This is a genomic window from Streptomyces sp. PA03-6a (genome assembly GCF_033792765.1).
GTDB lineage: Bacteria > Actinomycetota > Actinomycetes > Streptomycetales > Streptomycetaceae > Actinacidiphila.
In genome coordinates this window covers 1-82,038 of sequence record NZ_JARAVK010000010.1, presented here as the reverse complement: position 1 = coordinate 82,038, position 82,038 = coordinate 1, and the positions used below count along the sequence as shown (strand labels likewise).

The following is an 82,038-nucleotide window of genomic DNA, read 5'->3' as shown; positions in this document are numbered from 1 at the left end:
GTGGGGGAGAACTTGATCTGGGCGGTGGGGCGGGTGCGGTCGGTGATGCGGTCGATGAGGAGTTGGGCGGCGTTGGTGCCGATGTGTCGTCCGGCTTGATCGACGCTGGTCAGTGAGATGGGGCCGAGGGCGGCGAAGGTGGTGTTGTCGTAGCCGGCGATGGAGATGTCGTCGGGGACTTTGAGTCCGGCTTCGGAGACGGCTTGGAGGACGCCCATGGCAACGATGTCCGCGTCGGCGAAGATTGCGGTGGGCCGTGGGGTGCGGGCGAGCAGTTGCTGGGCGCCGAGGTAGCCGCCCTGCTGGGTGTAGGTGGTGGAGACGATGTCGATCTCGTTCTCGAGGCCGCGGGCCCGCATGGCACGCCGGTAGCCGTCGGCGCGGATGGCGTTGGGCATCTCCGCGATGCGGCGGGGGTCGGTTTCGTCGTGCTCGATGTGCGCGATGCGTCGGTGCCCGAGGCCGGCGAGGTGGTCGACGACGAGAGCGGCTCCGGCCAGGTCGTCGTCGGAGACGGTGTCGTAGGCGGCGGACTGCCCGTGCCGGCCGACGACCACGGTCGGCACCATGCCGGCGACACGCTCGAGGTGGGGACGCGATGAGACGGGTGCGACGAGGATCATGCCGTCCATACCGCGGTCGATCATGGCCTCGGTGACTTTGGCTTCCGCCTCTTCTCCGTTGCGTCCGGGGGCCATGAGGACCTGGTAGTCGGTGTCCCACAGGGCGTCGGTGATCCCGTCGAGGATCTCGGGGAAGAAGGGGTTGCGGATGTCGGGCAGCATCACGCCGACCGTGTACGTCTGGCCGCGCATGCCCCGGGCCGCGGCGTAGGGGCGGTATCCGAGGTCGTCGATCGCCTGACGGACCCTCGCACGCATCTGGGGACTGGTCCCGTAGGCGTTGCGCAGCACCTTGGACACCGCGGTCGTGGACACCTGGGCATGCCGCGCGACGTCGACGATCGTGACGCGCTTGGGCTGCGCGGGCGGTTCCATCTGACTCCCTCCAGGACACATGTGGGAAACGTTACCCGGCGCATTGGACCGCGCTCCCGGGCGTTCCCATCGCCGAACCGTACCGCTCAGCAGCACCTTTCCGCAGCTCATAGCAGAAGAGAGCTTGCCTGGGCTTCGGTAACTGCGGTGCATCGTGTCCGACATCTTGACGTTACGTCGCCTCCCTCCCTAGGGTCTGTCGCACGTTTTGGGAAACGTTACCCATCGGATTGAAACGTTTAAGAAAGGGGGCGTCGCCAGTGCCTGCTACCTCGCGCGATCCGCTGTCGCCACCGGCCGCTGTCGTCCCCAGACGCCCCGGGCGCCTGCCCGGCCGGCGCCGCGCCACCTCTCCCTGGTGGTTCGCCGTCCCGGCGATGTTGCTGTTCGCGTTCGTCGTCCTGGTGCCCAGCGCCCGGGGTGTGTACTACGCGTTCACCGACTGGGACGGCCTCGACCCGAACTTCTCCTTCGTCGGCCTCGACAACTTCACCGGTCTGCCGGACGACCCGGACGCGGTGCAGGCGATCTGGCACACCCTGCTGATCGCGGTGTCGATCACCGTCATCCAGAACGCGTTCGGGCTCCTGCTGGCACTCGGGGTCAACAGCCTCATCAAGACCCGCAACGTGCTTCGGGTCCTGCTCTTCGCGCCCGCCGTGATCACCCCGATCGTGACCGCCTACCTGTGGCGCAACCTGCTCGGCCCCAGCGGCGCCGTCAACAGCCTGCTAGGCGCGGTCGGCCTGGACTCCCTCAGACAGGACTGGCTCGGTGACCCGCAACTGGCCCTGTGGTCGATCGTGGGGGTCATCGTGTGGCAGTTCGGCGGCTATTCGATGGTCATCTTCCTGGCCGGGCTGCAATCGGTTCCGAAGGAGATCCACGAGGCCGCCGACATCGACGGCGCCGGACCGATCCGCCGATTCTGGTCGATCACCCGCCCGCTACTGGCCCCGGCCTTCACCATCAATCTCATGCTGTCGATCATCGGCGGAATCAAGCTCTTCGACCAGGTCTACGCCCTGACCGGCGGAGGCCCAGGCCACGCCACCGACACGCTGTCCACCCTGATCTACAAAGACGCCTTCACCCTCGGCGAGTTCGGATACAGCATCGCTCTCGCGGTCGTCCTCACGATCATCGTGGCGGTTGCGTCGACCGGGCAGTACCTCGTGCTGGCCCGTGGAGAGAGGGCCGCCTCGTGAACCGCTACCGCAAGCGCACCTTCGCGCTCGAGCTGGCCATGATCACCGTCGCCCTGGTGGTCGCCTTCCCGGTCTACGTCCTGGTCAACCTGGCCGTGCGGCCGACATCGGACACCGCCTCGCCGATCCGCCCGACGACCTCGCCCACCTTCGACAACTTCACCCAGGCCTGGCAGCAAGGCGGACTGGGCGGCGCGCTGTTCAACAGCGTGCTGGTCACCGCCGGCAGCGTGGTCATCATCCTGGCCGTGTCCTCGTTCGCCGCATATCCGCTGGCCCGGTCGACCGCACGCTGGTCACGCGGACTGTTCCTGCTGGTCATGCTCGGACTGATCCTGCCCTTCCAGCTCGCCGCGCTGCCGCTCTACCAGACGATGCGGGACCTGCACCTGCTGGGCACCCCCTGGGCACTGATCCTGTTCTACTCCGGCCTGCAGGTCCCCTTCACCACCTTCCTCTACACCGGATTCCTGCGCGCCCTGCCCCGCGACTTCGAGGACGCCGCGCTCATCGACGGCTGCACACCGACACAGAGCTTCCGCCACGTGGTGCTGCCCATGCTCAAGCCGATCACCGTGACGGCGCTCGTCCTCAACGCCGTCGCAGTGTGGAACGACTTCTTCACCCCGCTGCTGTACCTCAGCGGCAGTACCCAGCAGACCATGCCCGTGGCGATCGCTGGCTTCGTCGGCCAGTACGTCACCGACTGGAACCTCGTCTTCGCCGCCCTGGCGATCAGCATCGTGCCCATCCTGGCCGTCTACTTCGCGCTGCAACGCAGCATCATCAGCGGCTTCGCCGGAGGGCTGAAGGGATGACCGACGCAGTGAACCCGCCGCTCCTCACCCCCTACGCACTGCAGACAGAGCAGCGCACCGAACCCCTCGGGCTAGGGGAGCGGCACCCGAGACTGTCCTGGAAACTCCACAGCCGCCGCCGCGCGGCAGGCCAGAGTGCCTACCGCATCACCGTCGCGACGCGCCCCGCGGACCTGAACACCTCGAGCCGTCTGCTGTGGGACAGCGGCCGCTGCGCCTCGTCGGACACCTTGCTCATAGGCTGGGACGGACCCGCCCTGACCTCCGCCACGCGCTACCACTGGCGCGTCGAGGTCTGGGACGAGACCGGCGCCCGCGGGGGGAGCGCACAGTCCTGGTTCGAGACCGGCCTGCTGCACCAGGACGACTGGACTGCCCAATGGGTGGGCCGGGACCTGGTCAATCTTCCCCACTTCGACCCGCCCGAGGACGACGACCCCGAGGACTCGGCACTGCTGTCACCGCCCCTGCAACTGCGCCGAACCTTCCAGGCACCCAACCGGCCCGTGCGGGCCCGCCTGTACGCAACCGCGCGCGGCGTGTACGAGCCGCGCCTGAACGGCTCCCGCGTCGGCGACGCGGAACTGTCACCGGGCTGGACCGAGTACCACCGGCGGCTGCAGTACCAGACCTACGACGTCACCGACTTGGTCACCGAGGGCGCCAACGTCCTGGCCGCCGTCGTCGCCGACGGCTGGTGGAGCGGGTACGTCGGCTTCGACCCGCGCCGTGCCGCACAGCACTACGGCGACCGTCCCGCCTTCCTGGCCCAGTTGGTCCTGGACTTCGCCGATGGCTCCCGCCAGGTGGTCGCCACCGGCCCGGACTGGTCGGAAGGGCCTGGCGCGATCCGCTCCGCAGACCTGCTCATGGGCCAGAGCGTCGACGCCCGCCGCCACACATCCGGCTGGGACGCACCCGGACCGGACCCTGCGGGCTTCCGCCCGGCCGCCGTCCTCGACACCGACCCCGAGCCACTGGTCGCCGAGCCCGACCAGCCCATTCGCGTCACCCGGCATCTGCCGGCAGTCGCCGTCCACCACCGCGGCCCCGGCCGGTGCATCGTGGACTTCGGGCAGAACCTGGTCGGCCGCGTCCAGCTGACCATCCGCAACGCCGAGCGAGGGCAGCGGATCGTCCTGCGCCACGCCGAAGTCCTCGACGACGGCGAGCTGTACCTGGACAACCTCCGCCGCGCCCAGGCCACCGACATCTACACCACCGGCGGCACCGGCACCGAGATCTTCGAGCCGCAGTTCACCTTCCACGGCTTCCGGTACGCAGAGATCGACCACTACCCCGGCGAGCTGGCCGCCGACGACGTGAGCGCCCGCGTCCTGCACAACGACACACCCTGGACCGGCACCTTCGAGTGCTCCGACCCCACGGTCAACCAGCTGCAGTCCAACATCGCCTGGGGACAGCGTGGCAACTTCCTCGCCGTCCCCACCGACTGCCCGCAACGCGACGAACGCCTCGGCTGGCTCGCCGACGCCCAGATCTTCGCGCCGACCGCGAGCCGTAACGCCGACGTAGCCGCCTTCTTCGCCCGCTGGATGCGCGACGTGTTCGACGGACAGGACGACGATGGCGCCTTCCGGGATGTCGCCCCTGTCATGACGCTCGACCGGGAGGCGGCACCGGCATGGGGCGACGCCGGCGTGATCATCCCCTGGCACCTGTGGCGCACCTACGGCGACCTGCGCGTCCTGGAAGGCTCCTTCGACGCGATGGCCGCCTGGGTGGAACACATCCGGCGCCACAACCCCGATCTCCGGTGGCGGCACCGGACCGGGAACTCGTACGGCGACTGGCTGCAGGTCGGCGTCACCACCCCACGCGACGTGCTGTCGACCGCGTACTTCGCCCACAGCACCCGGATCGTCGCCGACGCCGCCGAAGTCCTGGGCCGCGCGCCGGAAGCAGCGCACTACCGAAAGCTCCACGCCGACATCCGCACGGCCTTCATCGACTCCTACGTCCACGCCGACGGCAGCATCGAAGGAGGCACCCAGACCGGATACCTGCTGGCCCTGGCCTTCGATCTCCTGCCCGAACCCCTCGTCGAAGCCGCCGTCGGCCACCTGGCCGCCGACATCGAAAAGCGGAACACCACCCTGACCACCGGCTTCGTCGGCACCGCCCTGCTCTGCCCGGTCCTGGCCGACCACGGCCGGGCGGACCTCGCCTACGCCCTGCTGCACCAGGACGAATACCCTTCCTGGGGACACTCGATCCGCCACGGCGCCACCACCGTCTGGGAACGCTGGGACGGGTGGACCGACCACGGCGGCTTCCAGTCCGCCGCGATGAACTCCTTCAACCACTACAGCCTGGGCAGCGTCGGCGACTGGCTCTTCGGCGGCGTCGCCGGCATCGACCAGGCACCCTCCTCGGTCGCCTACAGCGAACTGCTCCTGCGCCCGCAGCCCGGAGGCCGTCTCACCTGGGCCCGCGCCGAACAGGACACCGTACGCGGACAGGTCACCTGCGGATGGGGTCTGGCCGACGGTCTGCTCACGGTGACCTGCACCGTGCCTCCCGGCGCCATCGCCACGCTGCACATGCCCACGTCCGACCCCGGCAGCGTCCGGGAAGGCGGAGCGCCCGCGGCCGGCCGGCCCGGCGTACTCGCCGTCGAACCCCACTCGGCCGGAGCCGCCGTGCGGCTGGCATCCGGCCACTACGTCATCAGCGCCATTGCCCCGGAGCTGACTTCGCCGTTCCCCTCGTGATCGCCGCCCCTTCCCCGCGGGAGACACCATGATCAGAACCAGACTGTCCGCCCTGATAGCGGCAGCGACGGCTGCAGGCCTGCTGGCAGCCTGCAGCGGCGGCACCAACGCAGCCGGCGGGAACTCCTCCACTACCTTGACCCTCGCCTCGGTCGACCAGGGATCCATCGAAGACGTCGTCAAGGCCTTCGAGAAGGCCAACCCCGGCGTGGACGTGCGCTTCACCACCAGCGGCGCCGACCAGTACCAGCAGCAGATCCGCACCAAGCTCGCCTCCGGCACCGCACCTGACGTGATGTCGGTCTGGCCGGGCAACGGCAACCCCGCGGCCACCTACGTCCTGGCCAAGCCCGGATACCTCCTCGACCTGTCGGGCCGCCCCTGGGCCTCCAAGCTGCCCGACGCGGTCAAGACCGTCTCCCAGTACGAGGGCAAGACGTACAACGGGGTCTTCGGCCTCAATGGCATCGGAGCCGTCTACAACCAGGACGCTCTGGACAAGGCCGGCCTCACCCCGCCCGGCACCTGGACCGAACTCCTGGACTTCTGCAAGGACGCCACCGCCAAGGGAACCCCCGCCTTCGCCCTGGGCATCCAGGACAACTGGGTCACCCAGCTCGTCCTCTACGCCTTGGTCGCCACCACCGTCTACGGCCCCGACCCGGACTTCGACAAGAAGATGCAGGCGGGCCAGGCCACCTTCGCGGACTCGCCGTGGACGACCGCCATGGCCAAGTACCAGCAGATGGACAAGGCCGGCTGCTTCCAGAAGAACCCGCTGGGCACCAGCTACGAGGCCAGCCAGGAACTCGCCGCCACCGGCAAGACCCTCGGCATCGTCCAGGGCAACTGGGTCATCGCCCTGCTCAAGGGCAAGAACCCCAGCGGGAAGTTCACCCTCAAGGCGCTGCCGGCCACTGATACCCCCTCGGAGTTCCTCATGCCCGCCGCGGCGGGCGCCGGCTACGCAGTCAACGCCAAGGCCAAGAACAAGGACCTCGCGCTGAAGTTCGTCGACTTCGTCATGTCACCCGAGGGCATGAACCTCTTCGTCAAGAAGCAAGGCGGCCTTCCGGCGCTTTCCGACACCGGCTTCACCGCCGACGCGTCGCTGACCGAGCTCTCCACCTTCCTCAGCGACGACCGGACCGTGCCCTTCATGGACCAGCTCTGGCCCAACCCCAAGGTGCAGCAGACCATGCTCAGCGGCCTGCAGGAGATCTTCAGCGCCCAGTCCACACCGGACAAGGTTCTCCAGGCCATGGACGCCGACTACAAGTCCGGCTCCTAACACAGACCCCGGCCGGGGCGACGGCTCCGCCCCGGCCGTTCGGGCGCTCATTTTGCACACCTCTTCCAAGGGAGATCACACCCTCATGTTGAAACGATTCAGTTCCCCGCGTGCAGACTCCTCCCGCGGCCTCGGGCGCTCTCGCCTCGTCGTCGCCGTGGCAGTGCTCGCGACTGTGGGCTCAGTGGGAGTGCAGGCGGAGGCCTCGACGCCGAAGCACCCCGACTGGCAGTCCTACGTCCTGGCCCCGTCGACCCCACAGGTGAAGCCGGTCGCCGTGGAAACCCGGGGCGACGTCACCCACGCCAACTCCCTGGTGAACGGCAAGGACAAGGACAAGGACAAGGGCAAGCCGAAGGCGACGACCCTGACGACGGTCGCCGGCGGCGCGCCCGCATCGGTCCTCCTGGACTTCGGCAAGGACATCGCAGGAACGCCCTACTTCGACGTCACCGCCCTCGAAGGCAATCCGACCCTGTCGCTGGCCACCGCTGAGGCCCGTCGCTACATCCGCACGGCCGCGTCGACCACCGTGTCCGCCGCCGCGACGTCGGGCGCCACGCAGGTGACCGTCGCCTCGACGGCGAACCTCGAGGCCGGCAACACGATCACCTTCGGCACCGGCACGACCGCCCAGACCCGCACGATCACCGCCTTCGACACCACCGCCAGGACCATATCCTTCACGCCCGCCCTGACCGGCGACGTCCCGGCCCAGACCACGACGGCGTCCGCACCGGGCGCGCCCAGTTCGGACGAGTCCCGCGGCCTGGCGGGTGTCGGCGGCATCGACACCCTGCAGCCCACCGCCACGGGCCGGATCTCCGCCGGCTACCACCCCGGCTTCCGTTTCGCGCTGCTCACACTGACCTCACCCGGCAGCATCTCCCTCTCCGCCGCCGGCGTGGACTTCCAGGGCGTCCGGGCCACCCCCGCCGACTACAAGGGCTGGTTCCTCTCGGACGACGACCAGCTCAACAAGATGTGGTACTCCGGTGCCTACACGCTGCAGCTCAACCTGAAGCCCGCCGGGCTCAACAACCTGGCGGACAAGCGGATCTACGACGGCGCCAAGCGCGACCGCAGCATCTGGACCGGCGACCTCCTGGTCCAGGGACCGACCGCCATCTCCACTCTCGGCGACGAGGGCGCCGACTACGTCAGGGCCTCGATCGACGTACTGCTCGCCACCCAGCGCGCCGACGGGGCCATCCCCGGCTCGCCCGACTTCCGCAAGGGCAGCAACCCCGCCGGCTCTCCGCTGTTCTACTCCAACAACTACTCCGGCTACGGTGCACGCGCCGCCATCGACTACTACCGGTACACCGGCGACAAGGACTACATCACCAAGATCCTGCCCGCGCTGCGTGCCGAACTCGCCTACAACGACAAGTCCCTGACCGCCAACCACCTCGTGGCGTCCAACGACCGCGACTACTGGCAGGCCAGCCAGACCGGCGAGGTCACCAAGTACAGCATCGACTACTACATCCTGCTCAAGGAGATGGCCTGGCTCGAGCGGCAGGTCGGCTCCGCCACCATTGCCGACGAGCACGACGCCAAGGCCGACCAGATCAAGGAAGCCGTCAACGCCAAGCTGTGGAACCCGCAGCTGGGCGCCTACGGCCAGAGCATCGACCACCCCGACGTGCTCGTCGAGGACGCCAACGCCCTCGCCCTGCAGTACGGCTTCGTCCCCGCCGACCGGCGCGACAGCGTCCTGAAGGCCCTCAAGACGCTGTGGACCCCGCACGGCGCGATCATGGGCCCGGGCCTGGTCGACCCGACCGGCCACACCATCGAGCCCTTCGGCAACGGCATGGAAACCGCCGGACGCTTCACCGTCGGTGACGCCACCGGCGCCTTCGACCTGATGCGCCGCACCTGGGGCCAGATGGTCGACAAGAACGACCCGCTCTACACCGGCGCGTTCTGGGAGTTCAAGAACAGCAACGGTGGCGTCAACCGTGCCACCGCCAGCCTCGCCCACGGCTGGGCAGCCTCCCCGACCGTCCAGCTCACCGAGCAGGTCCTCGGCGTCACCCCGGTCAACGCCGGCTACGCCACCTGGAGCATCAAGCCCCACACCGGCAATCTGAAGTGGGCCCAGGGCTCCGTCCCGACCCAGTACGGGGACATCGCGGTGAACTGGCAGTCGAAGGCCAACGCCTCGAAGTTCACCCTCCACGCCAGCACGCCGCGCAACACCACCGGCACGATCGCCGTGCCGGTCACCGGCAAGTCCACCGTCGAGATCAACGGCCGCACCGTGTACACCCGCGGCGGCTGCACCGCCTACAAGGGCACCGTTACCGACGGCTACGCCCGGTTCACCGTTCCCGGCGGTTCGTACGACATCACCGTCAGCCGCGGCTGACACCCCACAGCCTGGTCTCCGCGTGCTCCGGCCCGTGCGCGGAGACCAGGCTCCGCCGGCACCACTGGATCCGTGCTGACAGTCCCCGCGTTCCCCGAACGCCTCTCGAGGGAGATCACACGTGCTGAACCGTTTCCAGCGCAGACACGGGAGCTCCTCCCGCAGCTTCAGACGCTCTCGCGTGATCGTTGCCTTAACGCTGCTCGCCACGATGGGCTCGGCCCTTGTGCAGGCCGAGGCCGCGTCCCCGCAGAACCCGAACTGGCAGTCCTACGTCCTGGGCCCGGCCACCGCGCAGGTCCCCCCGGTCAGTGTGGAAACCCGGGGCAGCGTGACCAACCCGAACACCCTGGTGACGGGTCAGGGGAGCGCGACAACCCTCACGACGGTCGCCGGCGGCGCGCCCGCGTCGGTCCTCCTCGACTTCGGCAAGGACATCGCCGGCGCCCCCTACATCGACGTCACCGCCCGCACGGGAAACCCCACGCTGTCGCTGGCCACCTCGGAGGCGCGCCGCTACATCCGCACGCCTGCTTCGACTACCGTCTCGGCCGCCGCGGCCTCGGGCGCCACGCAGGTGACCGTCGCGTCGACGGCGAACCTCGAGGTCGGCAACACGGTCACCTTCGGCACCGGCACGACCGCGCAGACCCGCACGATCACCGCGTTCGACACCTCCTCCAGGCGGGTCACGATCACCCCCGCCCTGACCCGGAGCCTTGGGACGCAGACCGCGGCGGTCAGCGCCCCGGGCGCGCCCAGCTCGGACGAGTCCCGCGGCCTGGCGGGCGTCGGCGGCATCGACACCCTGCGGCCCACCGGAACGGGCCGGGTCTCCGGCTCCTACCACGGAGGGTTCCGCTTCGTCCTGCTCACCCTGACCTCGCCGGGCAGCATCTCCCTCTCCGCTGCCGGCGTCACCTTTCAGGGCGTCCGGGCCACCGCCGCGGACTACAAGGGCTGGTTCATCTCCAGCGATGACCAGCTCAACAAGATGTGGTACTCCGGCGCGTACACGCTGCAGCTGAACCTGAAGCCCGCCGGGCTGAACGGTCTGGCGGACAAGCGGATCTACGACGGCGCCAAGCGCGACCGCAGCATCTGGACCGGCGACTTGCTGGTCCAGGGACCTACCGCCGTCTCCACCCTCGGTGACGAGGGCGCCGGCTACGTGAAGTCGTCCCTGAACGTGCCGCTTGCCGCCCAGCGGTCCGACGGAGCCATCCCCGGCTCGCCGGACTTCAGCAAGGGGAGCAACCCGGCAGGGTCGCCGCTGTTCTACTCCAACAACTACTCCGGGTACGGCGCACGCGCCGCGATCGACTACTACCGGTACACCGGAGACCAGGCCTACATTACGAGCATCCTGCCCGACCTGCGCGCGGAACTCGCCTACAACGACCGGTTCCTGACCGCCAACCGTCTGGTCGCGTCGAACGACCGCGACTACTGGCAGGCGAGCCAGAGCGGCGAGGTCACCAAGTACAGCATCGACTACTACATCCTGCTCAAGGAGATGGCCTGGCTGGAGCGGCAGGTCGGCTCCGCGAGCAACGCCAGTGCCGATGACGCCAAGGCGGAGTCGATCAAGCAGGCCGTCAACGCCAGGCTCTGGAGCACGCAGCTGGGCGCCTACGGCCAGGGCAGCGCCAAGCCCAATGTGCTGGTCGAGGACGCCAACGCCCTCGCTCTGCAGTACGGCATCGTCCCGGCTGAACGGCGTACCAGTGTGCTCAACGCGCTGAAGACGTTGTGGACCCCGTACGGCGCGATCATGGGCCCGGGCCTGGTCGACCCGACCGGCCACACCATCGAGCCCTTCGGCAACGGCATGGAGACCGCGGGCCGCTTCACCATCGGTGACGCCACCGGGGCCTTCGACCTGATGCGCCGCACCTGGGGCCAGATGGTCGACAAGAACGACCCGCTCTACACCGGCGCGTTCTGGGAGTTCAAGAACAGCAACGGTGGCGTCAACCGTGCCACCGCCAGCCTCGCCCACGGCTGGGCAGCCTCCCCGACCGTCCAGCTCACCGAGCAGGTCCTCGGCGTGACCCCCGTGAACCCCGGCTACGCCACCTGGAGCGTCAAGCCCCACACCGGCAACCTCGAGTGGGCCCAGGGTTCCGTCCCGACCGGCTTCGGCAAGATCGGCGTGCAGTGGCAGTCCGACGCCTCGGTGTTCACCCTGCACGCCCAGACCCCGACCAGCACCAGCGGCACGATCGCGGTGCCGGTCACCGCCCAGGCCACCGTCACCGTCAACGGCCGCACCGTGTGCACGGCGGGAAGCTGCAACGCCTACCAGGGCACCGTCGCCGACGGCTACGCCCAGCTCACCGTTCCCGGCGGCTCGTACGACATCACCGTCAGCCGCGGCTGACCATGATCGGCCTGGTCTTCGCGCCTCCCCGCGGGCGGGGACCAGGCCCCCTGCCGGCTCCGCCTCAAGCCGGCAGCACCACGGCGCGGTTGATGGAGGCGGCTCCTCACCGAGCAGCGCCGACCGCCGCACACCACCTGTGACATACCTTGATCGACAGGAGTTTTTCGATGTCCGAAGCACCACGTGGTCTGAGCCGCCGGCACGTCGTAGGGATCATGGTGGCCGGGGCGGGAGGACTGGCACTGCCGATCGGGGTCACCAGCCCCGCGGCCGCCACCACCTCCCACCCGCACGGCGGCAAGGTGACCGTCGGACACCTCAGCATCGACGGCCGCACCGACGAGCCCCTGGGCGTCGACGATCCCTCTCCCCGTCTGGGCTGGCAGGTCACCAGCACCCCGGTGAACTGGGCCCAGCAGGCCTACCAGGTACGCGCGGCAGCCACCGCCACGGACCTGGCCCGCGGGCGCTACCTGTGGGACTCCGGCAAGGTCCACTCCGACGCCCAGACCGACATTCCCTGGCGCGGGAAGGCCCTCCGGTCCCGCCAGAGCGTCGTCTGGCAGGTGCGCCTGTGGGACTCCCGAGGCGACGTGATGCCGTGGAGCACCCCCGCGACCTGGGAGATGGGGCTGCTCAAGCGCACCGACTGGGACCCGGCCCAGTGGATCGAGTGCGCCGGCCGGCAGGTCGGCGATCCGCTGCCGATCTTCGCCCGTGCATTCGACGTGGACAACCGGCATGGCAAGGTCGTCGAGGCGCGGCTGTACATCGCCGGAGTCGGTCTCCACGAGGCCAGCCTCAACGGACAGGCCGTCACCGACGAGGTCCTCGCGCCGGGGAGCTCCAACTACCAGCTGTCCGTCGAGTACCGCGCGTACGACGTCACCCGCCTCATCCGCCCCGGAGCCAACACCCTCGGCGTCGAAGTGGGCCACGGCCAGGCCCTGGTCACCCGCTCCGTCACCAACCCGGCCACCGGCCGCACCGCGCCCTACGACTGGTGGCAGAGCCAGTTCAAGGGCAGCGGCACCCTGGCCGCCCCGGCCGCACCGGGGGACACCGTGGTCAAGCTGAGCGGCGTGAGCGGCTACCACGTGGGCGGCACGATCAACATCGACACCGGCGACGGCGGCGACCGCCTGGAGCCGCGCACGATCACCGCCATCGGCACGGCCGGCGCGGACGGGACCGGCATCACCTTCACCCCCGCCCTGACCAAGCAGCATGCGGCCGCCGCGGCCGTCACCGGCTCGGGGAACCCCCTGGCCGGCACCGACCCCAGCGCCGGGGCCGCCGTCTCCCCCCGGCTGATCGCCCGTCTGGAGCTGACCAAGGCCGACGGTTCGGTCCAGACGATCGTCACCGACCACTCCTGGAAGACCTCACTCGGCCCGACGACCACCGACAACTGGTACTCCGGGTCCGACTACGACGCCCGCCGCGAGCAGCCCGGGTGGAACGCCCCTGGCGCCGACCTGTCGCCCACGGCCAAGCGCCGCGACGGCAGCGCCGCCGGATGGGTACCCGCCGGCATCGCGCCGCCCCCGAACCTGACGACCGAGCTCGTGTGGCGCGTCGGCGAGCCGGTGAAGGTCGCCGACCGGATCCACCCCGTCAGCGTCACCCAGCCGGTACCCGGCGTGTGGGTCTTCGACCTCGGGCAGAACATCGCCGGCTGGCCGGAGCTCGCCGTGGACGGAACAGTCCCGGCAGGCACGACCATCACCATGAAGCCGGCCGAGTCGCTGGCCGCGGACGGCACCGTCAACCAGGCCTCCATCATGGGCGGCGGCAGCAGCCGCGGCACCAACGTGTTCGCCACCTACACCACGCGCGGCAACCGGCACGGCGAAACCTGGCACCCCCGCTTCAACTACTTCGGCATGCAGTGGGTACAGGTGACCGGCCTGCCCGAGGGCTATGTCCCGACCGCCGGGACGATCACCGGCCTGCAGCTCCACGCGGTCACCCCCACCGCGGGCACCGTCACGACCTCCAACGACCGCATCAACCGGATCCACCGCATGTCGCGGTACTCGATCATGAGCAACATGATGTCCACCTTCACCGACTGCCCCGGTCGGGAGAAGCTGGCCTACCCCGCGGACTACCTCCAGCCCTTCGGCTCCCTGCACCGCAACTTCGGCTACAACGCGTACCTGCGCACCATGGAGCGCCACCTGGCCGAGGGCCAGTCCAAGGCGGGCGACAACATCGGCAACGTCGCCCTCAAGGCACCCGTGTACGACTGGGGCTACACCGGCCGGTTCGGCGACGAGATCAACTGGGGCAACGGGATCGTCCTGGTGCCGTGGTTCCTCTACGAGGTCTACGGCGACACCCAGACGATGGCGCGGTACTACCCGCAGATGCAGGCGTTCATGAACTACATCAGGACGCAGAAGGCGGGAACGGGCGCCGACGCCTACATCGTGGACGCCGCCCTGGCGGACTGGATCGCCGCCGAGAACACCTCGGGCCGCATCACCGGAACGTGGGGCTACCACCAGATCGCCGACCGCATGGCGAAGATGGCCGACCTCCTCGGCCGCCACGCCGACGCCCTCGAATACCGCAGCCTCGCCTCCAACATCAAGACCGCCTTCAACGACGCCTTCTACAACACGACCCTCGGCCGCTACACCGCCCAGGGCAACGCGGGCACCACCGGTGCCACCCAGGCCGCCCAGGCCCTCGCCCTCGACGAAGGCCTGGTCCCCGAGGGCGAACGCCAGAGGGTGCTGGACGCGCTGGTCGAACTGGTCCACGCCTTCCGGCCGTTCGGCGGCGGACCGCACTTCAGCGGAGGCACGATCGGCCTCGCCCCGATCGTCCGGGCCCTGATGGACGGGGGACGCGACGACGTCCTGTGGGACGCGCTGCAGGAAGACACCCGCCCGAGCTACGGCTTCTTCATGGCCCCGACCACCGCGAACCCGCAAGGGCTCACCACCCATCCCGAGCAGTGGGACATGGGCAACTCCAAGAACCACATGATCCTCCTGCAGATAGAGGAGTGGTTCCACAGCGGCCTGGCCGGCATCCGCCAGGCCCGCGGCACCGCCGGATACCGGTACCTGGTCATCGACCCCCGCATCGTCGGAGACCTCACCCACGTCGAAGGCAGCTACCAGACCCCCCAAGGCCAGGTCGCCTCCGAATGGACCCTGAAGAGGGGCACCTTCCGGCTGAAGGTCGACGTGCCACCGAACACCACCGCCGAAGTCCGGGTTCCCAAGGGCGGCCGCACCCCGCACGACGTCCCGAAGGGCGCAACCTTCCGGCGCATCGAGGGCGACCGGGCGGTCTACCACGTGCCCTCGGGAACCTACGTCTTCGTCGCCCGGGGCGTATCCGCGGGGCAGTAGTTCCCCGGCACCCCGACGAAGCGCGACCACCGCCATCGCACAAGGCTCGCCGCCCGTGACCGGGCGGCGGGCCTCACGCAATCCCACGCACGCTTGCACAAGAACAGATGCGCACCGGTCCGGTCGCCACGGACCCGTGCGCCTCACCCCCCCCCGCGGCCGGACGCCGCCTCGAGTCCCGGGAGAATCGGCTGAACCAGACGACCATCCGTGATGTGGCCGCTGCAGCCGGCGTGTCCGCCTCCACGGTCTCGAACTACTTCCACTATCCCCACAAGCTCACCAGCGCCACCCAAGATCGTGTTCGGCAGGCGGTGGAAGCCCTCGGCTTCGTCCCCAACGACGCAGCACGCAAGCTTCGCACGGGCACGAACCCCGTGATCGGATGCATCGCAGCCGTACCCGTCCGCGCGTTGGCATCCGAGGCTACCCACGCCATTGAGCAGCGGATCGCGAAGGAGAACATGCACCTCCTCATGGCCAACGTGAGCTCCGAGGAGCGCGAACGGTCCTATCTCCGTCTGTTCGAACAGCAACGAGTGGCCGGCATCATCATTGCGCCCGTCGGAGACGTCGAATCCGAACTCGCCAGGATCCGCAGCCGCGGCATTCCGAGTGTGGTCATCACACGGCAGCCGACATCGACCTCCCAGGCGTCCGTCTCGACGGATCATGCCCTCGGAGGCCGCATGGGTGTCCAGCACCTCATCGGCCAGGGCCGAAGACGACTTGGCTTCCTCTCGGATGATCTCGACGACTGGCAGGTTCAAGACCAACTCCGCGGAGCCGTAGCGGCTCTCAGCTCCGCACCCGGCGTCGCCCTGGAGGTGATGCGCACAGCCAACGGATCCCTGAACGCGGGAGCCGCCTGCGCCGAGGCCATTGCCCAACGGGCACAGGAAGAACGGCCGGACGGCCTCTTCTGCACCAACGGCATGCTGGCGATCCGCGCGAGCCACGTCTTTGCTGCCGGGAACAGCAGGCGAGAGCCCATGGATGTGGCCATCGTCGGCTACGACGCGACCGCATTGGCGCCCCTGGCTGCGACACCTGTCACGGCCGTCCGGGTTCCTTACCGGGAGATGGGCGGAGCGGCAGTGGACCTGCTCTTCGAGCAGATCTCGCAGACCCACCAGGAGGGAAGCGCGTCAGGCGCTCTCACCTCCCCTCACATACAGCTCAACCCGGAGATCATGTCGCTGGTATCCACTGCGTAGCCATACCGCGCCTGCGGGGCTTGGCGGTGTCGCCGTACCTCTGGTGATGGCGTCGCAGGAGACCCGGGGCAGCCGTCAGGCCCGAGGGCGCGGTCATAGGCGGGGGATCCCGACGCGCTGCAACCACGCTTCGATGTCGGAATCGGCCCGTTCGACTTGTTCGCCGCGGACTGCGAGACCTTCTGCGATGGTGGCACCGGGGCAGGAGGCGGTGTAGTCGCGTGCGGTCGTTCCCAGGCCGCTCATGGCGTAGGTGGTGACCGGATGGACGCTTTTCCCGCGCCAATCGAGGGATTCGGTGAACGTCGTCATGATCATCGGCGCCCTGACGTTCCAGATGGGACTGCCCAGCAGGATCGTGTCGTAGCCATCGAGAGCAGGCAGGCGGCCGGTGATGCCCGGCCGGGCGTCGGTGTCCTGCTCGTGGACGTTGCGCCGGACGGTCACGTCGTAGTCGTGCGGGTAGGGGTCGGCGGCCGGGATGCGGTAGGTGTCGCAGGTGATGCGGCTGCGGATCTTCCTCGCCAGGACCTCGGTGTTGCCCACCGTCAAGTCGGTGCGGCGGCCGTAGTAGTAGTTCTCGCCCGGCCGGGAGAAGTAGACCAGCAGGACTCGCCTTCGGTTGCTTCCGGTCGTAGCAGCCGACTGGGAGGGTGCGCTGGTTTCTGGTGGGGGCGAGGACGGCGAGCACCCCGTCAGGTGGCTTCCTGCCAGAGCGGCGGCTCCTGTCAGCAGTGCCCGGCGCGGGACGGTGCGCCGGCTGGGCACGGCGGTGCTGTGCTGTGACGTGATCACGAAATACGCCTCCGAGTGACTGACGGGCAGGGCGGTGCCAGGGGATGCCCCGAGCCCTGCGGGTCAGCTGTCCAGGCGGCGCTTGCTGAGCCAGGCGACCATCTCGGGGTCGTGGTGGTCGAAGAACAGCGTCGTGCCGGTGTCGAGGCCGGCGATCGCGGCCATCTGCCCGTCGGTGAGCGCGAAATCGAAGACATCGATGTTCTGTGCCATCCGGTCGGGGTTCACCGACTTCGGGATGGTGACGATGCCGCGCTGGATCAGCCAGCGCAGCACGACCTGCGCCACGGACTTGCCGTGCGCCGCGCCGATCTCGCCGAGGAGGGGGTGCGTGAACAGGTCGTTCCGGCCCTCGGCGAATCCGCCCCAGGACTGGTGCCGGACGCCGTGCTCGCGCATGAGGTCGTGGTCGGCGGAGCGCTGGAAGAACGGGTGCGTCTCGATCTGGTTGACCGCGGGCGGAATCTCATTGTTGAAGATGAGGTCAAGGAGCCGGTCGGGGTAGAAGTTGGCCACGCCGATCGCCCTGGCCAGGCCTTCCCGGGTGGCGGCCTCCATCGCACGCCACTGGCCGTAGACATCGCCGTAGGGCTGGTGCATCAGGTACAGGTCGAGGTGGTCCAGACCCAGCTTCTTCAAAGACGTCTCCGTGGCGCGCCGGGTGTTGTCGTGGGCGGGGGCGTCCTGCACCCAGAGCTTGGTGGTGACGAACAGCTCCTCGCGCGGGATGCCGCTGGCCTTGATGGCGCGGCCGACGGCCTCCTCGTTGCCGTAGGCGGCCGCGGTGTCGAGGAGCCGGTAACCGGCGGCGAGGGCGTCGGAGACGGCCTGCTCGGTCCGCTCCGGCGGGATCTGGTAGACGCCGAAGCCGAGGATCGGCATCTGCACGCCGTTGTTCAGGGTGACGGTCTGCACGGGATCTTCCTTGTCGCTCGGATGTCACAGTGGGCTCATGGACTGAAGGGGACCGGAGCCACAGGCACCGGCACCGGTCAGAGGGTGATGAGGGCCTTCAGGACGCGGCGGTCAGCCATCGCCCGGTAGGCCTGCGGGACCTGGTCCAGGGAGAAGCCTTGGTCGAAGACGCGGCCGGGGCTGATGGTGCCGTCCAGGACGTCGGGCAGGAGCTGCTCGATGTAGGCACGGGCATGGCTGGCGCCGCCGGTGAGGGTGATGTTCCGCATGATCATCGACGGGCCGACCGGCCCGTCCTCGTACTGCGGGACGCCCAGGCGGCTGATGGTGCCGCCGTCGTCGACGGCCGCAAGGGCGGTTTCCAGGGTCTGGCGGGTGCCGACCGCTTCGATGACCCTGCGGACTCCGTCGCCGCCGGTCAGGTCCCGTACCCGGGAGAGGCCTTCCTCGCCGCGTTCGACGACGACGTCGGTGGCCCCGAACTCGCGCCCGAGGTCGGTGCGGGCGGTGTGCCGGCCCATGAGGATGATCTGCTCGGCGCCGAGGCGCTTGGCGGCGATCACCGCACAGAGCCCGACCGCGCCGTCGCCGATGACCAGCACCGAGTCGCCGCGGCGCACACCGGCGGTGACGGCGCCGTGGTGACCGGTGCCCATCACGTCGGAGAGCGTCAGCAGCGAGGGCAGCAGAGCGGAGCCGGCGTCGACGGGCAGTCTGACCAGGGTGCCGGCGGCCTGCGGGACGCGCACCGCCTCGCCCTGGCCGCCGTCCACGCCGTTGAACCCGTACCTGCCGCCGTTGCGGCACGACATGTGCAGGCCCCGGGCGCAGTAGTCGCACGTGTTGTCGCAGTACGTGAACGGTGCCACGACCAGGTCGCCCGTCTTGAGCCCCGACACATCGGCCCCGGTCTCCTCGACGATGCCGAGGAACTCGTGCCCCATAGGCCGGCCGGTCCCGGCGGCAGGCATCGACGCGTAGGGCCACAGGTCGCTGCCGCACACGCAGGACAGCACGACGCGGACGACGGCGTCGGTGGGCTGGTGGATCTTCGGGTCGGGACGATTCTCGATCCGTACGTCGCCGGCTCCGTACATCACTGCTGCGCGCATGAAAGCTGCTCCTGCCTGGAAAAGTGTCGTGCGGTGGGAGATCCCGGCCGGTCGCTGCCGGCTGGGCACGGTGGTGGCCGGCTCAGCGTTCGAGCATCTGCGCCTGGGCCGCGGTGTGGGTGTCGCCGGCGGCGGCCGGCAGGCTGCTGAGTTTGTCGATCTGCCCGGCGGTCAGGGTGATGCCGTCGGCGGCGGTGTTCTCCTCGGCCCGGGCCACGCGCTTGGTGCCGGGGATGGGCGCGATGTCCTCGCCCTGCGCGAGCAGCCAGGCCAGCGCGACCTGGGCGGGTGTGGCGCCCGCTTCCGCGGCGACGGCTTGGACCTCGTCGGCGATCGCCAGGTTGCGCTGGAAGTTCTCGCCGCTGAAGCGCGGGTTGCCGTGCCGGAAGTCGTCCTCGTCGAACTGGTCGGTGGAGCGGATCGTGCCGGTGAGGAAGCCGCGCCCGAGCGGCGAGAACGGCACCAGGCCGATGTTCAGCTCGCGCAGCACCGGCAGTACCCGCTCCTCCACGCCCCGCGTCCACAGGGAGTACTCAGACTGCACCGCGGTGACGGGATGGACGGCATGGGCGCGGCGGATGGTGTCCGGGCCGGCCTCGGACAGGCCGAAGAAGCGGACCTTGCCCTCCGCGACCAGTTCGCCGACCGCGCCGGCCGTCTCCTCGATCGGGACGTTCGGGTCGACCCGGTGCTGGTAGTACAGGTCGATGTGGTCGGTGCCCAGCCGCTTCAGCGATCCTTCGACGGCGGCGCGTACGTTGGCCGGGCTGCTGTCCGGATTCCACGCCCCCTCGCCCGCGTGCGACACGAGGCCGAACTTCGTCGCCAGCACCACCTGCTCACGGCGACCCTTCAGCGCCCGCCCGAGGAGATCCTCGTTGGTGTAGGGGCCGTAGATCTCTGCGGTGTCGATCAGCGTCACGCCCAGCTCCAGCGCCCGGTGCAGGGTCCGTACGGACTCCGCCTCATCGATACCGGAACCCGTGTAGCCGTGCGACATACCCATAGCACCCAGACCGATCCGGGATACTTCCAGGTCACGCAGCTTGATGTACCGCATCCGCTCTCTCCGCTCCGTCGTCTCGCGCGCTGTGTCCCTCTCGGCTGCCGACCGTCCCGTGATCGCTCAACCTGGCGTCGTGAGGGTTGTGGCCGCAGCTCGTCGTCTCTTCACCCTCGTGCTTTCCGGCGCCCGCAGGCAGGCCGAGCCGTTCGGGGGTAATGACAGGGCCCCTCACTCGGCCGTCACCATGGGTGACACTGGTCTCATGGCATCGGAGCACTCCACTGGCGGTAGCGAAGGCGCGGAGCTGGGACGATTCCTGCGCGCCCGCCGCACCCAGACCAGCCCGCAGCACGCCGGTCTCACCGTCGGCCCGGGGCTGCGCCGCACACCGGGGCTGCGCCGCGAAGAGCTGGCCACCCTTGCCGGGATCAGCATCGACTACTACGTGCGCCTCGAACGCGGCAAGGAGACCCGCCCCAGCCCTTCCGTCCTCGACGCGCTCGCCCGCGCACTGCACCTGGACGGCCAGGAACACCAGCATCTGCGGGATCTGGCCGCCCGGGCCGCCCGCTACGCGCCCGAGACGCCGCCCGCACCGAGCCGCACCGTTCGCCCGCATCTGAAGCTGCTGCTGGAATCGCTACGGCCGAACCCGGCCTACGTCATCAGCCGCAGCATGGACCTGCTGGCGTGGAACCCCGGCGGCCTCGCTCTGTACGCAGGCTTGGAGGACTGGCCGGCCAAGCACCGCAACCTCGCCCGCTACCTCTTCCTCCACCCGGCCGCCCGCGACCTGTTCCCCGACTGGGACCGTCAGATCACCGCCTGCGTCGCCCGGCTGCGCGCCGTCGCAGGCACCGCTCCCGACGCCCCCGACCTGACCAACCTGGTCGGCGAACTCCTCCTCAAAAGCCCCGACTTCGCCCGGCTGTGGGAACGCTACGAGGTCACCGGCCGCAAGCCCGCACAGAAGACCTTCCACCACCCCCGCGTCGGAACCGTCACGCTCACCTCCCAGTCCATGCAGCTGGAAGGCACTCCCGGCCAGCGCATCGGCGTCTACACCGCCGAACCCGGCACCCCCGACCACGACGCCCTGCTCCTGCTCGACATGACCGCACCCCAGCCGACGCAACGCCCGGCGAAGGCGGACGCGGAACAGCATCGCCGGCAGCCATGAAGGGGTGGAGGAATCCACAGTCGCGAAGCAAGCACAGTTGGCGGCCGGATGGCTGGCGGCCTCAGTTGGTGGGGTGCCGCGATGCCGGGTGGGTGTCCTCGGTGGCGGCGAGGGAGGCGAGCAGACGTAGTCCTTCTTCGCTGGGGGAGCCTGGTTCGGCGGTGTAGATGGTCATGGTGAAGCCGGGTTCGGCTGCGAGATCCAGGGCCTCGTAGGCGAGGGTGAGGTCGCCGACCGCGGGGTGGTGGAACCTCTTGGTGCCGGTCCCGTGGCGGCGGACGTTGTGGGCGCCCCAGCGGGTGCGGAAGGCTTCGCTGCGCGTGGACAGCTCCCCGACGAGGTCGTGCAGGTCCTTGTCGTGGGGGTCGCGGCCGGCCTCGCGACGCAAGATGGCCACCGCCATGTCCCCGAAGAGCTCCCAGTCGGGGTAGAACCGGTGGGAGGCTGGGTCGAGGAAGTTGAAGCGAGCCAGGTTCTGCTGGTTGTCCGCGTTGCCGAACAGGTCGCTGTAGAAGGCGCGGGCGAGTGGGTTGGCGGCCAGGACGTCCATCCGGCCGTTGCACACGACCGCGGGCCCCGCCGTGATCGCGTCGAGGGTCCATTGCAGGCTGAGGTGCGGGCTCCACTGCCGGGTGGCGCGGCGTCGGGGGCGGGTGAGGGCGTCGGAGCCGTCGGCAGCCTGGGCCAGGTGCAGCAGGTGGGCGCGTTCGGCGTCGTCCAGTCGGAGCGCGCGGGCGACGGCCTCGAGGACGGCGGGGGAGACGCCCGCGAGGCTGCCGCGCTCCAGCTTCGCGTAGTACTCGACGCTCATGTCGGCCAGCGCGGCGACCTCGCTCCTGCGCAGTCCCGGCACACGCCGCCGGGAACCGGCGGGCAGGCCGGCCCGCTCCGGGGTGATCTTCGCTCGCCGCGAGGTCAGGAACTCGCGGACCTCCTCACGGTTGTCCATGTCTCCGACCGTATGGCTCGCACCTTGCGGGAGCGATGTACCAGCAGTACACCCCTCAGCGGTGACTCCCTCGCCGTCGGCATCGGCGGTTACCTGGAGGGGCACTCCCCGAGCGGCGCAGCCGCACCGCGGGGTGCCCTGCCGGCCGGTGCGCAAGGGACGACGGTGCGCCCATGCGCACCCCCGGTCCGGCTACGGCCATGGCGGCCCGCACGCCGCCCGAGGCCCCACCCCTTCAACACGTGAGGACTTTCCTGATGCGCGGAGCAGTGATCCACGCCCCCGGCGATGTGCGCCTCGAGACCCTGGACGACCCGAAGATCCTCAAGCCGACGGATGCGGTCATCCGCACGGCCGTCACCTGTGTGTGCGGTTCGGACCTGTGGCCTTGGCGCGGCCTGGACGCCACGGACGAGGCGCACCCGATGGGGCACGAGTACGTCGGCTTCGTCGAGGAGGTCGGAGCCGAGGTCACCGCGGTAAAGCCGGGCCAGTTTGTCGTGGGATCGTTCGCCACCTCGGACAACACCTGTGCCAACTGCCGGAACGGCTTCCAGTCCAGCTGCCTGAGCCGCCAGTTCATGAGTACCTGCCAGGCCGAGTACGTGCGCATCCCGAACGCCCAGGGCACCCTGGTCGCCACCGGCGAGGTGCCGGGCGAGGAGTTCTGGCCCGGCCTGCTGGCCGTCTCCGACGTGATGGGCACCGGCTGGTTCGCCGCCGACGCCGCCCAGGTCAAGCCCGGCTCCACCGCCGTAGTGGTCGGTGACGGCGCGGTCGGACTGTGCGCGGTGATCGCGGCGAAGGAGATGGGCGCGGAGCGGATCATCGTGATGAGCCGCCACGAGACACGCCAGAAGCTCGCCCTGGAGTTCGGCGCCACCGACATCGTCACCCAGCGCGGGGACGAGGGCGTCGCCGGGATCAAGGACCTCACCAGTGGCGTCGGCGCGGACTCCGTCCTTGAATGCGTCGGCACCGCCCAGTCCATGCGGCAGGCCCTGCACTCGGCCCGGCCCGGCGGCAACGTCGGCTTCGTCGGCGTCCCCCACGACGTCGCCATCGACGGGGAAGAACTGTTCTACTCCCACGTCGGCCTGCGCGGCGGCCCCGCCCCCGTGCGCCGCTACCTGCCCGACCTGATCGACCGCGTCCTGTCGGGGCAGATCAACCCGGGCAAGGTCTTCGACCTCACCCTGCCCCTTGAACACGTCGCGGAGGGCTACAAGGCCATGGACGAACGCCGCGCCATCAAGACGCTCCTCAAGCCCTGACCAGTCACCCGCACAACGTTCGCCCTCCTCCTGTCACTCCTATGCGGACCTGGCCGGACGACAGCCCACCGCTCGTGCTTGTCCAGGAGGGCGGCGGGTTCGCCATGCCGGCTCACCTGCCGCCCGCACAGAATCGGAACGACCTTGAAGATCACCCGAAGCTCCGTCAACACCGTCAAGGGTCCGGCCGACTGGTTCACCGGCGACGTCTACATCGACGCCGTTGCCGCAGCTCCCGCCCCGTCCCGGGTCAGTGCCAACCTCGTGCACTTCATGCCAAGCGCGCGCACCCACTGGCACCGCCACCCGCTGAGCCAAACCGTCTTCGTCACCGAAGGTGTCGGCTTGTGCCAGCGCCGCGGCGGGCCCGTCGAGGTCATCCGTCCCGGCGACCGCGTCCTGTTCGAGGCCGACGAGGAACACTGGCACGGCGCGGCGCCGAACCGGCTGATGGTCCACCTGGCCGTCAACGAGAGCGACGCCGACCACGACGTCGTGCACTGGCTGACTCCGGTCACCGATCAGGAATACGCCGCCGCGCCCGCCACCGACTGACGCCGGTCCTGAACCGACCCTCCACACGGTCTGAAGAATCGAACAATTCCTGACTTCAGGCAGCACGGGCCCCTGCCGAGAGTTCGGCAGGGGCCACGCTGTGGAGGACTGCGGAGGGCCGGGACCTGTCCTCCATGAGCGGCATGCCGGCCGGCATCGGCTACCGTCTGCTGCCGGTCCGACGGCTCGGCCTCACTTCAGATGCCGGGTGAAGAACTGGGCCGCGGCGTCTCCCGCGAACTGCGGGACGCCGGTGTGCCCGCCCATGTTGGCCTGCAGGGACTTCTCCTTGGAACTGAAGGCGTCGAACAGGTCCAGGGCCGCCTGCCGGTCGTTCCCCTCGTCGTCCCACTGCAGTAGGACGTGCAGCGGGATGGTGACCTGGCGGGCCTCCTCGAACATGGCGCGGGGCACGAAACTCCCGGCGAAGAGACCGGCGGCCACGATGCGCGGCTCGACCACCGCCAGCCGGATGCCGATGGAGATCACTCCCCCCGAGTACCCGACCGGACCGCCGATCTCGGGCAGCGACAGGAGGGCGTCCACGGCGGCCTGCCATTCCGGGACCGCCTTGTCGACCAGCGGGAGGATGAGGGCGTCGACGATCTCGTCCCTGACCCGCTCGCCGGCCTCCATCGTCCGGCGCAGGTCGGCGCGGGCCTGCTCGGCGGCGGGCCAACGGGGCCGGTCACCGCTCCCGGGGAGCTCGATGGTGGCCGTCGCGAAGCCCTCCGCCGCGGAGTGCCGGGCCCGGTCCACCAGTCGGGGGTACATCTTGCGCAGCCCAAGGGGAGGGTGGCCGAGCAGGATCAGCGGCACCGGTGCGGATGCGGATGCGGGTGTCCACAGGATGCCGGGGATCTCCCCGAGGGTGAATTCGCGTTCGAGGACGCCGTCGTCGAGGCGCTGCTCGGAAGTGAAATGCATGGTCGTGCCTTTCGGGAGTGCGCTGGAACGGCGCTCCCGGACGACCTGCCTACCGCCCGACCGTGACCCCGGAGGGGAGCACCCATGTCGATACTGCGTTCACGGGTACCACCTCCTCGATCTCTCGCACGGCCTCCGGCAATGTAGCAGTGGGCGCCTCGTCCGCCTACGGGTTTTTGCGGAGTCTCCGTGGCCGGACGCCGCGGGGGCACCGCGCAGCGCTTCGGGTGTCGTCGCGACTTCCCGAGTGGCGGCTCTGCGACGGCGGGGATGCATTGACGCTGTCGTCTCTCAGGTTCTGGCTCAACTTCTCTGGCGGTGACGCTGGGTGCCGTCGAAACCCTGCTTCAGAAGTCTTGCCTGTGATCACTCTTCCGGGGACGGGAGGTTGGCGGCCGTGTACTCCGCCGCGATGACGAAGGTGCTGGCGCAACGAGGGCACTCGGCTCGCCCGAAGAGGTAGGTGAGTCCTTTGGCGAGCCAGTCCTGGCCGTCACGGACGGCCGTGTCGTACATCCAGTGTCCGGTGCCGCCGAGGTCTTCGGGCGAAGCGGGTTTCAGTTCGCGCTTCTCTGTATCTCCGGCATGCCAGTCCCGGATGGCCGAGTACCGACCGTAGTCGCCGATGGCGACGGTCACCTGCACGTCGCAGCATGGGCAGTGCAGGTGGTAGAAGTCGTCCGCGAAGTTGCCCAGTACGGCACTCCAGTGGTACTGGCCATCGGCTGCCAGCAGGTCGCGAAAGACATGGAGGTAGCCGGTCGGCCGCGACTTCAGTCGTTGGTCCAGTAGCTTCCGTAGTTGGGCCACCACGTCGATGCATTTCAGCAGCAGGTCGTCAGCGCCGTGATCCTGGAGGGCTCCGCGCATGATCGCCCCGGCCAGGCTCAGCGCTTCAGGACTTCTCCGACCGAGCGCCACGAGCCGCGGAAGTGCGGCGAAGCTCGCCGGAACCACGGTCTCACCTTCGAGGCACAGCGCGTCCCAAAGGTGATCCCATGCCTCGGCACCTTCATCATGTTCCACTTGGTCCAGAAGGGCGGGCACTCGGCCGGCAGTCCCGAGGGGGTCGAGCACCTACGTCCAGTCGATCACTTGGGCATTCAATCGTCCTGGAGCAGGTCGTGGTCAAGCGTGGCTCGGATCGGGAGTTCAGACGCTCGTCTGCTTTGGCACACGGTCCAGTCCCTCACAGACGAGGCCGTGGGCCGCGCCCCGACAGGCGGCCTCGCCGAGGCCGGTCAGGCGCTACGGCAGCCCTGAGGCGGTCAGGGGGAAGGGAAGTTGCCGCCGTCGCCCACGTCGATGTGAGCAGCCCCGCGTTCAGGCGCAGAGGGAGATCGTATACATCGCAGTTGCCCACGACCGGGGCGGACCGGCCCGGGAAGGCCTGCGTGGGGGAGCGGCAACCAGGTCACGCGTCCGGTGCGTTCGGCCGGTCCGGCCCGCAGGGCGAGCGGTCCGGGAGGTGCCGTGGTGGCGACCGAGCCACGGGCGCCGGTGATCCACGATCCGGTCGGCATGAGCGCTCCTGTCAGGGATGACGATGGTGCCTGGAACCGCTGACTGGGTGGCGAAGCGTCACGAGCGTGCGGCAGAGCGTCACCCCTGTCAAGGTGCTATCCAACATTTGGGCGGATTCAATTCGCGTATGACGGCGATCTTTTGACGGTTCGCCCAAAAGATTTTGATGACTCCGTCCAAAGCTCTGGACACCACTGGGGACCCCGATTAGCGTTCCAGCCGATCGACGCGATGTTGCGTCGACGTAACGCCAGTGCGGCCTTGCAACCCACCCCGCGTGTCGGGGCCGTATGTGACGCGTCCTCACCGCCGACGAGAAGCCGAGCTCCCGCCCGCCGCACGTAGCGGGTTTCCGTCGTAACAGTTGTCCCGCACTCCGCAGCACCCCGCCGTGGCGGGGGTTCCCGGCCGCGGCATGTCGCCGTGGCCGTAACCGCAGCAGAAGGGAAGCTCCATGAAGATCCGTTACTACCTTGTTGCAGCTTCGTTGGTGGCCTCGGGAGGGCTGGTCACGATTGCGGCGCCCGCGCAGGCGGCGCTGACGACCACCTGTGTGGGAGAAGGCGGAGCCGTCACCGTGAGCGGCGCCCTCGTGGTGCCGGCCGGTGCGTCGTGCACGCTGACCGGTACGAAGGTCAAGGGCACGGTGACGATCGAAGCCGGCGCCGACCTCGTGGCGAAGGGCGTCACCTTCAGCAGCACCGTCGCCGTCGGGGACAACGCCTACCTGGACATCACCGACAGCAGCGTCAAGGGCGCGGTGACCGAGCAGGGGGCCTTCGGCGTACATGTGCAGAACACCACGGCCAGTGGCGGCATCTCGGCCGTCGAAGGCTTCCTGTACAGCGTCGACGCCACGGTCAAGGGAGACATAAGAGCCTCCTCAGGCGAGCTGTACATCTCCGGCACCACCGTCTCCGGCGCCGTCTCCGGCGACGCGAACCTCTACACCGACGTGTACGACAGCACGGTCGCCAAGACGCTGACCGTGAGCGCCAACACGCTCGGCGGTGTCCTGTGCGCCAGCGAAGTCCAGGGCGACACGGCCTACCAGAACAACTCCGACACCCTCCAGCTCGGCGGCGACGGCCCGCTCAGTTCCTGCGCGCAGGCCACCTACCTCGGCGGCGACCTCGCGGTCACCGGCAACAACGCGAACGTGGTCCTGGACAACACCATCGTCCGCGGCAAGCTCACCGCCACGGACAACAGCCCCGCCCTCCAGGTGGGCGAACTGGCCCGCGTGCGCGGCGGCATCGCCGCGACCACCACCGCCCCCTCGGCGTCGCTCGCCCGGGCCGCCAAGGCGGCCCCGCAGGATCGCGGTGCCGACCTCGCCGCGAAGGTGGCGGCGCGTACCGCGCAGGCGGAGGCCGAAGCGGCTGCCGAGGGCACCGGTCTGTGATCGCAGCCCGTCCACGGGCGAAGAGCGCTTCGCGCCGTCAGCACCACACACCTCACACCCCACTCTTCTTTGCCCCACCCATCAAGGAGTGACCGTGGGCCACCTGGACAAGTCCTTCGACCGCAGAGAATTCCTGCGGGCGACCGCCGCCAGCACCGTGGCGGTCGCCGCCGCCTCGATCGTCGGCGCCGCGACGGCGCCGTCCGCCTCCGCCGCGACCAGCATCCTGTCCATCCCGAAGGACCGCATCTCCCTGCAGCTCTACAGCGTCCGCGACAAGGTGAGCTCGCTCGGCTTCCGGGTCGTCCTGGAGGAGATGGCACGCATCGGGTACAAGGAGGTCGAGTTCGCGGGCTACACGCAGAACACCTCGATCCTCGGCCGGCAGATCACGCTCCAGGAGATCCGGCAACTGCTGGACGACAACGGCCTGAAGGCGATCGGCAGCCACGTCGGCATCGGGGACTTCCGCAACAACCTCCAGGCCCAGCTCGACGCGGCGCAGATCCTGGGCATGCCGCACGTCGGCACCGCCAACGCACCGTCGAACTCCAACACGGTCGCCGGCTACCTCGCCGCCGCGGACGAGTTCAACGCCTGGGGGCAGGCCGCGGCCGCCCGCGGTCTGAAGCTGTACCAGCACAACCACGCCGGAGAGTTCGCCTTCGCCTCCGACCAGCCGTCGGTCCGGCTGTACGACGTCTTCCTGCGCAACACCGACCCGCGCTACGTCTACCTGGAACTGGACGTGTACTGGGCGTACGTGGGCCAGCACCGCTGGCCGGGCTTCGACCCCGCGGCCTACGTGCGCAACCAGCCCTACCGGTACCCGCTGTTCCACATGAAGGACGGCGCCGCCAGCTCGGGTGCGGACGGCTACTCCATCGTCGAGTTCGGCGCCGGCGTCCTGCCGTACCAGCAGTTCATCCGGGACATCGGGGCCCGCGGCAGCCACGTCGGCATCTGGGAGCAGGACACCGCGCCCAACACCCAGCCCAACCCCCCGGGTTCGTTCGGCGCCGCGCAGCGCAGCTTCACGGCCCTGAAGGGGCTGCTGGCCTGATCGCAGGCACCCCACCGGGCACAGCCCGCCGGTTGCGTACCGCTGCCACGGCGCAACCGGCGGGCCGGCCCGGCTGCGCACCTCCTGACCGGCACAGACCAAGGAGACGCATCACTGTGTACCGTACCCTGAGAGGCCTCATGGCCGGGGTGCTCCTGGCGTCGCTGCCCATACTGGGCGGCCTCGCCTTGGCACCGGCTGCGCAGGCGCACCCGGACGACGCACTTGCGGCGCAGGCGAGCGCCGACCCCGCCGTGGACTGGTCGAACTACGAGAAGGCCACGCTCAGCAAGGACACCGGCGAGCCGATCGACCTCGCCGTGCTGCCCGATCTGCGCGTCCTGCACACCGCCCGCAACGGCGATCTGCGGATGACCGACCCCGGCACCGGAATCACCAAGGTCGTGAACCACCTCGACGTCTACCAGAACTCAGAGATGGGTCTGCAGACCGTCACCCTCGACCCGGACTTCGCCAGCAACCACTGGGTCTACCTCTACTACTCGCCGCCGCTGAGCACTCCCGCCGGTGCGGCCCCCGAGCGGCTGCCGGCCGGGCAGACCGACGCGTACTGGAAGCAGTGGGAGGGCTACGACACCCTCACCCGCTTCAAGTGGACGGGGGACAAGCTCGACCTGTCCACCGCCCAGGAGATCATCCGCGTCACCACCAACCGCGGTCAGTGCTGCCACGTCGCCGGCGACGTCGACTTCGACGCGCAGGGCAACCTCTACCTGTCCACCGGCGGCAACACTCCCGCGTCCGGCCCCAACGTCAACGGTTACACCCCGATCAACGACGCGGCCACCTACAACCCCGGCCTCGACGAGCGCCGCGGCTCCGGGAACACCAACGACCTGCGCGGCAAGATCCTGCGCATCCACGTCCAGGACGACGGGACGTACACCATCCCGCCGGGCAACCTGTTCCCCGTCGGCACGGACAAGACCCGTCCCGAGATCTTCGTGATGGGCCTGCGCAACCCCTACCGGATGACGGTGGACAAGGCCACGGGCGCGGTGATGTGGGGCGACTACGGCCCCGACGCCGGGAACGCCGACCCCAACCGCGGACCGATGGGCTACGTCGAGTGGGACACCACCACCACCGCCATGAACAGCGGCTGGCCGTTCTGCACCGGTGACAACACCCGTCCGTACCGGGACTTCGACTTCGCCACCCTCACCCCCGGCCCCGCCTTCGACTGCGCGGCGCCGGTCAACGACTCCCGCTGGAACACCGGCCTCACCGAGCTGCCCCCGTCGAGGGCGGCCACCTTGTGGTAGGGCGACCGCGACACCGACCAGCCCTGGCCGGAACTGACCGCCTTCCGCGGCCCTGGCGGCCCCGGCGGCCAGGCCCCGATGGGCGGCCCGGTCTACCACTACGACGCGTCCAACCCCGCCCCGGGCAAGTTCCCCGCCTACTGGGACGGCAAGGCCTTCTTCGGGGAGTTCTCCCAGGACTACGTCGCCGCCCTGACCCTGGCCGGCCCGGACGGCCCGGTCACCAAGCTGGAGAACGTACTCCCCAACAGCCAGCGTTCCGAGAACGGCATCCCGCCGTGGGACAACCCGATGGACCTGGAGTTCGGCCCCGACGGCGCGCTCTACGTCCTCGACTACGGCGACGGCTTCTTCCGGCAGAACCCCGACGCGGGCCTCTACCGGATCGACTACGCCGAAGGCAACAAGGCCCCCACCGCGGTGATCAGTGCCAGCCCCTCCTCGGGCCAGGCGCCGCTCACCGTCTCCTTCAGCGCCACCGGCTCCAGCGACCCGGAAGGCTCCGCCCTCACCTACCAGTGGGACCTCGACGGCAACGGCACTTTCGAGACCACCGGCCCCACGGCCACCCGCACCTATCCCGACAACGGCCAGCTCCAGGCTCGTCTCAAGGTCACCGACCCCGAGAGCAAGACCGGCCTGACCAGCAAGCAGATCACCGTGGGCAACACCGCTCCGACGGTGGCGTTCACCTCCCCGCCCAACGGTGGCTTCTTCACCTGGGGCGACGTGGTGCCGTACGCCACCCGGATCGACGATCCGGAGGACGGCACCAACGTCGACTGCACCAAGGCCGCCTGGACCCTCGGCCTCGGCCACAACCAGCACGGCCACCCGGTGAGCAGCGGGACCGGCTGCTCGGGGGCGATCACCACCCCGGCCGACGCGGGCCACGGTGACACGGAGAACGTCTTCGGCGTCCTCGGTCTCACCTACACCGACCGCGGCGCCGGCTCCGTGCCGCCCGCCACCAGCGACGCCCAGGTCGTCCTCAACCCCGCTGTCAAGCAGGGCGAACACTACGACTCGTCCCAGGGCGTCGTGATCACCGATGACGCCACCGCGTCCGGACAGCGCAAGCTGACCGCCTTCGACAACGGCGACTGGATCGGCTACGACCCGGTGTCCTTCGCCGGCATCACCGGGGTGCAGACCCGTGCCACCGGCGCCGGAACCCTGTCGCTGCACTGGGGCACACCCAGGTCCGACCCGTTCGCCACGATCACGGTCCCGGCGGGTGACGGCTGGCAGACGATCAACACGGCGCTGAGCGCGGCTCCCTCCGGCAGCGGGCAGCTCTACGTCACGTCCTCCGGCGGCGTCGATGTGGACTCCTTCACCTTCCAGGGGTCCGGCATCGCCGACAGGACCCCGCCGACGGCGACGGCGGCCCTCAACCCGGCGCAGCCCACCGGCAGCAACGGCTGGTACACGGGCAATGTGTCGCTGACCGTCACCGCCACCGACAACGGCGCCGTCAGGAGCCGGGAGTACTCGCTCAACGGCGGCACGACCTGGTTGAGCGCGAACAGCGCGGTCACCCTCTCCACGGAGGGGATGAGTTCCATCCGGTACCGGGCGACGGACACGGCCAACAACATCTCCGCGGTCGGCACCATCGCCGTCCGGATCGACCGGACCGGACCCACGGTGACGGTCACGGGCGTGACGGCCGACACCGCCTACGGGGACTCCCAGCGCCCGACGCCGGTGGTCTCGGCCACGGACGCCGTCTCCGGAGGGCCGACCGCGACCGCGACGCTGGACGGTACTCCCGTCACCCCGGGGCAGCCACTGCTGCTGTGGCGGTTGCCGCTGGGCGACCACGACTTGGTGGTCACAGGTCGTGACGCGGCGGGCAACACCACCACTCGCACCGTGCACTTCACCACCCGCACATCCTTCGACGAGATGGACACCCTGATCACCCAGCTGCGTGCGGAGAACCGGCTGACCGAGCAGGGCCGGCAGCGGCTGACGGTCCGGCTCGACCAGGCCCGGGCGCACGCCGACGCAGGGCGCACCAACCAGGCGGCCGCGGTCCTGGACCAGGTCGCGCAACTGGCCAAGGACACCGCACTGGTGACCGACGCGACCGCGCGCACCGCTCTTGCCCGCGATGCCCTCGCCGTGAAGGGAGGCTTGGCCGGGTGAAGCCAAGGGTGCTGCCCGCCCGTCACGGCGGGCAGCACCCTGCCGGCGACTCCAGGGCCCACCCGCGGCCGTCGACGGACGTCGGCCGCCGGGCCCTCGTGTGTGTCCACATGCCGGCAGTCACGGACGGGGATTCGGGTCGGGTAACTTCTCGGCACACCGATGCTTTCTTTGTTTCTGATTTAACTTTCGGAGATCCGCGCGAAAGCCATTGACGCTTATGACGTAACCCCCCTAACGTTTTGTCACACATGCGGCTGATACCCGGGAAGTGAGCCTGTGACCATCCAGTACCGCGCGCTGAGCCTGTTGCGCGACCTCGGGCCGCTGTCGCGCGCACAGCTGTCCGACCAGCTGGAAGTGGCGAGGCCGAGGCTGCTGGCTGAACTCGACCGCTTGATCGCTGCCGGGAAGGTGCTCGAGGCGGGGCCGGCCACCTCGCGAGGCGGCCGTCCCTCCACCCTCGTCCAACTCGATCCCGAAATCCGGTTCGCGGCGGTGGACCTCGGGGCCAGCTCGATCGACATCGAGATCACCGACGGAGGGCTGGAACCGATCGCCTCCTATGCCGAACCGGCCGATATCCGCAAAGGTCCGCGCGCGGTCCTGGACAGGGTCAACGAACTCCTGAACAAAATGGCGGACCAGGCCGGGTGCGCGCGGTTCAACTCCATCGGCATCGGCCTGCCGGGGCCGGTCAGCTTCAAGGAGGGCATCTCGGTCTCCCCGCCGATCATGCCGGGGTGGGACCGCTTCCCCGTCCGGGACACCCTCACCCGCGCGCACGGCTGCCCGGTCGTGGTGGACAACGACGTGAACGTGATGGCCCTCGGCGAGCGGTACGCGGGGGTGGCCAAGACCGTCGACAACCTGCTGTTCGTCAAGATCGGCAGCGGAATAGGCTGCGGTGTGCAGGTCAACGGCCAGATCTACCGCGGGTCGGAGGGATCCGCAGGCGACATCGGCCACATTCAGGTCGAGGCTGAGGGACCGGCCTGCTCGTGCGGCAGGACCGGCTGCCTGGAGGCCCTCTTCGGCGGTGTGGCCCTGGCCCGGGACGCCACCGAGGCCGCCCGTTCGGGGCAGTCGCCGGCGCTGGCCGAACGCCTCGCCGCGGAGGGCCTCCTCACCGCCGTGGACGTGGCGGAGTGCGCGGCCGGCGGGGACGTCACGTGCGTCAACCTGATCCGTGACGGCGGCCACCGGGTGGGGCAAGTCCTCGCCACGCTGGTCAGCTTCATCAACCCGTCGATGATCGTGATCGGCGGCGGCGTCTCCGGCCTCGGCCATCTCCTGCTCGCCGAGATCCGCAGCGTCGTGTACAAGGGCTCGCTGCCGCTCGCCACGGGGAACCTGCAGATCGTGCTGTCAGAACTCGGCCCGCGCGCCGGAGTTGCCGGCGCGGCACTGCTGGCCAGCGAACTCGACTTCCAGCGGCACCTCTGACGGACAGGCCGGATCCGCCGGCCGCCCCGGCCCCGGTACGCAGCCCCAGCGGCGTGGCCAGAGCCTGCATCGGCGTGCGTCCCCGGTCCTCGCCCGATCGGGCCGACCCAGGAGCACGCCACCGTGCCGCGCAGGCTTCCTGCCCGCCCAGGCGAGCGGTCGCCCCCCGAGATTCCGGCCGTGCTGCCCGGATCCGTCAGGGGTCTGCTGCCAGGTGCGGGTCGCCGAGGTACGGGATCCGGCCCGGAGTGTTCGTATTGACCGCCGGCTGGGGAGCCGTCGCCTGCTCCATCGCTGGTGGTGCAATCGGCAACGCGTTGTCGTACCGCTGCTCCACGCCCCGATGGAAGCGGCACTGGGGCGGCTTCTGCGCCACCGCATGGCGGGGTGCGGTCTGGGGAGGACTCGGTCACGGAGCCGGCCGGTACGGCCACTACTTCGGTCGTCCTGCTTCGCGGTGGCGCCGGTACGGTTGCAGCACGGTCCGACGCGCATACCGGAACGGATTCAGAAGCGGCTGGCACCGCTACAGCAGATGGAACCGGTGGTGACCATGGGTGTTTCCCCACGTCGTGACGCTGCGAACCGTTGGGCCGCACGCCACCCCATCCTCGTGGGACTGGTGGCGGGAACACTGGTGACACTGGCGTTCCTAGTACCACAGGGTGGCCTCACTGCCAGTGAGATGCTGATCGCGTTCATGCCCTTCTCAGTCCTCGCCACGCTCACTGCCCTCAGTGAGCGACACCGCCGAAAGAAGCACCACCTGCCGCTCTGACGAATACCGGCACGGTGCGGGGGCCGACCTCGGCCCCCGCACCGTGTTTGTGCGGCACGTCACCGGTGATTTCAGTGAGTGAAATCGAGGCCCGGCCATGGCGTCCCGCCTGCCCTGCAGAGGAGCGCGCTGGCTCGGTTCTCCTCACCTGTGTCCCAGCCGCAGTCACCGGCTCTGGAGAACGCCAACACTTGCAGTTTGATCTCCGCGACCGCACGGAGATTCCCGCTCAACATGGTCTGCACAACACCCGGCAGGCTGGCAAAGGCGTCCAGCGCCGCCGCAGCAACCCGTCATGACACCGTCGTCAGCCGCTGGCCATGGACCACCCCGCGGACAGCGCGCTTCTTCCACCCGTGCCTCCCGGATTCCGCCAGCGCTGACGCGCCGGGCCCAACCCCGCACCACCCAAGGACTTACCGGGCTGCCACAAGCCGCAACACCTGGTCACCAGGTCTCTCAAACCGAACCGCACCCAATTGACATGCGCTCGCCGCTCTGAGCGCCGCCGTGGTCACCCGTGGTGCGTGGTACTTCGGTACCGGCGGCGCTCCAGCCGGCCGCTGCGAGGGACCCGGCCGGCACGATGCCCTCGCGCGTTGCGGGAGGCATCGGTGGAAGCTGCTGGGCTCTCCTCGGGTAAGTAGTATGACGGGCCCGTCAGGACATGCTTCGTTGATCGAACCATGTCAGAAAATGAAGGACGGGTTGCGTGTCAGGGCCGTCATTGGAGGGGCGGTTAACCGGATGCCGAGGATGTGAACAGTGCGGCTGAACCGCAACGGCTGGTCAGGGGCTGAGTTCCAGCTTCGGTGCCCGCGATAGCCGTACAAAAGCCCACCAACTCGCGGTTTGGTCATGTCACTTGACCGTCCTCATCGCAGGGCGGGAAGTTCACCTGCGCCCGCGAGCATCTGCGGCCATGAGCAACCTCAGTCGCCGCATCTTCATCCTAGGCGGGCTCACCACCGCGAGCGTCGCAGCGCTCCAGCTCGGGGCGGTGGCTCAGCCAGCCGCCGCCTCCACTCCCTTCCCCTTCACGCTCGGGGTCGCCTCCGGCGAACCGGACGACAACAGCGTGGTTCTCTGGACGCGTCTGGCTCCCACACCGACCAACGCGGACGGTCAGGGCGGCATGCCCAACGCCGACGTCGCCGTCGACTGGCAGGTGTCGACCAACCAGAACTTCACCGCCCTCGTCAGCTCCGGCACGTTCACCGCGCGCTACGCACAGGCCCACGCGGTGCACGTGCTGGCCGGGGGACTCGCCCCCGACTCTGAGTACTACTACCGGTTCCGGGCCCAGGGATTCACCTCCCCGGTGGGCCGGACCCGCACCGCGCCGGCTCCGAACACGGTCGGGCGGGACTTCACGATGGCCTTCGCCTCGTGCGCCCACTACGAGCAGGGCTACTACACCGCCTACCGACGCATGGCCGACGACCGCCCCGACCTGATCCTGCACCTGGGCGACTACATCTACGAGAGTGGCGCCACCGCCGGCGCCGTGCGTCAGCACCTCGGCAGCGAGATCGTGTCGCTGGCCGACTACCGCCGCCGCTACGCGCTCTACCGCAGCGACCCCGACCTGCAGGCCGCGCACGCGATCGCGCCGTGGCTGGTCGTGCCGGACGACCACGAGGTGGAGAACAACTACGCCAACATGGTCCGCGCCGACAGCAGCCCGGTGCTGACGGCGGCCCAGTGGACCGCGCGTCGCACCGCCGCGTACCAGGCCTACTTCGAGAACATGCCGCTGCGGGCCGCCGCGACCCCCTCCGGCAACAGCATCCCGCTCTACCGCCGGGTCCGCTGGGGCACCCTCGCCACGTTCCACATGCTCGACACCCGCCAGTTCCGCGACGACCAGGCCTGCGGCGACGGGATGAAGGTCTGCGCCGACGCCGATCTGCCGGCCCGTTCGATCACCGGCGCGAACCAGGAGGCGTGGTTGCTCGACGGACTCGGCCAACACCTGAGCACCTGGGACCTCATAGGCCAGCAGGTCTTCTTCGCCCGCAACGTCAACTCGGCGGGTGCTATGAACATGGATGCCTGGGACGGGTACCGGGCCAGCCGGGCGCGGATACAGCAGGGCATCATCGACCGCGGCGTACGCAACCCGGTCGTCCTCACCGGTGACGTGCACACGGCATGGGCCAACGACCTCAAGGCCGACTACGCCAATCCGTCGTCGGCGACGATCGGCTCCGAGCTCGTCTGCACCTCCATCACCAGCACCGGCAACGGAAGCGCCACCACGACGATCCCCAACGGATCGCTCAACCCGCATCTGCGCTTCTACTCCGAACGGCGCGGCTACGTCCGCACGCACATCACGCCGTCGCAGCTCACAGCCGACTTCCGGTCGGTGGCGACGGTGACCGAACACGGCGCGCCGGCGACCACCGCCCGGACCTTTGTCATCCACGAGGGAAGGCCGGGGTTGGCCGATGCGTAAGCTCTCCGTACTCGGCGCGGCCGTCGCCGGCCTGGTCGCCGTCCTCGCCGCGGTCGCCCCGGCCTCGGCGGCGGGTCCCTCGTCCTGGGTGACCGCGAACAGTGACTCCGCGGGTGACCAGGACACCGCCTCGATCGCGGCCAACCGCCTCGGCGACGTCGCGGTGGTGTGGGAGGACGACCGCGACTCGACCAACCCGGGGGACAACGCGCACAGCGACGTGTGGGTGCGGATGTACCGCAACGGCGTCTCGGCCTACGAGAAGAAGCTCTCGGCCGGCGGGACCGCGGGCGTGGCCTGGCGGCATCTCCAGCCCGACGTGGGACTCGACGACCGGGGCAACGCCGTCGTCGTGTGGGCGGAGGACCCGGACGGCAACGGGTTCTACAACGTCACCTACCGTGTGCTCTCGCCGGCCGGCGCGCTCCTCGGCTCCGGCCAGGCCAACGCGAGCGCCGACGGCCAGCAGATCCATCCGCGTGTCGCGGTCGATCCGGACGGCGCGCCCAACAGCACCACGGCGGTCGCGTTCTCCGTGGTGTGGGAGGACGTCCAGGGCACGGCGGCGGCGACGGTGAAGGCAGCCGGGTTCACCGGGACCACCGCCAAGGCCTACGAGGTGACGGTCAACGCGGCCGGCGGCGCGCACCACAACCCCGACGTCGCGACCTCCGCCTCGGGCGACGCCGTCGTCGTCTGGGACGAGGACACCGACAACAACGGCGTCTACCAGATCGGTCTGGTGAAGCTGGCCAAGGCGAACGGGGCGGTCACGCTCAGCCGCCGCAGTGCCAACAGCCTCGGCGACGGGCAGCAGCAGCAGCGCCCGGCCGTGGCCGCCGACTTCAACGGCGACTTCGCCGTGGTGTGGGAGTCCGATCACACCGGGACCCGTGGCGTCTGGGCGCGATCGTTCTCCGCGACCGGCACCGCCGGCTCTTCCGAGGTCGAGGTCTCCAGCGGAGCCGGAGCGGGCAATCCCACCGTCGGCATCGACGACCAGCGCGACGCCGTGGTCGGCTGGAGCGTCACCGGCACCGATCCGGCGGTCTGGGCCCGGGGCCTCAACCCCGACGGCACCTTCACCGGCCGGTTGCCGGCCCAGCCCGTCAGCCAGGTCACGACCGGTCGGCAGGAGCAGCTCTCGCTGGCTTCCTCCCCGTTCGGCACACTCTCCATGTCGTACACCGATGACAACGACGGCAACACCTTCGACCAGGTCCTGCTGAGTCTGGGGGCGACCAACTCGGACTGGTGACGTCCTCTCGATCCGCGGACGTCCACCGGGCCTCCCCGGGCGGGGATCCGGCAGCCGGTTCCGGAACCGCGCAAGAACGCGGTCCTCCGGCACCGCTGTCGGATCACCTCGGCGGCCCGGAATCGGCCGTGCCCGTCGCGGCCTTCAGGAGTCAGCCGAGGCCCACATCGCCAAGCGCTCGGTTCCAGGCCTGCGTGAACGCGCAGTAGACGGTGTGAAATCCGGGCTCCATCGAGGCGTAGCCCGAGGTTTCGAGCCATTGCCGCGAGACGCCCGCGATCCGCAAGTGCATTTGCGTCCAGATGTGGACGCGGTCACCGACGGCTTCCGCAGTACCGTCTCTGCCCGGCCCGCCCGGCTGCGGGACCGGATCAGCGGGGCACGTTCAAGTGCCCCCCACGGGCATGGAACGCCTTCGGCCCCCGCAGGTTGGCCGCCCAGTTGTCGTTCTGCGCGCGCTTCACCGGCCGCTCCTCCTCGGCGGCAGGGGCCAGGGAGAACGGGGTGCAGCCGGACGGGGGACGCAGCTGCCACGGGACGGGGGCGTGCGGGAGGTGGCCAATCATCGGCCCGGCCGTCGGGATGTGCCCGTCAGGCCTTTGACCGGGTGCCGCTTCGACGGAGGATGGGGGAAGAGAGCAGGCCCGCGTGGTGAAGTGTGGGCCTCTGATGCCTCCGACAGCAGGGAGCGTTCCTTCCGATGGCCACACTGCCCGCACGTCCTGAGCGCAGCGGTCTCGAGACCGTTTCGGTGATGGATGTCTCGCCGTTCAAGCCTTCTCTCGTCAAAGCGGTGTTCAGGGACGTGACCCCGATGCACGTGTCTCGGTCGGCCGCGTGGGCCGCCGCGTCGGTGACGCGGATAGTGCTGACGGCGATCATCGACGGCGCGTGGAGAGCAGCGGCGGCGGAGGCCCGCAAGAAGCTGCTTCCCGAGGACCTTCTCTCGGCGATCGACCGGAACGTCGAGCTCGAGGTGGGGACCAAGTGGTACGACCACAGCCCGACGTTTCGAGGCCTGACCGGTGTCCTGTACGACGCCGAGGGCGTCATCGTGCCTTCTCGTAAGCGCAGCAGGTCGCGCAAACCAAGTGCTGCGGTCGGCTCCCACAGGTTCGAAGCCGGGGTGAAGAAGCTGCTGCGGAGCCGGAGAGTGACGGCTGTCCCAGCGATGGTCCGTGACCTGGACGGTATCGCGAGCGTGTTCCTGACGGACCTCGCCCGAGACGCGGCCATGGTCGTCCGCGAGGGCGGGGTCAAACGTTTCGGTACGGTCACCCTGGTGATGTCGGGCGAACCGGCCCCACCCCCGTTCCCCAAGGATTCCCACCGGGCCCTGTCAACCCGCAGGGGGGACGGGCGGACGATCTGCAGGGATGACATCCTGGCCGCCGCCACCATTCAGTTGTTCGGCGGCAACCTCAGGCAGCGAGCCCTCACCGAAGCACACAAGGCGACACAGAACGCATCGGTCGGCTGAAGGCGGTGCCGTGGATGTCAGTGATCCCTTGGAGACTGTCGTCCATGATCCATGCGCCTCGCGGGCACCGTAGGCGCTCAGGTCGACGTGGAGGTTTCCGGGGAAGCCCAGCATCCGGCTCAGCCGCAGGCGCATGCGGCGGGCTGTGGTTCTGGTGCTCGGCCGGGTCCCAGGGCAGCGCCAGGATGGCCAGATCCGCGATGGTAACGCCGCCTCGAGGACGTACTGCGGCCCTTGTTGGTGGCAGCCCGCGTCGGGTGCCTTGGGCGTTACGCGACGTCACGTGCGGGAACGATGCTCATGCGGTTGCCCTGCCAGACGGTTGTGGATCGTGGCACGACAGGCGCCGGTCGGCACCGAAGGCCTGGTGCCTGCTCACGTCGGTGACCGTATCGGGCGACTCCGGCAAAGGTGTCTTGTTGACTTCTTGTACCAACGAGCTCCGTTGCGTTACGCCGGGCACACCTTCACTGTCTTGCGTGACCTGCGGAAACGTTAACTACCCGGCTTTGGGGAAACTTCACGTGGGTCATCCACCGCGAAGGCAGTCTCTTCGGTGAAGCGGGCCACGGTGACCACCGGATACTCGTTGATGGCGTCGCTCCAGGCGTTGAGAATCCAGGGCAATCCCCCGTCCTTCGACCTCAGCACCACCTCGTTGCTGCCGTTGCTGACATCGTTGGCGTCCTGAAGGAACCATCGCTGGCCGGCCGCATCGTCGTCCGGGTTGTGGGCGAAGAGCGCGCCGTTCTTGTTGTCGTCCGTAGGTTCTGGCCGGTCTGGAAGTACCGTCCCACTGTCCACGGGCCGCCTGGACTCACATGTGTCGCGTCACGTTGCGTGCGTGGTGGCTGCGTCCAGGGCCTGCCGGCGATTGTCGTATCCGCGGATGTCGTAGATGAGGCCGTTGCGGACCCGGAAGACGTGGAAGAGCTCGGCGGGTCGCTCTTCGTCCGGGTCGTCTTCATCGGGCCAGTCGACGCGGGTCGCCAGCGTGATGGCCTGGTGGGCGGAGACTTCACCGACGTGGGTGCGGACTCCCGCGGCGTGCAGTCCCTCGTACCACCGCAGGACGTCTTCACGGTTGCGGCAGGTGGTTTCGGTGTCCTCCTCACCGCCCCAGCGCACCGCGGGGTCCAGCAGGGCAGCCAGTCGCGGCAGGTCGTGGGCCGCCAGGGCCTCGCGCAGGGACTCGGCCACTTCAACGAGGGCATCGTGTTCGGACATGGGTGGCCTTTCGCGGGTGGCCTGTGGGATGACGGCTGGCAACTGCCGTTGGAGGTGGCCTTGAACATACCGCCGCCGACCGTCAGCGACGCCTCCCCGGGAGGGCCACCGGGTTTGCGGCGGGCGCGGATGGCGTGGCCCGGCCGGGCGTCTGGTCCTTCCTGGCCATGGTCGTGGAGGCGTCGGCACCCCACCCTGGTGAGCGAAGGCGGTGCCAGCCAGAGCCCCGGGAGGCGGCAGTGGCCAAGAACTGTTCCGGCAAGTCCGCCCGCTGTTCGTCCTGCCTGGGCTGTGGACGTCGGCCCTGTACTTCCTGGCAAGGCTCACGGAGCATCGCTCTGCGGCGGACGACGCTCCCGGGATTCATACGGGGCCCTAACGTCGTCTTGATTTCGATTCCCGTCGCCGGCCGTCGAACGGTGTTACAGTTCGAATCCGTTGAAGGAAAGCGCCTGGAAATGGGGTACGTGTGGCAGAGGTTGTCTCAGCCCGCCGTACTGCGTGCATCCACTCCATTGCGTGCGCCCCGAAACGTGCTTACGACCCACGCTGAGCTGGAGAGTTGCAGTGGTGCTGCGCTGCGGCATGCTCCGTGCGCACGGTGAACAGTGAGCTCGATGAGAACTGATCTTCATGTGAATGCGTCATGTGTGCACGAGGCGTTCGAGCGGCAAGCGCGAACAACTCCTGACCGCACCGCGGTGGTGGTCGGTGATACCAGATTCGGCTACGCGGAAATCGATCGCCTGGCGAATGGAATTGCCAGGCGGTTGCACGCCTCGGGGGTGCGCGACGGTGATTGTGTCGGTCTGTGCGTCGAGCGGGACAAGTGGTTGATCCCGGCGATCCTCGGGGTGATGAAGGCCGGCGCCGCCTACGTACCCCTGGATCCGGCCTATCCCGAGGAGCGCATCCGGTTCATCGCCGAGGACGCCTCGCTCTCGGCGGTCCTCACCTCGGCGGGCACGGAGCACGTCGTGCCGGCCACCGCCACGTCCGTGCCCGTCGAGGACGTACAACCCGCCGACAGCCTCGGTCTGGAGACCGATGCGCGCAGCCCCGCGTATGTCATGTACACCTCGGGCTCCACCGGCACGCCCAAGGGCGTGGTCGTGGAGCACCGCAATCTCCACACCCTGATCCGCTGGTACGCGGACTACCTCTCCACGGACGAACTGCGGGGCATGCTGGCGGCGACGTCGGTGTGCTTCGACCCGTCGACCGTCGAGATCTTCGCCCCGCTGGTGGCCGGGGGCACCGTCATCCTGGCGGAGAACCTGTTCGCCGTGTCCGCGCTCCCGGCGCGCTCCGAGGTCACCGTGCTCATCGCCGCGGCGTCCGCCCTGTCGGCGCTGATGCGCGACACCCTGCCGGCGAACGTGCGAACCGTCATCACGGGCGGTGAGTTGGTCACCCGTGCCCTGTGCGACCGGGTCTACGCCCACCCTCAGGTCCGGCGTGTGCTCAACGGCTACGGCCCCACCGAGTGCACCGTGGCCTGCACCATGGAGGAGGTGGACCGGCACGGCACCGGCAACCCCTCGATCGGGCAGCCGATCGCCGGAGCGGAACTCTCCGTCCGGGGACCGGACGGCGCGACCCTCCCCGAAGGGGAGACCGGCGAGTTGTGGGTCGCCGGGCCGTGTGTGTCCCGTGGATACCTCAACCGTCCCGAACTGACCGCCGAGCGGTTCGGCTCCTTCGGGTACCGCACGGGCGACCTGGTGCGACGCCTGGGGGACACCTACCACTTCGTCGGACGCGCCGACGAACAGGTGAAGGTCGGCGGTGTCCGCCTGGAACCGGGCGAGGTCGAGGCGGTGCTCGCCGACCACCCTGGTGTCCGGCACGCCGTCGTCCTGGCCACCGGGGACCGGATCGTCGGATACGCCGAGTCGGACTCGGCAACGGAGGGGGAGTTGCGCGCCTGGCTGACCGCCCGGCTGCCGTCGCACGCCGTCCCCTGGCGGATCGCCGTGCTGCCCCGCATCCCCGTCCATCCCACGGGCAAGGTCGACCGCGGGGCACTGCCCGTCATCACGGCCGGACGCCGGCCGGACGCCCCGTACACGGCCCCACGCGACGACACCGAGCAGCTCATCGCGGACGTCATCGCCGAGGTCCTGGGCATCGACCTGGTCGGAGTCGACGATCGCTTCGCCGACCTCGGCGGACACTCGCTGGCCGCCGCCCGAGTCGTCAGCGAGCTCGGACGACGCCGGAGGACGCCGGTGCCGCTCGCGGCCTTCCTGGACCACCCCACCGCGGCCCTGCTCGCACGCGCCATGGACAAGATCGCCCCCGAGCCGCCCCTGCGTCGCACGCCGGGCCTGTCCCGCCACCCGCTCACCGCCATGCAACGGGAGTTCTGGCTGCTGCGCCAGCTCGCCCCGGACACCCCCGTCACCACCCTGACGATGCGCATCGGCGTGGGGGGCCCGGTGAGCGGACCGGCCGTACGCGAGGCGCTGGACGCCATCGTGCGACGCCATGAGGTGCTGCGCAGCACCGTCCGGTTCGACACCGAGCCGTACATGGTGCCAGGTCCGCCGGTGCCCGTCCCGGTCACCGAGGCCGACCTGCGCGCACTGCCCGCCGACGAGCAGCAGCGGCGTCTCGACGCGCTGCACCGGGACACGGCGGGACACACCTTCCACCTCGGAACCGAAACGCCGCTGCTGCGCGCCTCGTTCGCCCGGACCGCCGATAATGCGGGCGAACTGTCCGTGGCCGTGGACCACGTGGCCTTCGACGGCGCCTCCGTTCCCGTCTTCCTGCGCGAACTCGCCGCAGAGCTCGCCGGAGACCCGGTGGACGACCTTCCCCTCCAGATGGGCGACATCGCCCTTCATGAGCAGGAACTCGACGCCGATCGTCCCCGCCACGAGCGGCTGGACGCGTACTGGCGGACCGCCCTGGAAGGGGCCGTCATACCCGACGACCTGCCCGGGAGCGACGAGGCACCGGGGTGGGCCACCGAGCGCGTGACCGTCCCCCTGGAGCAGCCACTGCTGGCCCGCCTGGGCCGCTTCGCGGCCGAGACCGGGACGACCCCGTTCGCCGGCTACCTGGCCGCCCTGGGACTCGTGACCGGCGGCCTCAGCGGACACGACGACGTCGTGATCGGCGCGGCCGCCGCCCGCCGTCACCGGACCGGAACCGAGCGCCTGCTGGGCCCGCTGGTGGACACGCTGCCGCTGAGGCTGCGCCTCGACGGCGAGCTGACCTTCCGGGACCTGGTCGGGCATTGCGCCACGACCACCGTCGCCGCCCTCGCCCACCAGGAACTCCCCGCGCGCGAGCTGATCGACCACCTGCCCGTCCACCGGGCGAACGGTGCGTCGCGCACTCCGGTCGTCATCACCATGCTGCCGCTCGACGAACCCGCGACTCTGTCCAGCGGGCCCATCCGCCTCGAGCTCCGCTCGGACCGGGGGAGCGGCGCCGCGGCCAACGAACTCTCGGTCTTCGTCTCGCGGACGGCCACCCGAGCCGAGCTCCAGATCGAGTACGCCACCAGGCGATTCACGCGGACGGATGCGGAGGCCTTCGCCGAGCGCATGCTCCGGACCCTGCGGACCGGACTGGCCCAGCCCGATCTGCCGCTCGCCGGAATCGAACTGGTCAGCCCGCGGGAACGTGACGCCTTGCTGGCTCTGGCCGCGGGAACCGCGCTGCCGGAGCCGATGCCGGCGACCGTGGTGGACGCCGTGCTCGACGCGGCCGCCACCCGGCCGGACTCGGTCGCGGTGACCGGGCCCGAGGGCTCCCTCACCTACGCCGAACTCGCCGCCTGGTCCGACCGGGTGGCCGCGGGGCTGCTCGACGCCGGGATCGGCCCTGGTGACGTCGTGGGAGTGAGCGTGCCCCGGGACCACTTGCTCCCCGCGGCCCTGCTGGCCGTGTGGCGGGCCGGGGCGGCCTATCTGCCGCTGGACGCCGACTACCCCGCAGAAAGGCTGGCCCAGCTCGCCGCCGACGGCGGCGCACGGGCGGTACTGGCGCGCGGACCGGTTCCGCCCACACTGCCCACCCCGCTGGACGCCGACGAGTTGGCCGCGCAAGCCGTCCCGCGCGCCCTGCCCGGGGCACGCCCCGAGGGCCTGGCCTACGTCCTGCACACCTCGGGGTCGAGCGGCTGGCCGAAGGGCGTCGAGGTGACACACGCCAACCTGGCCGCCTTCGTCGAGGGATTCCGTGTCACGCCCGGCATCGGTCCGGCCGACTCGATGGCCGCGGTGGCTCCCCTCTCCTTCGACGTCTCGGTCGAGGAGATCTGGGCCCCGCTGGCGGCCGGGGGCCGCTGTGTCATCGTCGAACGGTCCTGCGCGACCGACGGGTACGCCCTGGCCGAGCGGATCACCGGCAGCGGCGTCACCGTGCTGCACCTGACGCCCACGTCGATGCGCATGCTGCTCGCCGCGGACTGGCCGGGCCACCCGGAGATGCGCGTCCTCACCGGCGGCGAGATGCTGGACCCGCAGCTCGCGCGTGACCTGCTGAGCAGGGTCGGTCACGTGTGGAACTCCTACGGGCCGACCGAGACGACCGTCACGGCCACCGTGCACCCGGTGACCGTGACGGACGACCCGATCCCGATCGGGCGTCCGGTGGCGGGCGCGCGCTGCTACGTGGTGGACCCGCTCGGCCGACTGGTACCGCCGGGAGTGGTCGGCGAGTTGTGGGTGGCCGGCAGCGGCGTGGCACGCGGATACCGGAATCTGGCCTCGGCGGCATTCACGGCCGACCCCTTCGCGCCCGGCGAGCGGTGTTACCGCACAGGTGACAGGGCCCGCCGTCGGAGTGACGGGGCGCTGGAGTTCCACGGCCGACGCGACGATCAGGTGAAGGTGCGCGGATACCGCATCGAGCCGGGCGAGATCGAGGCCGCGCTACGAGCCGACGCGCAGGTGGCCGACGCAGCGGTGGCGGTGTCAGGCTCGGGCGGCGACACCCACCTGGTCGGCTATCTGGTGCCCGACGGCATCGACGCCACGGCCGTCCAGGCACGGCTGCGTCTGAGACTGCCCGAGCACATGGTCCCCAGCCGGTGGGTGAGAATGCCGGCACTGCCCACCCTGACCAGTGGCAAGGTCGACCGTGCGGCACTCCCGCAACCGACCGATGATTCAGGGCGCTCGCAGGTGCCGCCCAGCGGAGAGGCCGAACAACTCGTCGCCGACGTGTGGGCCGCGGTGCTGGGCGTTTCCTCCGTCCGGCAGGGCGACAACTTCTTCGCCCTGGGTGGTCACTCCCTCGCCGCCACCCGTGTCGCCGGACGGCTGCGGGAAGCCCTGGAGCTCCCGGTGGCGGTGCAGTTGCTGTTCGACCACCCCGTCCTCGCCGACTTCGCGGCCGCCCTTGAGGGGCTGCTGCTCGACGACGTGAGCGGCGCAGCACAGGACACCGGCGCCTGACCAGGCTGTTCGGTGCGATCCGGCGACGGGATCTCACCGCTGTTCACGTGTGCAGGTCCGCCATTCCCTGGCGGTCAGGAGCGCTTCGACCGCGGCCGGCGGCCCCCCTGCCGTGCGGACCTGCACACTCCGCTGCCCGGCGCCGCGTCCCACCGGAACATCGGACCGCCGCACTGCGGTGAAATGCCCTGATGGGGCGCTTGCATCCCGTCGATGGAGATCGTTTCCTCGCCCCCAGGTCACGCAGTGTGAGCATGGGGAGCACCGAGCGCCATGGTCGCCGAGGTGCACACCCACGGACGTTCACGGGATGGTTCGCCCAGGTCACGAGTGGTTGGGGCCGTCGTCTCGAACGTGCGCCCCCGTGATCGAACCGCAGTGCCACTCGTGGGCAGGCTGTCAGGAGGCAAGGATGCCGATGCCGTCACCGAGCAGTTTCAGCCCGAGAACGAAGAACAGGATCGCCATCACGGCAACATTGTGCTGAGCTGCCCAGTCCTTCCAGCCACCGAGTGTGGTCTTCGCTCGCTCTCCTCCGAACAGGAAGACTCCCAGTGGGACCAGCAGGCCGAGGGTGGCGATCAGGACGAAGATCGCCAGCGATGCGATCTGCTGCCCGACCGGTAGCCCGGCTGAGCCGATGGTGGCGCTCGCGGCGATGGTCAGCGGGGCGTTCTTGGCGTTGAGCGCTGCCAAGGCCAGTCCGAGTCCCAGGACCTTGACCGGCGTAAGGCGGTCTATCGCGCCCATCCATTTCGGCAACTGTGCTTGTGAGGGATCCCTCGGGCGCCGGTGCCACAACCGGGCACCGAAGAGGACGAGGAACGCGCCCAGGGCGAGTTTGAGAACTGCCACCCAGGTGGCAGGGTGACCGTGGGCCGAGGCACTTGCGGGGGAAGCGATCACGAGCATCACCGCGCCCAGTACCGCGAGCCCCAGGATCCAGCCGACGGTGAAGAGGACCCCGTTGAGACGTCCCCGGGGTGTGGCGAGGATGAGGATGACCGCGATGATCGGGAGCGGGCTGATCGCGACGGCGGCCGCGAAACCCAGTACGTCACCGAGGACTGCGCCCATGGTTGCCTCCGTGCGCGATCCAGTGGAACAGAGCTTGGCGGAAGCGGGCACCCCGACCGCCTGGGCGGCGCAACGGGTCGTTCTGCGATCGACTGCGCCGCAGGTCTCCTCTTCTCGGCCGTGCGGAAGTGGCTGCCCGAGAATGGCGACGGCGACGCACTCGGCACGTCCCGGTTCCATCTTCCCGCGCCTGGCCGGATCTGTCCTCGGGATGTTCCGGCCACGAGGACTCCGGCGCCGTCCTGCCGCCCCCGCGCTCTTGCCTTCCCGGAACCGGAGGGCAAACCGGCGCGCCCGAGGCCGTCCGATCTGCGAGCGGTCACGCGCGGGAGGGCGCCCGACGACCGAGAAGATCAGCGACAAGACCGGGAGTATGGTCCTTGAGGTAGAAGTGGCCGCCGTCGAAGGACCGCATGGCGAAGGTGGAGCTCGTCGCCTCGGCCCAGGCGGCAACGGAGGCCGCATCCACATCCGCGTCCGCGCGGCCGTAGTAGGCGACCATCGGAACGTCGAGCGGGGCCCTCGCGGAGAACGCCGCCCGATAGCGTCCGATCAGTCGGTAGTCCGCGCGGATCGACGGGATCAGCAGTTCCCAGAGCTCCTGGTCCGCGAGGGCGTTCGCGTCCGCACCCCCGAGTTCTGCCACGTCTTCACGGATCTCCGCGTCCGTCATGGTGAGCGGGTCCCGCGAACGCGAACTCCGACCGGGTGCTGCTGAGCCGGAGACGAACAGATCCGTCACCTGACTGCTGCCGGAGGACCGCATCCGAAGCGCCACCTCGTACGCGACGGACGCTCCCATGCTGTGACCGAAGAGCGCCAGAGGAACGTCGCCCGACGCCAGGCACGCACGCGCCACCGGGTCGGCCAGATCCGCCATGGACGTGGGCGGGGGATCCAGGAACCGGTCTTCACGACCGGGATATCGGACGGCGGCAAGGTCCATGTCGTCGGGGAGCAGGTCCGCCCAGTCCCGGAAGAAGCTCGCGGCACCACCGGCATGGGGAAAGCAGATCAGCCGGGCACGGGGCTTCGCTGAGCGCTTGATCACCCGGAACCAGCCTCCGGCGAATGCTTCGCTGTCTGTATGTCTGGTCATCTCGACGAGGTACCGCTTCTACTCTTCCCCTTGAACCGGCACTGAGCCCTCCTCCATGGCCGCGACCAGACTCCTGGGGCGCATGTCGGCCCAGGAGCGTTCGACATGGTCGAGGCAATCCTGACGCGGTGCCTCTCCGAAGGTGATCTCCCACCCCTCCGGGACGCCTGCGCGCACGGGCCAGAGGGAGTGCTGGCCCTCCTCATTGGAGAGAACGAAGTAGTGTGCGGTCGGGTCTTCGAAGGGATTCGTCACGGCTGGTCCAGTGCTGTCGTCGGTTGGTCATGGGCTGCAAGCGCCGACCGAGGGTGGTCGGGTCAGCGGAGCTCGCTGAAGATCTCGTGCAGCAGGCGGCGTTCGTACGTCTCCTCGTGGTCCACCCCGCCCAGCATGTAACCGCCGAACTTGACGTTAGCGCCGGCGTTGTCCAGGGCGATGACCCCCCGCCCGAGATCGGCCAGTGCCGCTTCGACGTCCGCCAGCTCCACTTCGGTGTTCTCCCGGATGTAGAGCTCGGAGAGCTTCCTGATGGGCAGCAGCTCGCCATGCCATTCCCTGACGGTCGCGTGCTGGTTGAAGGCGTCACGGTACATACGGGATCCGGGGATGATCGCCGGCGCGGCGACGGATATCGTCGTGATGGATCCCGCGTAGGCCTCCGCTATGGAGAGCCAGTTGTCCACTTCCTCCTTGAGCTGCCGCAAAGTGGTGCCCGGGAGACCGAGGATCCCCGAGAGGTACATCTTGTAGTCGAGGCTCTGCGCCAGCTCCAAGGCCTCGATCACCCGGTCGGGTCCCTTGTTGATGCCCTTCGAGTTGCCCTTCAGCAGCTTGGGGTCGAAGGCCTCGATACCGACGTTCCAGGTCTGCACGAACCCCTTGCAGAGCTCCGCCGCCTGCAGGAACTCGTAGACCAGGCCGTAGGCGAGCATGAACCGCTGCCCACGGAGGATCTCCGACCCGGCGCAGGCCTCGGCCAGCTCGTCGAGGAACGAGGAACTCCCGCCCCACTGGGCCTTCGACATCCCCAAAGTGGAGTCGCCCGCAGCGTAGACGTTCGACTTCAGCTGGCCGACCAGTACTTCCAGCGTGGAAACGGCCGCGCCGACGTCCGTCGTCTTCGGCGTCAGCCCCTGGATGGAGCAGTGCAGGCACCGGCGTGTGGGGCGCCGTCCCCAGTTGCAGCCGCCGTCCAGCGGCAGGGTGACCATGCGTTGCAATTCGTAGTGCGACGCGTACCAGACTTTGAACGCGTCGTCGTAGTGGGCCTTCAGCTGGTCCTCGATGAGGCGGTAGTCGGGAAGCATCCGTCCCGACAGGGGATACGTGGGCGCCGGCTGGTTGTGGATCTCCCCGGCGCCGCCCCGGTACGCCAGCGACGGGATCCGCGAGAGGTCGATCCTCCCCTCGAGCCACGACAGCAGTCCCATCATGGTGAACGGGCCGTTGTTCCCCGTGCAGACGAAGTCCACGATCTTCGAACCGTACGTGCCCGAGAGGACCTCGCGATGCAGGATCCCGGGGTGGTCGTTGCCGAAGACGATCACGGCGTCGGGGTTCACCCGCTTGATCTCGGCGGCGACGATGTACGCCCACATCGCGGTCGAGGAGTAGACGGTGAACGCCGCCATGTCGGGCGGATCCGCCTGGATCCTCGCACGCACGACGTCCCAGTCGAGATGGCTCATGTCCAGGTACTGCCAGTCCAGATGGGGGAAGCACGCGTTCTGGTAGGTGATCATCTCGACCAGCGCGGAGTGCGGGTAGACCGTGCCCTCGTTCGCGTAGCGGGACTGGTCCCCCGCCTCGTCGATGAGGGCTCCTCCGCCGGAGTGGCTGCCACGATGGGCGGAGGTGAGGGGAAGCCCCACGTACCAGATCGTCCGGATCCTCTTCGCCTGCGGCTCCGAAGCCGGCTGGTCGACCGGATAGGACCAGACGTATCGGGAATCAGTGGCGGAGACCTGCTCCTCCACCGGCTCAAGGCTCATCATGACGTTCCCTCACTTTCCTGGAACACGAAACCGGAGCGCTCGGACGCGCCGCGGCGCTGCGCCGGTGTCCGCAGCCGCAGCGCCAGAGCGGCGACGGTCGGCGCTTCGAAGAGATCGCGGACACCGAGATCCGCGTCCAGCTGTGCGCGGATCGCGGCGACCAGCCTCGCGGCGAGCAGCGAGTGGCCGCCGAGGTCGAAGAAGCCGTCGTCGATCCCGATCCGGTCGATTCCGAGGGCCTCCGCGAACAGCTCGCACAGCGCCTTCTCGTCGCGGGACCGCGGGGTGCGGAGGGCGCCGTCCCCTCCGGCCTCCGGCGCGGGCAGCGCCGCGCGGTCCAGCTTGCCGTTGACCGTCAGGGGCAGCCGCTCCAGGTAGACCACGGCCGCGGGCACCATGTAGTCGGGCAGCCGCTCGCGCAGGTGGGCCCGGAGGAGGGGGGTCTCCTGCGCGCCGTGGCGTGCCGCCAGGGGGCTGTTGGTGTAGACCGCAGGTTCCGCGACGGGGACGGTCGGCTCGTACGCCTCCAGGATCCCGTCCACGCGGGAGAAGAGGATGTCCATCGTGTCGGCGGACGTCGCCGACGGCGCGACCGCCACCCGGTAGCCCTGTTCAGCGCCGAGGGCGTACACCGTCTCCGGATCGACCCCGTGCGGTGGTCCCGCCAGCAGGTCGCGGACCTCGGCGACGTCCGCTCCGTGGTCGAAGGCCCGGACGGCCGCGGCTTCCTGGGCTGTCCGCCGGTTCGGCACGCCGGTCACCCTCAGCCACTCGGGGCGCTGCTCGCGCAGCAGGGAGACGAGGCCGACGGCGGACGCGACGTCCTCGGGCCAGCGCAGCCGGACGGGGTCCGGCGCGGTACGAGTGACCGGTGTGCCCGCCTTGTGCAGCACGGCGTCGTACCGGTAGCGGGTCATCTCGTTGTGGTGGCGGCCGCGGCGCACCTGGACGTCCACCGCACCCACCGTCGGCTCCCGCCGGGCGAAGGCGTGGAAGTAGTCCGGAGCGACGAGGAGTTCGGCCTCCAGGGTCAGGGCGCGTTCGACGGCCTGCCGCAGCACGGCCCGGTCGTCCCGCGTGGACGCGCGACGCAGGACCACGGCGCTGGAGAAGCAGCGCAGGGACCTGGCGTCGCGGACGTCGCCGGCGAAGAGGGCTCCCCCCGGACGGAGCAGGCTCCAGGCCTTGCTCAGCACGTCGAGCAGGTAGTCGCCGTCGGGGAAGTACTGCAGGACGGAGTTGAGCACCACCACGTCGAAGTGCCCGGCAGGCAGGTTGCCGATGTCGTGGGCCGCCCGGTGGCTGAGCTGGACCCGCCCGTCCAGCTGGGGCCGCTCGGCCGTCTCGCGGCGCAGGGTGTCGACCGCCTGCAGGGAGATGTCGGTTCCCCAGTACTCCTCGCATCCCGGAGCCAGCTGCGACAGCAGCAGACCGGTACCCACGCCGATCTCCAGGACGCGACGGGGGCGAAATTCCCGGATGCGCCCCACCGTTGCGTCGCGCCATTCCCGCATGTGGGGGAGGGGCAGGGGAGCGCCGTCGGCATAGGTGTCGTGCCAGCCGGTGAAGTCCTCGCCGAAGGCGACGCCACCCGTCGCCCCGGCGCCCGCGTACTGGGAGTCGAAGACCTTCGCCCAGTCCTCGACGTGCGCCGTGGTGTCGGCGGGTGCCCGCACCCGGCGGCGGGGGACGACGTAGGCGACCAGGCGCCGATCGCCGGGGGTGTCCTCGCGGACGACGACCGCTGCCTGGTGCACGACCGGGTGGGCCTCCAGCGCCGCCGCGATCTCACCGGGTTCGACGCGGAAACCGCGGATCTTCACCTGTTCGTCCGCGCGACCGAGGAACTCCAGGCCGCCCTGGCGGGTACGCCGGACCACGTCGCCGCTGCGGTACATGCGGCTGCCGGGCGGTCCGAAGGGATCGGCGACGAAGCGTGCAGCGGTCAGCGGCGGTTGGCCCAGGTAGCCACGCACCACCCCCGGCCCGGCGACGTAGAGCTCTCCGGCCGCGCCGTCGGGTACCGGGCGCAGTGCCTCGTCCAGGACGTAGGTGGAAAGGTCGGCGATGCCGGTGCCGATCCGGCTCGGGGCGCCGGCCACGGCGTCGTCGCGGGTGAGTGCCGTGATGGTGGCGTGGACGGTGGTCTCGGTGATCCCGTACATGTTGACCAGGGCAGGGGCGTCGTCGCCGTGCCGTTCGTACCAGGGCGCCAGTCTGGCGAAGTCGAGTGCCTCCCCGGCGAACACCACGGTGCGCAGGGCGAGCGGGTTCCCCGTCGTGGGACGGTCCTGGTCGGCGTGCATCAGCGGGTAGAAGGCGGACGGCGTCTGGCTCAGGACCGTGACCTGCTCGTCGGCCAGCAGTGCGAGGAAGCGCTCGGGCGAGCGGCTGACGTCGTAGGGGACCACGACCAGGCGTCCGCCGTGCAGCAGCGCACCCCACATCTCCCAGACCGAGACGTCGAACGCGTAGGAGTGGAAGAGCGTCCACACGTCGTGCTCGGAGAAGCGGAAGAAGGCGGAGGTGCTGGTGAACAGGCGGACGACGTTGTGGTGGGACGCGACCACGCCCTTGGGCCGGCCCGTGGAGCCGGAGGTGTAGATGACGTACGCGGCCGCGTACGGAGTGAGCGGGCCGTGGCGGTCCGCCGCGGTGGGCGCGGTCACCGGACTGTGCGCCAGGTCCGCCGCGGTCCGCGGGTCGCGGAGGACCATGGGCGGGACGTCGGTGCGCAGTGCGATCGCGTCGAGGCTGAGCAGCAGCACCGGGCGCGCGTCCCGGAGGGTGCGCTCCAGACGTTCCCGAGGGTGGTCCAGGTCCAACGGCAGGTAGGCCGCGCCCGACTTGAGGACCGCGAGGACGGCCACCACGAGGTCGATCGAGCGCGGAAGTGCCAGGGCGACGACCTGCTCGGGACCGGCGCCGTGCTGGAGGAGGGCGTGGGCCAGGCGATTGGCGCGCTCGTCGAGGGTGACGTAGTCGAGGTGCTCGGTGCCACAGGTGACGGCTGTCCGGCCGGGGTGCAGCAGTACCTGTGCCTCGAACAGCTCCGTCAAGGTGGCGTCGGCCTCCGCGAGCGCGGGGTCCGTTCCCTGCCGGTGGCGCACCGACGTGCGGTCCGACCCGGTCTTCGCCATCGCGCGTCCCCTTCCTCGTCGTTCATCCAGTGGACTGCGGTTCCGGGCCGCTGCGGTCCGGTGGAGTCGCCCCGCCGTACGTGGGGCGGGGCCGTTGACTTCGGTGTCGGTCCGGGACGCCGGCAGTGGCCCGTCGGTGAGAACCGCCGGCCCGTTCAGTGCCTCGTCGGTGAGGCGCCCCGGTCCGCCTGATATGCGGTCCGGCGGCCAGGCCATAAAACAGGATGACCGGCCGCGTGGGTTTCGTGGTTTTCGTAGTCGCCGGAAAAATACGCGGCAGCCAATTTTCGCGGATTTCCCCGGCGGGTGTCCGTCGCGCGGCATCTTCGGTGTCCGGCGCTGCGGCCAGGCCGAACTGTAGCACCCTGGAAAGGGTGAAATGCAGCGCCGGTAAGGCCGGATGGTCTCTCACTTTTCCGAGGGCCTGACGTCGGCCTCACCTCGGTCCTGACCATCGTGACACCCTGCGGCGGACGCGCGTGAAATTCACGTCAAGGGCAGCCTGGATACCGTCATGGACGCGTTAAGGATCGATTTGACGGATCCTCAGGGGACTTAGGCTGCCGTCGCCGCTGGTCGTTTGCCAAGTGGATGAAATCTGACCGCGTCGTGCGCGTGAGGGGAATGCGTCCCGTTCTCGACGAGCAGGCCGAACGACCTCAAGGAACGGAAACGATGAACACCACAGGCGACGGGCCGCACGCACTGCTGAAGGCGCGTTTCGCGGCCGCTCGGGAGGCCTTGACGCTGGAAGCCGTCCGGCCCGCGGACACCGGTCGGCAAGGCCCTGTCCCGCTGTCGGCCGTGCAGCGCAGGCTGTGGTTCCTCGCGCAACTGGAACCGGACAGTCCGGCATACAACGTGCCCCTGGTACTGCGCCTCACCGGGCGGTTGGACGAGGACGCTCTGCTCGGTGCCCTCCGCGACCTGGCGGAGCGGCACCGGGTGCTGCGCGGCGTCATCGACCCGGACGGAGCCCAGCCGCTCGTACGCACCTGCCCGGCTGACGAGGTGCCGGTGTCCGTCCGGGACGTGGACGAGGAGGACCTGGACGCGGCGCTGGCCGAGGAGACCGGTCGCCCGTTCCGCCTCACCGCAGAACCGCCGATGCGGGCGGTGGTGTTCCGGTTGCCCGGCTACTGGATGCTCTCGGTGACGCTGCATCACATCGCCACCGACGGATGGTCACAGCGGCTGCTCCTCGCGGACCTGGGCTCCCTCTACGCCGCCCGGCGCGGAGACGGCGAGCCACCGGCACCGGCACCGCAGTACGCGGACGTGGCCCCCGAGGAGGCCGAGGATCCGGGCGGCATCGACTGGTGGGCCGGATACCTCGCCGGCCTGCCGCCCGTACTGAACGTGCCCACCGACCGGCCGCGGACCTCGGAGTCGGCCTGGCCGGGCGGGGCGACGCCGGTGGCGGTGCCGCCTGCGACGGCCGCCGGGCTGCGTGCCCTCGCCGCGGAGACCGGCGCCTCCCCGTTCATGGTGGTCATGGCCGCCTGGCAGGCCCTACTCGGACGGCTCGCGGACACCGACGACGTCGCGGTGGGTGTTCCGCACGCGGGGCGGTACTCCGAGGCGAGCGAGGCAGTCGTCGGCTGCTTCCTCGACACGATCGTGGTGCGCACCGACCTCACAGGAGATCCGACCGGACGTGATCTGATCGCCCGGGTGCGGGCCGGCGCACTGGACGCGTTCGGTCACTCCCGCACTCCGTTCGAGCGCGTCGTGGAACGGATCCGGCCGCAGCGGACCCTGTCGGCGACGCCGGTGTTCCAGGTGCTGCTCAACCTGTACGACGAGGTGGCGCCGCCCGCCCTGCCGGGAGTTCGGGCCGAGTGGCGGCTGGTGCAGCCGGCCACGGCCAAGTTCGACCTGAGCATGGAACTGGCCGACGGCGGGCCGGGCTCCGGGCTGAGCGGCCGGCTCGAATACCGCCGCGACCTGTTCGACCCGCGCACCGCGGAGAACCTGGTGCGGTGGTTCCTCGCCCTGCTGGAAGGGATGGTCGGCGATCCGGGACGTCCGGTCGCCGCGATACCCCTGGATCCGGCGGCTGGTCCCGCGCTCGCGGGCCCGGCCGCGGAACCGTCGGCGGTGCCGGTGCACGCGCGGTTCGAACGGTGGGCGGACGAGCGCCCCGACGCGATCGCCGCGACCGGTCCCGACGGCACCCTCACCTACGGCGAGCTGGACGCGCGCGCCAACCGGCTGGCGCACCGGCTGATCGCCCTGGGCGTGGGCCCGGACCGGCCGGTCGGCATCCTGCTCGACCCCGGATGCGACTTCGCCACGGCCGTGCTCGGCATCCTCAAAGCGGGTGGCGCGTACCTGCCGATGGACACGGCTTATCCTGCCGCGCGCATCGGCGGCATGCTGCGCACCTCCGGTGCCCGGCTGGTGGTGACGGCGGGCGAACCCGCCGACCGTGTCCGTGGCATCGCCGACGTCGTCGAACCGGGCTCCGCCCATGACGTCTGGCCCGACGCACGGCCTGCCGTGGAGATCGGCCCGGACCACCTGGCCCACGTCGTCTTCACCTCCGGATCGACCGGGGCACCCAAGGGCGTCGCCGTGAGCCACGGCAACCTGGCCCACTGCGTCACCGGTCTGACCGCCCGTATGCCCCACGTGGCGGGCGGATCCTTCGCGATCGTGTCCACGGTCGCCGCCGACCTCGGCCTCGCCTGCCTCTACGGGGCCTGGCTCACCGGCGGCACCCTCCACCTGCCGGACCGGGAGACGGCCACCGACCCGCGGGCCTTCGCCGCCTACCTCACGCGGCACCGGGTGGACGTGGTCAAGCTCGTACCGAGCCACCTCGCCATGCTCGCCCGCCACGGAGACCTCGCCGACGTCCTGCCCGCCAAGCTGCTGATCCTCGGCGGGGAGGGCTGTCCGTGGTCCCTGGTGGAGGACGTCCGCCGGCTGCGGCCGGACCTCGCCGTCCACACCCACTACGGGCCCACCGAGGCGACCATGATGTCGCTGGTGTGCGACGTGGACGAGGTCCCCGAGGAGGCGCGCACCGGACTGGTGCCGCTGGGCCGCCCGCTGCCCCATGTGACCGGCCTGGTCGTGGACCGTTCCGGCCGGCCCCGGCCGGCGGGTGTCCCCGGTGAACTGCTGCTCGGCGGGCCCGGCGTGTCCCGCGGCTACGTGGGGCGGCCGGACCTGACCGCCGAACGGTTCGTGGACGGCCCGGACGGCGGGCGCCTGTACCGCACCGGCGACCTCGTCCGGCTCCGCGACGGCGGTGTGGTGGAGTTCCTCGGCCGCACCGACGACCAGGTCAAGGTCCGCGGCCACCGGGTCGAACCCGGCGAGGTGACCGCCGCGCTGCGGGCGCTCCCCGAGGTGGCCGACGCCGTCGTGCTGCCCGAAGGGGAAGGGGACCAGCGGCGGCTGGCCTGCTGGGTCGTGCCCGCCCCCGGCCACACGCCCGGGGCGGACGCGATCCGCTCCCGGCTGCGCGAGTCGCTGCCCGACCACATGGTGCCGGACGCGATCGTCGTGGTGACCCGCATCCCGCTCACCCCCAACGGGAAGCCCGACCGGGCGGCCCTGCGGGAGGTGCCGAGGTACGCCGAACCCGAGGCGACCCCGAAGGCGCCGGGCACCCCCGCCGAGCAGACGGTGGCCGAGGTGTGGCAGGTGCTTCTCGGCCTGCCCCGGGTCGGCGCGACGGACGACTTCTTCGCGCTCGGCGGTCACTCCTTCGCGGCCACCCGGATGGTGGGCATGCTGGCCGAGTCCACCGGCTGCAGGCTGCCGGTGCGCGTCGTCTTCGAGCGCCCGGTGCTGCGCGACCTGGCCGCCGAGCTGGAACGCCGCACGGCGGGGGCGGCGGTGTCCGGGCCCGTGCCGAGGCGCCCGGATCCCGCCGCGGCGGTACGGCTGTCGCCCGCGCAGGAACGACTGTGGTTCCTGTGGCGCCTGCGTCCCGACAGCGACGCCTACAACACCAGCGTGGCGCTGCGGTTGAACGGCCCGCTCGACGTGGCGGCCCTGTGTGACTCGGTGCGTGACCTCGGCGGCCGCCACGAGGGGCTGCGCATGGTCGTGACCGAGGGTGAGGCAGGGCTGATGGCCGTACCGGTCGACCCCGACGCCATCGCGGTGTCCGTGGCGGAGACCGGGGAGGACGGCGTCGGCGCCGCGGTGCGGGCCGAGGTTTCGCGGCCGTTCGCCCTGGACCGCGAACCGCCCTTCCGGGCTCTGGTGTTGCGGACCTCGGAGGCAGAACACGTCCTCGTGCTGACGGTGCACCACATAGCCGTCGACGCCTGGTCCTGGACGGCGATCCTGGACGATCTCTCGGCGCTGTACCAGGCGCGGCGCGGCAACGGCCCGGCTCCGGAGCCGCTCGGCGCCCAGTACACCGATGTGGCCGAATGGCTCCGCGCCCGGCGCGACGGCGGAGCCGCCAACGAGCATCTGGACTGGTGGGCGACTCAACTGGACGGCCTGTCCCCGCTCGCCCTCCCGATGGACCGGCCGCGCGGACCGCAGGCCGGCTGGGCGGGCGCCGTCGAACCGCTCACGCTCCCCGCGGGTCTGGCCGCCCGGCTCCGGGCCGTCGCGGCAGAGTTGGACTGCACCCCGTTCATGGTGCTGCTCACGGCCTGGCAGGCGCTGCTGGCCCGGCTGGCCGGGACCGAGGACGTACCCGTCGGCGTGCCGGTGTCCGGGCGCACGCACCCGGGCACCGAACACATGGTGGGCTGCTTCGCCAACACGCTGGTGCTGCGCGGTGACCTGTCCGGCGACCCCACGGTCAGGGAGGCACTGCTGCGGACCCGGGCCCGGGTGCTGGCCGCCCTCGACCACGCCGAAACGCCGTTCGAGGAGGTCGTGCGACGACTGCATCCGGAGCGCGACCCGGACTCCACCCCGCTGTTCCAGGCCATGCTCAACGTCATCGACCTGCCGTCCCCGACGAACAGGTTCGCCGACGTGGCCGCGACGCGGATCGACACACCGCGGACGGCGGCGCAGGCCGACCTGGCGCTCGCCCTGGTCGACGACGGCACCGGGTTCGCGGGCACGCTGACCTACCGGACCGGTCTGTTCGACCAGGCCACCGTGCGGCGCTGGGCTCGCTGGTTCGTCGCCCTGCTCGACGCGGTGCTCGGCGCGACGGACCGGCCGATCCTCGGGCTCGACCCGCTGTCCGCCGGGGAACGCGCCGAACTGCGCTCGGCGGCTACCGGCCCGTCCCTGCCGCAGGAGCGGCCGGCCACGGTCGTCGCCGCCGTTCTCGAACAGGCGCGCCGCAGGCCGGGCGCGGTCGCGGTGCTCGCCGCCGACGGTGCGGTGAGCTACGCCGAACTGGCCCAGTGGTCCGGCCGGTTGGCGGCCGCCCTGGCGGCGCGTGGCGTCCGGCCGGGTGAACCGGTCGGGGTCTGCCTTCCACGGGGCCGGCTGCTGCCCGGAGCGCTGCTCGCCGTGCTGCGGGCAGGGGCGGCGTACCTGCCGCTGGACCCCGAGCACCCGTCCGCCCGGCTGACCCAGCTGACCGCGGACGCGGGGGTGCGCGTGGTCGTCGCCGGCGGCACGGCCCTCGCCGCGGCCCGTGCCGTGCCGGGGGTCACCGTGATCGACGTGGACGAGGCCGCGAAGGTGGCGGCCCCTCCCGACGAGCTGCCGGAACCGGATGCGCAGCAGACGGCGTACGTCCTGTTCACCTCCGGCTCGACCGGTCGGCCCAAGGGCGTTCAGGTGACCCATGCGAACCTGGCCGCCTTCGTCGCCGCCCTGTCGGCGCGTCCCGGGATGGCGGAGGACGACGTCACCCTCGGCGTGGTGCCGTTCACCTTCGACGTCTTCGGCTACGAACTGTGGGTGACACTCGCCTCGGGCGCCCGGCTGGCGCTCGCGGACCGGGACACCGCGGCGGACGGCCACGCGCTGGCCGCGTGGATGGAGCAGACCGGCGTGACCGTCGCGACGGCGACGCCGACCGCGATGCGCATCCTGATGGCGGCCGACTGGCCCCGCCGGCCCGCGCTCCGTGTGATCAGCATCGGCGAAGTGCTCGACCCGGCGCTGGCCCGGGGACTCGCCGGGCGCGTCGGCGAGTTGTGGAACGCCTACGGCCCCACCGAGACCACGATCTACTCGACCATCGCCCGGGTCGACCAGCCGGTCGGAGACGATCCGGTGCCGGTCGGCGGTCCGATCGCCGGCACCCAGGTGCACGTCGTGGACGGGCGGGGGCGGCTCGCGCTCCCCGGCGTCACCGGCGAACTGTGGATCGCCGGCGCGGGCGTGGCCCGCGGCTACCTCGGCGGGTCCGGGCTCACCGAGGAACGGTTCGTCAACGGGCCGGACGGCGAGCGGTGCTACCGGACAGGTGACCTCGGCAGGTGGCACGGCCGCACACTGGAGTACCTGGGCCGAACGGACAACCAGGTCAAGGTGGGCGGACACCGCATCGAGCCGGGTGAGATCGAGGCCGTGCTGCGCCGCCACCCGGAGGTCGCCGACGCCGTCGTCACGGTGGCGGGCCCGGTCGGCGAGCGGCAGCTGGCCGGCTACGTCGTCACCCGGCACGGTGGCCGCCAAACCGCGCCTCTCGAAGCCCATCTTCGGGCGACGCTGCCCGAGTACCTGGTCCCGCGCCGGTGGATCGTCCTCGACGCGTTCCCCACCACGGCGAACGGGAAGGTGGACCGCGCGGCGCTGCCCGCGCCCGGCGTGGCAGGGCCGACGGCCGTGGCCCCCATGTCGGCGATGCAACAGCTCGTGGCGCGGATCTGGGCCGAAGTGCTGCACGTGGACGAGATCGGACCGGAGGGCGAGTTCTTCGCGCTGGGCGGCACGTCGCTGTCCGCGACCCGGATGCTGGGGCGGCTGCGCGATGCGCTGGGCCAGCGCGTGCCGGTGCGGACCCTCTTCGACCGGCCGGTGCTCGCGGACTTCGCCGACGAAGTGGAGCGGACGATGCTGGAGCGCCTCGCCGCCGAGACCGGGGAAGGACCGGCATGACGGATCCGGCCAGAGCCGTGCACCGGCCGGAAACGATGCTGGATGCCCGAGGAGAGAGAAACATGACGGTCCCTCCCGTGATCATGGTGGGATTCGCCTGGGTGGCGGTGGCTGCCATCGGCGTGTTCCAGCCCGACGCCTCGGTGATCCTCATCGAAGAACCGGAGACCATCCGCAAGGGCAACCTGCGGTCCCAGCTGAAGGACGCGGCGGTGATCCGTGACGTGGTCGGTTGGGAGTACCAACTGGCGGGCACAGCCGACGAGTTCTTCAACGCCCATCCCGATCTCGCCCCGGCCGCGATAGCCCCGGCCGTCGAGTACGCCACTCCATTTGCCGCGCGTCTCGCCGAGCGCTACGGCCTCCCCGGCGCCGGGCTCGGCGCGGCGGAACTGCTGCGCGACAAATCGCTGCTCCGCAGGGTGACCCGGGCGGCCGGTATCCCCAACCCCGAGTCACAGGCGGTCGGCAGCCCGGAAGAGGTGCGGGCGTTCATGACGGGCCACCCGGGCGCGGCGATCCTCAAGCCGGCCGACCGGGTGGGGTCCCTCGGCACGTACGTCCTCCGGTCCGCGGACGACATCGACGCGGTCTGGGCGCAGTGCGTCACGGAATGCCGCACCCTGGATGTGAGCGTCTCGGGTCCGGACCGGCCCGCCGATGTACGGATGCTCGTCGAGCGCTTCGTCCAAGGGCGCGAGTTCAGCGTCGAGTTGCTGGTGTCGGCCGGCCGGACGCTGTTCGGCAACGTGACCGAGACAGAGCTGTACCCGGGACCCAGGCCGGTCGAACGCGGAAAGCTGGCGCCCGCCGACATACCCGAGGAGCTCGAAACGCGCCTGCGTGAGCAGACCGAGGCGGTCGTGCGCACGGTGGGCTTCGGCACGGGCCTCGTCTGCTGCGAGTGGATCGTCGAGGCCGGCACGCCCTACCTGGTCGAATGTGCCGGACGCCTGCCCGGCGACCGCATGGTGGACCTGATCGAGTGGGCCTACGACACGGAGTTGTTCCGCGCCTACTGGGGCCTCCACAAGGGCGAGATCCCGACACCCCCGCTACCGCAACGCGCCGGGCGATTCGCGGCGGTCCGCTTCCTGCACGCCGGACCCGGCGTGGTCGAAAGCGTCGGCGGGCTGAAGGAGGCGTATGCGGTTCCGGACGTGATCCATTGCGGCTTCATGGTGGAGCCCGGCACACGTACCTACGAACTGCGCCATTCGATGGACTGCGCCGCGTTCGCCATCAGCTGTGCGGCGACTCCGGACGAAGCCGTGCGCCGGGCCGAGGAGGCGGTGGGCCGCTTGCGGATCACCATGCGACCGTCGTCCGCTACGTGCGGATCATGAGGTTCTCCCGGGCGGCCATCGGATGCGCCCCCGCTGTACCCGCAGACATCAGGCGGTGTCGTCCGGACCGCCGGCCGCCGGCGGCAGTAGGCATCTCGAAGGAGGATGAACGCCATGGGAGCTGGGGCTCTCGGTGAAGGCTCGCTCGTGACCGCGGGCGATGCGCAGACGCGCTCCCGTGAGCTGCTGGAGCGGCGCCTGGCGGCGGCACTCGCCAAGCCCGCCGACACGCTGCCACGCCGCTCCGACCCGTCCGCGCCGGTCCCGCTCACGTCCGCGCAAAGCAGGCTGTGGTTCCTCGATCAGCTCGGTACCAGCGGATCCGCGTTCCACTCCCGCGTCGTGCTGCGGCTGCGCGGTTCCCTGGACGAACAGGCTCTGCTCGGTGCCGTCCGGGAGCTGGCGCAGCGCCACGAGGTGCTCCGCAGCCGGATCGAGGAACGGGACGGGGAACCCGTCACCGTCGTGGGCAGCGCCGCGGACGTACCGGTGATCGTCGAGGACGTTCCGGCGGAACACCTGGACGCGGCGCTCGCGGCGGAGGCCGACCGGCCCTTCGACCTGGCACGGCGGCCGCCCATGCGTGCCGCGCTGCTCCGGAGCGGCGACGCCTCGGTACTCGCGCTGACGTTCCATCACATCGTCATCGACGGCACGTCCTTGGGCGTGATCCGCGCCGAACTCCCCGTCCTGTACGCCGCCGGGCTCGGACTCGCCGAGGCACCGCCGCCTCCGGAGCAGCACACCGACTACGCCGCGTGGCAGGCCTGCCGTCCGGAGCCGCACGACGACCTGGACTGGTGGGAGGAGGAACTGGCCGGTCTCGCACCTCAGCTGGACCTTCCTGCCGACCGGCCCCGGCCCGCGGTCGCAGGCTCCGCGGGCAGCGAGGTCGACCTGGTGATCGCCGGCGACCGCGCCGAACGAGTCCGGGCGGTCGCCGCACGGACCGGCTGCACCCCGTTCATGGTGTTCCTCGCGACCTGGCAGGCGTTGCTGTCGCGCATGTGCGGCACCACCGATGTCCCGGTGGGAGTGGTGGAAGCAGGCCGCCGCCATCCCAGTACGGACACCATGGTGGGCTGCTTCATCAACACCGTCGTCCTGCGTGCCGACCTCTCCGGCGACCCGACGTGGGCGGAGCTGCTCCAGCGGACCCGGGAGGTGGCCCTGGACGCGTTCGCCCACGCCGACGTGCCGTTCGAACGGGTGGTCTCGCGGCTCCGCCCCGACCGCAGCGCCACCTCAGCCCCGATCGTCCAGACGCTGTTCAACTTCCTCGTCCTGGGCGACGAACCGGAGGCCTTCCCGGGACTCGAGGTGACCGCGCTGAGCCCACCGGTGCTGTCCGCCAAGTCCGATCTCCACCTCACCCTGGCGGAAGGACCGGCCGGATTCACCGGCAACGTGAACTACCGCAGCGATCTCTTCGACGAGGAGACCGCCCGGGGCATCGCGTCCTGGTACCAGAACCTGCTGGCGCGGATGCTGGACGACCTCGAAGGGCGCGTGAGCGCCGCCGCGTTGGCGCCGACCGCCGACGCGGTGCTGCGCGGCCCGGTGCGCGAGGAGACACCGCGCACCCTTCACCCGCTCGTCGAACGGTGGGCGCACCGCACCCCCGACGCGCTTGCCGTCGTCGCCCCCGACGGCCGGCTCACCTACGGCGAACTCGACCGCACCGCCAACCGCATCGCCCACGCTCTGATCGCCGCGGGAGTCACCTGCGACGAGCCCGTCGGGGTCCTGCTGGAGCACTCGGTCGCCCTGCCCGCCGCCCTGCACGGCGTCCTGAAGGCCGGCGCCGGATACGTGCCGCTGGACGCCATGTACCCGGCGAGCCGGATCGCCTCGATCCTGGAGACCGCCGAGGTCCGCACGGTCGTGACCGTGCGCGAGTTCGCCGCACTGGTCGAGGGGGACGGCAGGCACGTCGTCGTCCTCGACGACCCCGCGACGCTCCGGGACCGCCCCGATCACCGGCCCGACGTGCCGGTGCGCCCCGAGCACCTGCTGCACGTCATCTTCACCTCCGGGTCCACCGGCACACCCAAGGGCGTCGCCGTCGAGCACGGCAGCGTGACCGACTACCTCGACGGCGTCCTGGAACGGCTGGGCGAGGACGTCCACGGCGGCGTCTACGCCGTGATGTCGACCATCGCGGCCGACTTCGCCCACACCTGCTTCCACGCGGCCCTCACCACCGGTGGAACCCTCCACTTCGTGGCACGCGAGACGGCCGTGGACCCCGTGGCCCTGGCCGGCTACCTCGCCGACCACCCCATGGACGTCATCAAGCTCGTCCCGAGCCACTTCGAACTGCTCGCGGCCCACGGCGACATCGGCGCCGTCCTGCCGCGCAAGCTGCTGATGTTCGCCGGCGAGGCCCTGCCCTGGTCCATCGTCGAGCGCGCCCGCGCCGCCCGCCCCGGGCTGCGGGTGCAGAACCACTACGGGCACACCGAATCCACCATGGTCCGCATGGTCTGCGACGTCGATGCCGTGCCCGACGGCCTGCGGACCGGCATCGTCCCGCTCGGCCGCCCGGTGCCCAACACCACCGGCTTCCTCGCCGACCGCGACGGCCGCCCGCTGCCCGCCGGCATACCGGGGGAGTTCCTCGTCGGCGGCCCCGGAGTCGCCCGCGGCTACATCGGCGCACCTGAGCTGACCGCGCAGCGGTTCGTGACGGTGGACGGGCAGCGCCTGTACCGCTCGGGCGACGTCCTGCGGATGCGCCCGGACGGCTGGGTGGAGTTCCGCGGCCGCGTCGACGACCAGGTGAAGGTACGTGGCTACCGGGTCGAGCCCGGCGACGTCGCCGAAGCCCTGCGCGGGCTGCCGGGTGTCGCCGAAGCTGTCGTGCTGCCCGTCGGCGAGGGCCAGCGCCAGGGCCTCGCTGCCTGGGTCGTACAGGACCCCGGAAGCTCGCTCGACTCCCGCGAGCTCCGGACAGGCCTGCGCGAACGGCTGCCCGAGTACATGGTGCCCGCCTCCCTCACGGTCCTCGACCGGTTCCCCCTGACACCTAACGGCAAAGTCGACAGGGCCGCCCTGCCACGCCCCGGCTCGGGCGACGCCGACGAACGGGTGCCGCCACGCACCCCCACCGAGCACCGCCTCGCCGGGGTGTGGGCACAGGTCCTCGGAGTGCCCGGGATCGGGATCGACGACGACTTCTTCACGCTCGGCGGGGACTCGTTCACCGCGGTTCGTGCCGTACGGGCCTGCGACCCCGGCCTGCGGGTGATCGACATGTTCACCCGTCCCACCGTCCGCGCACTGGCCGCACACCTCGACGCGGCCGACACCGGGCGGGGTCGCCTGCTCCACCGCCTCAGCGGGTCGCCGAACGCCACCGCCACCCTGGTCTGCTTCCCGTACGGCGGCGGATCGGCGGCCGTCCACCAGCCGCTCGCCGCGGCACTCCCGGACGATCTGGCGCTCCTCGCAGTCGAGTTGCCGGGACACGATCCCGCGCGCCCCGACGAGGAGTTCCGGCCGCTCGACGAGCTCACCGAACGGCTCGCCGAGGAGATCGAGGCGACGGTGAGCGGCCCCGTCCTCGTCTACGGGCACTCCGTGGGATCGGCCGCCGCCGTCGCGCTCGCCCGCAGGCTCGAGGCCGGCGGACGCGAGGTGCTCGGCGTGGTCGTGGCGGGCAACTTCCCCTCCGCCGGGCTGCCCGGACGGGCGGCCGCCTGGGCCAACCGCGTCCTGCCGCTGGAACGCTGGGCCTCCAGCCGCCACTACCGCGACATCCTGCGCACGACCGGCGGAATCCTCGACGACATGGACGACACCACCACCGAGACCGCCCTGCGCGCCATGCGCCACGACGCGACGCAGGCCCGGGCCTGGTACGCCCGGGAACTGGCCGCGCCACGCGCCGCCCTGAAGGCGCCGGTCCTGTGCGTGGTGGGCGAGGCCGACCACTCCACGGAGCTGTACCAGGAGCGGTACCGCGAATGGGGCGCCTTCGCCGACCGGGTCGAGCTCGCCACCATCCCGAAGGCGGGCCACTACTTCCTGCGTCACCAGGCGACCGCCCTCGCCGCCCTGCTCAGCGAGCGGATCACGGACTGGACCGCCGGGCGCCTGCCCGAGCCGGTCGCCGCGGCACCGGTAAGGCCCTCCGGCCTCCGCGGCTTCCACACCGTCGCGGCCGGGCAGTTCCTGTCCATGCTGGGCGGCAGCCTCAGCATGTTCGCCCTCGGCGTGTGGGCCTACCAGCGCAGCGGCCGGGTGCTCGACCTGGCCCTCGTCACGATGCTCGCCACGCTCCCCGCCGTGCTGGTCACGCCCATCGGAGGGACGGTCGCCGACCGGGTGGACCGCCGCCGCGTCATGCTCGCGGCGGACGGCACCAGCGCTCTCGCCATGGCGGCACTGGCGGTGCTCCTGGCCACCGGCCGCACTTCGCTGGCCGCCGTGTGCCTCATCGTGACGATCACCTCCATCGCGACCGCCTTCCACCGGCCCGCGTACCTGGCCGCCACCGCCCAACTGGTGCCCAAGCCCTACCTGCCGCAGGCCAACGCCCTCGTGGGCCTCGGACTCGGCTTCGCGAGCGTCGTCGGACCGCTCCTCGGCGGCGCCCTCGTGGCCCTCGTCGGAGTGTCCGGCGTCGTCGGAGTGGGCGTGTGCGCCTTCGCCGCGGGCATCGGGTCCCTACTGGCCGTCCGCTTCCCCGACCGGATGTTCCGGCGGCAACGCGAGACCTTCGGCCAAGCCCTCACCGGTGGCTGGCGGTTCATCGCACGGCGCAGGCCGCTGCTCCTGCTGACCGGCTTCGCCGCGGTACTGAACCTCTTCGCCTCGACGGTGTTCGTCGCGGTGCAGCCGCTCGTCCTGTCCTTCGCCGGAGTCCCGCAGCTCGGTCTCGTGACGACCCTGGGCGGGCTGGGCGGCGTGGTAGGCGGACTGCTGATGATCCCCTGGGGCGGGACCCGGCGCCGGGCCATCGGCATGATCGGCGCCACCCTCGGCGTCGGCGCGGGCACCGTCCTGATGGGTGTGCACGCGGCCCTGCCCGTCGTCGCGATCGGCCTGGCGCTGCGGATGGGCGCGATGGCCGTGATGAACGCCCACTGGCTGTCGATCATCCAGGTCAAGGTGGGGCAGGAACTGCAGGGCCGGGTCCTGGCCACCAACGTCATGCTCGCGCTCGCCACGCAGCCCGTGGGGTTCCTCGCGGCGGGCCCGCTCGCCGACGGCGTGTTCGCCCCCCTCCTGCGGGGGCATCCCGCACTCGGCGGCCTGCTCGGAAGCGGTCCCGGACGCGGCATGGCCCTGCTGCTGATCGCGTGCGGGCTGTGCATCGCCGTATGGGGCGCCCTCGGCCTCCTGTACCGGCCGCTGCGGCGGCTCGAGGACGACCTGCCCGATGCGACACCCGGCGCCGAGACCGAACACGACCTGGACCTCGTCCAGGAGCAGGCGGACACACGGTTCGCCGCCATCGGTCGCAAGGGCTGAGCCGCCGTGCCGTGAACTCCGCCGCAGAAGCGGTCCAGCCAGCAGCATTCCCCGTGGTTCCGCCGGAGCCACCCAGTCAGACATGAGGAACAGACCGTGCCCGTGCACGACAGGCCCAGCCGCACATCAGGGCGGGAGGTCGCCGAACCCATCGCCGTCATCGGCATGGCCGGCCGGTTCGCCGGCGCCGACACCGTCGACGAGATGTGGGCGCTCCTGCGCGACGGCACCGACGCGATCACCGAGATCCCCGCCGACCGCTACGACGTCGACCCGCTCTACGACCCCACCCCCCGCACCCCCGGCCGCACCGTCAGCCGATGGGGCGGATTCGTCCGGCAGGTCACGGACTTCGACGCCGGCTTCTTCGGCATCACCCCGCGTGAGGCCGACAAGATGGACCCGCAGCAGCGTCTGCTGCTGGAGGTCGCCTACGAGGCCCTGGAGGACGCGGGTGTCCCGCTGGCCGCGGTGGCCGGCTCCGACACCGGCGTCTACATCGGCCAGATCAGCGACGACTACTGGCACGCTCAGCGTGCCGCACGTGACCACTACGACCTGTACGACATGACGGGAGGCGGCCTCCGCGCGCCCATGTCAGGGCGGCTGTCCTACGCCTTCGACCTGCGAGGCCCCAGCATCACCGTCGACGCGGCATGCTCCTCGGGACTGGTGGCGGTGCACCACGCCGTGCAGGCCCTCCGCCTCGGCGAATGCCGGCTGGCCATCGCCGGCGCGGCCGGCCTCGTGCTCCAGCCCGACGCAGGAGTCGCGTACTCCGGCGCGGGCATGCTCGCCAGGGACGGCCGCTGCAAGTTCGGCGACGCGTCCGCGGACGGCTTCGTCCGCAGCGAAGGCGTCGGCAGCGTGATCCTCAAACCCCTCACTCAGGCGCTGGCCGACGGGAACCGGATCCGGGCGGTCCTGCGCGGCTCCGCGGTGGGCAACGACGGCCGGTCCGGCGGATACATGGTCGCCCCCGGGGTCAAGGGCCAGCGCGACGTACTCCTGCGCGCCTACGCCGACGCGGGCGTGAACCCGGCCGACGTGGACTACGTGGAGGCGCACGGCACGGGGACCGCTGTCGGTGACCCGGTCGAACTCGAAGCGCTCGCCGAGGTGCTGGGCAAGGACCGTCCCGCCGACCGTCCCGCCCTCGTGGGCTCGGTCAAGACCAACATCGGGCACGCCGAGGCAGCGGCGGGAATCGCCGGCCTCATCAAAGCGGTGCTCTGCCTCGAAAAGCGCGTCGTCCCCCCGAGCCTGCACTTCAACGAGCCCCACCCGGCCGTGCCCTGGGCGGTACTTCCGCTCACCGTCGCGACCCGGAACACGCCACTACCCGACGCGGGTCGGCCCGCTCTGGCAGGCGTCAACAGCTTCGGCATCTCCGGCACCAACGCCCACCTCGTCCTGGAGGAGCACGTGCCCGCCCCGGAGCCCGTCGGGGAAAAGTCGACGGACCGCACGGAACTGCTGACCCTCTCCGCCGCGACACCCGAGGCGCTCACCGAACTCGCGGCCTCCTACGCACGGTTCCTGACGGCCGGGAGCAGCCGTTCCCCCCGCCTGCGCGACGTCTGCTACAGCGCGGCGCTGCACCGTTCCCACCTCGACGCCCGGCTGGCCCTTCCGGCCGCCACCCGCGAGGAGGCCGCATCGGCGCTGACCGCTTTCGCACAAGGCGACCCCGAGCCCTCCCTGTCCTTCTCGGAGTACACCGATCCCGCACTGCGCCCCAGGGTCGCGTTCGTCTTCCCCGGCCAGGGCTCCCAATGGATCGGCATGGGACGTGAACTGCTCGACGGCGAACCGGCCTTCGCCCGCGCCATGCAGGCGTGCGACACCGCGATCCGCGCCGAGACCGGCTGGTCCGTCATCGACCTTCTGCGAGACGGGCCCGAGGACCGCTTCGCCGAACTCGACGTCATCCAGCCCACGCTGTGGGCGATGGAGATCGCCCTGGCGGAGGTGTGGCGCTCCTGGGGCGTCGAACCCGACGTCGTCATCGGCCACAGCATGGGCGAATCGGCGGCGGCCTACATCGCGGGAGCCCTGAGCCTCGAGGACGCCGCGGCCGTCATCTGCCGCCGCAGCCGGATCGCCAAGCGCCTGGCCGGCCGCGGCGCCATGGCCGTGGTCGCCCTGCCCGCCGACGAGGCGGGCCGGGCCCTCGCGGGCCACGAGGACACCGTCTCCGTCGGGGCCGCCAACAGCCCGTCCTCGACGCTGCTCGCGGGAGACGTGGACGGCTTGGCGGAGGTCCTGGCGGGCCTCGACGCACGGGGGATACCCAACCGGCTCGTCAAGGTCGACTTCGCCTCGCACTCCCCGCACATGGACGTGCTCCGCGACGACCTGCTGGAGGCCCTGAAGGACCTCGCCCCGCGCCGAGCGATCGTCCCGCTCCACTCGACGCTCCTCGGCGAGGTCATCGACGGCTCCGGCATGGACGCCGACTACTGGGCCAGGAACATCCGTGAGGCCGTCGACTTCGTCGGCGCAGTGCGCCACCAACTCGACGCCGGCGAAACCGTGTTCATCGAGCTGAGCCCCCACCCGGTACTGATCAACGCCATCAGGGGGACCGGACGCGCGGCAGGCCGCGACGACACCACCGCCGTCGGCTCCCTCCACCGCGACGAGGGCGAACGCTCCGCGTTGCTGACCGCGGCGGGGCGCCTCCACACCGCGGGGGTGGCACTGGACCTCGCCTCCGTCGTCGACGGCGGCCGGTACGTTCCGCTGCCCGGCTACGCCTGGCAGCGCACCCGGCACTGGCTGCCCGAGTCCGCCGCCGCTTCGAAGCCCGCGCGGCCCCGGCCGGAAACCAGGCCAGGCCACCCGCTCCTGGGAGCCCGCACGACGACCGCCGGAGACACCCGCACGTGGGAGGGACCCCTCGATCCGCGCCGCCACGCCTACCTGGCCGACCACCGGATCCAGGACACCGTCGTCGTGCCCGGCACCCTCTACCTGGAGCTGCTCACGGAAGCCACCCGGCAGATCCTCGGTGACGGACCGGTCGCACTGACCGACGTCCGCTACCGTCAGGCCCTCTACCTCAACGGGAACGGCCCGGCCCCCACCCTGAGGGTGAGCGCCGTCCTCGGCGCGGAGGGCGTGGCGTTCCGGGTCCACGGCAGATTCTCCGACGCTGCCCCGTGGGTCCTGCACGCCCAGGCGACGGGTCGCGCCCTGCACGAGCCGGAACACGCAGCCCCGGTCGACCTGGCGGCCGTCCGGAACGGCCTCCCCACGCACCAGAACGCCGACGAGTTCTACGCCTACAACGCCGAACGCGGCAACCAGTGGAACGGTGCGTTCCGGGGCGTGGTGGAGCTGTGGCGCAGGGACGGCGAGGCTCTGGCACGCCTCGAGAGTCCCGAGGGGGTGCGCGCCGGCCTCGGCGACCACCACTTCCACCCCGCGCTGCTCGACGCCGGCTGCCACGGGATGACGGCGGCCCGCCCCCGCACGGCGGCGGACGCGGAGGGCGTGTTCGTCTTCGGCGGGATCGACGAGTTCCGCTCCTACCACCGGCCCGGGCACGAGGTGTTCAGCCACGCCCGGCTGGTGCCGACCTCGCGCGAGGACTCCTTCGCCGCCGACATCCGCCTGGCCGACTCCTCCGGCCGGCTCCTGGCCGAGATGCGCGGTGCGCGACTTCAGTACCTCGCCGGCCACGCCCCGGCCCTCGAAGAGGCCTCCGCGACCACCGCCCCGGCCGACGACGTCGACGGCCTACGGTACGAACTCCAGTGGAAGACGCAGCCACGCCCGGACACCGTAGGCACGCCTTCCCAGCACGGGACCTGGCTGGTCTTCAGCGACAGCGGCCCCTTCGGACGGGCCGTGGCCAGAGGGCTCGCCGCCGAGGGCGAGGACACCGTCGTCGTGACCGCCGCCGCGAGCTACCAGGCCGCCGGCGACCGGTTCCGCATCGACCCCGCCGACCCCGCGCACTACGCCGCGGTGCTGGACGACGTCGCGGAACGCGGCCGGCTCCGTGGCATCGTGCACCTGTGGTCCCTGGACGCGGAGGCAGCACTCGACGCCACGGCAAAGGAGATCGACAGAGCCCAGCTGCTGTCCTGCGGCAGTGTCGTCCACCTCGCGCAGGCCCTGGACGCCCGGGAGCACCCCGGCGACCCCGGGCTGTGGCTGATCAGCCGCCACGCCCAGCGCGTCGCAGCCGACGACCGGCACGTCGCCCCCTTCCAGGCGCTGCTGTGGGGACTGGGACGTACGCTCTCCGCCGAGCACCCGGAGCTGCGCACGCGCCTGGTCGACATCGACCGCAACCCCAAGAGCGTCGACGCACTGATCGCCGACCTCCTCCGACCCGACGACGAGGACCAGATCGCGTTGCGTGACGGCACGCGCCGTGTCGCCCGTCTGGTCGCACGTCGGAAGATCCCCGAGGGCACAGGGCCGGTGTCGGCCGTACGCCTTTCGACCCCGCGACCGGGCACGGCCGACGACCGGTGGCCGACCCCGTTCACACCTCCCGTGCCCGACGCGGACGAGGTCGTCATCCGTGTCTCCCACGCCGCACTCGACCGCCCGGGCGTCCCGTTGGCCACGGGCTGCTCCGGAACCGTGACCGCCGTGGGAGACGGCGTCCGCGACGTGGCCGTCGGTGACCTGGTCATCGCCCTCGCCGAGAACGCCACGGCCTCGCACGTCGTCACCAAGGCGGTCCTGACGGCGCCGATGCCCCCGGGCATGGCGCCCGCCGAGGCCGCCACACTGCCCCGGGCGTACCTCACCGCCTACCACGCGCTCCACGACGTCGCCCGCGTCGCGAAGGGCAACCGCGTGCTCGTCGATGCGGAGACCGCCGGAATCGGACCGGCTGCGGTGAATGTGGCCCGATGGCTGGGAGCGGACGTCCACGCCGTCGCCGCGAGCGTTGATGATTCGGTGCTCCGCGAGGCCGCGGGCAGGGCCGGATTCGACGTCATCCTCAGCACGCGTACGGGCCAGGGCCCGGGTGCCGACCTCTCCTTGCTGGCACCCTACGGACACTACGTGGAGCTCAGCGGGACCGACAGCGCCGATGCCGCCCCCTTGGAGCGCACTCGGCTGGTGCCCAACCTCTCCTTCCACGCGGTCGACATCGCCCACATGATCCGGCACCAGCCCCACCGCGCCGGTGCGGTGTTGCGGGCGACGGCCGACCTCGTCGGCAAGGGGGCGCTCTCCCCACTGCCCCACCGGGAAAGCAGCGCCGCCCGAGCCGGTCAGGTCCTCCAGCCGGAGAGCCAGGCCGGGTCGTGCACCGTTCAGACCGTCCTCGCTTTCCCCGACGACGTGCTGACCGCCGCACCGGGCCGCGGGAGGACCACGTCCTCCATAGGCACCTACCTCATCACCGGTGGCGCAGGAGGCATCGGAGCACGGCTCGCCTCCTGGCTCGTCGACCAGGGAGCCCGCACCCTCCTCCTGACCGGACGCACCCCCCTGTCAGACCCGGCAACCGCCGCCCCCGACCACCCACAGGCCGCACTGCCGGTCCTGCTCCGGGATCTCGCGCTGCGGGGCGTCGACGTCGAGTACGCGGCCGTCGACGTAGCCGACCACCAGGCCATGCGCGCGCTCCTCGCGGACAGGGCCCACAGGGGCAAGGCACCGCTGCGGGGAGTGTTCCACGCGGCCGGGACCTACGACTCCGTCCCGGTGAGCGACACGACGCAGCGGCGCCTCGCCTCCCTCCTCAGGGCCAAGGTGTCAGGGGCCTGGAACCTGCACCGACTGGTGCAGGACATACCCCTGGACATGTTCGTCCTGTTCTCCTCCGGCTCCTCGATCCTGCCGTCACCCCTTCTGGGCGGCTACGCGGCAGGAAACGCGTTCCTCGATGCCCTGGCCCACCACCGTCTCGCCGCCGGCGCCCCGGCCACCTCGGTCAACTGGGGCTACTGGGGCGGTGTCGGCATGGTCGCCCGCCAGGAAGAGGAGAACGGCCGGGGCCTCGTCCCCCAGGGCATGGCGAGCTTCTCTCCCGACGAGGGACTCACCGTTCTGGGGCGCATCCTCGCCGAAGGCACCTCGCATACCGTCGTCCTGCGAACCGACTGGCCGTCATGGGCGCGCGTCCATCCTGACGCGGCACACGTCCCGCTGCTCGGCGAACTGACCCGGCGCGACACACCGGCACGGCCGCACGCTCCGGCGGCCACGTCGCGATCGGAGGCGCGCGAGGCCCTGCCGGTACAGCCGACGCGACGGACCGCGCCCACTTCCGTTTCCGGGTCCCGAGCCGTGACGGATTCAGGGGTGGTCGAGACGCTGAAGAGGATCGCCGCAGCCATCCTGGGCGTGAAGCAGGAGCGGCTGATCGCGAGCCGGCCGCTCAACAAGATGGGCATGGATTCGATGATGGCGGTCCAGCTCAGGAACGACATCGACCGGCACCTCAAGGTCAGACTGCCGATGGTCAGGATCCTCCGGGACAGCTCCGTCGATTCCCTGGCCCAGGCCATCGCCGACACCAAGGCCGCCACAGCGGCGGACCGCGCGCCGGAAGGAGCGTCCTCGAAGTGAAGACCCCCGACCTGTACATCGCAGGGCTCGGCGTACACGTCCCCACCGTCCTCGACGCCAGGCGAGCGGTGGAACTGGGCCTGTACGACCCCGAGGACCACGCGTACCAAGGATGGACGGGAGCGGCCGTCGCCGGCGACACGCCGGCACCGGACATGGCCGTGCGGGCGGCGCGCCAGGCCATCGAACGCGCCGGCACCCACCCCCATGACCTCGCCCTCCACATCCACGCCGGCATGCACAAGCAGGGGCCCGGAGCCTGGTCGGCCCAGCACTACATCCTGCGCCACGTCACGGACCAGGACATCCCGTCCTACCAGGTCAGTCAGGGATGCAACGGCCTGATCGGCTCGCTCGAACTCGCCGCCTGCCATCTCCTGGCCGTCCCCGAGCGCGCGGCGGCACTCGTCACGGGCTCCGACAACGTGAGCACCCCGCACTTCAACCGCTGGGCGTCCCTGGAGAACGGTGTCATCGCCGACGGGGCCAGTGCCGTCGTGCTCACCAAGCAGCCGGGTTTCGCCAGGCTCCTGTCGATCAACAGCGGATCCACCGCCGAGGTCGAAGAGCGCTTCCGCGACGAGGAGTTCCCTCCCGTGACCGGCGCGGACGCCGAGGACCGGCCGGCGACGGCCGCACCCCTGGACGAGGCGATCTCCGAAGCCGTGGGGCGCCAAGGGGAACTACGGACGGAGCTCGCTCTGCGGACGGTGGCCGAGGCCGACCTCGACGTCGGCGACATCACCCGCGTGGCGCACATCTTCACCGGCCGGGAGGGCTACCTCAAGGGGATTCTCGACCCCATGGGCCTCCGCACCGAGCAGGGGCTGCTCGATCTCGGCCGGGGGCTGGGGCACATGACGGTCAACGACCAGATCGTGGGCCTCAACCACCTCGTCGAGACGCGGCAAGTCGGCGCGGGCGACCATGTGCTGATCGTGGCGCACGGGGGCGGTGTCTCGATCACCTGTGCCGTCGTCCGCATCGAGCACCTGCCGACCTGGGCCGTGGGCCATGCCTCGGCCCCGGCAGCCGAGAACCCCCGAGAATAGGAGCGCCTACACCTCGATCTGCGAACCCATGATCACCGTCCGGTCGCGGGGGAGACCGAAGTACTCGGCGGCGTCGGCGGTGATGTACGAGGTGGTGATGAACAGGCGCTTGCGCCACGGTGCCATGGTGGGCGCCTTCCCACGCCGGAGCTCGATCTTCGACAGGAAGTAGGACGCCTCGTCGAGCCGCAGCCGCCCCTCGGTCACCGCCGGGTCGAGCATCGCGATCGCCCCGGGCACGTCCGGGGTCTCCATGTAGCCGAACCGGGCGGTGACGTGGACGATCCCGTCGTCGGAGTAGCCCAGGTCGTCGACGGCGATCCGCCGGTCGGCCGGGACGCGGGGGACCGGCTCGGTCTTCAGGGCCAGGATGACGACGTGGTCGTGCCGCACGTGGTTGTGCTCGACGTTGGCGCGCAGGGCCAGGGGTGCCGTCTCCTTGCCCCGGTTGAGGAAGACGGCCGTGCCGGGCACCCGCAGCGTGCGCACCTGCCCGCTGCGGAGCCGTTCGACGAACTCGCGCAGCGAGCCTTCCCGCCGTGCCCGTTCCGCGGTGACGATCTCACGTCCGCGCTGCCAGGTGGTCATGACGGTGAACGCGGTGAGCCCGATCAGCAGCGGCAGCCACGCGCCGTGCACGAGCTTGGTCAGGTTGGCCGCCACGAACAGCAGGTCGACGAAGAGCAGCACCGCCGCGCCGGCCGTCAGCAGCCACACGGGCGTGCCCCACTTCGCGCGGGCGACGTAGAAGAACAGCAGGGTCGTGATGGTGATGGTGCCCGTGACCGCCATGCCGAAGGCGAAGGCCAGCGCCGTGGAGCTGCGGAACGCGAAGACCAGGGTGAGGACGGACACCATGAGCAGCCAGTTGATCCAGGGCACGTAGACCTGGCCGATGGTGGACTCGGAGGTATGCGCGATCCGCAGCCTCGGGAGGTAGCCGAGCTGGGCCGCCTGCGAGGCGACCGAGTACGCGCCGGTGATCACCGCCTGCGAGGCGATCACCGTCGCCGCGGTGGCCAGCAGCACCATGGGCAGCCGACCCCAGTCCGGTACGAGCAGGAAGAACGGGCTGCTGATGTTGGCCGGGTCGGCGAGGATGAGCGCGCCCTGGCCGAAGTAGCTCAGCACGCAGGCGGGGAAGACGAGGAACAGCCACCCGCGGGTGATCGCCCGGCGGCCGAAGTGCCCCATGTCGGCGTAGAGCGCCTCTGCCCCGGTGACCGCGAGCACGACCGCGGCCAGGGCGAAGAAGGCCGTTCCGAAGTGACCGAAGAGAAACCCCAGGGCGTACGTCGGCGACAGCGCCCTCAGGATCTGCGGATGGCCGGCGATGCCCGCCACTCCGCAGGCGCCGATGGCCAGGAACCAGGCGACCATCACCGGCCCGAACACCCGGCCCACCACGGCGGTGCCCCTGCGCTGCACCAGGAACAGCAGCACCAGGATGACCGCCGTCACGGGTACGACGACGCTCTCCAGCGACGGCTGGACCACCTTGAGCCCCTCGACCGCCGACAGCACCGAGATGGCGGGGGTGATCATGCTGTCGCCGAAGAACAGTGACGCGCCGAAGATGCCCAGAGCGGCCAGCACGGCGGTGACCCGTGCGCCCTGCTGCGCGCTCCACCCCCGCAGCAGGGTGATCAGCGCCATGATGCCGCCCTCGCCGTCGTTGTCGGCGCGCATCGCCAGCAGCACGTAGGTGACGAGGACGATGACCACCACCGACCAGAACACCAGCGAGACCACCCCGTACACGTTCTCCGTGGAGACCGGGACGGGATGCGGATCGCTCGGGTTGAACACGGTCTGGAGGGTGTAGATCGGGCTGGTCCCGATGTCGCCGAAGACCACGCCGAGGGCGGCGACCACCACCGCGAGACGCACCGCGTCGTGCGCTCCCCGGCTGCGGCCCCCGGGCGAGCCCGCCGCGGATCCGCCGTCCGGCGCGGTCCCGTGCCGGCCATCGGCCATGGTGTTCCTCCTCCGCGCGGGCCGCTGTGGTGCGGGCCGGGTGCCGTACGGCGGACGATACCCACACCCTCACGCCGAGGCGGGGATGCGGCGTCCGCCCGGACCTGTCGTCAGGGCGCCATCAAAAAATGAGAGCGGTACGAGTCGACGGCGCCGGCGAAATCGCCGTCACCGGCCTGCGGGGTGCGGGCGCCTCGGACCTCCGGATCGGCCCACCGATTCCCGCGTCTTTCGGAGCCGTGGCCCATGGCGGCCGGGGCGGACGGCCCCGGAAGTTCGGCCGGCCGTCCGGGAATGTCCGCCGCGCTGTCGGTGCAGTGTCCGACTTTCCAGGACCTCGCAGGTGCTGCCGCACCCGTCATGCTTCCCGGCGCATTCGGGTGAACACGGACAAGGCGCATGACGGTGCGGGCGCCGGTGGCCGCGGGTGGCGGCTACCGGCGCCCGGGTGCGTCACGCCTTGGGCGGTACGGTGTTGCAGTCGGGGACTCCGTCGAGCCAGGCGGGTCCCTGGATGTAGATGTTGGTCATCCAGGCCTTGTAGTCGGGCAGGTAGGCCCAGACGTCGTTGGAGTAGCCCTCGGCCTCAACGAGTTCGGCGTGCTTTTGGCACTGCACGCGGATGGTGGTCGGGCCGGGGAAGGCGTAGACGCGGCCGGCGCCGAGCGAGGGCGCCTGCTTGGTCCACACGCCGTTGCCCCAGGTGCGGTGGATGTGGCCGGTCACTGCACCGGTGTTGACGCGGACGGCACCGTAGTAGTCGCCGCCCAGGCGGACGTCGCTGACCATGAGGCGGGTACCGGACTCCTTGGCCTCCACCATCTTGCCCGCGCCGAGGTAGATGGCGATGTGGTGCAGGTCGTCGGAGCGGCCCCAGGCCAGCAGGTCGCCGGGGAGCAGCGGCGCCAGGGCCTGGGCGGCGGTGAAGCGGTTCGCCGCCCGGTGGGTGTAGTACTGCGTGCTGGCGGTGCCGTTGAGGATGTCCGAGCCGGCGGCACGGGCGTAGGCGTGGCGGACGAGGCCGGAACAGTCGAAGCCGAGCCGCTCGGGGTCGTGCGCGCTGTCGGGGTCGGTCGGGTCGATCTGGCCGTAGGTGGCGCCGGGTTGGGCGCCGTGGCCGCCGCCCCAGGTGTACCAGGTGCCGGCCGTCACCTCGGCGCAGGCGGCGGCTATGGCGGCTTCGGCGGCCGCGGAGGCCCCCGGGGCGAGAGCGCCGCACGCGGCGGCGTCCCGTTGTGGAGCGTGCGGCGGGCCCGCGGCGGCGGTCGCGGCCGGCGCGGCGAGGAGAAGGGCGAGCAGGGCGATCAGTGTGTGGACGACTCTGGTCCGGCAGGCCATGCCAGGACCCCCGTTTTCTGGTGGTGTGCGGAACTGGTCGGACAGCAGCCTGGGGGCCGCGCCCCCGGCCCGTCGAGGTGCGGGGCGTCGCCCCACTGCGGTGGGCAACGGGAAACCCTCGGGAAACCCGCGCCCACCGGTGAGGGCGGCCGTCACCCCCGGCGGGCGCAGGCGGCCGCCCGCGGCAACTCGGACGCGGGGACACCGGGCAGCAGGGCGGCGAGCTCGCGCGCGTCCAGGCCCGCGCGCAGCCGGCAGATCACGGCCAGCCGGGCCTGCGGGTCGAGGTCCCACAGCCGGACGGTGCCGTCGTTGCCGCTGCTGGCCAGGGTGCGGCCGTCGGGGGCGAAGACCACGCCCCACACCGAGTTGGTGTGCCCCGTCAGCGTCGCCCACCCCGGCGCCTGCCGACGTCCCACAGGCTCTCGGTGCGGTCCGCGCCGCTGCTGGCGAGGGTACGGCCGTCGGGGGAGAAGGCCACCCCGCGCACGGAGCCGACGTGGCCGGTCAGGGTCGCCTCGGTGCGGTGGCGGCGCACGTCCCACAGCCGGACGGTGCCGTCGTTGCCGCTGCTGGCCAGGGTGCGGCCGTCCGTCGCGAAGGTGACGCTGCGTACCGCGCCGGTGTGGCCGGTGAGGGTGGCGAGCCGCCGGTGGGTGGTGACGTTCCACAGCCGGACGGTCAGGTCGTCGCCCGCGCTGGCGAGGAGGCGTCCGTCGGGGCCGAAGGTGACATCGTTGGCATCGTCCTCGTGGCCGGTCAACACGGCCAGCGGGCGGCCGTCCGCGGTGTCCCAGAGTAGGAGCGTGCGGTCGCTGCCAGCGGAGGCCAGGGTGCGGCCGTCGGGCGCGAAGGCCACCGAGAAGCCACCGGTTGGCGCCGGCCCGCGTCCCACAGCCGCACAGGGCGGTCGGTGTCGGCGGTGGCCAGCAGGCTGCCGTCGGGGCTGTACTGGGCCTGCCACACCTCGGTGAACGGGCGAGCCGTGAGCGCCGGGCCCGCGAGGTTCCACGGCGCCACGGACTGATCGAAGCCGGCCGTGGCGAGCTAGGCGCCGTCGGAGGTGAGGGCGACGCCGAGCGCGTGGTCGGTGTGGCCCGCGAGCACGCCCGTCTGGCGCCCGCTGTGCACGTCCCACAGCCGCGTCGTCCCGTCGCCGACCGCGCCAACGACCGTGGCGCCGACCCCGCCGGCCGTTGCGGCGCGGTCGACGGTCGCCCGCTTTGCGCCGGTCTCGATCTTGCTCAGGTAGCCCTTGCTGGAGTGGGTCCTGCGGGCCAGGTCGGCGAGCGACAGGCCGCGTTCACGTCGCAGTCGTCGTAGTTGCGCGGGGAAAGAATGCGTGGTCGGCGCATCCGGGTTCCCCGCGTCGTGGTGGTCTGCTTCGGTCGCGTGGCGTGGGTCGACCACGATGTCCCCCCAGGGCCGTACGTCAAGGCTCCTGGGGGACGGCTAGGGCATCCCGGCGTTGCTTCGCTGTAGCGCAAAGACGCACGTCCGAAGCCGAGTCGACGGCTCCGGACGTGCGTTCCTACGGCCCCCGGGCGGATCAGGTCAGGGTGGCCCCACAGCCGCCGTTGACCCACTGGTGCGACCGGATGTTGTTGTCCACGACGTTGCCGTCGGTGAAGTAGTTGTCGGACAGGTTGTCGGCGTACAGCTCGCCCGGGTACAGGCAGGTGTGACCGCCCTGGTGGTCCTCCAGGTAGAAGAACTTCACGATGGACAGGCTGCCCGTGTAGCCCCGGTTCATCACCGAGGACGCCCGGTCGTTCGCGCCGCCCCAGTTGGAGCTGTCGCCGGCGGCGACGATGATCGGGCTGCCGTTGCAGTCGTAGCCGTCCCAGGCGTACATGTTGCCGTTGCGCGCCCCCCACTTGCTGTCGCACACGGCGCCGGCGACGGTGCTCTCAGCGGCCTGCGACGTGGCGGCCGGGACGGCCACGCCCAGGGCGGTGAGCCCGATGAGCGCTGCGGAGACGGTGAACTTGCGCATGGTGGTTTCCCTCGTTTCTCGATGGTGCCCGGTGGTGGTGCGCCGGCGGGGCGGGGCGTCGGGTGCCCGTGGGGTGCCCTCGCCGGTGGACGGGGCGCTTCCGTGCGCGGGATGGTTCAGTCACGCTCCGGAACTATGCGCACCGCCCGGTCGTAGGCCTGCCGGCCGAGACGGCGGTAGGTGTCGATGTCCTTGACGTACCGGTCGGGCAGGCGGTCCAGGTAGTGCTTCTCGCGGGCCGTGGCCACGGCCCGCAGAGAGGTGCGGCGCGCGCAGCCGGCGTCCGCGACGGCGGTCCTGCGCTCGGCGGCGAAGGCCTCGTCGGCGCGGGCCGAGCCCAGCCGCACGCCCGCGGCCCGCACGCCGTCCTGAGCGGCCTGGGGGTCGGGGTAGGGTTCGCCGGCATCGCGCATGCACACGGACCACGCCTGGACGGCCGCGGTGAGCTGCCCGTCCTTCATCAGCCGCCCGGCGTAGAGGGAGTTGGCGCTCAGCGCGATCTTGCTGGTACGGAACCACTCGGCGGGATCGCCGTAGAGCGTGCGCTCGGCCTCCTCGGTGCAGCCGCCGATGCGCTTGCGGATCTCGCCGCCGTTCGGCATCGGGGCGGTGAGCATGCGGGCGCCGTCGCCGCCGTCCAGGGCCTCGTCGAACAGGGCGCGGCGCGTGGCGGGCAGGTCCTGGCGGTAGGCCCCGTTGACGTTGCGCTCGCGCAGCCGCGCGCTCTTCGCCTCGATGCGGCTGCCGTAGCCGTAGGTCCGCGCCCACGCCAGGTCGTCCTGGACGAAGCGCACGGGCCGGCTCTCCTGGAGCGTCAACTCGCGCTCCTCCTGGTAGGTGAAGCCCTGGCGCCCCATGCACCGGCTGGTCAGCCGCTGGAGGGCGTCGTTGACGCGGACCTCCTGCCGCCAGGTCAGCGCCGGTGTGCGCACGCCGGTGTCCTGGCGGGTCCGTCCGCGGGCGTCGCCGGCGCCGTCACCGCCGTTACCGCAACCGGTCACCACGGCGGTGGCGAGCGCGGTCACCGCACACAACGACATGAGCGCACGTCTCATGGATCCTGATTCCCCCTGCCGCCTCATGGCCCCGGATCCCCGGTGCCGCCCGGTCCCCCGTGCGGCACCGCAGAGGGCGCCCCTCGGTTGCCGCCGGCCACGGTCGTGCCGTGCGCCGACGGGACACAGACTCCTGGCGCCGCCCGCCGGGGTCGACGGGTTTCCCGTTGCCCACCGGCTGCCGGACCGGGAAACCCGTCGACCCCGGCGGGCGGCGCCAGGAGTCTGTGTCCCGTCCTGACACTTATAAACATCTGACGATGACGAGGATAAAGAAGATGTAGAGAAGAGAGATAAAGAAAGAAAAAAAAAAAAAAAAAAAAAAAAAAAA

At 70.6% G+C, this 82,038-nt stretch carries 44 protein-coding genes and 3 pseudogenes; 25 read left to right on the top strand and 22 right to left on the bottom strand.

From position 1 onward, the window contains the following. Nucleotides 1-998: LacI family DNA-binding transcriptional regulator (locus tag PV350_RS04460; protein WP_500332903.1), on the bottom strand; the 998-nt coding region annotated here is incomplete at its 3' end. Nucleotides 999-1,375: 377 nt separating this feature from the next. Here PV350_RS04460 and PV350_RS04455 point away from each other — a divergent pair. From PV350_RS04455 to PV350_RS04420, 8 genes are all read left to right on the top strand, one after another. Further along, nucleotides 1,376-2,206: a carbohydrate ABC transporter permease gene (locus PV350_RS04455; RefSeq protein WP_500332902.1), complete on the top strand. Its 831-nt coding sequence runs from the start codon at nucleotides 1,376-1,378 to the stop codon at nucleotides 2,204-2,206. Then, nucleotides 2,203-3,024 carry a carbohydrate ABC transporter permease gene (locus PV350_RS04450; RefSeq protein ID WP_500332901.1) on the top strand — a complete coding sequence of 274 codons (822 nt, stop codon included), beginning with the start codon at nucleotides 2,203-2,205 and terminating at the stop codon, nucleotides 3,022-3,024. Before PV350_RS04455 ends, PV350_RS04450 begins: the two co-directional genes overlap by 4 nt. Next, nucleotides 3,021-5,759, top strand: coding sequence for an alpha-L-rhamnosidase (locus PV350_RS04445; RefSeq protein WP_500332900.1), 2,739 nt, complete (start codon nucleotides 3,021-3,023; stop codon nucleotides 5,757-5,759). Before PV350_RS04450 ends, PV350_RS04445 begins: the two co-directional genes overlap by 4 nt. Before the next feature lie 28 nt (nucleotides 5,760-5,787). Then, entirely contained in the window at nucleotides 5,788-7,050 is a 1,263-nt protein-coding gene (locus PV350_RS04440; RefSeq protein ID WP_500332899.1) for an ABC transporter substrate-binding protein, read from the top strand. A gap of 184 nt (nucleotides 7,051-7,234) precedes the next feature. Then, on the top strand, nucleotides 7,235-9,427 hold the full coding sequence (locus PV350_RS04435) for an alpha-L-rhamnosidase C-terminal domain-containing protein (RefSeq protein ID WP_500332898.1): 2,193 nt from the start codon (nucleotides 7,235-7,237) through the stop codon (nucleotides 9,425-9,427). A gap of 181 nt (nucleotides 9,428-9,608) precedes the next feature. Then, the gene (locus PV350_RS04430; protein ID WP_500332897.1) at nucleotides 9,609-11,810 is read left to right on the top strand and encodes an alpha-L-rhamnosidase-related protein; all 2,202 of its coding nucleotides are present in this window, start codon (nucleotides 9,609-9,611) and stop codon (nucleotides 11,808-11,810) included. Nucleotides 11,811-11,980: 170 nt separating this feature from the next. Then, nucleotides 11,981-15,184, top strand: coding sequence for a family 78 glycoside hydrolase catalytic domain (locus PV350_RS04425; RefSeq protein WP_500332896.1), 3,204 nt, complete (start codon nucleotides 11,981-11,983; stop codon nucleotides 15,182-15,184). 215 nt (nucleotides 15,185-15,399) lie between these two features. Next, complete coding sequence (locus tag PV350_RS04420; RefSeq protein ID WP_500332895.1) at nucleotides 15,400-16,401, top strand: LacI family DNA-binding transcriptional regulator; 1,002 nt, start codon at nucleotides 15,400-15,402, stop codon at nucleotides 16,399-16,401. Between the two features lie 93 nt (nucleotides 16,402-16,494). Here the strand turns inward: PV350_RS04420 and PV350_RS04415 are convergent, their stop codons facing one another. The 4 genes from PV350_RS04415 to PV350_RS04400 form a co-directional block, all read right to left on the bottom strand. After that, nucleotides 16,495-16,947 carry a flavodoxin gene (locus PV350_RS04415; protein WP_500332894.1) on the bottom strand — a complete coding sequence of 151 codons (453 nt, stop codon included), beginning with the start codon at nucleotides 16,945-16,947 and terminating at the stop codon, nucleotides 16,495-16,497. Between the two features lie 312 nt (nucleotides 16,948-17,259). Further along, nucleotides 17,260-18,111 carry an aldo/keto reductase gene (locus tag PV350_RS04410; protein ID WP_500332893.1) on the bottom strand — a complete coding sequence of 284 codons (852 nt, stop codon included), beginning with the start codon at nucleotides 18,109-18,111 and terminating at the stop codon, nucleotides 17,260-17,262. Between the two features lie 77 nt (nucleotides 18,112-18,188). Continuing rightward, a complete protein-coding gene (locus tag PV350_RS04405; protein ID WP_500332892.1) occupies nucleotides 18,189-19,223 on the bottom strand; it encodes a zinc-binding dehydrogenase in 1,035 nt (344 codons plus the stop codon). A gap of 82 nt (nucleotides 19,224-19,305) precedes the next feature. Next, complete coding sequence (locus PV350_RS04400; RefSeq protein ID WP_500332891.1) at nucleotides 19,306-20,283, bottom strand: aldo/keto reductase; 978 nt, start codon at nucleotides 20,281-20,283, stop codon at nucleotides 19,306-19,308. Between the two features lie 208 nt (nucleotides 20,284-20,491). On the opposite strand from PV350_RS04400, the gene PV350_RS04395 reads away from it, so the two are divergent. Then, on the top strand, nucleotides 20,492-21,409 hold the full coding sequence (locus tag PV350_RS04395) for a helix-turn-helix transcriptional regulator (RefSeq protein WP_500332890.1): 918 nt from the start codon (nucleotides 20,492-20,494) through the stop codon (nucleotides 21,407-21,409). A gap of 61 nt (nucleotides 21,410-21,470) precedes the next feature. Here PV350_RS04395 and PV350_RS04390 read toward each other — a convergent pair whose 3' ends face one another. Further along, on the bottom strand, nucleotides 21,471-22,358 hold the full coding sequence (locus PV350_RS04390; RefSeq protein WP_500332889.1) for a helix-turn-helix transcriptional regulator: 888 nt from the start codon (nucleotides 22,356-22,358) through the stop codon (nucleotides 21,471-21,473). Between the two features lie 257 nt (nucleotides 22,359-22,615). Here PV350_RS04390 and PV350_RS04385 point away from each other — a divergent pair, with 257 nt between their 5' ends. Both PV350_RS04385 and PV350_RS04380 read left to right on the top strand, forming a co-directional pair. Further along, the gene (locus PV350_RS04385) at nucleotides 22,616-23,632 is read left to right on the top strand and encodes a zinc-dependent alcohol dehydrogenase family protein (RefSeq protein WP_500332888.1); all 1,017 of its coding nucleotides are present in this window, start codon (nucleotides 22,616-22,618) and stop codon (nucleotides 23,630-23,632) included. 144 nt (nucleotides 23,633-23,776) lie between these two features. Continuing rightward, nucleotides 23,777-24,187: a (R)-mandelonitrile lyase gene (locus PV350_RS04380; protein ID WP_500332887.1), complete on the top strand. Its 411-nt coding sequence runs from the start codon at nucleotides 23,777-23,779 to the stop codon at nucleotides 24,185-24,187. Between the two features lie 192 nt (nucleotides 24,188-24,379). Here PV350_RS04380 and PV350_RS04375 read toward each other — a convergent pair whose 3' ends face one another. Both PV350_RS04375 and PV350_RS04370 read right to left on the bottom strand, forming a co-directional pair. Next, nucleotides 24,380-25,114, bottom strand: coding sequence for an alpha/beta hydrolase (locus PV350_RS04375; RefSeq protein ID WP_500332885.1), 735 nt, complete (start codon nucleotides 25,112-25,114; stop codon nucleotides 24,380-24,382). 366 nt (nucleotides 25,115-25,480) lie between these two features. Then, nucleotides 25,481-26,191, bottom strand: a complete 711-nt coding sequence (locus PV350_RS04370) for a hypothetical protein (protein ID WP_500332884.1) — start codon at nucleotides 26,189-26,191, stop codon at nucleotides 25,481-25,483. Between the two features lie 901 nt (nucleotides 26,192-27,092). Here PV350_RS04370 and PV350_RS04365 point away from each other — a divergent pair. The 7 genes from PV350_RS04365 (at nucleotide 27,093) to PV350_RS04335 (ending at nucleotide 38,489) form a co-directional block, all read left to right on the top strand. Beyond that, nucleotides 27,093-28,043 carry a hypothetical protein gene (locus PV350_RS04365; RefSeq protein WP_499516428.1) on the top strand — a complete coding sequence of 317 codons (951 nt, stop codon included), beginning with the start codon at nucleotides 27,093-27,095 and terminating at the stop codon, nucleotides 28,041-28,043. Between the two features lie 94 nt (nucleotides 28,044-28,137). Continuing rightward, nucleotides 28,138-29,106 (top strand): sugar phosphate isomerase/epimerase family protein, encoded by a 969-nt coding sequence (locus tag PV350_RS04360; protein ID WP_500332883.1) that lies wholly within the window; start codon nucleotides 28,138-28,140, stop codon nucleotides 29,104-29,106. Between the two features lie 140 nt (nucleotides 29,107-29,246). After that, on the top strand, nucleotides 29,247-30,392 hold the full coding sequence (locus PV350_RS04355) for a PQQ-dependent sugar dehydrogenase (protein ID WP_500332882.1): 1,146 nt from the start codon (nucleotides 29,247-29,249) through the stop codon (nucleotides 30,390-30,392). A gap of 78 nt (nucleotides 30,393-30,470) precedes the next feature. After that, nucleotides 30,471-32,546, top strand: a complete 2,076-nt coding sequence (locus PV350_RS04350; RefSeq protein WP_500332881.1) for an OmpL47-type beta-barrel domain-containing protein — start codon at nucleotides 30,471-30,473, stop codon at nucleotides 32,544-32,546. A 279-nt stretch (nucleotides 32,547-32,825) separates the two neighbouring features. Then, on the top strand, nucleotides 32,826-33,992 hold the full coding sequence (locus PV350_RS04345; protein ID WP_499516431.1) for an ROK family protein: 1,167 nt from the start codon (nucleotides 32,826-32,828) through the stop codon (nucleotides 33,990-33,992). 1,700 nt (nucleotides 33,993-35,692) lie between these two features. Next, a complete protein-coding gene (locus PV350_RS04340) occupies nucleotides 35,693-37,231 on the top strand; it encodes an alkaline phosphatase D family protein (RefSeq protein ID WP_499516436.1) in 1,539 nt (512 codons plus the stop codon). Beyond that, nucleotides 37,224-38,489 (top strand): hypothetical protein, encoded by a 1,266-nt coding sequence (locus tag PV350_RS04335; protein WP_500332880.1) that lies wholly within the window; start codon nucleotides 37,224-37,226, stop codon nucleotides 38,487-38,489. Before PV350_RS04340 ends, PV350_RS04335 begins: the two co-directional genes overlap by 8 nt. 371 nt (nucleotides 38,490-38,860) lie before the next feature. Here PV350_RS04335 and PV350_RS04330 read toward each other — a convergent pair whose 3' ends face one another. After that, nucleotides 38,861-39,055 (bottom strand): hypothetical protein, encoded by a 195-nt coding sequence (locus PV350_RS04330; RefSeq protein WP_500332879.1) that lies wholly within the window; start codon nucleotides 39,053-39,055, stop codon nucleotides 38,861-38,863. Between the two features lie 134 nt (nucleotides 39,056-39,189). Here PV350_RS04330 and PV350_RS04325 point away from each other — a divergent pair, with 134 nt between their 5' ends. Continuing rightward, a complete protein-coding gene (locus tag PV350_RS04325) occupies nucleotides 39,190-39,969 on the top strand; it encodes a hypothetical protein (RefSeq protein WP_500332878.1) in 780 nt (259 codons plus the stop codon). Nucleotides 39,970-40,464: 495 nt separating this feature from the next. Here the strand turns inward: PV350_RS04325 and PV350_RS04320 are convergent, their stop codons facing one another. After that, a complete protein-coding gene (locus PV350_RS04320; protein ID WP_500332877.1) occupies nucleotides 40,465-40,773 on the bottom strand; it encodes a hypothetical protein in 309 nt (102 codons plus the stop codon). 27 nt (nucleotides 40,774-40,800) lie between these two features. After that, on the bottom strand, nucleotides 40,801-41,196 hold the full coding sequence (locus tag PV350_RS04315) for a nuclear transport factor 2 family protein (protein ID WP_500332876.1): 396 nt from the start codon (nucleotides 41,194-41,196) through the stop codon (nucleotides 40,801-40,803). A gap of 617 nt (nucleotides 41,197-41,813) precedes the next feature. On the opposite strand from PV350_RS04315, the gene PV350_RS04310 reads away from it, so the two are divergent. Then, entirely contained in the window at nucleotides 41,814-46,613 is a 4,800-nt protein-coding gene (locus PV350_RS04310) for an amino acid adenylation domain-containing protein (protein ID WP_500332875.1), read from the top strand. A gap of 399 nt (nucleotides 46,614-47,012) precedes the next feature. Here PV350_RS04310 and PV350_RS04305 read toward each other — a convergent pair whose 3' ends face one another. From PV350_RS04305 to PV350_RS04285, 5 genes and pseudogenes are all read right to left on the bottom strand, one after another. Further along, complete coding sequence (locus PV350_RS04305) at nucleotides 47,013-47,690, bottom strand: GAP family protein (protein ID WP_500332874.1); 678 nt, start codon at nucleotides 47,688-47,690, stop codon at nucleotides 47,013-47,015. 319 nt (nucleotides 47,691-48,009) lie between these two features. Beyond that, nucleotides 48,010-48,789 carry a thioesterase II family protein gene (locus tag PV350_RS04300; RefSeq protein WP_500332873.1) on the bottom strand — a complete coding sequence of 260 codons (780 nt, stop codon included), beginning with the start codon at nucleotides 48,787-48,789 and terminating at the stop codon, nucleotides 48,010-48,012. 18 nt (nucleotides 48,790-48,807) lie between these two features. Continuing rightward, nucleotides 48,808-49,044, bottom strand: a complete 237-nt coding sequence (locus tag PV350_RS04295) for an MbtH family protein (RefSeq protein WP_500332872.1) — start codon at nucleotides 49,042-49,044, stop codon at nucleotides 48,808-48,810. Nucleotides 49,045-49,106: 62 nt separating this feature from the next. Then, complete coding sequence (locus PV350_RS04290; protein ID WP_500332871.1) at nucleotides 49,107-50,783, bottom strand: B12-binding domain-containing radical SAM protein; 1,677 nt, start codon at nucleotides 50,781-50,783, stop codon at nucleotides 49,107-49,109. Continuing rightward, a pseudogene (locus PV350_RS04285) lies at nucleotides 50,780-53,842 on the bottom strand (amino acid adenylation domain-containing protein); the annotation flags it as partial. The gene PV350_RS04290 and the pseudogene PV350_RS04285, both read right to left, overlap by 4 nt. 756 nt (nucleotides 53,843-54,598) lie before the next feature. Between PV350_RS04285 and PV350_RS04280 the strand changes: the two are divergent. The 5 genes from PV350_RS04280 (at nucleotide 54,599) to PV350_RS04260 (ending at nucleotide 75,341) form a co-directional block, all read left to right on the top strand. Continuing rightward, on the top strand, nucleotides 54,599-60,916 hold the full coding sequence (locus PV350_RS04280) for an amino acid adenylation domain-containing protein (RefSeq protein WP_500332870.1): 6,318 nt from the start codon (nucleotides 54,599-54,601) through the stop codon (nucleotides 60,914-60,916). After that, entirely contained in the window at nucleotides 60,913-62,262 is a 1,350-nt protein-coding gene (locus PV350_RS04275) for an ATP-grasp domain-containing protein (protein WP_500332869.1), read from the top strand. Before PV350_RS04280 ends, PV350_RS04275 begins: the two co-directional genes overlap by 4 nt. A 114-nt stretch (nucleotides 62,263-62,376) precedes the next feature. After that, on the top strand, nucleotides 62,377-67,740 hold the full coding sequence (locus tag PV350_RS04270; RefSeq protein ID WP_500332868.1) for a non-ribosomal peptide synthetase/MFS transporter: 5,364 nt from the start codon (nucleotides 62,377-62,379) through the stop codon (nucleotides 67,738-67,740). A 96-nt stretch (nucleotides 67,741-67,836) separates the two neighbouring features. Further along, nucleotides 67,837-74,289 (top strand): SDR family NAD(P)-dependent oxidoreductase, encoded by a 6,453-nt coding sequence (locus tag PV350_RS04265; protein WP_500332867.1) that lies wholly within the window; start codon nucleotides 67,837-67,839, stop codon nucleotides 74,287-74,289. After that, entirely contained in the window at nucleotides 74,286-75,341 is a 1,056-nt protein-coding gene (locus PV350_RS04260) for a ketoacyl-ACP synthase III family protein (protein ID WP_500332866.1), read from the top strand. Before PV350_RS04265 ends, PV350_RS04260 begins: the two co-directional genes overlap by 4 nt. A gap of 6 nt (nucleotides 75,342-75,347) precedes the next feature. On the opposite strand, the gene PV350_RS04255 is transcribed toward PV350_RS04260, so the two are convergent. The 6 genes and pseudogenes from PV350_RS04255 to PV350_RS04230 form a co-directional block, all read right to left on the bottom strand. After that, nucleotides 75,348-77,318, bottom strand: coding sequence for a potassium transporter Kup (locus PV350_RS04255; RefSeq protein ID WP_500332865.1), 1,971 nt, complete (start codon nucleotides 77,316-77,318; stop codon nucleotides 75,348-75,350). Nucleotides 77,319-77,771: 453 nt separating this feature from the next. Further along, nucleotides 77,772-78,656 carry a C40 family peptidase gene (locus PV350_RS04250; RefSeq protein WP_500332864.1) on the bottom strand — a complete coding sequence of 295 codons (885 nt, stop codon included), beginning with the start codon at nucleotides 78,654-78,656 and terminating at the stop codon, nucleotides 77,772-77,774. Nucleotides 78,657-78,808: 152 nt separating this feature from the next. Then, nucleotides 78,809-79,838 (bottom strand): annotated as a pseudogene (locus tag PV350_RS04245) (WD40 repeat domain-containing protein); the annotation flags it as partial. A gap of 21 nt (nucleotides 79,839-79,859) precedes the next feature. Then, nucleotides 79,860-80,066 (bottom strand): annotated as a pseudogene (locus tag PV350_RS04240) (helix-turn-helix domain-containing protein); the annotation flags it as partial. 139 nt (nucleotides 80,067-80,205) lie between these two features. Next, nucleotides 80,206-80,652 (bottom strand): hypothetical protein, encoded by a 447-nt coding sequence (locus tag PV350_RS04235; RefSeq protein WP_500332863.1) that lies wholly within the window; start codon nucleotides 80,650-80,652, stop codon nucleotides 80,206-80,208. Nucleotides 80,653-80,768: 116 nt separating this feature from the next. Next, nucleotides 80,769-81,707: a hypothetical protein gene (locus tag PV350_RS04230; protein WP_500332862.1), complete on the bottom strand. Its 939-nt coding sequence runs from the start codon at nucleotides 81,705-81,707 to the stop codon at nucleotides 80,769-80,771. Nucleotides 81,708-82,038 lie beyond the last annotated feature (331 nt).

Bases quoted from the DNA above. Each gene is read 5' to 3' on its own strand.
- PV350_RS04400 (WP_500332891.1), bottom strand. From the start codon at position 20,283: ATGCGGTACATCAAGCTGCGTGACCTGGAAGTATCCCGGATCGGTCTG.
- PV350_RS04375 (WP_500332885.1), bottom strand. From the start codon at position 25,114: ATGCATTTCACTTCCGAGCAGCGCCTCGACGACGGCGTCCTCGAACGC.
- PV350_RS04275 (WP_500332869.1), top strand. From the start codon at position 60,913: ATGACGGATCCGGCCAGAGCCGTGCACCGGCCGGAAACGATGCTGGAT.
- PV350_RS04270 (WP_500332868.1), top strand. From the start codon at position 62,377: ATGGGAGCTGGGGCTCTCGGTGAAGGCTCGCTCGTGACCGCGGGCGAT.
- PV350_RS04340 (WP_499516436.1), top strand. From the start codon at position 35,693: ATGAGCAACCTCAGTCGCCGCATCTTCATCCTAGGCGGGCTCACCACC.
- PV350_RS04390 (WP_500332889.1), bottom strand. From the start codon at position 22,358: ATGGACAACCGTGAGGAGGTCCGCGAGTTCCTGACCTCGCGGCGAGCG.
- PV350_RS04235 (WP_500332863.1), bottom strand. From the start codon at position 80,652: ATGCGCAAGTTCACCGTCTCCGCAGCGCTCATCGGGCTCACCGCCCTG.
- PV350_RS04330 (WP_500332879.1), bottom strand. From the start codon at position 39,055: ATGATTGGCCACCTCCCGCACGCCCCCGTCCCGTGGCAGCTGCGTCCC.
- PV350_RS04440 (WP_500332899.1), top strand. From the start codon at position 5,788: ATGATCAGAACCAGACTGTCCGCCCTGATAGCGGCAGCGACGGCTGCA.
- PV350_RS04325 (WP_500332878.1), top strand. From the start codon at position 39,190: ATGGCCACACTGCCCGCACGTCCTGAGCGCAGCGGTCTCGAGACCGTT.
- PV350_RS04350 (WP_500332881.1), top strand. From the start codon at position 30,471: ATGGGCGGCCCGGTCTACCACTACGACGCGTCCAACCCCGCCCCGGGC.
- PV350_RS04315 (WP_500332876.1), bottom strand. From the start codon at position 41,196: ATGTCCGAACACGATGCCCTCGTTGAAGTGGCCGAGTCCCTGCGCGAG.
- PV350_RS04290 (WP_500332871.1), bottom strand. From the start codon at position 50,783: ATGATGAGCCTTGAGCCGGTGGAGGAGCAGGTCTCCGCCACTGATTCC.
- PV350_RS04255 (WP_500332865.1), bottom strand. From the start codon at position 77,318: ATGGCCGATGGCCGGCACGGGACCGCGCCGGACGGCGGATCCGCGGCG.
- PV350_RS04395 (WP_500332890.1), top strand. From the start codon at position 20,492: ATGGCATCGGAGCACTCCACTGGCGGTAGCGAAGGCGCGGAGCTGGGA.
- PV350_RS04355 (WP_500332882.1), top strand. From the start codon at position 29,247: ATGGCCGGGGTGCTCCTGGCGTCGCTGCCCATACTGGGCGGCCTCGCC.
- PV350_RS04300 (WP_500332873.1), bottom strand. From the start codon at position 48,789: ATGACCAGACATACAGACAGCGAAGCATTCGCCGGAGGCTGGTTCCGG.
- PV350_RS04445 (WP_500332900.1), top strand. From the start codon at position 3,021: ATGACCGACGCAGTGAACCCGCCGCTCCTCACCCCCTACGCACTGCAG.
- PV350_RS04385 (WP_500332888.1), top strand. From the start codon at position 22,616: ATGCGCGGAGCAGTGATCCACGCCCCCGGCGATGTGCGCCTCGAGACC.
- PV350_RS04335 (WP_500332880.1), top strand. From the start codon at position 37,224: ATGCGTAAGCTCTCCGTACTCGGCGCGGCCGTCGCCGGCCTGGTCGCC.
- PV350_RS04455 (WP_500332902.1), top strand. From the start codon at position 1,376: ATGTTGCTGTTCGCGTTCGTCGTCCTGGTGCCCAGCGCCCGGGGTGTG.
- PV350_RS04365 (WP_499516428.1), top strand. From the start codon at position 27,093: ATGAAGATCCGTTACTACCTTGTTGCAGCTTCGTTGGTGGCCTCGGGA.
- PV350_RS04405 (WP_500332892.1), bottom strand. From the start codon at position 19,223: ATGCGCGCAGCAGTGATGTACGGAGCCGGCGACGTACGGATCGAGAAT.
- PV350_RS04425 (WP_500332896.1), top strand. From the start codon at position 11,981: ATGTCCGAAGCACCACGTGGTCTGAGCCGCCGGCACGTCGTAGGGATC.
- PV350_RS04250 (WP_500332864.1), bottom strand. From the start codon at position 78,656: ATGGCCTGCCGGACCAGAGTCGTCCACACACTGATCGCCCTGCTCGCC.
- PV350_RS04280 (WP_500332870.1), top strand. From the start codon at position 54,599: ATGAACACCACAGGCGACGGGCCGCACGCACTGCTGAAGGCGCGTTTC.
- PV350_RS04305 (WP_500332874.1), bottom strand. From the start codon at position 47,690: ATGGGCGCAGTCCTCGGTGACGTACTGGGTTTCGCGGCCGCCGTCGCG.
- PV350_RS04310 (WP_500332875.1), top strand. From the start codon at position 41,814: ATGAGAACTGATCTTCATGTGAATGCGTCATGTGTGCACGAGGCGTTC.
- PV350_RS04230 (WP_500332862.1), bottom strand. From the start codon at position 81,707: ATGAGACGTGCGCTCATGTCGTTGTGTGCGGTGACCGCGCTCGCCACC.